Below are 113,252 nucleotides of genomic sequence, written 5' to 3'. Positions count from 1 at the left end.
CGGTGAGATCTACAAGCAGTTCGCGCTGACCATCGCCATCTCGATGGCGTTCTCGGCGTTCCTCGCGCTGGGCTTCACCCCGGCGTTGTGCGCGACGTTCCTCAAGCCGACGCACAACGACAATCCGAACATCATCTACCGCACCTTCAACAAGTACTACGACAAGATCAGCCACACCTATGTGGGCCACATCACCTCGGCGGTGCGTCACGCGCCGCGCTGGATGATCCTGTTCGTGGTGCTGACCGCACTGTGCGGCTTCCTGTTCACCCGTATGCCGGGCAGCTTCCTGCCCGAAGAAGACCAGGGCTATGCGCTGGCGATCGTGCAGCTGCCGCCGGGTTCAACCAAGGGCCAGACCAACGAAGTGTTCGCGCAGATGCGTGGCGTGCTGGAAAAGCAGGATGGCTATGAAGGCATGCTGCAGGTGGCCGGCTTCAGCTTCGTCGGTTCCGGCGAGAACGTGGGCATGGGCTTCATCCGCCTGAAGCCGTGGGAGGAACGCAAGTTCACCGCGCCGGAGTTCATCCAGAACATGAACGGCGCGTTCTACGGCATCAAGGAAGCGCAGATCTTCGTGGTCAACCTGCCCACCGTGCAGGGTCTGGGCCAGTTCGGCGGCTTCGACATGTGGCTCCAGGACCGCAGCGGTGCCGGCTACGAGCAGCTGACCCAGGCGCGCAACATCCTGCTCGGCCAGGCCGCGCAGAAGCCGGACCATCTGGTCGGCGTGCGCCCGAACGGCCTGGAAAACGCCCCGCAGCTGCAGCTGCATGTCGACCGCGTGCAGGCGCAGTCGATGGGCATGTCGGTGTCGGACGTGTACAGCACCATCCAGCTGATGCTGGCCCCGGTGTACGTCAACGACTTCTTCTACGAAGGCCGCATCAAGCGCGTGACCATGCAGGCCGATGGCCCGTACCGCACCGGCCAGGAGTCGCTGAAGAGCTTCTACAGCCCGTCCAGCCTGGTCAAGAACGCCGATGGCACCAACTCGATGATCCCGCTCAACACGGTGGTCAAGTCCGAGTGGGTCTCGGCACCGCCGTCGCTGAGCCGCTATAACGGCTACTCGGCGATCAACATCGTCGGCTCGCAGGCCCCGGGTACCAGCTCGGGTGAGGCAATGCAGACCATGGAGGCGATCGTCGCCGACGACCTGCCGGCCGGCTTCGGCTATGACTGGTCGGGCATGTCCTACCAGGAAATCCTGGCCGGCAATGCCGCGACCCTGCTGCTGGTGCTGTCCATCGTGGTGGTGTTCCTGTGCCTGGCCGCGCTGTATGAAAGCTGGTCGATTCCGGTGGCGGTGCTGCTGGTGGTTCCGCTTGGCGTGCTGGGTGCATTGGGCCTGTCGATGCTGCGTGGCCTGCCCAACGACCTGTTCTTCAAGATCGGCCTGATCACCGTGATCGGCCTGGCCGCGAAGAATGCGATCCTGATCGTCGAGTTCGCGGTGGAGCAACGTGCCGCAGGCAAGAACCTGCGCGATGCCACCATCGAGGCCGCTCGCCTGCGCTTCCGCCCGATCCTGATGACCTCGTTCGCGTTCATCATGGGCGTGATCCCGATGGCGATCTCCAGCGGTGCCGGCGCCAACTCCCGCCACGCCATCGGCACCGGCGTGATCGGCGGCATGCTGTTCGCCACCCTGCTCGGCCTGCTGATGATCCCGGTGTTCTTCGTGGTCGTGCGCCGCATGCTGGGCGACAAGCTGGATGAACCCTCCAAGGAGTTCATGGAACGCCAGCGCGATGCGGAAACCGCCCACCGTCCGGATCGTTGATCCGATGGTGAGCTGAAATGAAAAGGCCCCGGAGCGATCCGGGGCCTTTTTCTTTGCTGCTTTTGAATCCATGCCAACCAAGGTTGGCATCTACCAAAGCTGCGGCTGACCCTGTAGTCACCAACCTTGGTTGGCGCTTTGCAGTGCCACGTGTCAGCGCAGCAGTGCAACCACGGTGCTCATGGTGGCGCCGTAGGCAGGTCGCATCCGGCCCACATTGCGAACACCGGACCGCTGCACCGTATGGGATCGCGCGCCACACTCGCGCTCAAGGCGTCTCCCGGGGTCGCAGACAACCCCAACTTTGGATTTCTGGCTACGCAGAGGTCCGGTACGTCCTGATCGTTGCTATCCAGATGTTTCTACGGCAATCGATCCGATGCCGTCCCAGGAGACCGATCATGGATGGAAAAGCTCTACGATTCTTCAGCCGCTCTGCTCTGCTGCTCAGCGCGTTGTTTGCAGCCGGCAGTATCCAGGAAGCCCGCGCCAAGGGCGTCCTCGTCTGCGACAACTGTCGTGATCCACGCGCACTGGCCATCGCCTCGGGCACGGGCCCCACCATCGTCGCAGACTTCCAGCAACGGCGGATCCATGGTTTCGACGTGGAGTACGACCGTGAGCTGCGTCGCTATCGCGCGATGAGAGCACAAATTCCCGAACCGATCAGCGCCTCCTTCAACCGGATCATGGGCATGCTCGACAACAACGTGCCGACAGCACAGTTCGCAGCGCGACAAAGAGTCGGTAGAGGCGCGCAGTTCGAAGTGCATCCAGACGATCCGCAATCCGCCAATGGCATACGATTTCCGGAAGAGCACAAAAATCTCAACGCCTACGATGTGGTGCAGATGGCCACCGAGCGATCAAGGCTGGAAGGTGACATCGGAAAGGCCTTCACAGGCGCGACAACGTCGTCGGTCGCCTGGAACAGCATGGCGACATTCCTCTCCTCGATTGGACTGAGTTTCGTCAGCAAGACCATCGGTATTGACAGCGCTGTTTACCGGATCACATGGCGCGATGGCTCGAAGACCACCCTGGTCATCACGCCCTCGTCAGTTGACAGAGCCCGCTATGTGCAAGGTGAAAGTCTTGATGCCAAGGGCAACAAGATTCCGGACGGTGCAGTCACCGATCCGGAATTGGCTCGTGGGTTCGTGGGTAGCTATCGTTTCGACGATCGAGACGAACTCGAACGATGGGTGGACTCGGCCCGCCTCTATGGGGTGACCATGTTTCCAAGCACGCCACAAGGATCACTTCAGATCGTCTGCGAATGGGATGGAAGAAACATCGTCTGCCGACTACCACGTTGACCGCGCAGAAAAATCGGGGCGGCAATCGCCGCCCCGTCGGGGGGCCATCAGCGCAGCCCGGTCTCGTTACGGGCGATCACCAGGCGCTGGATCTCCGAGGTGCCTTCGTAGATCTCGGTGATCTTGGCATCACGGAAGTAGCGCTCCAGCGGCATTTCCTTGGAGTAGCCCATGCCGCCGTGGATCTGCACGGCCTGGTGGGTGATCCACATCGCCGCTTCCGAAGCGGTCAGCTTGGCAATGGCCGCTTCATTGCTGAAGCGCTTGCCTTGCCCCTTCACCCACGCCGCGCGCAGGGTCAGCAGCAGCGCTGCGTCCAGCTTGCACTTCATGTCGGCGATCTTGGCCTGGGTCATCTGGAAGGTGCCGATTGCGGCGCCGAATGCCTTGCGCTCCTTCACATACTCGATCGTCGCTTCATAGGCGGCGCGGGCGATGCCGATGGCCTGCGAAGCAATGCCGATGCGGCCAGCATCGAGCACGCCCATGGCGATCTTGAAGCCCTCGCCTTCCTGGCCCAGCACGTCTTCGGCCTGTGCCACGTAATCGTTGAACTCGATCTCGCAGGTCGCCGATGCGCGGATGCCCAGCTTCGGCTCGGTCTTGCCGCGCCCGAAGCCCGCCTTGTCAGTATCGATCATGAACGCAGTGATGCCGCGCGCGCCCTTGTCAGGCTCGCTCATCGCAAACAACACAATGTACTTGGCTACCGGGCCGGAGGTGATCCAGCTCTTCTTGCCGTTGATGACGAAGGTTCCGTCGGCCTGCTTGACCGCGCGGCAGCGCATGGCAGTGGCGTCGGACCCGGACTGCGGCTCGGTCAGCGCGAACGCGCCAATGGCTTCACCCTCGGCGATGGCACGCACGTACTTCTGCTTCTGCGCTTCATTGCCGTGGGTGAGGATGCCGTTGCAGAACAGCGAATTGTTGACCGACATGATGGTCGAATGCGCAGCATCACCGGCGGCGACCTCCACCATCGCCAGCACGTACGCAATCGGGTCCATGCCCGCGCCGCCATACTCGGCCGGCACTTCGATACCCATCAGGCCGTTCTCGCCCAGCAGGCGGATGTTGTCCAACGGGAATTCGCCGGTGCGGTCATGGTGCTCCGCGCTGGGGGCGATCTTCTCCTGCGCGATGCGCCGCGCCACGTCCTGCAGCATCAACTGCTCTTCAGTAAAGCTGAAATCCACAACACCCTCCCGGGTACATGATGATGTGGGCCGCACACGGCGCGCCCAGGTGCCCAGATTGTAACGGGGCCGAGCGCTTCCGTACGCCAGCGACTTGACCGCGACAGGCAACCTCAGCGAATATATCTCTATATCGCGATAGGTAGATATTTATGGATCTGGAAGACTGGTCGACACGCCTGAAGGTGTTCGCCGATGCCACCCGCGTGCGCCTGCTGGCGCTGCTGGAGCAGGAGGAGCTGACCGTGGCCGAACTGTCGGCGATCACCCGGCTGGCGCAGCCGCGCGTGTCCACCCACCTGGCGCGCCTGAAGGAAGCTGGCCTGGTCCGCGACCGCCGTGCCGGCGTGTCGGCCTACTACCGCTTCGATGAGGCCCAGCTGGACCCGGCGCAGCGCGCATTGTGGCATGCCTTGAGCAACGGAAGCGACGACCCGCTGCTGCGCCAGGATGCTGAACGGGTTGCCGCCGTGCTGGCCCACCGTGCTTCCGACCAGAACTGGGCCGACAGCGTGGCCGGCGACATGGAGCGCCACTACTCCCCGGGTCGTACCTGGGAAGCGCTTGCACGCACTGCGCTGCCGCTGCTGGAAACCGGTGACGTGCTCGATATCGCCTCCGGTGACGGCGTGCTGGCCGAACTCGTGGCCCCGCATGCCAAGCGCTACATCTGCATCGACACCAGTGCGCGTGTGGTTGCCGCCGCCAGCGAGCGCCTGCGCCGCCTGCCCAACGTGGAAGTGCGCGAAGGCGACATGCACGCCCTGCCGTTCAAGGACCGCAGCTTCGACCTGGTGGTGCTGATGCACGCGCTGACCTATGCCAGCAAGCCGGCGCAGGCGGTAACCGAAGCCGCGCGCGTGCTGCGCCCCGGTGGCCGCCTGCTGCTGTGCAGCCTGGCCCGGCACGAACACAAGGCCGCGGTGGAGGCCTACGGCCACGTCAACCTCGGTTTCAGCGACAAGGAGCTGCGCAAGTTCGTCGACAAGGCCGGCCTGCAGGTGTCGAGCCTGGAGACCGTCACCCGCGAGAAGCGCCCGCCGCACTTCGAAGTGATTTCGCTGATCGCCAACAAGCCCTGAGCCCGAGACCATGCCCACCCTGCCCTGGTTGCATCCCGATCGCGCCAACGCCCTGCTCGATGCCCTGCGCGAGCGGATCCTGATCATCGACGGCGCGATGGGCACGATGATCCAGCGCCATGGGCTGCAGGAGGACGACTATCGAGGCGAGCGCTTCGCCGGTGGCTTCGACCACGCCCATGGCCCCGGCTGCGACCACGCAGTGCCGGAAGGCCACGACCTGAAGGGCAACAACGATCTGCTGCTGCTGACCCGGCCGCAGATCATCGCCGACATCCACACCGCGTACCTGGACGCTGGCGCCGACCTGGTGGAGACCAATACCTTCAATGCCACCTCGGTCAGCCAGGCCGACTACCACCTCGAACACCTCGTGTACGAATTGAACAAAGCTGGGGCGGCAGTCGCACGCGCCTGCTGCGATGCCGTGGCCGCGACCACGCCGGGCAAGCCGCGCTTTGTCATCGGCGTGCTCGGCCCGACCAGCCGCACCGCCTCGATCAGCCCCGACGTGAATGATCCCGGCTTCCGCAACACCAGCTTCGACGAGTTGCGCGGCACCTACCGCGAGGCCATCGACGGCCTGATCGACGGTGGTGCAGATACCATCATGGTCGAGACCATCTTCGACACGCTCAATGCCAAGGCCGCCCTGTATGCCGTGGAGGAAGCTTTCGATGCACGTGGTGCGCGGCTGCCGGTGATGATCTCCGGCACCATCACCGATGCATCGGGACGCACCCTGTCCGGGCAGACCGCCGAGGCCTTCCATGCCTCATTGGCGCATGCGCGGCCGCTGTCGATCGGCCTGAACTGCGCGCTGGGCGCCGATGCGATGCGCCCGCATGTGGAAACCCTGTCGCAGGTGTCGGACTGCCATGTCAGTGCGCATCCCAATGCAGGCCTGCCCAACGCGTTCGGCGAGTACGACGAAACACCTGAAGAAATGGCCACGACCCTGCGCGGCTTCGCCGAGGATGGGCTGTTGAACCTGGTCGGCGGCTGCTGCGGCTCCACGCCCGATCACATCCGCGCCATCGCGCAGGCGGTGGCCGGGCTGCCGCCGCGCGTCCTGCCCGGCGCGCAGGAACAGGCCGCATGAACGTCGCCGCCATCGTCCCGCACTTTCCGTCCTATTGCTGTTGAGCCGCCGCCAACCATGACGCCTGTCCGCCCTACACGCCTGTCCGGCCTGGAACCACTGGTCATCACCCCGGACCTGCTGTTCATCAATGTCGGTGAGCGCACCAACGTCACCGGCAGTGCGCAGTTCCGCAAGCTGATCAAGGAAGGTCGCTACGAAGAGGCGGTGGACGTGGCCCGCCAGCAGGTGGCCAGCGGCGCGCAGATTCTCGACGTCAACATGGACGAGGGCCTGATCGATTCGGAAGCGGCGATGACACGCTACCTCAACCTGATCATGTCCGAACCGGACATCGCGCGTATTCCGGTGATGGTCGACTCGTCGAAGTGGAGCGTGATCGAGGCCGGCCTGAAGTGCCTGCAGGGCAAGAGCGTGGTCAATTCGATCTCGCTGAAGGAAGGCGAAACGCTGTTCCGCGAACATGCACGCAAGGTGCTGCGCTATGGCGCGGCCGCGGTGGTGATGGCCTTCGACGAGGCCGGCCAGGCCGATACCTGCGCGCGCAAGGTCGAGATCTGCACCCGCGCCTACCGCCTGCTGGTCGACGAGATCGGTTTCCCGCCGCAGGACATCATCTTCGACCCGAACATCTTCGCTGTCGCCACCGGCATCGAAGAGCACGACAACTATGCGGTGGACTTCATCGAAGCTACCCGCATCATCAAGCAGACCCTTCCGCACTGCCATGTATCCGGCGGCGTTTCCAACGTTTCGTTCTCGTTCCGTGGCAACGAGACCGTGCGCCAGGCGATCCACTCGGTGTTCCTGTACCACGCCATCGCTGCCGGCATGGACATGGGCATCGTCAACGCCGGCGCCATGCCGATCTACGACGAGCTGGAGCCGGAACTGCGCGAACGCGTCGAGGATGTGATCCTCAATCGCCGCAGCGACGCCACCGAGCGACTGCTGGAGATTGCCGAACGCTACAAGGGCAAGAAGGGCGCGGCGAAGACCGAGGACCTGGCCTGGCGCGAGAAGCCGGTCGCGCAGCGCCTGGCACATGCACTGGTGCACGGCCTGGACGCCTGGGTCGAAGAAGACACCGAGCTGGCACGGCAGGCATCGAGCCGCCCGCTGGACGTGATCGAGGGTCCGTTGATGGATGGCATGAATGTAGTCGGCGATCTGTTCGGCGCCGGCAAGATGTTCCTGCCGCAGGTGGTCAAGTCCGCGCGGGTGATGAAGAAGGCGGTGGCCTACCTGCTGCCTTACATCGAAGCTGAAAAGGCGCGCAGCGGCGATACCGCCAAGAGCAACGGCCGCATCATCATGGCCACGGTGAAGGGCGATGTGCACGACATCGGCAAGAACATCGTGGGCGTGGTCCTGGCCTGCAACAACTTCGAGGTGGTGGATCTGGGGGTGATGGTGCCGGCGCAGAAGATCCTCGACGCCGCGCGCGAGCACAATGCCGATCTGATCGGCCTGTCCGGGCTGATCACTCCGTCGCTGGAGGAGATGAGCCACGTCGCCCGCGAGATGCAGCGCCAGGGCTTCGATCTGCCGCTGCTGATCGGCGGCGCCACCACGTCGCGCGCGCATACCGCGCTGAAGATCGACCCGCACTATCACGCGCCCACGGTATGGGTGAAGGACGCCTCACGAGCGGTTGGCGTTGCCCAGTCGTTGATCTCACGCGACCTGCGCGCGGCCTTCGTCGCGGCCAACGAAGCCGACTATGCCGAGATCCGCGCACGTCACCGCAACCGTGGTGATGCCAAGCGACTGGTTTCGCTGGAACACGCTCGTGGGCAGAAGTTCCAGGGCGGCTGGGACAGCTATGTACCGCCGGCTCCGAACCAGCCCGGCCTGCATGTGTTCGACGATTACCCGCTGGCCGAACTGGTGCCCTACATCGACTGGACACCTTTCTTCCAGGCCTGGGAACTGGCCGGCAAGTATCCCGCCATCCTCACCGACGAAATCGTCGGCGCGCAGGCCAGCGATCTGTACAAGGATGCCCGAGTGATGCTCGACCGCATCGTGGGCGAGAAGTGGCTCACCGCCAAGGCCGTGTTCGGCCTGTGGCCGGCCAACAGCGTCGGCGACGACGTGCGCGTACAACACCCGCGAGGCGAGACCACCCTGCACTTCCTGCGCCAGCAGGTGGACAAGCCCGCCGAGCGCCCGGACTTCTGCCTCGCCGATTTCATCGCACCGGCCGACAGTGGCCGCCAGGACTGGATCGGTGCATTCGCTGTCACCGCCGGCATCGGCATCGATGCGCACGTGGCCCGGTTCGAGGCCGACCACGACGACTACAACGCGATCCTGCTGAAGGCCCTCGCCGATCGCTTCGCCGAAGCGCTGGCCGAGCGCCTGCACCAGCGCGTGCGTACCGATTTCTGGGGCTACGACCATACCGAGACACTGGACAACGAGGCGCTGATCGACGAGCAGTACAGCGGCATCCGCCCGGCTCCCGGCTACCCGGCCTGCCCGGAGCACAGCGAGAAGCGCCGGCTGTTCGACCTGCTGCAGGCAGAAGCCAACGCCGGCATGGAGCTGACAGAAAGCTTCGCGATGCTGCCGACCGCGGCGGTGTCGGGCTATTACTTCAGCCATCCGCAGAGCCAGTACTTCGTGGTCGGGCGCCTCGGCCGCGAGCAGGTGGGCGATTACGCTCGGCGCAAGGGCGTGGATCGCGCCCAGGCCGAACGCTGGCTGGCCTCCAACCTCGACTACGATCCGGAATGATCCGGTAGCACCGGGCCATACCCGGCGTCATCTCCTGTCCCCCGGGCATGGCCCGGCGCTACCGTGCATTATTCTGCGATGACCGTTCCCGTTGCCCGCCTCTCCAGCTTCTACCTGTTCTACTACGCGGCGCTCGGTGCGTTCACTCCGTACTGGAGCCTGTTCCTGACGGCGCGCGGCATGAGCGTCACCGCCATCAGCGTGATGATGGGCCTGTGGTATGCCACCCGCGTGGTCGCCCCCAGCATGTGGACCACCCTGGCCGCAGCCTCACCACGACCGATCCGCCTGCTGCGGCTGGGGTGCGTGCTGGCGCTGATCAGTTTCACCGCCTTCCTGCTGCCGCTGCCACAGCCATGGATGTACCCGGCGATGGTCGTGTTCTGCTTCTTCTACAACGCGGTGATGCCGCAGTTTGAGTCGATCACCCTCACTCACCTCGGCAGCGACAGCCATCGCTACGGCCTGATCCGGGTCTGGGGCTCGCTCGGCTTCATCGCCATCGTGACCCTGTTCGGCTGGTTGATCGAGGGCGATGGCAGCGGCAACCGCGCCGCGCTGCTGCCGTGGCTGATGCTGCCGTTGTTTGTGTTGATGGTGGCCTCGGCCTTCAGCAACCACTATGCACGTGACATCAGCAAGGCCGACGGCGATGCCACTGGCTTCTGGCAGATCGTGCGCCGGCCACCAGTGCTCGCGTTCTTCCTGGCCGCGTTCATGGAGCAGCTGTCGTTCGGCCCGTACTACACGTTCTTCTCGGTCTACATGGACCACCACGGCTATCGCACCTCCACCCTCGGCCTGCTGTGGACCATCGGCGTGGTGTTCGAGGTAGGCGTGTTCTTCACCATCGGCCGCTTCTTCCGCCGCTACGACGCCAGCTGGATGCTGCTGATCGCGCTGGTCAGCTCCTGCCTGCGCTGGGCGGCGACCGCGTTGTTCCCGCAGAACCTGCCGGTAATGCTGGTCGCGCAGAGCGCCCATGCGCTCGGCTTTGCTGCCTTCTTCGCGGCTGCGATGCAGATGCTGGCGACCTATTTCCCCGGCCGCCTCAATGGCCATGGCCAGGGCCTGCTGTACGGATTCTCGTCCGGTGTCGGCGGCGTGCTGGGCGCGCTCATCGCCGGCCAGCTGTGGAAGATCGACGATGGCCGCACTGCATTCCTGGCCGGCAGTGCTTTCGCCCTGATCGGTGCCCTGCTGTGCTTCTTCTCATTGAGCCTGCCGCTGATCCGCGCGAGACGGCGGCGTCGCGCGCACTGACCATGCGCCAGGTCAGCGCTGCTGCAGAGCCTGCTGCAACGAAGGCAGCAACACACGGTTGCCGTGAGCGCTGAGATGATCACCATCGAAGAACAACGGTCGACCATCGCGCTGTGCTGGACATAGCACGTCATCGCACAGCACCGGCATCGGGTCCCACAGCACGCCGCCCGGCAGGCCATCGACCACTTGCCGCAGGCTGCCCAGCATCGGCGCACGCAGCGTTTCCATCGCCTCGCGCGTGCTGTCCAAGCCATTGCGGCAGATCTCGTTGCGCGCATTGAAGCGATCCGAACAGCGATACGGCGGCGCCGGCAACACCGGCTTGGGCGCCTCCAGCACTATACGTACACCGCGCTCGGCCAGCGGCTTCCACTGGGTGATCGCCTCTGCCACTTCGGCCTCACGTCCTGCAGCGGCTTCCGGGGTCAGCTCGCCTGCCAGCTGCGCCTGCGCATCGAACAACACGAACTGATCGGACAAGCGCGGTATCCGCAGCGACACCAGTACCACGGCATCACCTGGCTGCGCTCGCTGCGTGACGTCAGCGAGCATCGCTGCGTCGAAATCAGTGCAACCGGCACCCGCGCCGCGCCACTTCTGCAGGCTCACCTGCGGGCATCCACCTCGTCCATAGAGGACGACCTCCGAGCCGGCCTCAAGCGCCAGCCGCTGCAGCAGCTCGATGTAAGCCATCGCATGCGAATCACCGGCAACAAAGACCCGCTTTGGCGCGCCGGCCGACAGCGGCCGTTCGCAGGCGCCACGGGCATAGGTCCGCATGCTGCCACCTGCGAAGCGTTGCTTGTCCGTCACCAATGCACAATGAGGATAGTCGCCTGACACGCTCTTGCCGTTGGGATACCAGTCGGCCGGATGCCGGCTGACCGTGCTCAGTGATATCCGCGATGCCTGCAGGTAGAGCAGCGTCTGGGTGCCGGCCGCGACCATCAGAATGGCCGCGCCTGCCAGCACCCAACGACCTGGGCGCACGCGTTGCGCCAATGTGCCGCGGAACGGTTGCTCCACCCAGCGCCACGACAACCATGACAGCAGCAATACCAGCGCCATCGCCGTGGTCATCTGCAAGGGGGTCTGCAGGCCTACGGTCCAGCGCATCAGCACGAATACCGGCCAGTGCCACAGGTACAGTGAGTACGAGAGCAGGCCGATGTAGCGCATCGGCTTGCTGACCAGCAGGCGTGCCACCCAGGACCGCGGATGATGATGGAGCGCCCACAGCAGGCCTGCCGCAGCGAAGGTCGGCAGCAGGCCGTCAGGCCACGGCGAACGTCCGGCCCGTGCGGTCCACAACGCCCAACACAGCAGGGCAAGCGCCACCATCGCAAGCAGCGAGAACACGGGGGCGGCGCGCTTCAGTGCAGCCGTCGTCACTGGATCCTGTGGCTGGCGAACATGCAGCACCTGGAACAACAGTACGCCAACACCCAACTGCCACAGCCGCGTACTGGTGGCGTAGAACGCCCACGATGGAGGTGTCTCGCGCAGGCCCAGCACCGCCGCATGCAGCAGCGACGCCACGCTGACCACGGCAAACAAGCCCAGGCTCATCCAACGCCCGCGCGCGCCGCGTGCCCAGGCGAGGAACAGCAGCGGGAACAGCAGGTAGAACTGCTCTTCCACGCCCAGCGACCAGGTATGGGTGTAGGGATTGAATTCGGCCTTGGGCGCGAAATAATCGTTGCCGATCAGCGCCAGTACCCAGTTGCTGAAGCCGAAGAACGCCATCAGCCCGGTCTTGTCACTGGCCTCGCTGAGCCAGGACTCGGGAATGAACAGCACGCTGGCAACGGCGGTCAGCAGCAGGCAGCTGATCAGCGCAGGTGCGATGCGGCGGATACGGCGCGAATAGAAGCGCAGCATCGATTGCCACAGCGACAACGGTGGCAGCCGGTGCACCGACGCGCTGACCACGAAACCGGAGATGACGAAGAACACATCTACGCCAGTAAACCCGCCCGGCAACCAGGCCGGGTCCAGGTGGAACACGATGACGGCCAGCACGGCAATCGCGCGCAGACCGTCAATGTGCGGCACGTAGCCACGGATTGGTTCAGCGGTCATCCCTTTCCCCACAACCGCGGAGGCAGCGCCATCCGCGGTGGTTGCGTCCTTACCAGACCAGGTCGTCCGGCACCTGGAACTGCGGGTCGGCGTATGGATCTTCCTCGGCCGGCGCGTTCGGATCGACCTTCAGCGCCACCGACGCGGCAAACACTGCCTCGGACTGCGCCAGCACTTCGGCGGTGACCAGCAGGTAGCGGCCATTGAGCTGGACCACGCCCAGTTCACCTGCATTGAGCGCAGTCAGCTGCTCGGCAGTCACGTAGATGCGCTTGATCTTGCCGCCATACGGGAAGTGGCGGGCAATGTCGGCATCCTCGGCATTCAGGCCCTTGTCCTTCAGCAGCTCTTCCAGCTTGGCCTTCGCCTCGCGGCGCACGCGCGCTTCTTCCTGCTTCAGGCGCTCTGCCTGGATCCGTTCTTCCTTTTCCTTCTGCGCACGGATGGCGTAGGCCTTGGCCAGATCCATCTCTTCGGCACTGCGCGGCTTGCGCGGGCCCTGCTGCCCCTGGCCCTGGCCACGCGCCTGGCCGCCGGGCTTGCCGGCTCCAGCGTGGTGACCATGGCCACGGCGCTCGCCGGGCTTGTGCTCGCCCTTGCCTGCACCCTGCGGCTTTCCATTGCCATTGCCGCCCTTGCCCTGCGGGCGGCCGTCACGGCGAGGGCCATCATTCTTGCGCTCGGGCTTGGGCGCCGGCTTGAAGCCCAGGCCCATCAGCTGGTCGCGGAGGGTATCGCTCATAGAGTTCGGATCAGTAGTGCGGCGGCGGCGGTTCGCTCGCCGGATCGGAAGAATTCAGTGCGTTGCGGACCTTGCCCAGGTCTTCCAGCAGCACGCGCAGCACGTCGGCGTTGCGCATGCCCTGCATGCGGGCATCAGCCAGCGCATCGCTCAGTTCGGCAAGCGCCTGTTCCTGGAAGGACACGCGCATTTCAAGCTCGACCAGGCGCGCTTCCAGCGCCTGCTCACGTTCGGTCGGCAGCTCAGACATGCAGCGAACGCCCCCGGCCGATACCGTAGTACGCCAGGCCTGCGGCTTCCACCTCGGCCGGCTCGTACAGATTGCGGCCATCGAACACCGCCGCGTCCTTCAGCTGCTCGCGCAGCTTCTGGAAATCGGGGCTGCGGAACTGCTTCCATTCGGTCACCACGACCAGTGCGTCGGCACCCTGCAGCGCTTCATCAGCGCTGTTGCAGAACACCAGGTCGTCGCGCTCGCCGAAGATGCGCTGCGATTCATGCATCGCTTCCGGGTCATATGCACGCACCGTCGCGCCACCTTCCCACAGCTGCGCAAGCAGGCGACGGCTGGAGGCTTCGCGCATGTCGTCGGTGTTCGGCTTGAAGGCCAGGCCCCACACGGCAAACGTCTTGCCGCGCACGCCTTCGTCCTCGCCCTTGTCATAGTGGCGCTGGATGAGGGCGAACAGATGGCCCTTCTGTGCATCGTTGACCGCTTCCACGGCGTTCAGCAGCTTCGGCTCGAGGCCGTACTGCTGCGCGGTGCGGGCCAGCGCCTGCACATCCTTGGGGAAGCACGAGCCGCCATAGCCGGCGCCCGGATAGATGAAATGCCAACCGATGCGCGGGTCCGAACCGATGCCCTGGCGGACCTGCTCGACATCTGCACCGACACGCTCGGCGATGTTGGCGATTTCGTTCATGAACGAAATCTTGGTCGCCAGCATCGCGTTGGCCGCGTACTTGGTCAGTTCGGCCGAACGTACGTCCATTTCCACCACACGGTCGTGGTTGCGGTTGAACGGCGCATACAGACGGCGCATGACCGCCACCGATTCTTCGCTGGTCGCACCGATGATGATGCGGTCCGGGCGCATGCAGTCGGCAACCGCATCGCCTTCCTTCAGGAACTCCGGGTTGGACACCACGTCGAAGGCGATGTCCGCATTGCGCGCAGCCAACTCTTCGGCAATGGCCGCGCGCACCTTGTCGGCGGTGCCGACCGGCACCGTCGACTTGTTGACCACCACGGTCGGCACACTCATGTGCCGGCCGATGGTGCGGGCCACGGCCAGCACGTACTGCAGATCGGCGCTGCCATCCTCGTCCGGTGGCGTGCCTACGGCGATGAAAACGACCTGGCCATGGTCGATGGCGGCCGCGGCATCGGTGGTGAATGCCAGCCGCAAGGCGGCATGGTTGGCCTTCACCATGGGCTCCAGGCCCGGCTCGTAGATCGGGATGATGCCCTGGTTGAGGCCATCCACTTTGGCCTGGTCGATATCGACGCAGACCACCTGATGACCCACATCGGCCAGGCAGGTACCGGTTACCAGTCCAACGTAGCCGGTACCAAAAATCGCAACGCGCATATCCGTATTCGCTCCTGGATGACTTACGGCAGGACGCCCAGCAGCTCGACGTCGAAGGTCAGAGTTGCGTTCGGGCCGATCGGGCCACCCGGGGTGCCGTTTTCGCCATAGGCCAGGTTGCCCGGGATCCAGAAGCGGTACTTCGAGCCGACCGGCATCAGCGCGACGCCCTCGGTCCAGCCCTTGATCACCTGGTCCAGACCGAACTCGGCCGGCTGGCGGCCGTAGGAGCTGTCGAACACGGTACCGTTGAGCAGCTTGCCTTCGTAGTTCACGCGCACCTTGCTGCTCGGCAGCGGGCGCTCGCCGCTACCCGGGCGGATCACCTGGTACTGCAGGCCCGAGGCGGTGGTCACCACGCCCGGCTGGGTCTTGTTCTTGGACATGAACGCATTGCCTTCCTCGCGGTTGGTCTGCGCGGCGGCGGCGGCCTTGGCCTGCATTTCGGCCTGCTTGGCACCCATGAACGACTGGATGGTGGCGGTCGCGTCAGCTTCCGTCATCTTCGGCTGGCCCTTGCTCAGGCCGGTGCTGATCGCGTCAAACAGCGAGGCGACGTCGATGTCGTCCTTCAGCTGCGCCAGCGACGGACCGACCGAATAGGAACCGATCATCTGCGACACCTTGACGCGGTCCACTTTCGCCGGCTGCGAGCCCGGCGCCATGCCCGGCACCTGCTGGCCGCTGCGGGCCATCACCACCTGGCGCAGTGCGGCATCGGTGGCCTTGGCCTGTTCCTGGGTGATCTGGGGCTGCAGGCCTTCGAAGGAGCGCTCCACGGCGGTGCGCAGGGCAGCTACGTCAATCTCATCGGCAATCGGAGTGAACGACTTGGCCACGTCCAGGCCAATGGCGTAGCCGAGCTTCTGCTTGGGGGAATTCAAGGTTGCGGTCTCCTTGGCGGCTGCGGGGGCAGCCGGTTGTTGCGACAGAGCGACACCCGAAGTGCCCATTGCCAGAATCAGAACCGACGCCGCGGCGCCGCGCATTCCCATCTTCATTCGCTGCATTCCTGAAAGTGTCCGGGCGCCGACGTCGGCGCGAAAAGAGTCATTGTCGCACGCATGCCGTCGATGTCGAGGCATACATGCCGGATATCAATGCGTGGCGGTAGCGGCCAGCGCCTTGTCGATGGCGGCGGTGAGCTGTGCATCATCCGGCGTCACCTTGCTGGCGAACTGGGCGATGACCTTGCCATCGCGGCCGACCAGGTATTTGTGGAAGTTCCAGGCCGGGGCTACGCCGGTGGCTGCGGCAAGGCGCTGATAAAGCGGCGTTGCCTGCTCCCCCACCACATGCACCTTCTCGAACATCGGGAACTTGACGCCGTAGGTCAGGGTGCAGAAATCCTGGATCTGCTTCTCGTCGCCCGGCTCTTGGCCCTTGAAATCATTGGACGGGAAGCCAAGCACCGCGAAGCCACGCCCCGCATAGCGCTTCTGCAGCGCTTCCAGCCCTTCGTACTGCGGGGTATAGCCGCACTTGCTGGCGGTGTTGACCACCAGCAGCACCTGCCCGTGGTAGCGCTGCTGCAGGTTGACCTGCTGCTTGCCGGCCAGCGGCCGGTAATCCAGGTCGAGCAGATCGGCAGCAAGGGCACTGCCGGAACCAGCAGCGCCGGCCACCATCAGGACCAGCAGGTACAGACCGCGCAGGCGGCGCGGGGAAACAGTCGGCAGGGGCATCAGGAGCGGTCCGCGGTAGCCATTCAACAGGGGCCCGGCCAGCACCGGCCGGGGATCGGCCGAACTATAGCACCGGGCTCCGGCGCCCCTGATGGCACAGGCCCACCCGGGCTTTGCGCGGCGTGGCGAATGCGCCGCCCGGGCGCGATCGACGGCGCAGTGATGACATAGCATGGACATCACTGAATGCAAGGCGGATGTGGACTGCCCCCTGCGACAGTTTTATTTCTCTTTTAAATCAATTGAATAAAGGGATATTTCAGCAATCTGACCACCCCTGCCATCAGTTGGGGACGGTAGGGGGTTGCACGTAGGCGTGCCGGTGTTATAGTTGCATACAACACCAGTCACCTGAGACAGGGGGAAGCCATGAACGTCCGGATACGTCGCAACCTCACCGCACCCGCGGCCGCTGCCGTTTCGACCCTGATCGTGCTGGCCTGGCTGGCCGCGCCAACCTCCCCCGCCTCAACCGATAGTGCGCAGGACGCGACCGCTTCACCGGCAGGCAATGCTGCCCCCTCCCCCTCCCCCCCGCGTCGGCTGCACAGCTCCCTGTCCATGCCGTACTTCTCGTTCGCCCAGCCGCTGACCCCACGGAGCTGAATATGAGCGACATCCAGTGGAGCGACGGTGCTCCCATCTACCGTCAGTTGAAGGAGCGCGTGATCGCCATGATGCTCGACGGAATCCTCAAGCCGGGCGATGCCCTGCCTTCGGTGCGCCAGGTGGCCGCCGACTACCAGCTCAACCCCATCACCGTTTCGCGCGCTTACCAGGAACTGGCCGACGAAGGCTTGGTCGAAAAGCGCCGCGGGCTGGGCATGTTCATGACCGAACAGGCGGCCACGCAGCTGCGCAGCAGCGAACGCGAACGCTTTCTCAATGAAGAATGGCCAGCGGTCCTGGAGCGCATCCAGCGCCTGGGCCTGAGCCTCGACGAATTGCTGCCCCAGGGGAAATTCTGATGAATGCCAGTCCCACTACTGCTGCACCCGGCGATGCCGTCATCACCGCCAAAGGCCTGCGCAAGGCCTACAAGACCACCGTCGCCCTCGACAACGCCAGCTTCAGCATTCCGAGCGGGCGCATCATCGGCCTGATCGGTCCCAACGGCGCCGGCAAGACCACCGCCCTGAAGGCCATCCTCGGCCTGACCTCGGTGGAAGGCGAGCTGAGCGTGCTCGGCCGCGATCCGCGGCTGCACCGCGATGAGCTGATGAACGACATCTGTTTCATCGCCGACGTGGCCGTGCTGCCGCGCTGGTTGAAGGTCCGTGAGGCGATCGATTTCGTTGCCGGCGTCCATCCGCGCTTTGACCGCGCCCGCTGTGAGCGCTTCCTGGCCAACACCAAGCTGCAGCCGAAGCAGCGCGTGCGCGAACTGTCCAAGGGCATGATCGTACAGCTGCACCTGGCGCTGGTGATGGCCATCGACGCCCGTATCCTGGTGCTGGACGAGCCCACCCTGGGCCTGGACATCCTGTACCGCAAGGAGTTCTACCAGCGCCTGCTGGAAGACTACTTCGACGAGCAGAAGACCATCATCGTCACCACCCACCAGGTGGAAGAGATCGAACACATCCTCAGCGACGTGATGTTCATCCGTGACGGCCGCATCGTGCTTGATGCGGAAATGGACGAAGTCGGGCGGCGCTACACCGAACTGCTGGTCAACGCCGACCAGCTGGACACCGCGCGCGCCCTGAAGCCGATCGACGAACGCAGCCTGACGTTCGGCAAGACCGTGATGCTGTTCGATGGCGTGCCGCGCTCCCAGCTTTCCACCCTTGGCGAGACCCGCAGCCCGGGCCTGGCCGACCTGTTCGTCGCCATCATGAAGGGGACCTACGCATGAATGCCGTCAACCACCCCGTCAGCCCACTGGGTACGCTGCGCTGGCTGCTCAAGCGCGAGTATTGGGAAAACCGCGGCGGATTCCTGTATGCCCCGCTGATCGCCGGCCTGATTTCGCTGGTGATGAGTACCGTCGGCATCGCCTTCGGCCTGTTCGCGCTGAACCGTGCGGCGCGTAACGGCGCGCTGCATGTCGATGGCGAAAGCGTGAACGTCAACGGCCTGGACCTGGCACTACTGACCCGCAACATCGACAGCAAGGACCTCACCGACCTCGGCAACGGCCTCGACCTGACCCTGGTGCTCAGCTCGGCATGGCCGTTCCTGGTGCTGGCCTTCGTGGTGTTCTTCTACTGCCTGGGCGCCCTGTACGACGACCGCCGCGACCGCAGCATCCTGTTCTGGAAGTCCTTGCCGCTGTCGGACACGCAGACCGTGTTGTCCAAGGTGATCAGTGCACTGGTGGTGGCACCGCTGATCGCGGTGATCGCCGGCATCATCACCATGTTCGGCTTCATGCTGATCATCAGCATCGTGGCCCTGATGCATGGTGGCAGCCCGATGACCCTGATCTGGGGTCCGGCCAGCCCGCTGACCCTGGCCGCCGGCCACCTGTCCTGGATTCCGGTCTATGCCCTGTGGGCATTGCCTACCGCCGGCTGGCTGCTGCTGTGCTCGGCCTGGGCCAAGAGCAAGCCGTTCCTGTGGGCGGTGATGCTGCCGCTGTTTGCCGGCGTCATCGTCAGCACCACCAAGATCATGCCGCTGTTCGGCCTGAGCACCGGCTGGTTCTGGCAGAACATCGTCGGCCGCCTGCTGCTGGGCGGCGTGCCGGGCATGGACCTGGTGTACCGCCTCAGCGCCGGTTCGCGCCGTGACCTGGATTCGGTGGTCAGCCTGATGTCCCCGGCTTCGCAGCTGAAGTCACTGGCGATGCCGGAACTGTGGATCGGGGCCGCCGTCGGTGCGTTCTTCATCTTCCTCGCCATCCGCCTGCGCAAGCGCGCCGGCGAGATCTGATTCCATCCACCCGGAGGCACCACCCATGCGTTCCCTGATCGCCTGTACCGCGTTGTTGCTGTTGCCGCTGTCGGCCCTTGCGACCGATGCACAGAACTGCAAGTTCACTGCTGCCCGCACGTTGAAGCTGGACGTGGCCGGTGCCAAGGCGGTGGTGTTCGAGGTCAACCAGCACGACCTGAAGGTCGTTGCCAGCGCCGGTGGTGGCCAGCTCGACGGCCGCGCCTGTGCCTCCAACCAGGAATGGCTGGACCAGCTGGTGCTGGACCAGCGCAAGGTGGGCGACAAGCTGGTGGTCAGCCTGCGTCGCGAGGGCCGCATCAGCAACATCAGCCTGGGCAACAGCTATGCCTGGCTGGATATCCGCGGCAGCGTGCCGGACAACCTGCCGCTGCAGGTCAAGGTCGGCTCGGGCGACGCCAGCGTTGAAAACGCGCAGTCGTTGAGCGTGGACGTTGGTTCCGGTGACGCCGCCGCCCGCGGCACCCGGGGCAGCATCCATGCCGCAGTGGGTTCGGGCGACCTCGACATCGACGGTGGCAGCTCGCTGAACCTGCTGTCGCTCGGCTCGGGCGACGTTACTGCGCGCAACATCGGCGGCGATGCCAGCACTGGCACGGTCGGCTCCGGTGACCTGAAGATCACCGACGTGCGTGGCAACGCGCGGCTGGACACCGTCGGCTCGGGCGACATCGAGTTCAAGCGCGTGCAGGGCAATGTCGAGGTGGGCGTGGTCGGCTCCGGCGGCGTCGACTTCACCGACATCGGCGGCAATGTGCACGTCCGCAGCCATGGCTCGGGCGACATCCAGGTCGATGGCGTGCGCGGCAGCCTGACCGTCGACCACAGCGGCAGCGGTGACGTCGGCCACCGCAATGTCAGCGGCAAGGTCACCCTGCCGCGCAACAAGTAACTTCCAGCCAACCGATCCCAGGGGAATACCATGAACCTGTTGCGCCTGCTGCCTGCCACCCTGTTGTGCCTGCCGCTGATCGCCTGTGGCGGCACCTCTTCCTCGCCTGACAAGACCGTCGGCAAGAGTGTTGCCGAGGCCACCAGCGGCGTCGGCGAGACCGTCAAGGACGCCATGAACGATGCCCGCAAGGACATCGCCCAGGGCAACATCAAGATCTCCGCCGACAAGCAGCCGCGCGCAGAAATCACCCCGGACGGCCACCTGCTGATCGCGGGCAAGGACGTCGCCGCCAATGACGCGCAGCGCCGCCAGTTGCTGGAGTACCGCGGCCACGTGGTCGCCATCGCGATGGACGGCATGGACGTCGGCCTGGCCGGTGCCAAGCTTGGTGCCAGTGCCGCCGGCGAGGCGCTGAAGGGCATCTTCAGCGGTGACAGCGAAGGCGTCGAGAAGCGCATCAACGCCGAAGCCGCCAAGATCGAGGCCCAGGCCAAGCGCATCTGCGACCGCCTGCCCGCGATGCTGGCCAGCCAGCAGGCGCTGGCGCGCGAACTGCCGGCATTCAAGCCCTACGCGACGATGGACCAGAGCGACGTGGACGACTGCGGCAAGGACACCGGCAAGGGCCACACCGTCAATCTCTGACTGCGGCAAATGAGCGCACCCGGCCGGCAGCGCGCAAGCGTTGCCGGCCGACGCTGCCTGCGCGGGCTTACAATGGCGGCCCCGGATGCACCCGATCAAACCGCCATGAAGAAACTGTTCCTGCTGCTGGCCGCCCTGCTCTGCCTGGGCCTGGTTGGCTGTGACAAGGATTACCGCAACCACCGCGCCGAGCGCGGCAAGCCCAAGATTTCCGTGAGCGAAGGCATGGTCACCGTGCGTCGCCCACCCGCGCCGAACATCATCATCCTCGCCGATGGCACGATGAAGATGGACGAAATCCAGATTCCGCTGGACGACGCGCAGAAGCAGATGCTGCAGACCATGTTCGGCAAACTGCAGGTACTGCGCCAGAACACTCTGGTGGCGGCCCCGGCCGATCCCAACATGCAGCCAGTGAAGATCCAGCCGCCCGAAGGCATGGAAGTGATTCCGTCCGATCTGATCCAGCGTATCCCCGAGTTCAAGGACTACACCGACACCTTCGGCAACATCGTCGCCGACCGTCGCTGAAAAAAACGCCGCCCGAGGGCGGCGTTTCTCATTGACCCGGTAGCACCGGTAGATCAACCGCCCGCGCCACCACCACCGGCCTGGATGCCACCGGCAGTCAGCGCGGTCGGATCCAGCAGGCGGCGCAGTTCGGCTTCGGCCAGGCCGCTGTCTTCCAGCGCCACGTCCAGCACCGGGCGCTGTTCCTTGTAGGCGCGCTTGGCGATCGCCGCAGCCTTCTCATAGCCGATGATCGGGTTCAGTGCGGTGACCAGGATCGGATTGCGTGCCAGCGCCTCGGCCACGCGGTCCTCGCGCACCTTCAGTCCGGCAATCGCGCTGTCGGCCAGCAGGGTGGACACATTGGCCAGCAGGCCGATGCCATCGAGCAGGTTCACCGCGATCAGCGGCAGGGTGACATTGAGCTGGAAGTTGCCGGTCTGGCCAGCCACGGTAATTGCAGTGTGGTGGCCGATCACCTGCGCACAGGCCATCACCGTCGCTTCCGGAATGACCGGATTGACCTTGCCCGGCATGATCGAGCTGCCCGGCTGCAGCGCCGGCAGTTCAATCTCGCCCAACCCGGCCAGCGGACCGGCGTTCATCCAGCGCAGGTCATTGGCGATCTTGATCAGTGCCACCGCCAGCGCATTGAGCTGGCCGGACAGCTCCACTGCATCGTCCTGCGCGGCCAGGCCTTCAAACTTGTTCTCGGCGCTGTCGAACTTGAAGCCCGTCTGCTGCTTCAGCGCCTTGGCCACCTGCGCGCCGAAACGCGGGTCGGCGTTGATACCGGTGCCGATGGCGGTGCCACCCAGCGGCAGCCGGCGCACGCGCTTGAGACTGTCTTCGATGCGCTCCTGGGCCGAGGCCAGCTGCGCCGACCATGCACCGAATTCCTGCTCGAAGGTGAGCGGCATCGCATCCATCAGGTGGGTACGGCCGGTCTTGACCACCTTGCGCAGGCTGCGGCCCTTCTTGTCCAGGGTCCTGCGCAGGTGTACCAGCGCCGGCAGCAGCTGCTCGTGCGTCGCAAGCACCGCCGACACGCGCAGTGCGGTCGGGATCACGTCGTTGGAGCTCTGCCCCTGGTTGACGTGGTCATTGGGGTGCACGGCGGTCTTGCCCGCCTTGCCGGCACGGTTGGCCAGGGTGGCAATGACCTCATTGGCATTCATGTTCGACGACGTGCCCGAGCCGGTCTGGTAGACGTCGATCGGGAAATGCGCGTCCCAGTTGCCGGCGGCCACTTCGGCGGCAGCGGACTGGATGGCCTTGGCCACGTTCTTCGGCAGATGGCCCAGCTCTGCGTTGACGCCCGCGGCGGCGCCCTTGACCAGGCCCAGCGCGCGGATGAAACCGCGCGGCATGCGCTGACCCGACACCGGGAAATTCTGCACGGCACGCTGGGTCTGTGCGCCCCACAGGGCGTCCGCAGGCACCTGCAGCTCGCCCATGCTGTCGTGTTCGATTCTGAAACCCTTGCTTGCAGCTTTGCTCATTGCATCAACTCCGCACTACTTCAGTTGGGGAAAGGGAAGCGGCGGCTGGCAGGGTGTCGCTTCCCGGGCTGGCGGCTGCGCCAACGATACTCCCTTGCCGGTGACACGGGATGACGGGGACGGGCCAGATCGTTTCATCCGCAGGGCCGTTGTGCGTGCGCAAGGGTAGTGCCGGCCGCTGGCCGGCAATCCATGGAAGCGTGGACCGGGCGTGGTTGCCGGCCAGCGGCCGGCATTACCTGACCGGCACGTCGTAGAATATGGCCCCCGCCGCTCGTCCCAGCCCTGCCGACATGTCCGATTCCGCCCTGCTCGCCCTGTCCCCGCTTGATGGCCGCTATGCCGGCAAGGTCGACGCCCTGCGCCCGATCTTCTCCGAGTACGGCCTGATCAAGGCCCGCATCACGGTCGAGGTGGAATGGCTGCTGGCCCTGGCCGCCGAGCCGGGCATCGTCGAACTGGCGCCGTTCTCCGACGCCGCCATCGCACGCCTGCGCGCCCTGGCCAGCAGCTTCAGCCCGGCCCAGGCCCCGCGGGTGAAGGAGATCGAGCGCACCACCAACCATGACGTCAAGGCGGTGGAGTACTTCATCAAGGAACAGCTGAAGGACGACGCCGAACTGGCCCCAGCCCTCGAATTCGTGCATTTCGCCTGCACCAGCGAAGACATCAACAACCTCAGCTACGGCCTGATGCTGGAACAGGCGCGCCGCGAGGTGCTGCTACCGACCCTGGACGGCATCGCCAGCACCCTGCGCGCCCTGGCCCACACCCAGGCCGGCCAGCCGATGCTGTCGCGCACCCACGGCCAGACCGCCTCGCCGACCACCCTGGGCAAGGAACTGGCCAACGTGGTCGCCCGCCTGGAGCGCCAGCGCCGGCAGATCGCCGCGGTTGAACTGACCGGCAAGATCAACGGCGCCGTCGGCAACTACAACGCGCACATCGCCAGCTACCCGGATGTGGACTGGCCGGCCTTTGCCGAGCGCTTCGTGACCGGCCTGGGCCTGGTGTTCAACCCGTACACCACGCAGATCGAGCCGCACGACAACATCGCCGAGATCGGCGACGCCGCACGCCGCGCCAACATCATCCTGATCGACCTGGCCCGTGACATCTGGGGCTACGTTTCGCTGGGCTACTTCAAGCAGCGCCTGAAGGAAGGCGAAGTCGGCTCGTCGACGATGCCGCACAAGGTCAACCCGATCGATTTCGAGAATGCGGAAGGCAACTTCGGCATCGCCAACGCGCTGTTCGAGCACTTCAGCGCAAAGCTGCCGATCAGCCGCTGGCAGCGTGACCTGACCGATTCCACCGTGCTGCGCGCGCTGGGCACCGCATTCGGCCACAGCCAGGTGGCACTGGATTCGCTGGCCAAGGGCCTGGGCAAGCTGGAAGTGAACCCGCAGCGCCTGGACGCCGATCTGGATGCGGCGTGGGAAGTGCTGGCCGAGGCCGTGCAGACGGTGATGCGCCGTCATGGCCTGCCGAACCCGTACGAGCAGCTGAAGGCACTGACCCGCGGCCAGGGCATCACCGCCGAGTCGATGCGTGCGTTCGTGCAGGGGCTGGAGCTGCCGGCGGATGCGAAGCAGCGCCTGCTGGAGATGACCCCGGGCAGCTACACCGGTCTGGCCGAGTCGCTGGCGAAGAAGATTTAAGGGGTTTCCTTGCGGCGGCGGCCGCGGGCGCTGCCTGCGGCAGGCTTTACTGCAACGGCAACAGCAACTGCAACGTCAAAGGCGGCTCTGGGTTATGCCGTGCTTGGCGGGGCGGGTTGGTTTCGCGGGGGACGCCGTGAACCCGTCCCTGGGGGCTTGGCCGCGGCATCCATGCCGCGGACACCCCCGCGAACCCAACCCGTCCCACCTCTGACAGATTCCCGGTGACGGATCGAAGAGCGTTGGGTTGTCGGGACGGAATTTTGAAAGAGGGACGCGGCTTCGCCGCGTCCCTCTTTCGTTTGTCCGATGGGGTCAGATCCCTTTTCCATCGGAAAAGGGTTCTGACCCCACGAGCGCAGGAGCATGAGCAGGAGCAAGCGCAGCGCGCGACCCGCTTTTGCCTTGCTTTTCTTCTTCCATTCCGTGGCGGACCCCGCAGGAAACTGTCAGGGGCCGGGCGGGTGGGCCATGCAGGGGCGTTGGCGCCATGGATGGCGCCATCGAGCTTACAGGGGTGAGGGCGCTTTGCTTGCGAAGCAATGCTTCGCGAGCGACCGAACGCCCAGCCGCCAGCGGCTGGGCCGGGCCCCGGAGGGGGACTTGCAGCTTCCCCTGCATGGCCCACCCGCCCGGCCAAGCGCGGCTTTTGCTTGTGAACCTGACCGCCACGAGGGGCTCAGCCGTTGGCCGGACACCCCGCGACAAACCCGCGCACGTGCGCAATCCCGGCGAACGTCGGACAATGGAGGCCTTGGCGGCCCGCCGCGCCGCCCCTCCCGCTTTCCGCTGCAAGGATTCCCCCATGGCCGCCCGCAAGTCCTCCGCCCCCCTGATCGAAGTCACCGCCCGCCGCGGCCAGCCGCTGGGCATGGCCCCGGCCACCTTCCTGCGTGACTTCTGGCAGAAACGCCCGCTGCTGATCCGCAACGCCTTCCCGGATTTCCAGACCCCGGTGCAGCCGGAAGACCTGGCCGGACTGGCCTGCGAAGAAGGCGTGCTGGCGCGCCTGATCGAGCATGACAAGACCCAGGACGGCTGGCGCGTGCGTACCGGCCCGTTCCAGGAAGAGATCTTCCCCGCCCTGCCCGACCGCGACTGGACCCTGCTGGTGCAGGACGTGGACAAGTGGGACAAGGACGTGCGCGCGCTGATCGAACACTTCAGCTTCCTGCCGCGCTGGCGCATGGATGATGTGATGATCAGCTTCGCCGCCACCGGTGGCTCGGTCGGCGCCCACGTCGACCAGTACGACGTGTTCCTGCTGCAGGCCCAGGGCCACCGTCGCTGGCAGATCGATGCCAGTGAATCGATCAAGGGCAAGCAGCCGCCGCTGGGCTTCCGCCCCGACGTGGAGCTGAAGCTGCTGAAGGTGTTCAAGCCGACCCACGATTGGGTGCTGGCGCCGGGCGACATGCTGTACCTGCCGCCGAACGTGCCGCACCATGGCGTCGCCGAAGACCCCTGCCTGACCTTCTCGTTCGGCATGCGCGCGCCGTCCTCGGCCGAGCTGATCAGCGACTACCTCGACACCCTGATCGCCGATGCCGACGAGAACATCCGTTACCAGGATGCCGATCTGAAGGTGCCGGCCGACCCGAACGAAATCGATACCGTGGCGATGGCACGGGTGATCACCGCGCTCAACGCCATCCGCATGAACGACCCGGACAAGCTGGGCGACTGGTTCGGCCGCTTCATCACCACCTACCGTGCCGCCGGCGAAGTGATGCCCCACCAGGCTGCTCCGGCCCCGGAGGAAGTGGTCGAGGCGCTGGCCTCCGGACTGTTGCTGCAGCGCCACCCGTGGGCCCGCCTGGCCTGGCGGCGGGCCAAGCGTGGCGCCAGCCTGTATGTCAGCGGCCAGGACTTCGCGCTGCCGGTCAAGGACGCCCAGCGCCTTGCCGGTGCCGAACAGCTGGATGCCACCGCTTACCGCGGCCTGTCCGACAAGGGCCGCGCTGCGGTCCAGCAGCTGCTGGTCGGCGGTGTGTTCCAGCTGATCGACCCGAACGAGATGTATGAGGCCGAAGACGAGGATGACGATGAGGATGCCGTGGTGCTCGGCGAAGTCGTCGAAGGCCGTGACCGCGTGGATGTGATCGACGCCGACGCGGTGTCCGACGATGTCCACTCCGTGACCGTGCACGACGACGGCATCGAGGTCATCGTCAACTTTGAGGACGACGAGGAAGACGACAGCGACGACGGCCGCGGCTGAGCCATGACCGTGATCCGGGTCCAGCAGGTCAGCCACGCCGATGCCCATGCCGCTCTCCACGACGTGCGCCAGCGCGTGTTCGTGCAGGAACAGGGCATCGCCGCCGATCTGGAGCGCGACGCGCTGGACCCGGTCAGCGCCCATGTGCTGGCGCTGGATGGCGACGGGCAGCCGGTCGGCACCGGCCGACTGGCCCCGGACGGCCGCATCGGCCGTATGGCGGTACTGGCCAGCCATCGCAGCCACGGGGTGGGCGAGGCTCTGCTGGAGGCGCTGGTCGAGGCCGGGCGGCGGCTCGGCCTGGCCGAGCTGCACCTGCACGCCCAGCTGCCCGCCCGCGATTTCTATGCGCGCCAGGGCTTCCTGCCCGAGGGCGAGGTGTTCGAGGAGGCCGGCATCGGCCACCAGCAGATGCGCCGCCGGCTGAGTGCCGCCAGCGCCATCGACAGCCGCGCCGAGGCGCTGGCCATCACCACCGCCATCGTCCATCGCGCCCGCCGGCAGCTGTGGCTGCACAGCCGCCAGCTGGATCCGGGCCTGCTGGATGCGCCGCCGGTGCAGGCGGCCCTGCGTCGCTTCGTCACCGCCCGCCACGACAAGCAGCTGCGGGTGATCGTGCACGATGCGGCCGCGATCGCCTCGGCCGGCGCGCCGCTGCTGGCGCTGGCCCAGCGCCTGCCAAGCGTGATCCAGTTCCGCGAGGTCACCGACCCGGTCGACCGTGCGCTGGCCTCGGCCTGCCTGCTCAACGATGCCGGCGACTTCTACTTTCGTCTGATCGGGCACCAGCTCGACGGCGAGGCCGGCATCGCGCTACCGGCACGTTCGCAGCCGTTCGAGCAGCAATTGCAGCGCGTCTGGGACCGTTCGCGCGATTGCAGCGAACTGCGCGCGCTCGGCATCTGAGCCGGCGCAGCTGATCCAACCTGTCTGGAAGCGGCACCGGGGGACGCGCGATGCCCTTGGTGGTGCCCCTTCGTGTCCGGTTGGGGGTACAATTTGGCTGTTTGAACGCGCCCGTGCATGGCTATTCATCTTCGTGCCGGGTCCTTCTGAAGCCATACCCCACAAAGCGAATCAGCACCCTCCATCGTGGACAATCAACTGAAGCAGTTTGCGCAATCTTCGCAACTCGCCGGCGGCAACGCCTCCTATGTCGAGGACCTGTACGAGCAGTACCTGGTCTCCCCGGATAGTGTCGATCCCAAATGGAAAACCTACTTCGACGGCTTCAAGGGCCGCGAAGCAGGTGACATTCCCCACTCGGCTGTCATCTCCCACATCGCGGACGCGGCCAAGGATGCGCTGAAAGCTGGCACCGGTACCGGTGCAGGCGACGAGCGTGAGCGCAATGTCGGTCGCCTGATCACCGCCTACCGTTCGCGCGGTCACCTGGACGCCCGCCTGGATCCGCTGGGCCTGGCTGCTCCGGTCAACACCCCGGACCTGGGCCTGCCCTTCCACAACCTGTCCGATGGTGACCTCAACAGCGAGTTCAGCACCGGCGGCGTGGGTGGCCAGCCGCGCATGAAGCTGCGTGACCTGCTGGCGCGCCTGAAGGCGACCTACACCGGTTCGATCGGTGCGGAGTTCATGCACATCTCCGAGGTCGAGCAGCGCCAGTGGATCTACAGGAAGCTGGAACTGGCCGGTGGCAACTACCAGCTGGACGCTGACACCCAGCGCCGCACGCTGGAGCGCCTGACCGCCGCCGAAGGCCTCGAGCGCTACCTGCACACCAAGTACGTCGGCCAGAAGCGCTTCTCGCTGGAAGGCGGCGACTCGCTGATCCCGATGATGGACACCATCATCCGCAGCGCCGGCAAGGATGGCGTCAAGGACGTGGTGATCGGCATGGCCCACCGCGGCCGCCTGAACGTGCTGGTCAACACCCTCGGCAAGAACCCGCGCAAGCTGTTCGACGAATTCGAAGGCAAGTTCGAGCACGACGAGCACGCTTCGGCCGGCGATGTGAAGTACCACATGGGCTTCTCCGCCGACGTGGCCACCGAGGGTGGCCCGGTGCATCTGGCCCTGGCGTTCAACCCGTCGCACCTGGAAATCGCCGACCCGGTGGTTGCCGGCTCGGTGCGTTCGCGCCAGGAACGCCGCAAGGACACCGCACGCAAGCAGGTGATGCCGATCCTGATCCACGGCGACGCGGCCTTCTCCGGCCAGGGCGTGGTCATGGAGCTGTTCCAGATGTCGCAGGCCCGCGGCTTCGCCGTCGGCGGCACCGTGCACATCGTGGTCAACAACCAGGTCGGCTTCACCACCTCCAATCCGCAGGACACGCGCTCCACGCGCTATGCCACCGACGTGGCGAAGATGATTGCCGCCCCGGTGCTGCACGTGAACGGCGATGATCCCGAAGCGGTGGTGTTCGCCGCGCAGCTGGCGTTCGAGTTCCGCCAGAAGTTCGCCAAGGACGTGGTCATCGACCTGATGTGCTACCGCCGTTGGGGCCACAACGAGGCCGACGAGCCGGCGATCACCCAGCCGCTGATGTACCAGGTGATCCGCAAGCACGCCACCACCCGCGAGATGTACGCCGAGCAGCTGGAAAAGGCAGGCGTGATCGCCGCCGGCGCCGGCAAGGCGATGGTCGATGCGTACCGCGAGAAGCTCGATGCCGGTGAAGTGACCACCGAGCTAGCCAAGGTCGAGAAGACCCCGCCGAGCAGCCCGCTGTTCGTCGATTGGCCGAAGCTGCTGGAAGGCAAGCTGTCCGATCCGATCTCTACCAAGGTCGAGAAGAACAAGCTGGTCGAACTGGCCAAGCTGATCAACACCGTGCCGGAAGAAGTGCAGCTGCACTCGCGCGTGTCCAAGGTCTACGACGACCGCCGCAAGATGGCTGCCGGCGAGATCCCGGGCGACTGGGGCTTTGCCGAGAACCTGGCCTACGCCACCCTGCTGGATGAAGGCAGTGCGCTGCGCCTGGTCGGCCAGGACGTCGGCCGCGGCACGTTCACCCACCGCCACGCGATCCTGCACGACCAGAAGACCGACAACTACTACCTGCCGCTGCGGCAGCTGGTGGATTCGCCGGAGAAGGCCACCGTCATCGATTCGCTGCTCAGCGAAGAAGCAGTGATGGCCTACGAGTACGGTTTCTCGACCACCGATCCGAACACCCTGTGCATCTGGGAAGGCCAGTTCGGCGACTTCGCCAACGGCGCCCAGGTGGTGATCGATCAGTTCATCGCCGCCGGCGAAGCAAAGTGGGGCCGCATCTCTGGCCTGACCCTGCTGCTGCCGCATGGCTATGAAGGTCAGGGCCCGGAACACAGCTCGGCGCGCCTGGAGCGCTTCCTGCAGCTGTGCGCGCTGGAGAACATGCTGGTGGTGGTGCCGTCGACCCCGGCGCAGGCCTTCCACATGCTGCGTCGCCAGCAGCACCTGACCACCCGCAAGCCGCTGGTGGTGATGTCGCCCAAGTCGCTGCTGCGCCACAAGCTGGCCGTGTCGACCCTGGACGAGCTGGCCAATGGCGAGTTCCAGCACCTGATCGGCGATGCCAATGCCGATGCCAAGAAGGTCAAGCGCGTGGTGCTGTGCTCGGGCAAGGTCTACTACGACCTGCTGGAAGACCAGACCAAGCGTGGCCAGGACGACGTGGCGATCATCCGCGTGGAGCAGCTGTATCCGTTCCCGCGTGCGCTGCTGGCTGCCGAACTGAAGAAGTACGGCAAGGCCACCGACGTGGTGTGGACGCAGGAAGAACCGCAGAACCAGGGTGCGTGGTACCAGATCCGCCACCACCTGCAGTTCTGCCTGGCCGATGGCCAGAACCTGCACTACGCCGGTCGCGCACGTTCGGCTTCGCCGGCTGCCGGTCACATGGCTGACCACGTCCGCGAACAGCAGCAGCTGGTCGCCGATGCACTGGTCAACCCGTTCAACGACTCGTTCGCTGAATAACTCTCCCCCTATTTAGAAGACAAACCAGGAAGCTCCCGCATGGCCACCGAAGTCAAAGCCCCGGTACTGCCCGAATCCGTCGCCGACGGCACCATCGCCACCTGGCACAAGAAGGTGGGCGACGCCGTCAAGCGCGACGAAAACCTGCTTGACCTGGAAACCGACAAGGTCGTCCTGGAAGTGCCGTCGCCGGTCGATGGTGTGATCAAGGAAATCAAGTTCGCCGAAGGCGCGACCGTGACCTCCAGCCAGGTCGTGGCGATCATCGAAGAAGGCGCCGTGGCCGCTGCTCCGGCGCCGGCCGCTGAAGCCGCTCCGGCTGCTGCCGCCGCTCCGGCCGCTGCTGCTCCGGCTGCCGCCGCTGCTCCGGCCCCGGCTGCCAAGTCGGCCGCCGACGCGCTGCCGCCGGGCGCCCGCTTCACTGCCATCACTGAAGGCGTGAATCCGGCCGACGTCGATGGCACCGGCCGTCGCGGCGCGGTTACCAAGGAAGACATCGTCAACTTCGCCCGCAACGGCGGCGCCGGCAAGGCCGGTGGCGCACGTCCGGAAGAACGCGTGCCGATGACCCGCATCCGCAAGCGCATCGCCGAGCGCCTGATGGAGTCGAAGAACTCCACCGCCATGCTGACCACCTTCAACGAAGTCGACCTGTCCAAGGTGTCGGCGGCGCGCAAGGAACTGCAGGACGAGTTCGTCAAGGCACACGGCATCAAGCTCGGCTTCATGAGCTTCTTCGTGAAGGCCGCCGCCAACGCGCTGCAGCGTTTCCCGCTGGTCAATGCCTCCATCGACGGCGACGACATCATCTACCACGGCTACTCGGACATCTCGATCGCCGTGTCGACCGAGAAGGGCCTGGTCACGCCGGTGCTGCGCAATGTCGAGCGCATGTCGTTCGCCGACATCGAACGCACCATCGCCGACTACGCCAAGAAGGCCCGTGACGGCAAGCTGAGCCTGGAAGAACTGCAGGGCGGCACCTTCACCGTGACCAACGGCGGCACCTTCGGTTCGCTGCTGTCGACCCCGATCATCAACCCGCCGCAGAGCGCCATCCTGGGCATGCATGCCATCAAGGAGCGTCCGATCGCCCAGAACGGCCAGGTCGTGATCGCGCCGATGATGTACCTGGCGATGTCCTACGATCACCGCATCATCGACGGCAAGGACTCGGTGCAGTTCCTGGTGGACATCAAGAACCAGCTGGAAAACCCGGGCCGCATGCTGTTCGGCCTGTAAGAAACCTCCCGCCCCTCCGCGCCTGCGCGGAGGGGTTCTGGTAATGCATCAAGGAATAATTCAATGGCTGAACAATTCGACGTCGTCGTCATCGGTGCCGGCCCGGCCGGTTACCACGCTGCCATCCGCGCCGCACAGCTGGGCCTGAAGACCGCCTGCATCGACGCAGCGCTGGGCAAGGACGGCAAGCCGGCCCTGGGCGGCACCTGCCTGCGCGTGGGCTGCATCCCGTCCAAGGCGCTGCTGGATTCCTCGCGCCAGTTCTGGAACATGGGCCACATCTTTGGCGACCACGGCATCAGCTTCAAGGATGCCAAGATGGACGTCGAAGCGATGGTTGGCCGCAAGGACAAGATCGTCAAGCAGTTCACCGGCGGCATCGCCATGCTGTTCAAGGCCAACAAGGTCGCCACCTACTACGGCTTCGGTGAACTGCAGCCGGGCAACGTGGTCAAGGTGAAGCAGCACGACGGCTCGGAAGTCGAGCTGAAGGGCACCAACGTCATCATCGCCGCCGGTTCGGATTCGATCGAACTGCCGTTCGCCAAGTTCGACGGCGATACCATCGTCGACAACGTCGGCGGCCTGGACTTCACCGAAGTGCCGAACCGCCTGGCCGTAATCGGCGCCGGCGTGATCGGCCTGGAACTGGGCAGCGTGTGGAAGCGCCTGGGCGCTGAAGTCACCATCCTCGAAGCACTGCCGGAGTTCCTGGCCGTGGCCGACGCCGAAGTGGCCAAGACCGCTGCCAAGGAATTCAAGAAGCAGGGCCTGGACATCCGCCTCGGTGCCAAGGTCTCCAAGACCGAGATCACCGGCAAGGGCAAGAAGAAGGAAGTCGTTGTCACCTACACCGACAGCGAAGGCGAAAAGACCCTGACCGTGGACAAGCTGCTGGTGGCCGTCGGCCGTCGCGCCGCCACCAAGGGCCTGCTGGCCGAAGGCACCGGCGTCAAGGTAAACGAGCGTGGCCAGATCGAAGTCGATGCGCATTGCCACACCGGCGTCAACGGCGTGTGGGCAGTGGGTGACTGCGTGCGCGGCCCGATGCTGGCGCACAAGGGCTTCGAGGAAGGCATCGCGGTGGCTGAGCTGATCGCCGGCCTGCCGGGCCACGTCAACTTCGACACCATCCCGTGGGTCATCTACACCGAGCCGGAACTGGCATGGGTCGGCAAGACCGAAGCCCAGCTGAAGGCCGAAGGCATTCCGTACAAGGCCGGCAGCTTCCCGTTCGCCGCCAACGGCCGTGCCGTGGCGATGATCGAGCCGGCAGGTTTCGTGAAGATCCTGGCCCATGCCGAAACCGATCGCATCCTCGGCATGCACCTGGTCGGCGCCAACGTCTCCGAGCTGGTGCACGAAGGCGTGCTGACCATGGAGTTCAGCGGCTCGGCCGATGACCTGGCCCGCATCTGCCACGCCCACCCGTCGCTGTCGGAAGTGATCCACGACGCAGCGATGGCGGTCAGCAAGCGCGCGATCCACAAGGCGAACTGATCTGCATCCAGTTGGGTGCCGACCGTTGTTCGGCACACTCCAGCCAAGAAAAAACCCCGCCTCGGCGGGGTTTTTTCTTGGCGCTGATGATGTAGAGCCGAGCCCACGCTCGGCTATCCCGGGAAAAGAGCCGAGCATCGGCTCGGCGCTACACCTTTCCAGCCGGCTTCTTCGGCGGATCGTCACAGATCCGGTGCTGGACCACGGTTTCACCCGCCTTCCATTCCTTCACCACCCGGCAGTGCTCCTTGGGTTTGACCGCCTTGGCCGCCGCAGCATCCGCCTCATCGGCAGCCGCGGTCTGCTGACGTTCCAGCCACACCGAGGGCGGCACTGGAGGTGCGGCCAGTACCGGGGCCGCCAACAGGGCCAGACCGACCAGCAGCACTGTCCTCATGCGGGCACCGGACCGCCACCGAGCAGGCGTGCCGGCAGCATGAACAGCGCGCGCAGGAACGCGAACAGCGCCGAGAAGGTGATGCCGACCAGGCGGAACGGCAGACTCAGCAGCCAGACGAACGGCCAAGCGATGAGGGCGAGGATCGCCAGCGGCCAGCACAGCACGAACAGCAGGCACCACACACCGAGCGCGAACAGGGTCTTCATCACGGTCTCCTTGTGGCGGCACCTTGCCGCCTGCGGACACCTTGGCGCCCTGCTCTGGCCGCGTGCAAACGGTTTGCGACGAAACCCGGGCTGGGGGCGATGAAAGCAGTGGTGGGGAAACCGGAGATTCATGAGGTTGCCGGCCAGCGGCCGGCACTACCGAACGGAATCACACTGGCACTGCACCCGGGCGGCCATGGGCCACCTGGAAACGCACAGCTGTGCGTACCGCCGCATCCGCGCGCAGCACGCTGTCGGCGAAGCGCAGTTCGGCGTCCACGGTCTGCCGGTTCAGCTGCAGCTTCCACCAGCCACGGCGGTCCCCGTCGAAATAGCGGATGTGCGGGTTCTGCGGTATCGACGGCCCGTAATACGGTCCATACGGTGTGCCGTCGCCGCCACTGCTGATCGCCGGGGCGATGAATTCGGTGGCGACGACCGGCGCACTGGCCGCGTCGAAATCCAGCTTCAGGTCGTTGACGAAGGTGGAATGCCAGTCGCCGCCAAGCACGATGGCATTGCCCTGCCCACCGGCCTGCATCGCCTGCAGCAGCCGGTTGCGTGCGGCGGGATAGCCATCCCAGGCGTCGTTCCAGAAGCGCTCGCGCGGGGTGCCAGCGTCCAGCCGCAGCTGTGCCATCAGCAGCTGCTGCACCACCACGTTCCAACGCATGCCCTGCGCGGCGGCCATCGACTGCGCGAACCACGCCTCCTGGCCCGTGCCGAGCATGCTCATGCGCGGATCCAGTGCAGCATCACAGCGCGGCGACTCGCCCACGCCACAGGGATTGGCCGGGCGGAACTGGCGGCAATCGAGCAGGGTCAGCTGTGCCAGATCGCCGTAGCGCAGCCGCCGATGTACGCGCAGGCCGCCATTGCCCGCAGGCGTGCTGCGCATCGGCAGGTGCTCGTAGAACGCGCGATAGGCGGCCGCACGACGCACGATGAAGTCTTCGGTCGATACCCCGGGCTTCTCCGGATGGATGCCGGAATAATCGTTCTGTACCTCGTGGTCATCCCAGATCACCGCGAACGCATGCGCGGCGTGCGCAGCCTGCAGATCCGGATCAAGCTTGTACAACGCGTACTGGTCGCGGTAGCGCTCCAGGCTGACCGTCTCGCCACTGAAACGCTCGGCGTCCAGCGTGCGGCCGCGCGCGTTCTGCAGCGGGCTGTACTCGTACAGGTAGTCACCGGCATGCAGCACCAGGTCGAGATCGCTCTGGGCGATATCGCGCAGCACCGGATAGTAGCCGCTGTTCCAGGCCTGGCAGGTGCACAGGGCCAGCCGCAGCTGCTGCAATGGCGTGTCCAGCGGCGGCGCGGTGCGGAAGTGGCCGACCGCGCTTTCCTCGTTGCCGTCGCAGGCAAAGCGGTAGTAGTAGTCGCGGCCCGGGCGCAGGCCGTTGACCTCCACGTGCACCGAATGGGCCAGCTCGGGCACTGCCGCGGCAACGCCCCGCTGCACCAGCCGGCGCATGCCCGGGTCTTCGGCCACGAACCAGCGCACCGGCACCGCCCGCGATGGCATGCCACCACCGTTGAGCGGGTCCGGGGCCAGCCGCGTCCACAGCACCGCGCCCTGCGGATCCGGATCGCCGGCGGCGACGCCCAGGGTGAACGGATCGCGTCCCAGCCGCGGCCGAGGGCCGGCCGTGGCCAGCCCCGGCATCGCCGCCAGCGCGATCGCCGCCCCCGTGCCCTGCCACGCCATGCGCAGCAGGCGACGGCGGCTTTCCGGATCGACAGGCCCGCGCATCAGAAATGCACGGTGGCGGTGGCCATCACCTGCCGCGGCGCGCCGACCTGCATGGTCGCCAGGCTGCGGGTCGGGTCAGCGGCGTAGGTGCCATTGGTGTTGATCGAGGACAGATAACGCTTGTCGGTCAGGTTGGTCAGGTTCAGCGCCACGGTCAGGTTCTGCGCCGGGCCCAGCTTGCCGAAGTCATAGGCCACCGAAGCGTTCACCAGCCAGTAGCTCGGCACCGACACGTCATTGGTGTAGGTCACGTAGCGCTTGCCGACGTGGTTGGCGGCCAGGCGCATGTCCCACGGGCCCGGGGTCCAGGCCAGAGTGCTGGCGAACATCCATTCCGGGGTATCGACGGTCTTCTTGCCACGGGTCGGCACCACGCCGTTGTTCACGTAGTCGTTATCGTAGGTGCTGTCATTCCAGGACAGCGCGTTGGACCAGGTGAGGTCCTGCATCGGCTTCAGCTGCAGGGTCGCCTCGGCGCCGCGGCTGGTCACCGAACCGACGTTGGAGAACAGTGCCGGGCAACCGAGGATGCCCACGCACTGCGCGATGGCCAGCAGACGGTTGTCGAACTTGACGTCGTACACCGCCACCGAGGCTTCATAGCCGCGGCCGTAGCCACGCCAACCCAGCTCGATCGTGCGCGACTGTTCCGGCTTCAGGTTCTTCGCGCTGCTGTCGAATGCCGCCTGCGGCACGTTGAACGGACTGCCGACACCCAGTGCATAGGCGGCGATGTTCTTGGCGAACGAGCCGAAGATCTCATTGCCTTCGTTGAGCTTGAAGTTGAAGCCGGCCTGCGGCAGCAGCCCCTTCTTCGAGGTCAGGCTGCTGTTGTTGGCGTAGCTGCCCAGTGGCGTGCGCACACTGGTACGGGTGTGCGGCGACTTCGCACCGATGTCGATGGTCAGGCGATCATCGAACAGGCGGAAGCGGTCCTGCACGTAGAACTGGCGGGTGATGGTGGTGTAGCGCTGGTGCCACACGCGCTGGTCCGGGTTGCGCAGGAAGAAGTCGTCGGTGATCGGGCCGTCGATGTAGTAGAAGTTGCGCTGCACGCTGTGCCCGTTGTCCTCGTACCAGAGGCCAGCCTCCAGTTCGTGGCCACCGACGTTCCAGGTGAACGCCGAGGTCACGCCGGTGCGATCGATCGCATACTCGGTGGTGCGGATCGAGATTGGAATCTCGCGGCTGGTGCCCGGGTTGGACGGATTGGACGGGCTGAACCAGTGGCCCTGGCCACGGTTGCTGTGGTTGTAGACATTGACCTTCAACCGCATCGACTCGTTCAGGCCGAAATCGCCGGCAATGCTGGACAGGTCATCGTTGCGCAGGCCGTGGCCGGAGTAGTACGCATCCCATGGGCTGTTGACGCCGCCGCTGAATTTGCCGCGTGCGGCGGCGACCGCGCGATCCCAGTCCGGCGCGTAGTTGTCCCAGTCCCAGCCGAGGCGGTCGATCATCTCCAGCGACAGATCCTGGTAGTCGGCCTCGACGCGGCGCGACGCATTGAACAGCGCGGTGATCCTGCTGTCCACGCCGAAGTTGTACGTGGCCTTGCCGTTGAACTGCTTCAGCTCCTGCGAGCCCTTGCCCTTCCACTTGTCGCCTTCGGAATAGACGCCTGACAGGTAGGCAGCAAAGCCTTGATGGTCGCCGGTATCCAGCCGCGCATAGCTGCGGCGCGCACTGTCGCTGCCGAAGCTCTGTGCCAGCACCACCCCGTACTCGGTGGACGGATCGATCGAATAGAACTGGAACACGCCGCCGAGGTTACTGGTGGACGGCGTGCCCAGCGCACCGATGCCGGTGGAGACCTCGGCACCGCCCAGGTTCTCGCTGATCACCGCGCGGCTGATATGCAGGCCGTTGCTGTTGCCGTAGGCCATGTTGCCCAGCGGGATGCCATCGAGGGTGTAGCCGAGGCGGTTCTGATTGAAGCCGCGCAGGCTGATGGTGGTCGACCATTCGTAGGCGCCGGTGGCATCGGCCGACTCGAAATGCACGCCCGGCTTGGTTGCCAGCAGCTTCAGCGGGTTGGCACCGGGCGGCAACACCTTCATGTCTTCGGCAGTGACGCGCTGAACCTGGCGTGCTTCGCCGCGGCCGATCACCGAGACCGAATCGAGGGTGGTGGCCGACTGCGCGTCGGCGGCGGGGGCGGTTTCAGCGGCGGCCAGAGACGGGAGCGAAGCACAGACCAGCAGGGCCAGCAGATTGCGGCGGAGCGGAGCGTGGGACGGCATGGAGGCGGATTCCTTGGGCACGCTGGACGCCGAAGGGCGGCGTCGAAGGGCAGCAGCGGCGGAATCGTAGAAGCGTCGCGTTACATGTCATTTACACGCCACATACGGAACGTTGATGTTCCGAATGGTGCTGGGGTCGGCCTGTATCCGTGCCCCAGCGAACGTCCGTTACTCGAACGAACCGACCGAATCGTGGGCCAGGTTGTCGAAACGGGTGTACTCGCCGAAGAACTTCAGCTTGCACGAGCCGGTCGGGCCACCACGGTGCTTGCCGATGATGATCTCGGCCAGGCCCTTGTCCGGCGAATTTTCCTTGTTGTAGTAATCGTCGCGGTAGATGAACACGATCATGTCCGCGTCCTGCTCGATAGCGCCCGATTCGCGAAGGTCGGCCATCACCGGGCGCTTGTCGGTACGCGTTTCCAGCGAGCGGTTGAGCTGGGACAACGCGATCACCGGTACGTGCAGCTCCTTGGCCAGGCCCTTCAGCGAACGCGAGATTTCCGAGATTTCGGTCGCGCGGTTCTCGCTGTTGCCCGGCACGCTCATCAGCTGCAGGTAGTCGATCACGATCAGTCCCAGATCATGTTCGCGCTTGAGGCGGCGGCACTTGGAACGCAGCACTTCCGGCGACACGCCCGGCGTGTCATCGATGAAGATCTTGGTTTCCTTCAGCATCTTGATCGCGCTGGTGACGCGGCTCCAGTCTTCGTCTTCCAGCTGGCCGGTACGCAGGCGCTGCGCGTTGATGCGGCCGTTGGAGGAAATCAGGCGCATCGCCAGCTGCGAGGCCGACATTTCCATCGAGAACACGGCCACGCCCTTCTTCGACTTGATCGCCGCATACTCGGCGATGTTCAGCGCGAAGGTGGTCTTGCCCATGGCCGGGCGCGCAGCGAGGATGATCAGGTCGGTCGGCTGCAGGCCGGCGGTCATCGCGTCGAAGTCGTTGTAACCGGTCGGCAGGCCGGTGATGTTGCCGCCGTTCTCGAAGCGGTTGCGCAGTTCCTCGAAGGCATCCTTCAGTGCGCCAGGCATGGCCACGAAGTCGGTACGGCCCCGCGCACCCTGCTCGGCGATGGCGAACACGCTCTTTTCCGCCGAGGCCAGCAGCTCACTGCTGTCGCGACCTTCGGGCTGGAAGCCATCGTTGACGATGTCGGTGCCGACCTGGATCAGCTGCCGCAGCACCGCCTTGTCACGCACGATTTCGGCGTAGGCCACGATGTTGGCCGCCGACGGCGTGGTGCTGGCCAGCTCGATCAGATAGGCACCATCGCCGACCAGTTCCAGCTTGCCCTGCGATTCGAACCACTCACCCAGGGTCACCGCATCGAACGGACGTTCACGTTCGGACAGCTCGCGGATCGCACGGTAGATCATCTGGTGGTCGCGGCGATAGAAATCGACCTCGGTCAGCTGGTCGTTGACCCGGTCATAGGCCTCCGGCGCCAGCATCAGCCCACCCAGCACCGCCTGCTCGGCTTCCACCGAATGCGGCGGCACACGCAACTGATCGATGCGCGACTCGTCGCGATCACGATCAAAGCCATCACCGCGCTCTCTGCGGTTGGAACGGAAGCCGGAACGGGCGGACATGCTGCGGTGTTTCCTACGAAAGTGGCCAGACGAGTGTAGGCATGCACCGACCCCGGCGGCCATGGACAAACTTGTGGATAAGCCGTGGAAAAACGGGGGATATCCGCCGGTGCCTGGCCAGACTGGCATGGGGGCGTCGCACTGCCTGCGATGAACGCCGTTGCGGCGCCCGAGCCGTGCATTATCGCAGATCCACGCCCCGGGGTCGGATCCCGTGCAACATGCGGGCTCCGGCCCGCCCAGCTGGACGTGGGGTCGGATCCCTCTGCAAAGCAGAGGGCTCTGACCCCCTCGGTCTCAATCGCCCTTGGTATGCACCGCGATCAGCGTCAGAAAGCGGTCCACGTAGCCCTGCAGGAATTTCTGCGTGCCCTCGTTGTGGATCGTGCCGTCGGCATCGATCAGGCCTTCCTTGAAATGGATGAACGCCTCGGGCTGGCCGAGCACGTGCATGTCCAGGAACGCCAGGCTGTTGCGCAGGTGCTGCTGGGCCACAGCGGTACCGATCTGGCCGATGGACGCGCCGATCACCGCCGCCGGCTTGCCAGCAAATGCGCTGTCACCATACGGGCGGGAGCCGATGTCGATGGCGTTCTTCAACACGCCCGGGACCGAGCGGTTGTACTCAGGGGTCACGAACAGCACTGCCGTGGCGGCGCGCACCTGGTCTTTCAGGCGCGTGCCCTGCGCCGGGTAGTGCGTATCAAAATCCTGGTCGTACAGAGGCAGATCGCCGATCTGCACGTACTGGAAGCGCGCGCGGTCGCCGGCGATCTTCTCCAGCGCATGGGCCAGCTTGCGGTTGCAGGAATCCTTGCGCAGGCTGCCAACGAACACGGCGATGGTGGGGACGGACATCGGGACAGACTCCTCACGGTGCGGGAGGCCCAGCCTAGTCGCCGGGCCCGTGCAGGCCGGTGAAGATCAGCTGCCGGTGACGTTCGCGCGCACCTGCCGCCAATGCGCCTGCCACGCCTGGAACATCAGCACGTTCCACAGGTGGGTATGCCACTTGCGCTGGCCCCCGAGGAACTGCTGCCACAGGGGCTGCACGGCCGCCGCCGACAGCACGCCCTCGCGCTCCAGCCGCGCCGGCTGCAACAGATCCTCTGCCCACGGCCGCAGGTCGCCCTTCAACCAGTCGCTGACCGGTGCGCCGAAGCCGCGCTTGGGCCGGTGCACCATCGACTGCGGCACGTAACGGCCCAGCACGCGCTTGAGCAGCACCTTGCTGGTGGTTTCACTGCGCTTGAAGCCCAGCGGCAATGACCAGGCGAACTCGGCCACGCGCCAGTCCAGCAGCGGCGCGCGCGCCTCCAGGCTGACCGCCATCGAGGTGCGGTCGACCTTGCACAGCAGATCGTCTGGAAGGTAGGTCACATAATCGGCCAGCATCATCGCGTCGGCCGGGGTGCCGGCGCCATGCAGCGGGTCGGCCAGATCGTAGAAACTGCCTGCCGCCTGCGCACCCGGTACTGCAGCGGCCGGGTCACGCCAGCGCGAAATACGGTTGCGGTACACATCGCCAATGCCACGCGCGCCGGACTCGGCCAGCAGCGCGGCCAGGCCACCGGTACGCGAGGCCTCGCCCTGCTGCTGCGCGCGTGCGCCCATCCAGCGCCGTAGCGGGCCCGGCACACGGCCCAGCATCTGCCAGTTGCGCAGCGCACGCACGTAGCGGGTGTAGCCGAAGAACAATTCGTCGCCACCATCACCGGACAACGCCACGGTCACGCCCTGCCGTGCCAACCGGGCGACCAGCGCGGTCGGCACCTGCGAAGCATCAGCGAAGGGTTCATCGAACATCGACGGCAGCTGCGGCACCACCGCCAGTGCATCGGCGCCACTGACGTAGAGTTCGGTGTGGTCGCAGCCCAGATGCGCAGCCAGCTCCTTGGCCAACGGCGCCTCGTCGTGGCCGGAGCCGGTGAAGCCGATGCTGAAGCTGTGCACCGGCTGCCCGCTCTGTGCCTGCATGAGTGCTGCCACCAGCGAGGAATCGGTGCCGCCGGACAGGAACACGCCCACTGGCACATCGGCCACCATGCGCAGCGCAACTGCATCGCGCAGCAGCGCGTCCAGCTGTTCCTCGGCCTCTTCGATGCGGCCCTGGAACGGAGCGGCAAGCGCTGCCTGCATGCGTGCACGCGCATCCCAGAATGGGCGCTGCGCCTGCTCCGGGCGATGCGCGGCCGCACCGGCGGCCACGGTGGCCGCATCCAGGCGCAGCACGCGGCCCGGCATCAGCTTGTAGCAGCGCTGATGGATGCTGTGCGGCGCCGGGATGTAGTCCAGCCGCAACAGCAGGGTCAGTGCGTCGCGGTCGATGTCGTTGTCGAAGGCCGGGTGCTGCCACAGCGCCTTCAACTCGGAACCGAACACCAGCGTGTCACCGGCCCAACCGTAGTACAGCGGCTTCTTGCCGACACGGTCGCGGGCCAGCCACAAGCACTGCTCCTGGCGGTCCCACAGGGCGATGGCAAACATGCCGTTGCAGCGCTGCAGGGTGTCTTCCATGCCCCATTGCAGGATCGCTGCCAGCAGCACCTCGGTATCGGAATGGCCGCGGAACTGGTGCCCCAGCGGTTCCAGCTCGGCGCGCAGCGCGGCGAAGTTGTAGACCTCGCCGTTGTAGGCCATCACATAGCGACCATCGGCCGAGGCCATCGGCTGATGGCCCAGCGGGGACAGGTCGAGGATGCTCAGGCGGCGGTGCGCCAGCGCGATGCCGGCCCCGGCATCGACCCAGCAGCCACCATCATCCGGCCCGCGGTGGTGCAGCGCCTCGCCCATGGCCAGGACCTGCGCCTGCAGCACCTCGGCCGACGCCACCGGCGCCGGCAACAACATTCCCGCCAATCCACACATGCATCAGGGTTCCTGCGCCAGTTCAAGGGCGGCGCCAATCACTGCATTGTCGCTTGGAAGCCCGAACATTGCTGCCCCCGCCAGCGGCGTATAGGTATCGGCACCGCAGACCCGGCGCAGCGGCAGGTGGCCGAAGCCGGCCTCGACCAGTGCGGTGACCACGCCCTCGCCCACCCCGCCGCTGTGGCGGCCCTCGTCCAGCACCAGCACGCGCCGGGCGCTGGCGGCCTGTGCGGCGATGAAGCCGGCATCCAGCTGCACCAGCCAGCGCAGGTCGACCACCCGCACCTGCCAACCCAGCTGCTGCTCGATTGCCCGTGCCGCACGCAGCGCCATCGGCACGCCGTTGCCATAGGTGTAGACCACCAGGTCGCCGGCGTCCGGCGCGTAGACCCGGCCCTCGCCCGGCACCAGCGCCTGGCCGGGCGCGGGGTAGTCGAACAGCCACTGGCCATCGCCCGGTTCGTGCAGATCCTTGCTCATGTACAGCGCGATCGGCTCCAGGAATACCGCCACCCGGCCATCCACCCGCGCCAGCGCGGCCAGCGTACGCAGCATCATCACCGCATCGTCGCCACGCGAGGGGCAGCCGACCACCAGGCCAGGGATGTCGCGCAGCGCGGTGATCGAATTGTCGTTGTGGAAGTGGCCGCCGAAGCCCTTCTGGTAGCCCAGCCCGGCCACCCGCACCAGCATGGGGTTGCGGTACTGGTCGTTGGAGAAGAACTGCAGCGAACAGGCTTCACCACGCAGCTGGTCGATGGCGTTGTGCAGGTACGCCAGGTACTGGATTTCCGGAATCGGCAGCATGCCCATGTTGGCCAGGCCCTGCGCCATGCCCAGGATCATGGTTTCGTCCAGCAGGGTGTTGAACACCCGGCGTGGGCCGAAGCGGCGCAGCAGATCCTTGGTGACGGTGTAGACACCGCCCTTCTGCGCGACGTCCTCGCCGAACAACAGGCTCTGCGGATACTTCGCCAGCAGTTCCTGCAGGCCGTGGTTGATCTGGATGGCGAGGTGCCGTGGTGCCTGCCGCTCAGGCAGGGCCTCCGCACCGCCATACAGCGCTTCGCGCGTCTCGGCGGGCACCTCGCGCCGTGCTTCGGCCTGCACCGCCGCTGGCGTGTACGGCGCCAGCGGCGCCATCACTTCCTGCAGCGACTGCAGCGTCGGGCGGCCTTCAGTCTCTGCAGCAGCGGCCATGCAGCGCGCGCGCATCGTCTCGTAGGCAACCTCGATCGCCGCCGCATCCATCCAGCCTGATTCCAGTGCGATCTGCGCCGAGCGCAGCAAGGGATCCTGCGCCTCGGCCGCACACAGCTCCGGCAACGCGCGCCATTCCACTTCGAAATCGGTACCGGCATGACCCATCAGGCGCGTGGTGCGCAGGTGCAGGAAGGTAGGCCGCCGCGTGCGCCGGCAGTGCTCCACTGCGGCCTGTACCTGGGCGTGGCCAACCGCCAGATCCAGGCCATCGGCGAAGAAATAGTCCAACCCCGGCTGACGGCTGAAACGCTCGGCGATCCACCCTTCGGGCGTCTTTACCGAGATGCCCAGGCCGTTGTCCTCGCAGACGAACAGGATTGGTGCCGGCAGTTTCTGGTAGGCCGACCACATTGCGGTATTGAACGCGGTCTGCGCGGTGGCATGGTTGGACGAGGCATCGCCGAACGAGCACAGCACGATGCTGTCGGTGGGAATCGGCAGCGCCTGCCCCAACCGCTTGCCACTCTCGATGGCCAGCGCGGTACCCAGCGCCTTCGGCAGGTGCGACGCAATCGTCGAGGTCTGCGGCAGCACCCACAACGGCTTGCTGCCCCACACCTTGTGGCGCCCCCCGCTGGCCGGATCATCGGCACTGGCAGCGAACGACAGCGCAGCGTCGCGCAGCGGGTCGATGCCCGGAACCTGGCGCGAACGCTCGGCCATGAACGCGCCGGAGCGGTAGTGCAGGAACGCTGGATCGGTATGCCGGCAGGCCCGCGCCAGCAGCGCATTGCCCTCGTGACCGGAAGAGCCGATGGTGTAGAAGACCTTGTTCTGCACGCGCAGCACGCGCGCCATCAGGTCCAGCTGGCGACTGGCCAGCTGCGAATCGAACAGGTCGTCGAAGGCAGCGGCGGTAAGCGTGCTGCCCGGCAGGATCGGCGCGTCCGGGGCCGGTCGCGAGCGTGGAGTGCCGCGCCAGCCCCGCACTGCATCGAGGAAATTGACATCGCACACTTCGGCGCGGTTGAGCACGCGCATGCGTGCGGGAATCGGATCTGGAACCACAGCGAACATCGAACACCCTCCGTGTCGTTGTTGCATTCCGCCGGGCACGGCCCGGCGCTACCCTGTGGGGGTCACCTTGGTGAGAGTCACGCGGCCTCGAAGCGCGCACGGACCTCGGCGGTCACTGCCGGCATCGGCAGGAAGCGCGGTTGCGCGCGCACGCGCTGCAGCCAGCCGCGCACCTCCGGGAAGAGATCCAGCGCAATGCCACCCTCGCCCGCCACATCGGTGTAGGCGAACAGGGCGATGTCGGCAATGCCGTATCCGCTGCCGGTGAACCACTGCGCCTGCCGCAGGTGCTGCTCCATCACCGCCAACGCGTTGGCGGCGCGCTCGTGCAGGCGCGGCAGTTCAGCGCGCCGCGGTGAATCCGGTGCGGTCCAGCCACGGATGAAGCGCGCCACTGCCACGCAGGGCTCGTGCGTGTACTGCTCGAAGAACATCCAGCTCAACGCCTGCGCACGCTCCCAGCCGTCGCTGGGCAGGTACGGCGTGCCTTCGGCCAGCCAGAACAGGATCGCATTGGATTCAGTCAGCACGCGGCCGTCGTCGCGGACGATCAGCGGCACCTTGGCATTCGGATTCAGCGCGAGGAATTCAGCGGTGTGGGTCTGGCCATGGGCGCTGTCCACTTCCACCCAGCGGTAACGGCTGCCGAGCTGCTCCAGCAGCAGGCGGACCTTGTGGCAGTTACCCGAGACCGACATGCCATGCACCGTCAGCGGGATGCGCTCTTCCAGCATTGCCTGCTCCATCGAATCCGGCCGGCGGCCGGCTGCGGGCAGTCTGGCAAGCGCACCGGTGAATGCCAAGCGCGGGTGCAGCATGGCACCCTTGTAGTGCCGGCCGCTGGCCGGCAATCGCACGAATCCTGCCAAGAGGTTGCCGGCCAGCGGCCGGCACTACCGGGCAACGCTCAGCGTGCCCGCTGCCGCCACTGCTCGCGCGACTGCCCCCAGATCTGCATCGGCTTGTCGTTGTACGGCGGCGGCAGCTCGCCCATGCGCAGCAGCGTGCTGCCCAGCTTGCGCGCGACCACGCGGGAGTTCTCGTTGTCCTCGGCAATGGTGTGGACCACCTCATCCCAACCCAGCGTGTCGAAGGCCCAGTCGATCGCGGCGGTGGCAGCTTCCGGGGCATAGCCCTTGCCCCAGCTGGCACGACGGATGCTCCAGCCGACCTCGGTGCCCGGCCAGTCCTGCGGCTGCCACGGTCCCATCCGGCCGACCCACTCGCCGCTGGACTTTTCGATCACGCTGAACATCGAGAAACCGAACAGCTGCCAGGCACCCGCCAGGCTGCAGAAGCCCCGCCACGCGACCGAGGGCGGCTGTACACCTCCGAGCGTGCGCATCACTTCTTCGTCGGCACAGAAGGCCAGGTACGGCTCATAGTCGTCACGCTGTGGTGGACGCAGGATCAGGCGCTCGGATTCCAGGCGCAGATCGAAGATGCTCATGCCGATTCCATGTCGCAGTGATGGGAAGGCCCATGATGGTAGACCCACATCCGGCGCGGATGAACATCGGCGTCCCCAACGAAACGGGCCGGCATATGCCGGCCCGTCAGGTACTGCGTGGTGCGGATGGATTACTGGCGGGTCGCGGCGGTAGCGCCGGCAGCCGCGGTCTGCGTGACCAGCTGGCCATCGACCACCGGCAGGCGATCGCTGGCCGGCTTGTTGTCCAGGCGCACGGTCTTCTCGGCACCGTCATAGCGATAGGTCACGTTGTAACCCTTGACCACATCGTTGGTGCCCATGGCGATGCGGTTGCCCGGCTTGCTGGCCATGCGCATGGTGCCGGTGGTGCCGTCCTCGTTGCGGTAGGTCACGTTGTAGCCGGTGACGCGGCTCGACTCGGACGTTGCGGTCTCGGTGTGGCACTGGCGCTCGGTGCGGTTGACCACGCGGCCACCCACGTGGCGCTTGTCGATCTGGTTGCCGATGAAGCCACCGGCCACCGCGCCGGCAGCGGTCGCGGCCTTCTTGCCGTTGCCACCACCAACCTGGTTGCCGAGCAGGCCACCGACCACGGCGCCGACCACGGTGCCACCGACGTTGCCATCACGCTCCGGCAGGCGCTCCTGCACCGTCACGTCCTGGCAGACTTCATGCGGGGTCTGTGTGGTGGAGGTCTCACGCACCGCATCGGTACCAATCACAGTGGCATAGGCCTTCTGCTTCTCGGTGATCGGGTCGACCTTCAGCACGTCGGCGTACTCCAGGCCGCGCGGCGCGGACGGGTCGAGCGTGTCAGCACGCGCGCCATCGTCAGCGGCGTTGCCATCGACCAAGCGCGATTCACTCGGGTTTCCGGCGCTGAGCTGCTCAGGCGACTTGTCGCCACTCTTCATGAAGGCGGCGGTTGCGATACCACCGACCAGCAGCGCGCCCGCTGCGACCAGGACAGTTGTAGTTGTGCTTTTCATGACCTGCTCCTTGCGGACCGTCCGCAACGTTCTCAGGCCAGATTGCAGCATGCGCTGCCTGAACGGAATCTCCACATTTCCTGCTCATTCCCGTAACCCATTCAGCATCGGGAAATGCTGGGCCCGTGGTAGCGTTTGCATATTCCCCACAAGGACCCCGCCATGGCCAACCCGATGCTGCTGCCGGTACTGCAATGGGGGCGCCGGCTGCGCTACCCCACCCTGTTCAAGCTGACCGCCGGGTTGTTCGTGCTGACCCTGTTCGTTCCGGACCCGATTCCGTTCATCGATGAGCTGGTACTGGGCTTCGGCACCCTGCTGCTGGCCAACTGGAAGAGCCGCAACGCCTCCACGGCGCCCCCGTCGCTGGAACAGCGTTGAGCCTGCTGGTCGACAGCCACTGCCACCTGGACGCCAGCGAGTTCGACCGCGACCGCGCCGCCGTGGTCGAGCGCGCACAGGCAGCTGGCGTGCACCAGCAGGTGGTGCCGGCGGTGACCGCGGCCAGCTGGCCGAAGCTGCGCGAGGTCTGCCAGCTGGCCCCGGGGCTGTATCCGGCCTACGGCCTGCATCCGATGTTCCTGGCCGAGCACCGCCCCGGGCACCTGTCCGAGCTGCGCGAGTGGATCGAGCGGGAACGCCCCTGCGCGATCGGCGAATGCGGCCTGGATTTCTTTGTCGAAGGCCTGGATGCAGAGACGCAGCAGGCGTACTTCATCGGCCAGCTGGAACTTGCCCGTGAGTTCGAGCTGCCGGTGATCGTGCATGCGCGGCGCGCGGTGGATGCGGTGATCGCCGCGATCCGTCGCATCGGCGGCCTGCGCGGCGTGGTGCACAGCTTCTCCGGCAGCCCCGAACAGGCCGCACAGCTGCACAGGCATGGATTCCTGCTGGGCCTGGGCGGACCGCTGACCTACGAGCGCGCGCAGCGACTGCAGCGACTGGTGCGGGAGATGCCGCTGGAACAACTGCTGCTGGAGACCGACGCCCCGGACCAGCCCGACGCCGGCATCCGCGGCCAGCGCAACGAACCCGCACGACTGGCAATCATCGCCCGCCATGTGGCGGCGTTGCGCGGAATCGAGCTGGATGCGCTGACGCAGGCCACGACGGAAAATGCGCGGCGGTTGTTCAACCTGCCCACGATGTGACGGTAGGTGCCAACCTTGGTCGGCACGCTGTAACGACCGCGGTGGACCCTACGCCGGGCATGGCCCGGCGCTACCGATCACGCGTCAGCGTGATCCTCGACCACTTCAGCCTTCACCTTCTTCGGCTCCAGCAGCATCTCCAACGCCTTGCCGACAGCGGCGAAGGCGAACGCGCCGGTGATATGGGTGGCTGCGCCCAGGCCGGCGCCGCAATCGAGCTTCAGTGCCGCATCGGCCCCCAGGTTCGGGCGGAGGCCACAGACACTGCCGTCGGCCTGCGGGTACTTCACGTTCTCCAGCGAGTACACCGCCGGCACGCCGAAGTAGCGCTTGGCATTCTTCGGGAAGTTGAACTCGCTGCGCAGCTTCTTGCGGATCAGCGCCAGCATGGCGTCGTGCTCGGTGCGCGAGACGTCGCGGATGCGCACCAGGGTCGGATCAGTACGGCCACCGGCGGCACCGACAGTCAACAGCGGCAGCTTGCGGCGGCGGCACCAGGCGATCGTCTCGACCTTGACCCGGAAGCTGTCGCAGGCATCGATCACCAGATCGAAACCACGGTCCAGCAGTTCGGCCATGTTGGACACGGTCAGGAACGCCTGCACCGCATCGACCTCGATCTCCGGATTGATCGCGCGGCAACGCTCGGCCATCGCCTCGGCCTTGTTGCGCCCATAGTTGCCTTCCATCGCCGGCAGCTGCCGGTTGGTGTTGGACACGCAGATATCATCGGCGTCGATCAGGGTCAGGTGGCCGACCGCTGAACGCGCCAGCGCCTCCACCACCCACGAGCCGACCCCGCCCATCCCCACCACTGCCACGCGGCTGCCCTGCAGGCGCTCGAGCGCGCCCACGCCATACAGCCGTTCGATGCCGGCAAAGCGTTGTTTGACCTGTTCGTTCATCGGGCTATTTTAACGTGCAGGCGCCGGTGCCTACAGCGCGCTGGCATCGAACCCACCGTTGCACGCCCGGAGAGCCCGCCATGAACGCCAGCCCGTCCCACCGCCGCCCGTCCACTGCCTATCGCTACCTGTTCGTGCTGTGCCTGGGCCTGCTGATCGGGCTGATTGCCACGGTGATGGTGGGACGTGCCCTGCAGGCCCGCCGTGACCTGTTCCCGGACAGCCTCATGCAGGTGATGCAACGGCAGTCGCAGATGTTGCAGCAGGCCCAGCAGCAGAACCGCTGCAGCCTTGTCGACGGCGTTCCGCGGCTGCAGGCCATCCGCCTGTTGTCCAACGATCTGGACCTGGCCTTTCCCGGGCTGAAGGACAGTGCGCAGTTCCAGCAGCATGCCAGCCAATTGCGCGGCAACCTCAACAGCGCGCTGGCTGCGCCGCCCAGCGACTGCACCACCTTGGCCAAAGTGGTGGAAACACTGCAGGCGGACTGCCGTGCCTGCCACCAGGACTACCGCTGACACGCATTCATCCTGCAGCCGGCCAGGACACGCATGGTTGGCGCGTTGTTCACGTTCGAAAGGAGAGGATTCGTCCACTCTGCTGCATGACGCAGTACCACCCAACGCACCCGCCTTCACGGCCAGGAGAAGCCCCATGAAGATCCAGCTCATCGCTGCCAGCGCCATCGCAACCCTCGCCCTGGCCGGCTGTGCCACCCCCGGCGGCTACGGTGGCGGTGGTTACAACAACGGCTACAACAATGGCGGCTACGGCAACAATGGTGGTTACAACCAGGGCCGCTGCGCCGACTGCGGCATCGTCACCCGCATCAACACCGTGCAGTCCGGCCGCACGGCGCCCAGCGCCACCGGCGCGATCCTCGGCGGCATCGTCGGCGCCGTGGCCGGCCACGAGATCTCCGACCACACCGGCGGCAGCCGCGGCAACAAGAACATCGCTGCCGCTGCAGGCGCGGTCGGTGGCGCCCTGGCCGGCAACCAGATCCAGAAGAACGTGACCAGCGATACCTACGACATCAGCGTGCGCATGGACGATGGCCGCACCATCGTGGTCAACCAGCGCGACCTCGGCGGCATCCGCGAAAACACCTACGTGCGCGTGGTCAATGGGCGGGTCATTCTGCGCTGACCTGCGGCGGGCCGACAGCAAAGAAAAAGGCCCGCTTGCGCGGGCCTTTTTCATGCCGGAGTGCGGCAGGTATTACGCCGGCTGGACCTTGTCAGCCTGCAGGCCCTTCTGGCCCTGCACGACTTCGAAGGTAACGGCCTGGCCTTCCTTGAGGCTCTTGAAGCCCTGGGTCTCGATGGCACGGAAGTGCACGAACACGTCCTCGCCATTCTGTCGGCTGATGAAGCCGAAGCCCTTCGCATCATTGAACCACTTTACGGTACCGGTCTCGCGATCAGCCATCTCACTAACTCCCTTTGACTCTCTCTTGTTGTTGGAAACGCCTGGTGGGCGGCTGACAAGCAAGGGGGAAGCGAGGTGCATCGATGCAGCGGATCGGAAAGATCTTGCTTCATCAGGCCACGATCCACGGTGACCTTGCCAAGCTCAGCGACTGCAACTTAACCCGCCCAAAACGAAAAAGCAACTGGCAAAATCTTTCACTGTCAACCCCAAAACGGCGACCATACGGGACAGCATGGGACTCTCATTCATCTTATATCTGCTAGCGGTCATTTTTGTCCTCGTCGGCATCGCCGGGATCATCCTTCCGGCCCTCCCCGGGATCCCGCTGGTCTTCATCGGACTGCTGCTGGCGGCCTGGGCCGACGGCTTCGCGCACGTCGGCTGGCCCACGCTCGTCGCACTGGGCGTACTGACCGTGCTGTCGCTGCTGGCCGACGTGCTGGCCACTGTGGTCGGCGCGCAGCGGGTGGGCGCCAGCCGCAAGGCGTTGTGGGGCACCTTCGTCGGCAGCATCGTCGGCCTGTTCTTCATGCCGATCGGCCTGTTCGCCGGGCCGTTGATCGGCGCCCTGCTGGGCGAGTACTGGCACACCCGCGAACTGGGCCGCTCAACCAAGGTCGGGCTGGCCACCTGGCTCGGCATCCTGCTCGGCCTGGCGCTGAAACTGGCCGTGGTGATCGCCATGCTGGGCCTGTTCGCCTTCGCCTGGTTCCTGTGACACCTCCGTCTTCACGCCCTGCGCACGTCGTGGCCGTGCATAAACAGCGGGGGCTGGCCGTGATCCGGTGCAGCCGCCACACTGTGCGATCCCCGTATTCACCGAAGGGCCTGCTGGAATGACCCTCCCCCCGCTGCTTCCCCGCCTTGCGCCGTTGGCGCTGGCCCTGGCCAGTGCTCCGCTGGCCGCGCAGGAATTCGTTCCCGGCACCGATACCTCGCCGGCGGCTTGCGCCGCCATTACCACCGACGCTGCGCGCCTGGCCTGTTATGACCGCCTGTTCGCGCACACCCCGCAGGCCACGGCCGCTGCCGACGCCGCTGCCGAGGCGGCCGCGCAGGCCCGTCGCGAAGAGCGCCAGACCGCACGCGTAAGCCAGGGCGAAGAGAAGCTGCGCGAGCGGGTCAGCGACCTGTTCCGCCCCTCTGCGCCGGACAGCGCGCTGGCCAATGCCGGCCGAGGTTCGCTGCTGGACAGCCGCTGGGAACTGGCCGAAGACTCCAAGCTGGGGCCGTTCCAGCTGCGTGCGTACAAGCCGGTGTACCTGCTGCCCGCGTTCTGGACAAGCGACCGCAACACCACGCCGCATTCGCCAAACCCGGCCAACACGGTCACCACGCCGCAGGTACTGGACAGTGCCGAGCTGAAGTTCCAGATCAGCTTCAAGACCAAGATCGCCGAGAACCTGTTCGGCGACAACGGCGACATCTGGGCCGGCTACACCCAGAGCTCGCGTTGGCAGGCCTACAACGGCGAGGATTCGCGCCCGTTCCGCGAAACCAATTACGAGCCGGAAGTGATGATGGTGTTCCGCAACGGTTACTCGATCGGTGGCTGGCGTGGGCGCATGACCGGCATCGCGCTGAACCACCAGTCCAACGGTCGTGCCGACCCGCTGTCGCGCAGCTGGAACCGGGTGATGCTCAACATCGGCCTGGACCGCGAGAACTGGGCGCTGGTGCTGCGGCCGTGGTACCGCATTCCCGAGACCCGCAGCGACGACAACAACCCGGACATCGAGGACTACATGGGCCGCGGCGACGCGACCCTGACCTGGAACCGCAACGGCCATGAAGTCTCGCTGATGGCGCGCCATTCGCTGCGCACCGGCAGCCGTTCGCACGGCGCCCTGCAGCTGGATTACGGCTTCCCGATCAGCAATCTGCTGCGCGGCCATGTGCAGGTCTTCGATGGCTATGGCGAGAGCCTGATCGACTACAACCACAAGGCCACCTACGTGGGCGTGGGCGTGTCCCTGCTGGAGTGGTTCTGATGGTCGTGACGATCTGGCACAACCCGGCCTGCAGCAATTCGCGCGGCGCACTGAAGCTGATCCGCGATGCCGGCTTCGAGCCGGAAGTGATCGAGTACCTGGGCGACCCACCGGACGTGGCCACGCTGCGTCAGGTGCTGGCCGAATCCGGATTGAGCGCGCGTGACCTGGTGCGCAGCAAGGAAGCACAGTTCGCCGAACTCGGTCTGCAAGATGCTGACGATGCCAGCCTGCTGGCGGCGATGGCCGAGCACCCGCGGCTGATCAACCGCCCCGTGGTGCGCACGCCCAAGGGCACCCGGCTGTGCCGCCCACCGGAAACGGTGCTGGAAGTCCTGTAACCCACCCCGCTTTGGTGGAGCCGAGCCATGCTCGGCTGCGGTTCGCGTGCTACCCATGAATGCAGCCGAGCATGGCTCGGCTCTACAGAACGGACTACAGCCAGTCGGTGATGCCTTCGCGGCGGTACACCTCGGCGAACGCCGGGCGTGCCTTCATCGCCGTGGCATGCGCCTTGAGCGGCGGCCAGGTGTCGCTGGGCTTCGGCATGTTGCGCGACCAGCGCATCAGCATCACCAGCATGTAATCGGCCACGCAGGGCGTCGCGCCCAGCAGGTACGGTCCGTGTGCCTGCAGGTGCGTGGCCACATGCTGCCAGGCCGCTTCCAGGCGCTGCCGTGCCATCTCGCGGCTGGCCTCCACGTTTGCCTCGCCCGCCACTTCGTGCGGATAGAACCAGGCACGATAGGCCGGCTGCAGCGTATTGGCACACCAGAACATCCAGCGGTAGGCATCGGCGCGCTGCGGCGTGCCCAGTGCGGGCAGCAGGTGGGCCTCCGGATGGCGGTCAGCCAGATACAGTGCGATCGCCGCCGCTTCGGTCAGTACCAGGCCATCGATCAGCAGCGTCGGCACCACACCGGCCGGATTCAGCGCCAGATACTCCGCTGATTTGTGCTCGCGCGCGTCGAAATCCAGCAGCACCAGTTCGTGTTCGATGCCCAGCTCGATCAGCAGCCAGTGCACCACCAGCGCGGCAGTACTGGTTGAACCATACAGCGTGGTGCTCATGCGCGGCTCCTGTGTGGATGGATCCGCCGATTATGCGCCCACGCGAGCGGTCGTTGCTCAGCCGCAGCGGCTCATGCAGGTATCGCGGCCTTCGCCACAGGACATGATCGGTGTGCGTACTGCGCAGTCATGCGCCTTCAGTTCACAGGAGCGGCGCAACTCGGGGTTGGTGACGTCCTTGCAGCGCTTGTCCGGCGCCGGCACCATCTGTTGTTCGCAGCTGAAGTCGTTGCTGCCGATACTGCCCCGCGCCATGCAGCTGCGATAGTCGGCCTGGCACTGCATGCGGCACTGCGAGGAGGCGGAGAAGTCCGCACCTTCGTACGAGGATGTGCTGCTGCAGCCGGCCAGGGCCAGCAGGATCGCAACGGTGATGAATCGATGCAGGCCCATGAACACGTCCTGTGTGAGGTCGCGCCGAGCCTAGCAGAGCAGATGCTGCAGGTTCGTTAACCCTCACCACACAACAACGGCGCCACACGGGCGCCGTTGCTTGAACCGGATGCGCGGCAGGATTACTCCACCACCACCGGAATCTTGCCGATGCGGGCCTGCCATTCGCGCGGGCCGGTCTTGTGCACCGATTCACCGGTTGAATCCACCGCCACGGTCACCGGCATATCCTGCACGGTGAACTCGTAGATCGCTTCCATGCCCAGGTCGGCGAAGCCAACGACCTTGGCCGCCTTGATCGCCTTGGACACCAGGTAAGCCGAACCACCGACGGCCATCAGGTAGGCCGACTTGTTGTCACGGATCGCTTCAATCGCCGCCGGACCGCGCTCGGCCTTGCCGACCATGCCCAGCAGGCCGGTCTGTTCCAGCACCTGGCGGGTGAACTTGTCCATGCGGGTGGCCGTTGTCGGGCCGGCCGGGCCCACTACTTCGTCACGCACCGGATCGACCGGGCCGACGTAGTAGATGAAGCGGCCCTTCAGATCGACCGGCAGCTGCTCGCCCTTGTTGAGCATGTCGACCATGCGCTTGTGCGCCGCGTCGCGACCGGTCAGCAGCTTGCCGTTGAGCAGCAGGGTCTGGCCCGGCTTCCAGCTGGCCACGTCCTCTGGGGTGATCGTGTCCAGGTCCACGCGGGTGCCCTTGGACGAATCGTAGGTCAGCTTCGGCCAGTCTTCCAGCGACGGCGGGTCCAGCATCACCGGGCCGCTGCCATCCAGGGTGAAGTGCGCATGGCGGGTGGCGGCGCAGTTCGGAATCATCGCCACCGGCAGGTTGGCCGCATGGGTCGGGTAATCGTTGATCTTGATGTCGAGCACGGTGGTCAGGCCGCCCAGGCCCTGCGCACCGATGCCCAGCGCGTTGACCTTCTCGTACAGCTCCAGGCGCAGCTCCTCGATGCGGTTGGACGCACCACGGGCTTGCAGCTCGGTGATGTCGATCGGCTCCATCAGCGCTTCCTTGGCCAGCAGCATCGCCTTCTCGGCAGTGCCGCCGATGCCGATGCCGAGCATGCCCGGCGGGCACCAGCCGGCGCCCATGGTCGGCACGGTCTTCAGCACCCAGTCGACGATCGAGTCGGACGGGTTGAGCATGGCGAACTTGGTCTTGGCTTCCGAACCACCGCCCTTGGCAGCGACGATCACTTCGACCGTGTTGCCCGGCACCACCTTGACGTTGACCACGCCCGGGGTGTTGTCCTTGGTGTTGATGCGCTTGCCGGCCGGGTCGGCCAGCACCGAGGCGCGCAGCTTGTTGTCCGGGTGCATGTAGGCGCGGCGCACGCCTTCATTGGCCATGTCTTCCACGCCCATGGTGGCGTCATCCCAGCGCACGTCCATGCCGATTTCCAGGAACACGGTGACGATGCCGGTGTCCTGGCAGATCGGACGGTGGCCTTCGGCGCACATGCGCGAATTGATCAGGATCTGCGCCATCGCTTCCTTCGCGGCCGGCGACTCCTCGCGCTCATAGGCGGCGGCAAGGTTCTTGATGTAGTCGACCGGGTGGTAGTACGAGATGTACTGCAGCGCGTCGGCGATGGACTGGATGAGGTCTTCCTGCTTGATCGATGTCACGGATTGCTCGCTTGCTGAAGGCTGGCGGAGGTAATCCGCTCATTTTACCCCCTCCCCCGGCCGCAGGTAGAGTCAGGGGTCAGATCCCTTTCCCAGGGAAAGGGATCTGACCCCGCCTCCCCTGTCACGCCATGCGCCACTACGGCGTCCTTGCCCACATGAACGCCGAAACCGCTTTCCAGACCCACCGCCCGCGCCTGATGGCGCTGGCCTACCGCCTGCTCGGCAGCCGCGCCGACGCCGAAGACGTGGTCCAGGATGCCTGGCTGCGCTGGTCCGGCGCCGACCCGGCGGCCGTCCGCGACCCCGAAGCCTGGCTGGTCACCACCACCACCCGGCTCGGCCTGGACCGGCTGCGCGCGGCCAAGCGCGAGCGCGTGCACTACGTCGGCCCGTGGCTGGCCGAACCGCTGGCGGTCACCCTCGAGCCTGACCCGGCGCCCGGTCCGGCCCAGCTGCATGCGCTGGCCGACGACGTCTCGGTCGCCTTCCTGACCCTGCTCGAACAGCTCGGCCCCGAGGAACGCGCCGCCTTCCTGCTGAAGGAGGCCTTCGACCACGACTACCGCGAAATCGCCGACCTGATCGGCCACAGCGAGGCCAACTGCCGTCAACTGGTGCACCGTGCCCGGCAACGCCTGCAGGCCGGACGACCGCGTTTCAACGCCGATGCAGGCCAGCACCGGCAGTTACTCACGCGCTTCATGGACGCCTCCCAGCGCGGCGACAGCGAGGCGATCCAGGCCCTGCTGCACGCCAACGCGCTGCTGGTCTCCGACGGTGGCGGCGTGGTCACCGCAGCGGTGCGCCCGCTGCTGGGCGCCGAACGCATCGGCCGCCTGTTCTGGGCCATCGCCCGCCGCGGCGCGGTGCATCCGGCGCAATTGGGCTACGTCAATGGCGAACCGGCGATCCTGCGTTTCCAGGGCGATCGCCTGCACTCGATCACCACCATCGAAGTGGTCGATGGCCGCATCGCCAACGTGTACAGCGTGTTGAATCCGGAAAAGTTGCCGGACGTTGTCACGCGCGGTGACGGTGCGGCGTCCTTGTAATGAAAGGCGGCCATCGTGGCCGCCGTGGAGCCGAAAATGTCCGACCACGCCTCTCCCCGCGTCCCTTACACCCGCCTGGCCGCCGAAGCCTTCAAGGGCCTGCTGGCCACCAGCAAGGCGGTGCATGACAGCTCGATCGATCCGACGTTGATGGAACTGGTGTTCCTGCGCGTCTCGCAGCTCAACGGCTGCGGCTACTGCATGGACATGCATGCCACCACGCTACGCAAGGGCGGCATCGAGCCGCGCAAGCTGGACACCCTGCCCGCGTGGCACGAAAGCCGCTTCTTCGATGTGCGCGAACGCGCGGCGCTGGGCTGGGCCGAGGCGCTGACCCGCTTGACCGACGGTGCGCCGTCGCAGGCGGCGTTCGATGCGCTGGCACCGCACTTTGATGAAAAAGGCATCAGTGACCTGAGCATGGGCATTGCAGTGATCAATGCCTGGAACCGGCTGGGTGCGGGCCTGCTGCCGCCACTGCCGTAAAAGGGGGCCAGCCCGGTAGGTCAGGTTCCTGCAGCTGTTGGTAGATGTCGACCTTGGTCGACACGGTAGATCCACGCCATGCGTGGATGTGGTTGGGTCGGATCCCTTCGCAACGCGAAGGGCTCTGACCCGATCTGGCTGGTGGGGTCAGAGCCCTTTGCGCAGCAAAGGGATCCGACCCCGGCGGCCACACGGCTGCCCTGACCCCACCTGCACGTATCAGGCGCGCACAATGGCGGCATGCCAGCCTCTCCCATTGCCGGCGCTGCCGCCGCGAAGAAGCCCAGCCTGCGACAACGCTTCAAGGCGATGCGCAACCTGCCGCCGTTCCTGCGCATGGTCTGGCAGACCAGCCCCGCCCTGACCCTCGCCAGCCTGGGGCTGCGCCTGATCCGTGCGCTGCTGCCGGTGGCGATGCTCTACGTCGGCAAGCTGATCATCGACAGCGCCCTGCACCTGAGCCAGCACGACGCTGGCTTCCCGCCACTGGGCGAAGCACTGTCCAGCGGCGTGCTGAATCCGTTGCTGGGCCTGCTGGCGCTGGAGCTCGGCCTGGCCATCGCCTCGGATCTGCTCGGCCGGCTGGTCAGCTATGCCGATGCGCTGCTGTCGGAACTGTTCGCCAACGTCACCAGCATCCGGCTGATGGAACACGCGGCAACGCTGGACCTGGAGGACTTCGAGGACCCGGACCTGCAGGACAAGCTGGACCGTGCAAGGCGCCAGACCATGGGCCGGATGAACCTGATGAGCCAGCTGTTCGGCCAGGTGCAGGACGCGATCACCGTGGCCAGCCTCGCCGTCGGCCTGCTGGTGTATGCGCCATGGTTGATCCTGCTGCTGGTGCTGGCGCTGGTGCCGGCCTTCATCGGCGAATCGCACTTCAACGCGGCCGGCTACAGCCTCAACTTCCAGTGGACGCCGGAGCGCCGCCAGCTCGACTACCTGCGCCAGCTGGGTGCCAGCGTGGAAACGGCCAAGGAAGTGAAGATCTACAACCTGCATCGCTTCCTGGTGGAACGCTATCGCAGGTTGTCTGCAGCACTCTTCCAGGCCAACCGTGCACTGGCACGGCGGCGTGCGTTCTGGGGCACGCTGCTGGCTGCGCTCGGCACGCTGGGCTACTACACAGCGTACGCCTACATCGCATGGCGCACGGTGCGTGGCGACTTCTCGATCGGCGACCTGACCTTCCTCGCCGGCAGCTTCCTGCGCCTGCGCCAGCTGCTGGAAGGCCTCCTGATCGGGTTCTCGCAGGTGGCCAGCCAGGCGCTGTACCTGGATGACCTGTTCTCGTTCTTCCAGATCCAGCCGGAAATCCACTCGCGCGAAGGTGCGGTACGCGTGCCGCAGCCGATACGCGAAGGCTTCGTGTTCGAGAACGTCGGCTTCCGCTACCCGGATGCCGAGCAATGGGCCGTGCGCCACCTCGATTTCCAGCTGCGGGCCGGCGAAGTGCTGGCCCTGGTCGGCGAGAACGGCGCCGGCAAGACCACGCTGGTGAAGCTGCTGGCGCGACTGTACGAACCAGACGAGGGCCGCATCCTGCTCGATGGCCGCGACCTGCGCGACTACGACCTGGACGACCTGCGCGCCAATCTCGGGGTGATCTTCCAGGACTTCGTGCGCTACAACCTCAGCGCCGGCGAGAACATCGGCGTCGGCCAGGTCGAGGCGATGGACGACCAGGCGCGCATCGCCGACGCCGCGCGCCGCGGCATGGCCGAAGAAGTGATCGACGACCTGCCCGCCGGCTACGACCAGCTGATCGGCCGCCGCTTCAAGCAGGGCGTGGACCTGTCCGGTGGTCAATGGCAGAAGATCGCCATCGCCCGTGCATGGATGCGCAACGCGCAGGTGATGATCCTGGATGAGCCAACGGCGGCGCTGGATGCGCGAAGTGAGTTCGAGGTGTTCCAGCGGTTCAGGGAACTGGCGGATAATCGCACCGCAGTGCTGATTTCCCACCGTTTTTCCTCGGTACGCATGGCTGATCGCATCCTGGTGCTGGCCGATGGCCGGATCGAGGCCAGCGGCACCCACGAGCAGCTGATGGCCGAGGGCGGTCGTTATGCCGAGCTGTTCGAGCTGCAGGCGGCGGGTTACCGCTGAGAACGCCTCTCGTTCCGCCTAATGAGAACCTGTCTCATTTGAGATAGAATCACCCCCGACGACTTCCGATAGATACGCCCATGTCCTCCGCTTTTGGCGCCGAAACGGTGCTTGAGGTCCGTCACTGGACCGATGCCTACTTCAGCTTCACCCTCACCCGCGACAGCGGTTTCCGCTTCGAGAACGGCCAGTTCGTGATGATCGGCCTGGAAACCGAGGCGCGGCCGCTGCTGCGTGCGTATTCCATCGCCAGCGCCAACTGGGAAGAGCATCTGGAGTTCTTCAGCATCAAGGTGCAGGACGGCCCGCTGACCTCGCGCCTGCAGCACATCAAGCCGGGTGACAAGGTGCTGGTCGGCAAGAAGCCCACCGGCACCCTGCTGATCAGCGATCTGCACCCCGGCAAGAACCTGTATCTGCTGGGCACCGGCACCGGCATGGCGCCGTGGCTGTCGGTCATCAAGGACCCGGAAACCTACGAACGCTTCGAGAAGGTGATCCTCTGCCACGGCGTCCGCTACGAAAAGGATCTGGCCTACCGCGATTACTTCGAGAAGGAACTGCGTGAGCACGAGTTCCTGGGCGAGATGATCGGCGACAAGCTGCTGTACTACCCGGCCGTCACCCGCGAGCCGTTCGCCAACCAGGGCCGCCTGACCCAGCTGATGGAAAGCGGCGAGATGCAGCGCACGCTCGGCCTGCCGGAATTGAGCCCGGAGAACGACCGCGCGATGATCTGCGGCAGCCCGCAGATGCTGGCCGACCTGCGCAGCGTGCTCGATGCCCGTGGCTTCCAGGTCTCGCCGCGTATTGGCCAGCCGGGCCACTACGTGTTCGAGCGCGCGTTCGTCGAGAAGTAAAGCGCGGGGCCCTGGCCCCGCATTTGTACGCGACCTGTTGCGCACCTTGCGCATTGCAGGCATCGTCCCCCCGCACGGGCCGATGGCCCTCCCGGGGAATACACGGATGATGAACACATCGATCCCGCACTGGATGCGGGCTTGGGCAATTGCCGGCCTGCTGCTGGCAGCGGTTCCGGCGTGGGCTGCGCCGCCTGCACGCGGCGAAACGCCGCCGCAGGCGCTGGGCAACGACCGCAAGGGCAATCCGGTCAATCTGGCCGATCAGCGCGGCAAGGTGGTCATCGTGACCTTCTGGGCCTCCTGGTGCGGGCCCTGCCGCAAGGAACTGCCGATCCTGGCCCATCTACAGCAGGTGATTGGCGAGGACGCCTTGAAGGTCTACGCGGTCAACTGGGGCGAACCGCGGCTGGAGGTCAGCCGGCTGATCCGCCAGCGTGACTGGCCGAAGCTGGAGTACCTGCATGATCCTGGCGGTGCGCTGGCGGAGCAGTTCGGCATCGTCGCCGTACCCCACATGTTCATCGTCGGCCGCGACGGCACCATCGTCCATGCCCATCGCGGCTACAGCGAGGCCAGCCTGCCGCGGATCATGCAACAGGTGATCGAAGCCCTGCCCGAAGAGGTCCGCAACCGCCAGGCAGGCGTACCAGCGCTGGGACACTGAGCGCTGCGCCCAAGGCGACCGGCAGCTGTTACAGCAGCGCTTCGATCGCGCTGCGCAACTGCTCCGGCCTGGTGGTGGGCGCATGGCGCGATACCACCCGCCCCTGGCGGTCGACCAGGAACTTGCTGAAATTCCACTTGATGCGGGCACTGCCCAGCAGGCCGCGCTTCTCGCGTGACAGCCATGCCCACAGCGGCTCGGCCCCCTCGCCATTGACCTCGATCTTCTCCGACAGCGGAAAACTGACCGGATAGTCCAGTGAACAGAACTGGCGGATCTGCGCGGCGTCGCCGGGCTCCTGCGCGCCGAACTGGTTGCACGGGAAGCCGATCACCACCAGACCGCGCTCGCGGTACTCCTGCCACAGCTGTTCCAGCCCGGTGTACTGCGGGGTGAAGCCACAACGACTAGCGACATTGACCAGCAGCAATGGGTGGCCCTTGTAGCGGGCCAGCGGCTGCGGCTGGCCGTCAAGGTCACGGAAGCTGAAATCGTAGGCAGTGGTCATGGCAGCGGGCCGTGGGCGGTGAAGGCATGGTACCCGCGCCCGGCCCCGACAACATGCCTTTTGACACAAGTGCCGGCGCGCCGGGCCGGGTTACCCTCGGGCCCTTGTTTGCCTTACCGGAGCTATTACCTTGACCACTCGCCTTGCCCTTGCCGTGGCCATGACCCTCGGCCTTGCCCTGCCCGCCTACGCTGCCAGCGCCGCCACCGCGGCCGCCGCCAGCAGCGCCCAGCAAGCCAACCCGTTCTTCGCCGACAGCCCGCTGCCACTGCACTTCCCTCAGTTCAACAAGATCAAGGACAGCGATTTCGCTCCGGCTTTCGACGCCGGCATGGCGCAGCAGCTGAAGGAAGTGGAGGCCATTGCCAACACCAAGGCCAAGCCGACCTTCGAAAACACCATCATCGCCCTGGAAAAGAGCGGTGACACCCTGGATCGCGCGACCACCGTGTTCTTCAGCCTGGTCGGCGCCGACACCAACGACACCCGAAAGAAGCTGCAGGCCGATTACTCGGCGAAGTTCGCCGCGCACAGCGATGCGATCGCGCTGAACGGCAAGCTGTTCGCCCGCATCCAGGCGCTGTACGACACCCGCAGCCAGCTGGGTCTGGACGCCGAAGGCGTGCGCCTGGTCGAGAAGTACTACGACAACTACGTACGCGCCGGCGCCAAGCTGTCCGAGGCCGACAAGGCCACGCTGAAGGCCATGAATGCCGAGCTGGCCAACCTGGGCACCAAGTTCAGCCAGAACGTGCAGTCGGAAGTGAACGCCTCGGCGATCACCGTCGATGACGTCAAGGAGCTGGACGGCCTGTCCAAGGAGCAGATCGCGGCTGCTGCCGAAGCCGCCAAGGCCCGTGGCCTGGACGGCAAGTACGTGATCACCCTGCTCAACACCACTGGCCAGCCGCCGCTGACCAACCTGGCCAACCGTGCCCTGCGCCAGAAGATCTACGAAGCCTCGACCACCCGCGGCAGCCGCGGCGGTGAGTTCGACAACACCGCGCTGGTCTCGCGCATCATGCAGCTGCGTGCCGACAAGGCCAAGCTGATGGGCTTCCCGAACTTCGCCGCCTACAACCTGACCAACCAGACCGCCAAGACCCCCGAAGCGGTCAACGCGATGCTGGGCAAGCTGGCTCCGGCCGCAGTGGCCAATGCCAAGCGCGAAGCCGCCGACCTGCAGGCGATGATCGACAAGGAACAGAAGGCCGCCGGCAAGAAGACCTTCGCCCTTGAGCCGTGGGACTGGGCGTTCTACAGCGAGAAGGTGCGCCAGGCCAAGTACAACTTCGACGAATCGCAGCTGAAGCCGTACTTCGAGATGAAGAACGTGCTGGAGAACGGCGTGTTCTACGCGGCGGGCCAGGAATTCGGCCTGACCTTCAAGCAGCGCACCGACCTGCCGGTCTACCACGACGACGTCACCGTCTATGACGTGTTCGATGCCGACGGCAGCCAGCTGGCGATCTTCATCTTCGACCCGTACGCCCGCGCGTCCAAGCGTGGCGGTGCGTGGATGAATTCCTACGTCTCGCAGTCCAAGCTGACCGGCTTCAAGCCGGTGGTGGCCAACCACCTCAACATCCCCAAGCCGCCGGCCGGCCAGCCGACGCTGCTGACCTGGGATGAGGTGAACACCACCTTCCACGAATTCGGCCATGCCCTGCACGGCATGTTCTCCAACGTGAAGTACCCGTACTTCTCGGGCACCTCGGTGCCGCGTGACTTCGTCGAGTTCCCCTCGCAGGTCAACGAAATGTGGTCGGACAACCCGGCCATCCTGAAGAACTACGCCAAGCACTACCAGAACGGTTCGGCGATGCCGCAGGCGCTGCTGGACAAGGTGCTGGCCGCTGCCAAGTTCAACCAGGGCTTTGCCACCACCGAGTACCTGGGTGCGGCCATGCTCGACCAGCGCTGGCACCAGATCGGTCCGGACCAGGTGCCGGCCGCCAAGGACGTGATGGCCTTCGAGCGCGCCGCGCTGGAGAAGGACGGCATCTACTATGCGCCGGTCCCGCCGCGCTACAAGACCCCGTACTTCAGCCACATCATGGGCGGCTACTCGGCTGGCTACTACGCCTACATCTGGTCGGAAGTACTCGACGCCAACACCCAGAAGTGGTTCAAGGACAACGGCGGCCTGAGCCGCAAGAACGGCGACCACTTCCGCGCCACCCTGTTGTCCAAGGGCGGCAGCGTGGATGCGATGCAGCTGTTCCGCGATTTCGCCGGCCACGAGCCGCAGATCGAACCGCTGCTGGAAAAGCGTGGCCTGACCGGCGCCGGCAACTGATCGCCAGTGCGGTAGTGTGAAATGAGAACCGCCCGGGAAACCGGGCGGTTTTTTTGTTGGGGTTGGGGTCAGAACCATGGATTCAACGCGGCGCGACGTATCCCCCCGGCACGCCTTCCGGCGACAGCACCATCTGCCACAACTGCGCGTGCCGGCAACGGAAGGTCGCCATCGAGCCGGCCAGGTAGAAACGCCACATGCGACGGAAATGCTCGTCGTAACGTTCATCCAGCCGTGGCCATGCTGCTTCCACGTTGCGCCGCCACGCCTGCAGGGTCAGGTCGTAGTCGGTGCCGAAGTTATGCCAGTCCTCCAGCACGAAGCGGCCCTCGAACGCCTTGGTGACCTGCACTGCCGACGGCAGCATCGAATTGGGGAAGATGTAGCGCGCGATCCACGGATCTGTGCGATGCCGCGAGATGTTGGTGCCGATGCTGTGCAACAACAGCAGGCCGCGCGGCGACAGGCAGCGCTTGGCCACCTCGAAGAAACTGCCGTAGTTCTTGTCACCAACGTGCTCGAACATGCCGATCGAGAAAATCGCATCGAACGGCTCGTCCAGTTCACGGTAATCCTGCAGGCGGATCTCGATCGGCAGGCCGGCGCACAGTTCGCGCGCGAACTCGGCCTGTTCCTGCGAGATGGTCACACCCACTCCGCTGACGCCGTAGCGCTCGGCGGCAAACTTCAGCGCTTCACCCCAGCCGCAACCGATATCCAGCACGCGCTGGCCCGGACGCAGGCCCAGTTTGCGGCAGACCAGGTCGAGCTTGGCTTCCTGCGCGGCGTCGAGATCATCGGCGTTGCGCCAGTAGCCGCAGCTGTAGACCAGGCGCCGCCCAAGCATGGCCTGGTAGAGATCGTTGCCGAGATCGTAGTGGCGGCGCCCGACTTCATAGCTGCCCTGCCCGACCTGGAGATTGAACAGGCGCGCCTTCAGCGCATCGGCCACTTCGCGCCAGCCGTGCACCCGCTCATCCAGGTGCGCCTGCATCAGGTGGACGAGGAATTCATCCAGGACGTTGGCATCCCACCAACCGTCCATGTAGCTCTCGCCGAGACCAAGCGAGCCGTGTGCCATGACCCGCGCGAAGAAGCGCGGGTCATGCACCTGAATGTCCTGTGGCTGGGTACCGCCGATGCGGACCCCGGCTTCCTGCAGCAGGCCGGAAACCCGCTCCTGCAACCCTGTATCCACGCCACCTCCTCGACTGCGGTCAACCGCGTGCGAACAGCTCCACGTAGTCCTTGGCCACGTGCGGCAACAGCACCGCCGCCGGTACATCGGCGGTCTGGGTGCCATCCGAGTATGGACCCACCTGGTACGGCGGGAAAACAAAGCGCAGCGCGGTGATCTGCCCCTTGTCGTCGGTGAGCGGCTGGAACTGGCTGAAGTTGTCGGCCTGCGGGCCGGTGCCGTCGGCAATCATGCGCGATGCGTTGCGCAGCGATTCCTGCAGCTGGGCCGGGTCCATGTCCTCACCACTGAGGCGGGTCGCCACGCGTTCGCGCAACTGGTCGGCGACGAAGTCACTGATCGCTTTCCAGCCCTTGGCATCGGCCACCAGCTTTTCGGCGCTGAGCATCTGCTGATGCTGCGGCAGCCACACGAAGCGCGCCACCAGCGGCTCGCCGTGGGCGCCACCGGTATAGCGGCTGCCATCGGCGCTGACCACCACCAGCTGCGGGGTTTCCAGCAGTTTCTCGAAGCTCAGCGACAGCTCGTAGGGCATGGTCGGCTTGTCATTGCCCAGCCCGTCCAGCGCCTGCTGCAGATCACTGCGTGCACTGGTGGCGTAGCCCTGCAGCGCGCGCGCCAGGCCCGGGTAACGGTCGATGCCGGCCGGATAGCTGATGCCCACCACTTCGCGCTCGTTGTTCTCGATCACATCGCGCAGGTCCAGCGGCGCTTCCGCAGCCGGCGTTTCACCTGCCGCAGCGGCCTCGGCGGCAGGCGCCGCGTCGGTCGCCGCTGACGGCTCGCTTTCACGCTGGCAACCGGCCAGCAACAGCACGCCCACCACGCCGGCCAGCACGCTGCCGTGCAGTGGCCGGTTGTTTCCAATCTTCATCGGGATCCCCTGTTCATGTTTGTACATCATCGCCTGCCATGGCTGAAGCGTGACCCGCTGGCATTCAGCCAACGAGCAGGTCGTGATACTCCTCGTGCCGCTGCAGGAAGGCCTCGGCGTACGAACACGCCGGCACCACCTTGTACTTCTGTTCGCGGGCGAAACGCAGCGCGACGCGGGTCAATTCACCGGCAATGCCACGGCCAGCGATCGGCTCGGGCACTTCGGTGTGGGTGATGACCATGCGCCTGCGCTTGATCTGGTAGTCGAGCACCGCCAGCTGTCCTCGCACGCGGGCGGTGAAGCGGTGGCTGGCCAGATCATGTTCGACCTCGTAGGCCAGACCGGGGGGCGTGACCGAAGCCATGGAGCTGTCTCCTGCGACGACTGCGTGGATGGTGCGCAGCCGGGCGCCATGATCGCGTGAAGCCTGAACAGGGGCAAGTCCGATCCATTCACGTCAGTTCCCGACCCTCAAGCTGGAGGGTGGGCGGCCGCTATCGCCTGTGGAGGGGTACGGCCAGGCTGGCACGACCCTTGCGACCGTTGACCATGCGCACCACCGCGGAGGCTCCCATGCACCCCAGCGATACCCATTCCGATACCGACCGTGCCCTGCTGGAGGGCCTGCTGCAACTGGCGGTGGAGGGGCAGACCGAAGACCAGGATTTCCAGCGCATCGGCGAGGAGGTATTCGCCCGCCTGCAGGACACCTACGGCCAACAGACCCGCGCCTGACCAGGAGCGGGGGCCAACCCCGGGGTCGGATCCAGCGGATCCGACCCCGGCCAACTTCAACCGCCGCCGAGGCGGAAGGTCGGGTTGGAGAGTTCGCGCAGGAAGTGGTTGAAGATGCTCGGCTGCATGGCCAGCATGAAGATCACGCCGAATGCCGCGCCGGCCAGGTGCGCACTGTGGTTGATGCGGTCACCGCCACGCTTGTCCATCCAGATGCTGTAGCCGACGTAGAACGCGGCATACACGATGGCCGGTGCCGGGATGAAGAACACCAGGATGATCGACCACGGCTTGATCAGGATGAAGGCGAACAGCACCGCCGACACCGCACCCGACGCACCCAGGCTCAGGTAGTTCGGGTTCTTCTGGTTCTTCAGGTAGCTGGGCAGGATCGAGACCACCAGCGCACCGATGTAGAACGCCGGGTAGGTCAGGTAGCTGCCGGTCAGCTGCACCATCACGCTCTCGATGAACCCCCCGAAGAAGAACAGGGTGATCATGTTGAAGATCAGGTGCGACCAGTCGGCATGGATGAAGCCATAGGTCACCAGGCGGTCGTACTGGCGGTGGCGGTCCACTGCCGGCGGCCACAGGATCAGGCGGTCGGCTAGCTTGCGGTTGTTGAAGGCCATCCACGACAGGATGGCGGTGACGGCGATCAACAGCAGATTGACGGGGGTCATGTCAGGCTCAGGCGCTACGGTAGTTGTCGACCATACGATAGCGTTTTGCATACCAACCGAAAGCCAACGCCGCGATGAAAGCGAAACCGGCGAAGAAGAACATCAGGAACGCCGCCTCGCTCAGCCCTGTCCCTGCAATCTGGTGGGTCACCGTGTCGTTGCGCACCGCGGCGTTGGACAGCAGTACCCACAGGTTGCCGATGGTGGTGGTCAGGTTCCAGAAGCTCATCACCACGCCCTTCATCGCCTGCGGCGCCTGGCTGTAGGCAAATTCCAGGCCGGTGGCCGAGACCAGCACTTCACCGAAGGTCAGCAGCGCATACGGCAGCATCTGCCAGAAGATCGACATCGCATTGCCGCCATCCATCACCACCTGGATGCCACCCACCACGATCCAGGCCAGGCCGCTGAAGGCGATACCGGCGGTCATGCGGCGCAGCGCGGTCGGTTCGAAACCGAAGCGACGCAGGGCCGGGTACAGCACCAGGTTGTTGAACGGAATCAGGATCATCACCAGCAGCGGGTTCAGCGCCTGCATCTGCGAGGCGGTGAACCAGCTCGGCATCTGCATCTGCTGGCCCTGCAGGACCCAGGTCGAGGCCTTCTGGTCGAACAGCGAGAAGAACGGCGTGGTCAGCGCGAAGATCACCAGCACGCGCAGTACCGAACGCACACCTTCCACGGCTTCGGCCGGATGCTGGCCGCGGGCGCGGTCCAGCTGCAGCCAGGTGCCGCCACCGATGCCAGCGAGGATGGCGACCAGCGCCAGGCACAGGCAGATCACGATGCCGAGCGAACCGACCAGGCCGAACGAGGCTGCCGCCAGTACCAGGCCGAGCACGGCGATCACCAGGCCCGGGCGGCCCTGGCCGGCGACGCGCGCGGTCAGGGCGGTGCGCACCACGTTGGCGAACGAATGCGGATCCTTCGGCGGCAGCGGCACCAGCACGTAGCGCTTGCGGCCCAGCCAGAACACGAAGGTGGCGATGAACATCAGGATGCCCGGGATACCGAACGCCCACTGCGGGCCCCAGTTCTTCAGCACCAGCGGGATCAGCAGCGAGGCAAACAGCGAGCCGAAGTTGATGATCCAGTAGAAGGCGTCGAAAACGATCTTGGCCAGGTGCTTGTTGCTCTGGTCGAACTGGTCGCCCATGAACGAGGCCACCAGCGGCTTGATGCCGCCGGCACCGAGCGCGATCAGGCCCAGGCCGAGGAAGAAGCCTTCGCGGCTGTTCTCGAACAACGCCAGGCACAGGTGACCGGCGCAGTAGACCAGGCTGAACCAGAGGATGGTGTGGTACTTGCCGAAGAACTTGTCCGCCAGCCAGCCACCGAGCAGCGGGAAGAAATACACGCCGATCATGAAGCTGTGCATGATGTCCTTGGCTTCACCGGCACGGCCTTCCGCAGTGATTTCCTGCAGCAGCAGCGAGGTGATCAGGAACTGCACCAGGATGTTGCGCATCCCGTAGAAACTGAACCGCTCGCAGGCCTCATTGCCGATGATGTACGGGATCTGGCGCGGCATCTTTCCCTGGCCGGCGATGGGGGCAACTGCGTCGTGGCTCATCCTGTAAGGCATTCCTGCAAAGCGAAAGGCGCAAGATTACCGGAACCCGGGCTTGCGAAGCACGCTGCAGGGCTGCATGACAACGGTGCCAATCCGTGGCAGACACGCCATGCCCTGCCGGAAGTCACGGAACCTGCACGACAAAAGCGTAAACTTATCGTTATGCGCCCCCCCGCCCTCGCCCGCCTCCTGCTCGCTTGCCTTGCGCTGCTGCTGGCGTGGCAGGCCCAGGCGCGACCACAGGCGCCGGCTGCCGCCACCGGCGAGAGCGGGCCACGGCAGTTGACCGTAGCCGCGCTGGAACTGCCCAGCCGCGACGATGCACAGTGGAAGCTGCGACGTGAGCAGGTCGCCCAGCTGTTGACCGAGCTGCAGCCTGACGTGATTTCGGTGCAGCAGGTCCTGCAGCAGCAGGGCCGGAACCCGGCCTGCTGGCTGGCCAGCCGGCTGCGCTACAGCTGCGACTTCGTCACCGCCGATCCGCCCAGCCAGCCGCTGCGGCATGGCAACGCGATGCTGACCCGGCTGCCGGTCAGCGAGGACGGCGTGACCCTGCTGCACCCGCCCGGCACGTTCAGCGCGGCCGGCATGATGCGGCTGAAGCTGGGCGCGTCGCTGCTCAACGTCTACGTGGCGCGCCTGCGTCCGGACCCGGACGAGGCCATCGCCCGCCAGCACCAGACCAGCGACCTGATGACCTGGATCAGCGCCACCGCCGAGGGCATGCCCAGCCTGATCGCTGGCGACTTCTCGGCCAGCACGGTGGAACTGGTACGCAGCACGCCGGGCTTCCAGCCGGCCCGGCGCAATCCCGGCGCACCGGCGGCCAGTGGCGGCGGAGCAAGTGGCCATGGCCTGGACGTGCTGTTCCAGGTCAAGCACTTCGGCGGCATCCGCCAGCAGCCGATCCTGTTGCCGGCCGACGGCGACCTGCCCGGCCTGCGCCTGGGCGTGATGGCGACCCTGCGCCTGCAGGGGGATACGGCCACGGCCGAATAGCCCCGCTCATCCCCGCGGCACGCCTCACCCCGGTAGGTGGCCTTGGTCGGCACATTCCCACCGCGCGCGCACATGTTTCCGTGCCGACCAAGGTCGGCACCTACCGGAATCAGCCCCATTCCCAGGACTGACAGACAAAAAAAGGCCGGGGTCTCCCCCGGCCTTTTCAGTTCATCCCGTTACCGCGATCAGGCGATCGCTTCCTGGTAACGGCGCTCGACTTCGTTCCAGTCGATGACGTTGAAGAACGCGCCGATGTATTCCGGACGACGGTTCTGGTACTTCAGGTAGTACGCGTGTTCCCACACGTCCAGGCCGAGGATGGGGGTGTTGCCTTCCATCAGCGGGCTGTCCTGGTTGCCGGTGCTCTCGACCACGACCTTCTTGTCCGGGGTCACGCTCAGCCATGCCCAGCCGCTGCCGAAACGGGTCAGCGCAGCCTTGGTGAAGGCGTCCTTGAACTTGTCGAAGCCGCCCAGGTCCTTGTCGATGGCCTTGGCCACGTCGCCCACCGGGTTGCCGCCAGCATTCGGAGCCATCACGGTCCAGAACAGCGAGTGGTTGGCATGGCCGCCACCGTTGTTGCGCACCGGACCCTGCAGGTTCTCCGGCAGCGACTTGAGCTTCTTCACCAGTTCTTCGACCGGCAGGTCAGCGTACTCGGTGCCTTCCAGCGCCGCGTTGACGTTGTTGATGTAGGTCTGGTGATGCTTGGTGTGATGGATTTCCATCGTCGCCGCATCGATATGCGGTTCCAGCGCGTCGTAGGCGTAGGACAGCTTGGGCAGGGTGTAGGCCATGATGCATCTCCTGATTGCGAGGGCACCCGACGGTGTCGGGCGTTGCGCGGTGAATGATGGGGACAGACCGCCAGATTACCAAGGGGGATGTAAAGGAAATTGCGTCCTGCCAGTGAGCACGACGGCAATTGTTACGCAGCAGTGACGCGACGCCGTCCTCATGCACCGTGCAGCGCACAGGCGCTACAGTGCCTGCACCACCCTCGCCCGCCCCTGCCCCATGCGCAACCCCCGGCTGCTGATCACCGCCATCGCCCTGCTCGTGCTCGGCCTGGTCGTCAACCATTTCATGCAGCGGCCTCCGGCGCCGCAGTTCGCACCGGACCTGCAGAGCGCGCCCGCTGCACGCACAACGCCTGCGCGCAGCAGCAATGACAGCGGCCTGCCGGCCTTCCTGCCCGCCGAGGCACGCCAGACCATTGCCCTGATCCAGCGCGGCGGTCCGTTCCCGCATCGCCAGGACGGCAGCACCTTCGGCAACCGCGAACAGCAACTGCCGCAGCGCCCGCGCGGCTACTACCGCGAATACACCGTTGACACCCCCGGTGCGCGTACCCGCGGCACGCGCCGCATCGTCACCGGTGGCGATCCGCCGGAGGCCTGGTACTACACCGACGACCACTACGCATCGTTCCGCAGCTTCACCGTACCGGCCCCGGGAGCGCAGCAATGAGCCACGACGATTTCGGCCTCGGCCTGCACGACATCAACAATGCCGGCGTCTATGCCATCGACAGCGACGACATCAGCGCACTGGCCGCAGCGATGCGCGATGCCGGCCTGAAGGTGATACGCATCGACCTGGATGGCGTGGCCGACAAGCGCACCCTGCTTGCCCGTCTGGCTGCGCAGCTGGATTTCCCGGCGGGGTTCGGCGGCAACTGGGATGCGCTGTCGGACAATCTGCGCGACCTGCAGTGGCTGCCGGCCAACGGCTATGCGCTGTTCCTGGCCGATGTCGACGCATTCCGTGCGGCCACGCAGAAGGATTTCGATACCCTGCTGGACGTGATGGACGAAGCCAGCCGCGACTGGGTCGGCCGCGACGTACCGTTCTGGGTATTCCTGTCGCAGAGCGCGTGAGGTAGATGCCCTGGTAGATGCCGACCTTGGTCGGCATGCGCTGATGCCTTGGTAGATGCCGACCTTGGTCGGCGTTTCTGTGCCAACCAAGGTTGGCACCTACCAAAGCGCGAGCCGGCCAGCGTGCGGGGCGCGGCCCCCTGCCTAGCGGCTGCCGTTATCTTCCTGCAGTTCCTTTTTGAACGGGATGTCCGGCGGCGGTCGCGCCACGGCCGGCTGGTCCTGCATGTTCGGGTTGGTCAGCCCACAGCCGCCGCCCGCCTGCAGGATCGAGATCACGCAGGAAATCTTCGAGTTCGTACCCGGCAATGGAATCTCCATCGCCTTGATGCCCTTGCGCACCCATTCGGCCAACAGCGATTCCTGCGGCACCCAGTACTTGTCGAACGAGGTGGGTGTGTAGTCGTACGGTGGTCGCTTCAACCAGGTGCCCGATTGCGCAATGCGTTCCTTGCTCCAGCCATCGTTGGCGCCACCGGGCGCACCGCGCTCGGCACGACCCTCGCCTTCCTGGCCCGGCACGCGCACGCTGCCATCGGCATTGAACAGGCCACTGCCCTTGCCGGTGGTGCTGGCCTGGCGGGCGCCCTTGTCGGCGCCGTCATGGTTGCGGTTCGATGCGCCCCAGTCATCACCCTTGGCGGGCGTGGCCCAGTTGCCCGGATTGGGCGCCGGGCGCGCCCCAGCCTGAGCCGGGGTCGTGCTGGATGCAGCAGGCCGCGCAGTACTGCTGTTCGCCTGCGTCGCGCTGCCATTGGCTGCCGGCGCGGGCGTTGCCGCGGGTGCATTCCCACTGGAAGACGATGGGGCTGCCGCCGGTGCCGAGGCTACTTCGCGCTCGCGCACCTGTACGTCACGACCCGCCGGCGCATGCACCGCCGGTTCACGACCGGCGACGGTTGCCATCCGCACCTGCGGATCGACCACCGCCTGCACTTCACGCTCGCGCACCTGCACGTCCCGCTGCGGCACGCGCACCTGCACGTCGGCCGTGCGCAGCGGCTGCGGCACAACCGGCGCGTCGACCGTACTGACTTCGCGCTCCTGCACCTGGATCTCGCGCAACTGCGGCGATCGCACCGCAACCTCAGGCGCCTGCACCGTAGTGGGCGTCGGCGTTGCCTGCACCGGCTGCACGCTGCGCTCGCGTACCGAGCGCGTGGTATCGCGCGGCACGATGCTGACTTCGGTGCGCGGCACGCTGACCGGAGGCACCACGAAATCGGTGCTGGCCTGGGCTACTTCGGTAGCCTGCACCGGCGACGGCGGCGGCGCGGCAACCGGTGCGGGGTCGGCTTCGGCCGGCGGCGACGGCGCGCTGGCTGTCGGTGCTGGAGCCGGTGCGGGTGCGGGCGACGACGCGGCCGCAGGACGCGGCTCAGGTGCAGTCGCTGCCCCTGCTTCCTGGCCGACGGCAACCTGGCCGGCCGGTGCCGCCGCAGCCGCCTCGGCACCCGGCTGATCGCCCCCGCCTTCCTGTGTGGCGCGTCCCACGAATTCCACCTGCACACGCTCGCCTTCGGCACCGTCCTGCTCCGGCTCGGTGGTGCGGATCACGGCGACCCACAGCAACAGTACGAAGAACAGCAGGTGCAGCAGCGCACTGGCCAGTGCCGAGATCCAACGCATCCAGCGCTGGTCGCGCGGCGCCGCATCCCAGTCCTGCCAGAACAGGCGGCGCAGCGCCTGCCAGGGGGACAACGCAGGCAACCGCCCGGGCGGGCCAGGCAGCGGGCGCGGCAGCAGTACCGCAATCACTTCGCGGGCATGCAACGGCCGCGACAGCGGGCCCAGCGAGCGCAGCCACAGCGCCCAGCCGTACGGCAGGCGCGTGGTTTTTTCGAGGACGGCGCTTGGCTGCTGGCGGGCCAGCAGCAGGTCGATGAGTTGCTCGGCCCGGGTCAGAGGCACGCGTCAGCGATCAGGCGGCGTTGCCGCGAGGAATATACGGCGCGTGGCCACTGTCGTGGTCGGTCGCGTCACGCACAGCGGTCACGCCCGGCACGCGGCCCATCAGGGTCTTCTCGATACCCTGCTTGAGGGTCACATCGGCCATGCCACAGCCCTGGCAACCACCACCGAAGCGCAGCAGCACTACGCCTTCAGCCGAGACTTCCTGCACCGCCACCTTGCCGCCATGCGACGCCAGCTGCGGGTTGATTTCATTTTCCACCACCCAGTGCACGCGCTCCACCAGCGAGGCGGCATCACCGGGCGCTTCGCCCTTGATGCGCGGTGCCTTGATGGTCAGCTGCTGGGCGCCCGCGGTACCGGCGACGATGTCGATCTCGGCACCGTCAAGCCAACCCACGCTGGCTGCATCGACGTAGAGGGTGAAGCCATCGCAGTCCACCGCCCACTCGTCACCAAGCAGGTCGCTCGGCTCGGCGAACTCCAGCCGGGCATCGGCGCGCGGGGTACCGGGATCGACCGCGCTCAGGCGCACGCCCATGCCGGGCGCGCCCTCGCGTTCGATCAGCTTGCGGAAATGGGTCTGGGCAGTGTCGGAGATCTGGATCATCAGGCTATTCTAGCCAAGTAAGCGTCAGCCGCTCATTCGGTTTATACACCGTCCGGCGCATTGTTCAGTCAACACGAGGTGGAGATTCCCATGGCCGACCTGATTCCGCTGGCCCAGGCCCGTTGCGTGCCGCGCAAAGGCAGCGACCACAAGCTCGGCGAAGCCCGCCTGGCCGAACTGTTGCCGCAGGTTCCCGGCTGGGAGCTGAGCGAGGGAGGCCAGGCGCTGCTGCGCACCTTCCGCTTCAAGAACTACTACGCCACCATGGCCTTCGTGAACGCGCTGGCCTGGATTGCCCACCACGAGGACCATCACCCGGACCTGGGCGTGCACTACGACCGCGCGGTCGTGCGCTTTTCCACCCACGACGTGGGCGGCCTGAGCGAAAACGACTTCATCTGCGCGGCCAAGACTTCGGCCCTGACGGAGCAACTGCCATGAACGTACGCCTGCTGAGCCTGTCCCTGATCGCTGCGACCGGCCTGGCCGGTTGTGGCGCGTCCGAACCGGCGGCCCCGCCCCCGCCGCCGCCGACTGAAGTGGCTGCGGTTAAGACGCCGCCGCCGCAGTACCCGCTGGAACTGGCCTGCATGGGCGTGGGGGGTACCAGCACCTTCAAGGTGACCATCGGTACCGACGGCAAGCCCAGCGAGGTCGCCCTGCTGACCGGCGCCGGCAACCCGCAACTGGACGAGCTGGCCAAGACCGCCGTGCAGGGCTGGCAGTTCAACGCCGCCACCCGCAATGGCCAGCCGGTGCCCGCCACCATCCAGGTGCCGGTCAGCTTCAACCCGCCGCAGCCGAAGCCAGACCAGTGCTTCGCGATTGAAGAACGCCTGCGCCGCGGCGGCTGATCGCCCGCACCCGACGAGGCCAGCCGACGCCCGCCTCGCCCTTGCCGCCCCGGCCCTGTCCGGGGCGGTTGTCTGTTGACCAGGATCGCGTCGGTACATGCTGCAGATTCCCCCCGAAAATGTCTGGATCGCGCTGGCGGTCACCCTCGCGGCCGGCCTCGCCACCGCCATCGGCAGCCTGCTGGTGCTGTTCTCGCGCCGGCCCAATCCGCGCCTGCTGGCGTTCGGCCTGGCCTTCGCCGGTGGTGCGATGGTCTATGTGTCGCTGTCGGAGATCCTCAACAAGTCCATTGCCTCGTTCGCGCTGGCCTATGGCGAGCGCACCGGCTTCACCTACGGCACCCTGGCCTTCCTGCTCGGCGTGATCGTGATCGTGCTGATCGATCACTTCATCCCCAACCCGCATGACAGCCTGGACAAGCAGGACCCGGCGTTCCGCGAGAACAGCCGCGAGTACCTGAAGCGGGTCGCCCTGCTGACCTCGATCGCGATCACCGCGCACAATTTCCCGGAAGGGCTGGCAACGTTCTTCGCGACGCTGGAGAGCCCGTCGGTGGGCATGCCGCTTGCCTTCGCCATTGCCATCCACAACATTCCCGAGGGCATCGCCATTGCGGTGCCGGTGTACTTCGCCACCCAGAACAAGTTCTACGCATTCAGCGCCAGCCTGCTGTCGGGCCTGGCCGAACCGGTGGGCGCGGCGCTTGGCTACTGGCTGCTGTCCGGATCACTGTCGCACGCCACCTTCGGCTGGGTGTTCGGGCTGATCGCCGGTGTGATGGTGTTCCTGGCGCTGGATGAGCTGCTGCCGGCGGCCAAGCGCTATGCCAAGGGCCACGAGACGGTGTATGGACTGGTGGCAGGCATGGGCACGCTGGCGATCAGCCTGGTGCTGTTCAAGTGGTGAGGGGTTTGCGGCCCACTCCGTAAAGTCGAGCTTGCTCGATGGGCTTTCCGCGCGACCCTACCGAAGCGCAGTCGAGCATGGCTCGATTCCACAGGGGGAGACGCCGGGCATGGCCCGGCGCTACCTTCAGCGAAGCCGGTCCAGCGCCTCGACCAACTCATCAGCCAGCGGCGCGTTCAGCACATACGGTGTCTTGCCCGCGTCCAGCGCGAACTCCAGCGACGCAGCGTGCAGGAACAGGCGTTTCAGCCCGATCTGCTCACGAAGCCGCTTGTTGACCGCAGGATCGCCGTATTTGTCGTCACCGGCCACCGGGTGCCCCAGATGCTGGGCATGCACGCGGATCTGGTGGGTGCGGCCGGTTTCGATGCGCACCTCGCAGTAGGAATGGCCGCCGCGGCGCTCAAGCACCCGGAAGTGGCTGATCGATTCCTTGCCGATCGCATTGACCTGCACATGGCGCTCGCCGCCCTGGCGCAGGCCCACGTGCAGAGGCGCGTCGACCGTCATCACACCGTCGGGCATGCGCCCGGCCAGCAGGGTCAGGTAGCGCTTGCGGATGCCGGCGCCATGGTCTTCACGCAGCAGCGCCTGCAGTTCGCTCAGCGCCGAGCGCTTCTTGGCCACGATCAGCAGGCCCGAGGTGTCGCGATCCAACCGGTGGACCAGCTCCAGGGTCTGGCCCGGGCGCAGGGCGCGCAGGGTCTCGATGGCGCCGAAGCTGATGCCGCTGCCACCGTGGCTGGCCACGCCGGTCGGCTTGTTCAGGGCCAGCAGGCGGGCATCCTCGAAGACGATGGCCTGCTCCAGGCGGCGCATGAACGCCTCCGGCGGGCCGGCCTTGTCTCCCTCTTCAGTGAGACGAACCGGCGGCACACGCACCTCATCGCCCGCTTCCAGCTTCCGCTCGGCCTTGGCACGGCCGCCATTCACGCGCACCTGGCCGCTGCGCACCAGCTTGTAGACCAGGCTGCGCGGAGCGCCTTTCAGCTGGCCCAGCAGGAAATTGTCCAGGCGCTGGCCGGCGCGGTCGGCGGGAACGGTGATCATGCGCACGGAAGGCTTGTCGCCAGCGGGCTTGGTGGGGTCTTGGGCGGTCATCAGGCTGTTTATTCTGTTACACTCGGGGGGCGATATAAGGGATTGATTTCGTTGGAAGTTACTCAGGGCCAGAAGCCCAGCTTCCGACGAATCCGGCACAGTGCGCGACCACCGCCCGCGGGGCGGCCATGTTAGCGGCTCACCGGCCTTCCCGGCCATCGCCGGATGTCTGACACACAACCGTGCTGAACATGTCCCGCGTGGCGCTCCAGCCTGGCTGACAGCTGCCTGCGGCCTTGTAACACCCCAAAACCCATAAGAGTGAAGCGCTCCCGCGGCCTGCCGTGGTGTCGTAGCGCTGGAAACCCAAGCCGCCCTCCCCGCGCTTGCGCGAATGGGCGGCGAACCGTGTCCAGAGGCGAAACCCCATGGCGTTCCGCGCGGTAGCCGCTTGCGAGGAACGCAACAATGAAGCGAATGCTGATCAACGCCACGCAGGCTGAAGAGCTGCGTGTTGCCATCGTGGATGGCCAGTCGTTGTATGACATCGACATCGAACAGCCGTCGAAGGAACAGAAGAAGTCCAACATCTACAAGGGCCGGATCTTCCGCATCGAGCCCTCGCTGGAAGCGGCCTTCGTTGAGTACGGTGGCGGCCGCCATGGCTTCCTGCCGCTGAAGGAAATCTCCCGCGACTATTTCCAGGCCGGTGTCGACCACAACAAGGCCGGCATCCGCGAGCTGCTGAGGGAAGGCCAGGAAATCGTTGTCCAGGTCGACAAGGAAGAGCGCGGCAACAAGGGCGCTGCCCTGACCACGTTCATCTCGCTGGCCGGCCGCTACATGGTGCTGATGCCGAACTCGCCCAGCGCGGGCGGTGTCTCCCGTCGCATCGAAGGCGAGGACCGGGCCGCCCTGAAGGACGCCCTGGACAAGCTGAACATCCCCGACGACATGGGCGTGATCATCCGCACCGCCGGCGTCGGCCGCGATGCCGAAGAGCTGCAGTGGGATCTGGACTACCTGCTCAACGTCTGGCGCGCGATCGCCGAAGCGGCCCTGAGCAAGCCGGCCCCCTTCCTGATCTACCAGGAATCGCGCCTGATCGTGCGCGCCCTCCGTGACTACCTGCGCGCCGACATCGGCGAGATCCTGGTGGACACCGAGGAGATGTACGAGCACGCCAAGGAGTTCATGCAGCAGGTGATGCCGCAGACCCTGCGCAAGCTCAAGCATTACAAGGACGACATCCCGCTGTTCAACCGCTTCCAGATCGAATCGCAGATCGAGGGCGCCTACGAGCGCAACGTGCGCCTGCCGTCGGGTGGTTCGATCGTGGTCGACCAGACCGAAGCGCTGACCGCCGTCGACGTCAACTCCTCGCGCGCCACCAAGGGCAGCGACATCGAGGACACCGCGTTCCAGACCAACCTGGAAGCGGCTGAGGAAGTGGCCCGCCAGCTGCGCCTGCGCGACCTGGGTGGCCTGGTGGTCATCGATTTCATCGACATGGCCTCCAACAAGCACCAGCGTGAGGTCGAAAACCGCCTCGCCAACGCGCTGAAGTACGACCGTGCACGCGTGCAGGTCGGCCGCATCTCGCGCTTCGGCCTGCTGGAAATGAGCCGCCAGCGCCTGCGCCCGAGCCTGGGCGAGTCGAGCCAGATCGTCTGCCCGCGTTGCGACGGCCACGGCCGCATGCGCAGCGTCGAGTCGCTGTCGCTGTCGATCATCCGCGTCGCTGAAGAGCATGCGATGAAGGAGAACACCGGGCAGGTGCTGGTACAGGCCCCGGTGGAGATCGCCAATTACCTGCTGAACGAGAAGCGCAGCGCCCTGCGCGAGATCGAGCAGCGCCACGAGGCGCCGATCGTGATCGTCGCCGATGAGCAGCTGCACACCCCGCACTACGCCGTCACCCGCCTGCGCGACAACGAGCTGGGCGAGGAAAGTGGCAGGCCGAGTTACCAGCGCGGCACCCCGCGCAAGCTGCCGGTTCACGCGCTGACCAAGGGCCAGCTGAACATTCCGCCGCCGATGGTGACCCAGGTCAAGCACAACTCCCCCGCCCCGGTGCGTGAGGAAGTGGAGCCGGCTGCAGCCCCGGCTCCGGCACCAGTGGCCGCAGTCGCTCCGGCCGCAGCCGCCAGTGGTGGCGTCGTCGGCTGGCTGAAGCGCATCTTTGGCGGCGAGCCGGCACCGGCGCCCGCACCGGCTCCGGCCGCACGCCAGCCGCAACAGGACGGTGGCCGCCGTGACCGCAACAAGGATCGCAACAAGGACCGCAAGGACCGTCGCGATGACAGCCGCGGCAACGGCAATGCGCAGCAGCAGAAGGACGGCGGCAACCGCAAGGACCGCGGTGAGCAGCGCAAGGACGGCCGCCAGGGTGGCAACGGCGCCAATCCTGGCACTGGTAATGCCCAGCAGCCGCAGCAGGGCAAGCAGAAGGATCAGCAGAAGGACGGCCAGCAGCAGCCGCAGCAGAACAAGCAGCGCAACGAGCCGCAGGCCCAGAACCCGCAGCAGCAGCAGCCGAAGCTGAAGCAACCCCGGCAGCCGCGTCCGCAGCAGGACGGCGACAAGCCGGCCGAAAAGCCGCAGCGCAACGCCGCCGAAGCCGCTGCTGAAGTGGCAACCGCGGCCGCCGCGGTGACCGCGACGGCGGCCGTCGCCAATACCGTGACCGCGCAGGAAGCCACTGCACCGGTTGCACCGGTTGCCACTGCCGCTCCGGTGGACGCTGCCCCGGTGGTCGACACCGCCATGGCCGCAGGCGCCGAGGCTGAAGCTGCTGTCGTGACCGGTGAAGAGGCTGCGGCCGAGGCCACGGGCGACCAGACTGGCGAGGGCGCGAGCCGTCGTCGTCGTGGCCGTCGTGGTGGCCGCCGCCGCCGCCGCGGTGGCGCCGAGAACGCCACCGGCAATGACGCCTTGGGCGACGATCAGGACGACGGTGACGAAGGCGATGACGCTGACGGCACCGAACCGAACGTCGGCAACACCGGCGAGGCCGCTCCGGTCGGCGTCAGCCAGCTGACCCGTTCGCAGCCGGAGTTCGATTTCGACGACGAGGCCGAACCGGCCGCCGTCGAAGCAGAGAAGCCGGCCCGCGCCGCCGCAGCTGTCGTGGCCGCGCCGGTCGCGGTGGTAAGCAGCGCCGTGGTCGAGGCCGCCGTTCCGGCCGTCGCCGAGACCGCAGACCCGGTTGAGACCATTGCCAAGTCCGAAACGGCATCCTCGCCGGTGCAGACCAGCATGCTCGACGCCATCGACGCAGCAACCCCGGCACAGCCGGTCGCCGTTGCCGCCCCGGTGGCAGAAGTAAAGCCGGTCGTGGAAGAGGTCGCTCCGGTGATCGAAGCGAAGCCGGTGGTGGTTGAAGCCGCTCCGGTGGTCGAGTCGAAGCCGGCGGTGGTTGAAGCCGCTCCGGTGGTCGAGTCGAAGCCGGCCATGGTTGAAGCCGCTCCGGTGGCTGAAGCGAAGCCGATCGTGGTTGAAGCTGCCGCGGCGGTTGAAGCGCCGCAGGTCGTCGAGACCGCGCCGATCGCTGAACAGCCGGTCGCTGCGGTAGTGGTGGAAGCCGCACCGGTGGAAGCCGCTGCACCGGTCGCCGAGGCGGTGGTGACGCCGTCGATCGACCCGGTCGCCGATGGCCACACCGACGCTGCCGCCCAGGCTGCTGAAGCCAAGACCGACGAAGAAGACGAAGAAGCCGCCAAGCGCACGCCGCCGGCGAACTGATCGATCTTTGATCGCGTGAAAACCAAACGGCGGGGATCGATGATCCCCGTCGTTTTTGTTTGTGCGTTGGGTAGAGGCCGACCCTGGTCGGCGCTGTTGGTTCGTGCCAACCAAGGTTGGCACCTACCGAAGCGTGTCTGCGTCAGGGTTTCGGCGCGAACTGCAGGCGGGTCCACACGCCGTAGTGGTCCGAGGCCCAGCGGCCGCTGTCGTCGGGCTGATCGAACAGAATCCTCGCCTCGCGCGCCACCATTTCATCCTGCTGAAAGAAGATGTGATCGATCCGCGATGGCGCCTGGTAATAGTGGCGGTTGAGCGTACTGACCCCGGCCAGGTCGGTGTTGACATGCACGCTGCCGTAGCTGTCGCCGTAGTGGCTGCGCAGTTCGCTCAGATCGCCGGCATCCACCAGCGCGTTGAAATCGCCTGCGATCACCACCGGTGCCGCAGCGGAAGTGGCCGTGATGAAGCGCAGCAGATCCTCCACCTGGGTGCGACGGACGCGTTGGCCGCTTTCATCGCTGCGCTCATTGAGATGGGTGGCATAGACGTTCACCGGTCTGCCATCGACGTCGATGCGCAGATGGGCGACGGTGCGGTAGTCATCCAGTGGCAGCAGCAGGTGATCGTTCCGGGCCAGCACCGGGCGCCGGGTCAGCAGCGCATTGCCATAGCGCTTCGGGGCCCCGACCGGATCGGTGGAAACGAACAGATACGTGTAGCCGAGCTGGCTGGCCAGCCACTGCGCCTGGTTGCGCAGGGTGCGGCGCTGGATCACCTCCTGCAGGGCAATCGCATCGGGCTGCAGGCGCTTGAGTTCGGCAACGATGCTGCGCCGGCGGCTCGGCCAGTCCTCGCGATCATGATGCAGATTGAAGGTGACCATGCTCATGCCCGACGCATGGGCGGTATCGGCCGGCAACGTCGTTGCCGGCGTTGCCGCCGCCATCGTGAAGCCTGGCAGTGCCAACGCGACGGCCAGCCCAAGGGCACGCACGACCGTGCGCGCCCTCGCCCCCTGTTGTTTCATCGTTACTGTCCCTTGCGTTCTGCGCGGCGCACCGCGCTTGGCACTTCAATCTCGACCCGCGCAGGCAACTGGTGCACGTGCAGTTCCTTGTTGACCCACTCGGCCGTTTCGCCGTTGATGGTCGCCTCGCCCGGATCACCCGCGTATGGCCATGGCAGCACCACGCCACCGACCGGCGGTACCAGGCCCGGCTGCACGTCCAGCACCAGCTGCTTTTCGCTGCGCTGCAGGCGATAGTTGAGCTGGCCCTGCGGTGTGCGCAGGCCCTGCACGGCAATGCCCTCGCCCTGCAGCCACGCGCTCGGCACGCCCGCGGCCAGCACCAGCGCGTCGTCCATGTCGCGGTGGTAAGCAAACATGTCCAGCGCCGAGCGCACGAAGTCCGAGGCCACCCAGGCATGCGGCAGGTCGCCGACGAAGAACGGCTTGCGCGGCGTACGCGAGACCACTTCGGCCCACTGGTTCCAGGCCTGCGGCGCGCGATCCTTGAAGAAGAACTCGGTGGCCTGCCAGGCACGGTCGCGCCAGCCCAGGCGTACGAACGCGGCCACGTTGCGCCATTCGTAAGGCGTGTAGTCCTTCCACTCGCGCTTGCCGTCACGGCGGGCGACGAACTCCTTCCAGTAGCGCTCGAAGGTCGCCTCCAGCGCCTGCTGTGGCAGCCGGTCCTGCTCGCCGCCCGGGGCCAGTGCGATGGTGGTCGAGGTCGCGTCGAAGTCGCCCAGCTCGGCCGAGCCCGGGAGATAGTCGATGTTGTGCTGCTGCATCGCCGACAGCAGCGACGCCTGCAGGTCGTCGCGGAACTGGTCGCGCGATTCGGCAATCTGCATCGCTTCAACCTTGCCCAGCTGGGTGGCCAGCTGCGCCGCATCCTTGTAGCCACGCAGCGCCCAGAAGTTGTCCCAGTACGAGTGCATCGGCTTGGCCGAGTAACCCTCATGGCTGATCGACGCCGGCATCATCCCGTAGAAGGCCGGATTGCGCGCACGGTTCTCGTCGGTGCGCTCACTGGCGCGCAGCTGCTCCATGTAGGTGTAGGCGCCCTGTACGTGCGGCCACATCAGTTCCACGAAAGTGCTGTCGCCGGTGTAGCGGCCGTACTCGGCGATGCTGTAGATCAACTCGCCGTGGCTGTCGTTTTCCGGCACCGGGTCGCTGCCGCGCGCGTCGACGCAGCACGGCACCTTGCCATTCTCGAACTGGTAGGGCGCGTACCAGTTGATGTAGTCGCGCACGGCATCGCTGCGACCCATGCGCAGCAGGCCTTCGGAAATCATCGCGCCGTCTCGGATCCAGCTGCGTGCATATGACCGCGTGCCCGGCTGCAGGCGCGGGCCAACACGAGAGATCAGCATGTGCGCGACCGCGGTGCGGAGGGTGTCGACCAGCGCTTGGCCGGCAGCCGGCACCTGCAGCGACACCACGCCCAGTTTCTGCCGCCACTTTTCAGCCACCTGGGCCTGGGCCTTGGCCACGTCCAGTGCCTGCGGCGCCCAACCACCGGTCTGCGGCAGTACCACCGCCACTTCGCGGCTCTGGCCGGGCTCCAGCCTGATCGTATACATCAGCGCGCCCGACGCCATGCCGGTGCTGTCCTTCACCGTCGTGGTGGCCGGATACTTTCCCTCCGCCAGATGCATCGCATCCAGCTTGCCGTCGAAGGTGCTGGCGAAGCGTGCGTCCGGCACCTGCAGCGGATAGATGCGCGGCTCACCATTGATCCGCACCAGCTGCTCGCCGACATCCAGCGCATCGATGCGGCTGAAGCCACCGACGGTGTTGAGGAACTGTGTCGGCGGGTTGACCTGCCAGGGGCGGATCGCCAGCGCCAGGGTGTACTCGTGCGCGACCTTGTCCGGGTTGCTGAGACGATAGCGACCGATCAGCTGCGCGCGCTCGGGAGTGCCCTGCACGAAGCTGGTTACCGCCAGGCCGGCCTTCTCATGTACCCAATCGACGTTGGCGATCGGCAGGTAGTGGTCCTGCAGCGATTGGGTGATGGCGACCTTGGACCAGTCCAGCAGCTTGCCATCGAGGCGGATGAACGGCTCGATGCTGAAGCTGCCCTTGGCCGGCTCCAGTGCGCCGTCCTCGCTGATCAGCGCCTGCTCCTGGCCGCCATCGAGGCCCAGCAGGGTCCAGTACGGCTGCTCGCCCACGTAGGCACGCGGCAGCGACCCGCGCGGCAGGTCGGCGGCCACCGAAGACAGGAATGCGTTCGGGGTCGCGGCGAAGGCCAACGGCTTGAGCGCGATGTCACGGATGCCGTAGCGCCAGTTCGGGCCATCCTGCAGGTCGAAGCGCACGTAGCGTGCATCGGTATCCGGCAGCGCCAGCCAATCACGGCCACCGGCACCACTGGTCACCTCACGCACGGTGCGCCAGTCACGGCCATCCTCGGAGGTGCGCACGGTGTAGCGGCGGGCCTCCAGGTTCGGCAACCAGTCGATCACCGCGCCACCGATCTCGCGGCTCTTGTGCAGGTCCAGGCTGATGGTCTGCTGCTTGACCCCGCCACTGATCCAGAAGGTATCGCTCCTGCCATCGATCATGCGGTCCTGCAGCGCCATCGCGGTATCTGCGATCACCGACGGCACCAGCGCCGAATCATCCTGCGGTGGCAGGCCCTGCAGGGTCAGCTTGTCGAAGCACACCGTGCCGCGCCCACCGACCTTGCTGTAGAGGGTGAACTCCACCGCCGCGCTGCGCGACATCTCCTTCTCGGGCGACGGCCCCCAGGCCTTGTCGATCTGGCGGCGGCGATACTCGACCGGTGTCCATGTCTTGGGGAAGGCGTAGCCAGGACGGTTGACCCACCAGACGTTATCGCCGCTGGCGTCGATCAGCTTGAACTGCAGGTCGTTGCCCGGCGAGTCACCGCGCAGCTGGAAGCCAAAACGATAGTTGACCGGGTATTCGATGTTCAGCGCGCGACGGATGCCGACGTAGCCGGAGACGTTGTGGAAGTCGTAATCCAGGCACAGCGCGCGGCCGCCGCCGGCACCGCTGACCGGCCGCAGCGAACCGCTGACCTGGTCGGACAGCACCAGCTTCCAGGCACTGATGTCGTCGAAGTCGTCCAGCACCTTCGGCGCCGGCAGCGCCGGAGGTGCGGCGATCGCCAGGGAGGTCCACAACAGGCCCAGTCCAACGGCGATCGCTCGCTTCATCCTTTGACGCTCCCCAGCAACAGACCTTGGATGTAGTACCGCTGCAGCACCAGGAACAGCGCCAGCACCGGAACCACGGTGACCACCGCGCCGGCCATCATCATTTCCACGTCCATGATGTGCTCGCGCGAGAGGGTGGCCAGCGCCACCGGCAAAGTGTAGTGCTCCTGGTCAGTCAGCACGATCAACGGCCACATGAAATCGTTCCATGCGCCCATGAAGGTGAAGATGGCCAGGGTCACCAGCACCGGCTTGAGCATCGGCAGCACGATCTGGAAGAAGATGCGCAACTCCCCTGCCCCATCGATGCGCGCTGCTTCCAGCAGTTCGTCAGGGATCGAACGCGCGTACTGGCGGACCAGGAAGATGCCGAACACGCTGGCCAGCGCCGGCACGATCACGCCGCCGAAGCTGTTGACCAGGCCGAGCTGCTTCATCAGCAGGAACAGCGGCAGCATCGCCACCTGTGCCGGGATCACCAGTGCGGCCATCAACACCTGGAACAGGCGTTCGCGGCCGACGAAGTTCAGCTTGGCGAACGCATAGCCGGCCATGGTGTTGAGCAGCAGCGAGCCGAGGGTGATGCCCACCGACACCAGCAGGCTGTTGGCGAAGTTGCCACCCATGCCGGTGCGCGCGAACAACTCATGGTAGTTGCGCGTGGTGATGCTGGACGGCAGCAACGGAGGCGGGAAGTGGGTCGCCTCGCCCTGCGGCATGAAGGAGACCGAGAGCATCCACAGCAGCGGTGCCAGGCTGACCAGGGCCAGCACAAGCAACGCACCATTGATCAACCACGGATACCAGCGCGACTGGCCGATTTCACGACTCATACCAACTGCCTCTTGCGGCCGAAACGCAGCATCACGGTGGTCACCGCCAGGATGATCAGGAACAGCAGGAACGCCACTGCGGAGGCGCGTCCCAGGTTCCACCACTTGAAGCCTTCCTCGAACATGAAATACAGCACGCTGACGGTGCTCTGCAGTGGGTCGCCGCGGGTCATCACGTAGGGCTCTGCGAACAGCTGGAAGTAGCCGGACACGGTGATCACGCCGACCACCAGCAGCACCGGGCCGAGCATCGGCAGGGTGATGTGCAGGAACTGCTTCCAGCGCGAGGCACCGTCGATGCGGGCGGCCTCGTACAGGTCATGCGGGATCGCCTGCAGGCCCGCCAGGAAGATCACCATGTTGTAGCCGAAGTTCTTCCACACCGCGAACAGCATGATGGTCGGCATCGCCCAGTTGGGATCGCCCAGCCAGTCGATCGGACTGATGCCCAGATGCCCCAGACCGTAGTTCACCAGACCGTAGCTGGTATGGAACAGGTAGCGCCAGATCACCGCCACCGCCACCAGCGTGGTCACCACCGGCGCGAACAGCGCGGTACGGAACAACGCCTTGAAGCGCGCGGCCGGTGCATTCAGCAGCATCGCCGCGCCCAGCGACACGCCGATCGACAACGGCACGCCGATCAGCACGAAGTAGGTCGTGTTCCACAGCGACTTCCAGAACATCGGCGTCTGCAGCAAGTCGACATAGTTGCCCAGGCCGACGAAGCGCAGGTTGCTGCTGTCAGCCAGGGCATACAGGTCGAAGTCGGTCACGCTCAGCGCCAGCGCCGAGGCGACCGGCAGGCCGAAGAACATGCCCAGCACGATCAGCGAGGGACCGGCAAAGATCCAGCCGGCAAGTGAAGTACGTTTCATTGCGCGCTCCCGGCGGCCACGGCACTGCTCGATTGCGGCGACGGCACGCGCTGCTGCAGGCGTTGTTGTTCATGCATCCAGCGGCGCTTGGCCAGCACCTTGTCCACGCGCTGGTCCAGTTCTTCCACGGCCTTGTCCTGCGGCAGGCCGCCGCGCACCACCTTCTCGGTGACGATGCGCATTTCCTGCACGATGCGCTCCCATTCAAGCACCTTCGGCGTCGGCTTGACCCGTTCCAACTGGTCACGGAACGCAGCAGCCAGCGGATCGTTGGCCAGCGAAGGCGCGTTCCAGGTGCTGCGGCGTGGCGGCAGGTCGCCGATGATCGAATGGAAGCGCGCCTGGATTTCCGGCCGCGACAGGAACTCGATCAGCTTCCACGACGCTTCCTTCTGCTGCGACTTGCGGAAGATCACCAGGCTTGTGCCACCGGCAATACCGGCGCCCGGGCCATCCGGGCCCGGCAGCGCGGCGGTGCCCCACTGCCCTTCCAGTTCCTTCGGCTGCAGCTTCTTGAACTCGCGGATGTTCCAGGGGCCGGAAATGTAGAACACGTTGAAGCCACGGAAGAACTCGTCCCAGACGTTGGAGATCTGCGTCTCGGACATCTTCGGCGCCCAGCCCTGCTCGAACATGTTGGCGTAGAAGGCCAGCGTGCGACGGAAACCGGGGCTGGCGAAGTTGCCGCGGGTGTCATCGTCGCGCAGCAGCGGATCAGGCTGCTGCAGCGCCAGCGACAGCTGCTGCTCGAACTCGTTGATCGGCATCAGCACCGCATAGCGGCTCGGGCCCTGCATTCGCTTGATTGCCGCCATCTGCTCGTCCCACTCCTGCCACGTGCGCGGCGGGTGGTCATAGCCGGCTTTGGCCAGCAGGTCCTTGCGGTAGTAGATCAGGCGCGTATCGACGTACCACGGCACGCCGACCAGTTCACCGTGGATCACGTTGGTATCCCAGATGCCCTGGAAATAGTCCTTCGGGTCGACCACGGCCGAACGCTGCACGAACGGCTGCAGCGGCGTCAGCGCGTCGAGTTCGGCGAACTCCGGCACCCAGGTGTTGCCGAGCTGGCACACGTCCGGCAGGCCGTCGGCGGCGAACGCGGTCAGCAGCTTCTCGTGCGCGGCCGTCCACGGGATGTTCTGCACATCCACCTTGATACCGGGGTTCTCGGCCTCGAATTCGTGGATCAATTCGCTGACCACCTCGGCTTCGCGCCCCATCGCCCAGAAGCGCACGGTGGTGGTGCCCGGCTCGGTGCGGGCGCAGCCGGCCACGGCCAATGCGGCCAGGGCAGGCAGCGCCCAGCGGCGCAGGCGGTCGATCCAGTTCGGCATCAGGTTACTTGCCCTGGCCTGTGGTGCGGTTGGCATTGTTCTTCTGTTCCTGCGCGGCAGCCGCGCGTGATTCGGCGATACCCACCGCGCGTGCCGCCGCGGCCTTTTCGTCTTTCTGCAGTTCCAGCGGCTGGAAGGAGCCTTCCGGCGCCAGCCAGCCACCGTTGAACCCGGCCCGCTCCAGGCCCTTGCGGATGTACGGGTTCTTCTTCATCACTTCCCAGACAAAGTCATCGCGGTAGTTGGCGATCATGGTCAGGATCGGGCCCTGGTCGATGGCGATGTAGTCGCTGGCGACCCAGCCCCGATCCGGCACCAGGCGACCGGTCTTGATCGGGATGTCGTAGTTGAAGCTGGGGTTGAACGAATCCAGGAAGCCGTAGCTGGAATAGATGTAGTCGCCAAAGCGCTTGTGCATCTCCAGCGTGGCCGGGATCACCTGCTCGGGGGCGAACACCACCGACGCGATCGCAGCGGTGGGAGCGATGGTGCCGTCATCGAAGTTCTCGCGCAGGCCAGCGCCGCGCGAGGAGTAATGGCGGAACTGGCGCTGCTCGCCGCGATAGTCCTGGGTGGTGTTCTGCGGTCCGTCGCTGGCAGTCAGGCCCCACACGTTCTCGCCGTACTCCTTCCACTGCATGGGGTTGGCGATGGCGTATTCGCGTTGGGCCAGCGCGGCCGAGCGGCTGTTGAGGAAATAAGTGCTGCCGCGCTCGCGCATGTACGCGTCCTGGATGTCGCGGAAGTCGATCCAGACGTGGCTGTACTGGTGGCCGAACAACGGGCCGAATGACAGGTATTCCTGGCCCTGGTACACGCCCCAGTCGTTGTCATAGGTACGCGTCCACACGGTCCACGCATCCGGGCTGACCGGATGCGTCGGCGAGCCCAGGGCGAGGATGTAGACCATCATCGCCTCGTTGTAGCCCATCCAGTCGTGGTCGATGAAGCCGCTCTCCGGGAACCAGCCCATCGAGATCAGCGGTGCACGCTGCTGCAGCCACGGCCAGTCGACCTTCTTGTACAGCGTGTCGGCGATCTGGCGGATCTCCTTCTCGCGCGGATCGTCGCCGTCGTAGTACGACTGCGCGAACAACACGCCCATCATCAGCAGTGCGGTATCCACCGAGGACAGTTCGACCCAGCTGTCGTAGCGGCGGCCTTCCTGCATGTCCAGGAAGTGGTAGTAGAAGCCCTTGTAGCCGGCCTTGCCGGTGCGCTGCGGGCCCATCGGCACGTCGCGGAAGAACTTCAGGGTGGTCAGCGTGCGGTCGATGGCCTGGTTGCGGCTGACCCAACCGTTCTCGATGCCGATCGGATAGGCAGTCAGCGCGAAGCCAACCGAGGCGATGCTGGCAAACGGCCTCGACGGGTAACGGTCCGGGGTCAGGCCGTTGATTTCGTTGGTGGTGTCCCAGAAGAACTGGAAGGTACGGCGTTCGATGTCATCGAAAAGCGGCGGCAGCACCGGCTTCATCGGCCGCGGTGGCGCGTCGGCCTCGATCAGGATCACCTGCGGCTGAGGCTTGGCAGGCTCCTGCTGGGCCGGCTGGCAGGCAGCAACGACCAGGCTCAACGCTGCGGCGGACAACAGATGGCGTGCCAGCATGGCGCGATTTCTCCGGTGGTCTGATCGATGGGAAAGCATACCGTCCAATGATCTGAAATCGTTTACAAGATGCGTTCTTAAAAAACCACGAAAAACGTGGTTTGACACCGCGATCATTGCCCACGCCGCTGCCCCCTGGCCGGCAGCGGCGTGGGCAATGGACCGGCACCGGGCCGGCCATTGCCGTTTTTTCATCCTGCCGATGCCGCCGGCGGACCGGCGGCATCGGGTATTGCTTCAGGCGGATCGGCTTAGAAGCGGAAGCCCACTTCCGCCTTGACCTGGCGCGGGGTACCGATGACGTCGCCGGTCTCGTTGTAGCTCACCAGCAGCTTGCCGTCCTGCTTGACGTAGTTCAGGTTCGAGAAGTTGTCGAAGTTGAGCACGTTGATGATGTCGATACGCGCGTACAGCTCGGTATCGCCAGCCAGCTTGAAGGTCTTGGTCGCCTGCAGATCCAGCGAGCGGTAGCCGAAGATCTTGCCACCGAGCAGGAAGCGGCCATTGCCACCCGGAGTACCGGCGGCCGGCGTCGGCAGGCAGTTGGCGGTGCCCGCCTGGGCGATGCAGGACCAGTCGTTGCCCGGCGTCGGCGTGGCCAGGGTCAGCTTGCCACCGAAGGTGATGCCCCAGAAGCCATCATACGAACCGGTCACCACCAGGCGGTGACGCGGCGCGCCGTTGGACTTGATGGTCGGGTATTCACCAATGGTGCCGCGATCGAACGAGTAATGCTCGTTGATGTTGCGGTTGTGACGCGCGTTGGTCCAGGTGTAGGCGATCGAAGTGCCCCAGCCGCTTTCCTTGCTGTACGGCTTCTGCGCCGACAGCAGGACCTGGGTCGATCGGGTCTTGATGCCCTGCTGGCCGATGATCAGGCTGCCGAAGCCCGGAATGTTGCAGTTCCACGGCTGGCCATAGGTCGGCTCCTTGGCACCACACAGCATCTGGTTGTCAAAGAAGTTGCCGTTGTTGAAGCGGTTGCCCAGGGTGAAGGCAAAGCCGTCATAGGTCAGCGTGCGGGAGATCGTGGCATCGGTCAGCCACTCGCCGAACTGGTTGCTCATGCCCAGGCTGAACTGGTCGGCGTACGGCACCTTCATGTTGTTGTTCAGCAGATCGACCTCCATGCCTTCATTGCTGGTGGCCCCCAGCAGTGCCTGCACGTTCTCGATGCCGTTCAGCAGGTTCGGGTTCCAGTCAAAGCACGGCGTCTGGCCATACATGCAGTTGCCGGTGGCCGGGTTGCGGAAATACACGGTCGGCTGCGGCAGCGCCAGCTTGGTGGTTTCCAGTGCCAGGTTGTCGAACAGGTCGCGGTCATAGGAACGGCCGGCGCCACCATGGAACACGTGTCGTTCGTCGGCATTGACGTCATACGAGAAGCCCAGGCGCGGCTGCCAGGCATTCTTGAAATTCTTGCGGTTGTGGCCGGTGCTGATGTAGTCGTTGACGTTCAATCCGCTGAGCGCCAGCGTCTGCGCGTAGGTCTGGGACACGCCCACCGGCGCGTTCGGATCCTGCGAGAACAGCGCTTTCACGACTTCCGGCGGGGTCACGAAATCGGTATAGACCGGATTCTTTTCGTAATCCCAGCGCAGGCCGATGTTCAGCTGCAGGTGATCGTTGACCTGCCAGTCATCCTGGATGAACAGACCAATCTGCTTGACCTTGGCGCGCACTTCAGACTGCACGCCGGTGACACCGGTGCTGGCCTTGGTGAACTGGGCCTTGTACGGCGTGCCCGACGGGAACGCCGGGTTGTCGATGGTGTAGGAGAACTGCGGATTGATCTGCGCCGCGTCGGAGGCGTACAGGTCGATCTGTTTGTACTTGGCCCCCATCTTGATGGTGTGGTCGCCGGCCCACTGCAGGCCATCGAGGGTCAGGTTGTCCTCGATCGCCCAGCCCTTCTGGCCCTTCACCTGCGAGGCGAAGGCATCGGCTGCGCCGACCTGGACAAGGGTCTTCTCCTGCGGACGGTTGGCGTCCGAGTCACCGAAATCCGGTGCGGTGTAGATGATGCCGTTGCCAAAGCTCAGCGGCAGCGGGTTGTTGAAGGCCTCTTCATGGGTGACCATCAGCTCGTTGTAGAAGCGCTCACCGCTGTGGTTCCAGCGCAGGGCGTAACGGCGGTCGGTGTTGTCAACGACCTTGCCGTGAACCTTTGCGGTCTGACCACTGAACTGCTGCTGGGTCTCGTCGCGGTCCTGGAAAGTCAGTTCGATGCGATCGTTGTCGGTCGGCTCGAAGTCGATCTTGGCGAAGATCAGGTCCTGCTGGAACGGCTGGCTGGCCGGGCCGAGGCCAGCGGCGCCGTCAGCCGGCAGCTTGGCGGCAGCGGGCGTCACTGCGCCGTCCGGTGCAATGGTCACCGGCAGGTCGAAGCGCTTGGCTTCATAGGTGACGAAGAAGTGGGCCTTGTCCTGGATGATCGGGCCACCCAAGGCGAAGCCATATTCCTTCTCGGCCGATTCTTCCTTGCTCTTGCCCGGCTGGCGTTCGGCCGGGGTCATCGCGCGCATGCTGTCGTTGGTGTAACGGTAGAAGGTTTCACCCTTGAACTCGTTGGTACCGGACTTGGTGGCGGCGGTGATCGCTGCACTGGACACCTGGCCGTACTCGGCCTTGTAGTTGCCGGTGATGACCTTGTATTCACCGATGGCCAGCTGCGGGAACGGATTGCCTGCGCTTCCGGACTGGCCGGAGATGCCGCCGCCCTTGACGTAGCTCTTCTGGCCCACGCCATCGATGTAGACGTTGGTGCCATCGGAATTGGTGGCGCCGCCGCGCAGCGAGGTGTTGCCCTTGGCATCGCGGGTGAAGATCATGCCCGGCACCGCGTCGGCGAACTCCAGGAAGTTGCGCGACACCTGCGGGGTGGTCTGGATCTGCTGCAGGCTGACAGTCTTGCCGACTTCAGAGGTGCGCACTTCCTGCAGCAGGGTCGGCGCAACAACGTTGACGGTGTCCAAGTTGGTGGCCGCGGTCGCGCCGGGGGTGCTGCTGGCGGCGTCGGCAAAGTTCAGGGTGGCGGTCGAGGCCACGGTGACGGTGACCTTCTGGGCCTGGCCGTTAGCGACCACGTTGTAGGTGCCCGGATCCAGGCCCATCAGCGAGTAGCTGCCATCGGCGCGGATGGTGCCGCGGCGGACGGTGCCGGTGGCCACGTTGGTGGCGGTGACTTCGGTGCCTGCCTGGGCGCCGGCAACCTGGCCGCGCAGGCTGGCGTTGGCCGACTGCGCCATGACGTTCGGAGCGGCGGCCAGCATCAGGCAACTGACCAGTGCGGTGCTCAGCAGCCGGCGTGCCGGCGTGCGGAAGGTGGTGTGCATCATCAACTCAATCTCCGGGTGGCGGTGACCGCTTGCGCGGTCCCTGCGATCAATCAAAAAAGAAGGAACGCCTCTGGCTTCAATGGCCCGATGGCGGAGTGGTGGAATCGCGAACTATCAAGCGGGGAACCAGGGTCTGCTTGTCCCCTGTCCCGTCCGTGGAGGTGCCGTCCATCAACTGCAGCAGGCGCGTCATGGCCCGGTCGCCGAGCTCGGCGATGCTGACCTGCATGGTGGTCAGCGACGGGTGGACGAAACGCGCCAGCGGAATGTCATCGAAACCCGCCAGCGCGACATCGGACGGGACCTGGACACCGGCCTGCGTGAACGCATACAGGCAGCCCAGGGCCATCATGTCGTTGGCCGCGAATACGGCATCGGGCAGCGCTCCGGCTGCCAGCAACTCCTGACCGGCGCGGTGGCCGGAAGCTTCGTCGAAATCACCGGGCAGCTCGATGCCTTCGGCGCCACTGCCAAAAGCCGCCAGCGCGTCACGGAAGCCACGCAGGCGCTCGCGCGCGTCGAAGTTGAGGTCCGGGCCAGAAATGAAGGCGATGCGGCGGTGACCGGCCTCGAGCAGGTGGCGGGTCATCGCCATCGCACCAGCATGGTCGTCGATGCTCAACACCGGATGGTCCTGACCGGGCAGATAGGTGTTGATCAACACCGTCGGCAACGACTGCGGCAGGTTGTCGGTCAGGAAGCCCGGACTCTCGGCATAAGGCGAGAGCACCAGCAGGCCATCGACGCGGCCGCGCATGGCGCGCAGGGCGGCGCCCTGCTGTTCCTGGTCGCCGTGGTAGCTGGACACCAGCAGGTGCTGGCGACGGCTACGGGCAACGTTGTCGATGCCGCGCATCAACTCGGAGAAGAATTCACCGTACAGGTCCGGCAGCACCACCCCCACCGTATTGGTGCGGCGGCTGCTCAGGCTGCGGGCGGCGGCGTGCGGGGTGTAACGCAGCCGTGCGGCGACCTCCAGCACAAGCTGGCGGACCGGTTCGGCGACATTTTCATGCCCGTTGAGCGCGCGGGAAACCGTGGCCACGGAGACCCGGGCTTCGCGTGCGACGTCTTTGATTGTGATAGCTGCCTTGTTCACGAAGCCGCCCTCCACGGCTTGGACCTACCAGCATTGGCGCGGAATGTAAGCGTTTCCATCTGGGCTTGTAAACAGTCCGTTAGGCGAATGTCCCGAAATGGACATGGAAATCTGTCTGCGCCGGCCCCTGCGGGGACCGGCCAGGACAGCGTGGGACAAGGCCTCAGCCCTGTTCTGACGGGGTCAGCGCACGGATGGACAGCGCGTGGATATCCGTCTCCATCATCGCTCCCAGCGCGGCGTAGACCGCGCGGTGACGGGCCAGCGGGCCCAGCCCGGCGAACCGATCACTGACCACATGCACGTTGAAATGGCCACGACCGTCGCGGGCGCCGGCATGGCCAGCATGGCGATGGCTGTCGTCCTCGATTTCGAGCACGATCGGGGCCAACGCTTGTTGCAGCGCATCACGAATCCGCTCGATCCGTTCCGCGTTCACGGCAGCACCTTGCGGAACGGCCGCACCTGCACATGGGTGTAGACACCTGCCGCCACGTAGGGGTCGGCATCGGCCCAGGCCTGCGCCTGCGGCAACGAATCGAACTGGGCAATCACCAACGAGCCACTGAAACCGGCCGGGCCCGGGTCTTCGCTGTCCACCGCCGGGCAAGGCCCGGCCAACAGGAGGCGACCTTCGTCGCGCAGCGCGTGCAGCCGCGCCAGGTGTTCCGGCCGCGCCTGCAGTCGTTGCGCCAGGACATCCTGGCCGTCATACCCTTCGATCACATACCACACCGGCATTTCCTCGCTCGCGTTGTCGGTGCGCTGATTCTAGCCAATGCGGCCCCTGCCCCGGTCGCAGCTGGACACTGGCGCGGCAAAGGCTTACTCTAGACTCCATTGCACGTGGCTGGATGCAGCAGCCCGTCGGTTTTTGCGGCCAACGCAGCCCCCGACGACCGTCCCGCTGTTTCAAAGGGGCCACGTAGACGACCTCCCCGTAGTCCCGTCGCTGCCGTTCCCTGCGGCGCGTCCTGCTGTTTGATATGTGTGGAAGCGCGCCGATCCCGGCGTGTCTGGTGCCCTGGGGCTCCGTGGCGTTGGCCCGGTGAACCCGGTGCCGCGACTGGTCCGTTGCAATCCTGATGTCCATTAGATGACTTCCGAACTCGCGCTCGACGCGAACCCGCCAACCCGGCCGCCCGCCCCCCAGCAGCAGGAAATGCCGCTGGCCGTGGTGCATGGGCAACCAGTCCTGCAGATTCCGCAGGACCTGTACATCCCGCCGGATGCGCTGGAAGTCATCCTGGATGCCTTTGAAGGCCCACTGGACCTGCTGCTGTACCTGATCCGCCGGCAAAACCTGGACGTGCTGGACATCCCCGTGGCCGAGATCACCCGGCAGTACGTGGAATACATCACGGTGATGCGCGAGCTGCGTTTCGAGCTGGCCGCCGAGTACCTGGTGATGGCCGCGATCCTCGCCGAGGTGAAGTCGCGCATGCTGCTGCCGCGCCCGGTCAGCGAGGAAGGCGATGAGGCCGACCCGCGTGCCGAGCTGGTACGCCGGCTGCAGGAGTACGAACGTTTCAAGCAGGCTGCCGAGGACATCGACGCCCTGCCCCGCCAGGACCGCGATACCAGCCTGGCCCACGCCTTCATGCCCGAACGGGCGACGGTGAAGCTGCCGCCGCCGGTCGACCTGAAGGAAATGCTGATGGCCCTGCACGACGTGCTCAAGCGCGCCGAGCTGTTCACCGGCCACGCGATCAAGCGCGAGGCGCTGAGTGTCCGGCAGCGCATGGGTGAAGTACTCGGCCGGCTTGAAGACGGCAAGTTCTACCGCTTTGAAGGGTTGTTCACCGCCGAAGAAGGCAAGCTGGGCGTGCTGGTCACGTTCCTGGCGGTGCTGGAACTGGCCAAGGAGCAGCTGCTGGACATCGTCCAGGAAGAACCGCTGGCGCCGATCTATGTGAAGTCATTGGCCGCCGGCAACACCAACGCCCCGCTGCAGTTCAGCAGCGAGTTCGACGACAACGACGCCGCCAATGCCAACGAGTGAGCGCTGACTGCCGATGGATCAACCGCTGATCGACCGCATTGTCGAAGGTGCGCTGCTGGCTTCCAGCCAGCCGCTTACCCTGGCCCAGCTGAAGGACCTGTTCCCGGAAGAGGAACCGGCACCGCCGGGCAGCATCGAACGTGCGCTGGAACGCCTGCGCGACGCCTGCGAAGGCCGCGGCGTGGAACTGGTCGAGGTCGCCTCAGGCTTCCGCTACCAGGTCACCGGCGAAGTACACGGCTGGATCAGCCGGCTGTGGACCGAACGCAAGACCCGCTACACCCGCGCTACTTTGGAAACCCTGGCGCTGATTGCCTACCGGCAGCCGATCACCCGCGGCGAGATCGAACAGGTGCGCGGCGTGGCGGTCAGCAGCAACATCATCCAGGCGCTGGAAGAACGCGAGTGGATACGCGTGGTCGGGCACCGCGACGTGCCTGGCAAGCCGGCGTTGTTCGGTACCACCAAGGGCTTCCTGGACTACTTCGGCCTGAAGCGACTGGATGAACTGCCGCCACTGTCGGAACTGAAGGACCTGGGCGAACTGGAGCCACAGCTGTCGCTGGACCGCGATGCACCGCCCCGGGCTGGCGCCGAAGGCCCCGATGTTTCGACCGGTGGTCACGATGACGCCGCCAATGATGACACCGGCCTGGCCGGCAGCGAGACCCCCGATTCCGCCGATGCAGCCCCTGCCTCGGCCTCCGATGAGCAAGCACCTTCGCCCTTCGATGATGGGCATCCCGATTCCGCGCCGGGCGAGCGCGCGGTGCCAGTGAACGAACGCGAAGACAACGCCGTCGCGATGACGACCGTGGCTGTTGACCAAGCCGATTCCGAACCAGAGGCCGACCTCGAAACCGTCGGCCGGAGCAAAACTGATGAGTGACACCCCCCGTAACAAGCTCTCGCTGAAGCGCGAAGCCACCTCCGAACAGTTCAAATTGGAAGAACGCCTGCACAAGGTCCTGGCCCAGGCCGGCCTCGGCTCGCGCCGCGCGCTGGAACAGCGCATCGCCGAAGGCCTGGTCAAGGTCAACGGTGAAGTCGCGCAGACCGGCATGTCGGTCAAGAGCGGCGACAAGATCGAGCTGGACGGCCGTGGCTTCGTCGCCACCGCCCTGGCCGAGCCGTCGCGCGTGCTGGTCTACAACAAGCCGGAAGGCGAAGTGACCACCCGCGAAGACCCCGAAGGCCGCCCGACCGTGTTCGAGTCGCTGCCGCCGCTGAAGGGCGCGCGCTGGATCGCGGTCGGCCGCCTCGACATCAATACCACCGGCCTGCTGCTGGCCACCACCGACGGTGAGCTGGCCAACGCCATGATGCACCCGTCGTTCGAGGTCGAGCGCGAGTACGTTGTGCGCGTGCGTGCCCCGGAAGGCGAAGAGAAGGTCTCCGACGCCATCATCGACCGCCTCGGCCGCGGCGTGGCACTGGAAGATGGCCCGGCCAAGTTCGACGAGATCGAACGCATTGGCGGCACCGATTCGCACGACTGGTTCCGCGTTGTGGTGAAGGAAGGCCGCAACCGCGAAGTGCGCCGCCTGTGGGAATCCCAGGGTTGCCAGGTCAGCCGCCTGAAGCGCACCCGCTACGGCAAGGTTACCCTGCCGCGCGAACTGGCCCGCGGCCATTCGGTGGAGCTGGGCAGCGCCCAGGTCGAAGCCCTGCGTGCGCAGCTGAAGCTGGAAGAAGGCGCGCCGTCGGCGCTGACCCTGCAGCCGGTGATCGGCCAGCGCCGCGCCGCCAAGACCACCGTGCGCGTACGCGAAGGTGGCCGTGGCAATGCCTACGTCAACGGCCACAACACTGCCGATGAAGGTCGCGAGCTGCGTCGTTTCGACAACGTCCGCGAAGACCGCGGCCGTGGTCGTGGCGGCAAGGCAGGCGGCGGCTTCAAGGGCGGCCTGACGGTCAGCGGTGAAGCCGCAGCCAAGCAGTCGCAGAAGCCGTTCAAGCAGCGCGCACAGAAGAACGACCGCTCGTTGCCGGAAGGCAACCCGGCGGCATTCCGTACCTGGTATGTGCCGGACGGTGTCAGCACCGGCCCGAGCGGCCACCGCAATGCCGGTCCGGGTGCTCGTGGCCCCGGCGCACGCGGTCCGGGCGCAGGCGGCCAGGGTCGTCCATACGGCAAGCCGAAGGGTCCGGGCGCAGGCGCCGGTGGCGGCCAGGGCCGTGGCGGTTTCGGTGGTGAAGGCCGTGGCGCCGGTGGCGGCCAGGGCCGTCCGGCCGGTGCCGGCAACCGCTCGCAGGGCCAGGGCAACAAGCACCCGTACGGCCATCCGGGCAACGCCCCGAGCTTCCCGTCCGACCACGCCAATCCGGGCTTCAACCCGTATGGCAGTGCGCGTCCGGCCGGCAACGGTCGTCCGGGCGGCAACGCCAATGCACGCCCGGGCGGCAACCGCGGCGCAGGTGGCCCCGGTGGCAACCGTGGCCCGGGCGGTCCCGGCGGCAATCGTGGTCCCGGCGGCCCGGGTGGCAACCGTGGCCCGGGTGGCCCCGGCGGCAACCGTGGCCCCGGCGGCCCGCGCCGCAGTGGCCCGCGCGGCGGCTGATCGCTGACGCGAGCGACATGAAAAACCCCGGCTCCGGCCGGGGTTTTTCTTTAAAAAGGGGACGGAGGGGATTAATTCGTTTTTGCCACGGTGTGTATCGAAGGGGCGAAAACGACTAATCCCCTCCGTCCCCTTTTGCGTGGCGCTGGAAAGCGGCGGGCGTAGTGCCGGTCATGCTGCGGAAGAAGGCAATGAACGGGCTCTCGGCGGAGAAGCCGGTGTCCTGGGCCACATGCGCGACGCGATGGCCGAGCAGCAGCAGCTCCATGGCCCGCATCAGGCGCCATTGCTGGCGCCAGGCCTGATAGCTCATGCCGGTATCGCGTTGCATCAACCGACCGACGGTACGCGCGCTCAGGCCTGTGCGCGCGGCCAGCTCCCCCAGTTCGGGCGGCAGCTGTTCGGCCAGCGGCAGGCAACGTGCAATCCGCGGATCACGCGGTAAAGGCAGGTCCATCGGCGCCACCGGTGCAGCGGCGATTTCCAGCACGCACAACCCCAGTTGATGGTGCGCGCGCGGCGACTGCCAGTCATGGTCGAACGGTGCCTGCGCGATCGGCTCCAGCAAGGCCTGCAGCAGCGGGCCTACGCCGATGATCGCCGGCTGCCGGGGCAGCTGGGCCGACAGGGTGGCGTCGAAGTACAACGAACGGTAGTCGACCGCTTGGCGCATCTGCGCGCGATGGCGCAGCCCACCCGGAATCCACGCTGCGCGCGCGGGCGGCAGCAGGCTGATGCGATCACCATAGGTCAGGCGCGTACAGCCCTGTCGGGTGTACAGCAGCTGCGCGCGTGCGTGCTGGTGCCAACCCGAATCGTGATCCGCCAGTGAGGCCGCGATCCCCAGCACCGGAGCGCTCCAGGCATCGGCGTCGAAGTGCGCGTCCGGCTGCAACCAGGCCATGTCTGATTTCATACATTCGATGACAGGATAGACAGGGTGCGCCATTGCGGACGCGACCACAATGCGCGGCCCCGTTCCTGGAGCGCCCGCATGTCGCGTCGCCTGTTGTTGCTCGCCATTGCACTGCTGATGTTTCCGCAGCTGGCACAGACCCTGTACAGCCCGGCCCTGGCCGATCTAGCCATACGCTTCGCCTTGCCGCCGAGTGCCGCCAGCCAGGCCATGAGCCTGTACCTGTTCGGCTTCGCTGCGGGTGTGCTGCTGTGGGGGCGCCTGGCCGATCGTATCGGTCGTCGCCCCGCCCTTCTCTGTGGCCTCGGCGTTTTCGCAGTGGCTGCATTGGGCGGCCTGATGGCTGGCAGCTTCGGCCAGGTGCTGCTGGCCCAGGCATTGGCCGCAGTCGGCGCCGCCGCCGCTTCGGTGGTCACCCAGACCGTGCTGCGCGACCTTCTGCAGGGGCCGGCGTTGGCGCAGGCATTCTCCTGGATCGGCATGGCGTTGGCCCTGAGTCCGGCCATCGGTCTTGCACTGGGCACGCTGCTGGTCGCCGCCAATGGCTATGTCGGCGTACAGTCCGGCCTGCTGCTGATTGCTGCCCTGCTGGGAGTCGCATGCCTGGCAGGCCTGCGCGAAAGCCGCCCTGTACAGATCCCGCACACGCCCATGCTTCCGCTGCTGCGGGAACTGCTGCGCGATCGCTGGATCTGGTCACACGCGTTGCTGGTGATGGCCTTCAACGTCGCGATGTACAGCTGGTATGTACTCGGCCCCTTCGTGTTTGCGCGCCTGCACTGGCCAGCCACCTGGTTCGGCGCCAGCGGCGCGGTGCTGGCACTGGGTTCGGCATTGGGCGCGTGGGGCAATGGGCGCCTGCTGCGTGCAGGCGTTGCCACAACCACGCGCATCCGCATCGCCGCAGGACTGGTTCTGACGGGAGGCCTGCTGGCCGCGTTGCTGCATGATCACCCGGCCCTGGTCGCGGCGATGGTGCCGGTGGTGACGGGCTTCGGCCTTGCCATTCCCAATGTGCTCGGCCAGGCCCTGCGCGGCTATCCACATTGTCTCGGCAGCGCAGGCGCGCTGTTCGGCCTGCTCTACTACCTGTTGATCGGTGCGGCAATGGCACTGGCCGGTGCAGTGCAGCTGCTGGCACCGACCCTTATCGTGTGTGGCCTGCTGGCCTTGTGGCTGCAACGGGACAGGGCAGTTGACGGCGGAAGGCCTGGTTGTGGATCGCAACGGTGAAGGAGCCGGTCCCGCTGCCATAAGGGCAGCAGAGGCCCCGGGGGTTACGCCCCGGGGCCTGGGTCAGCGGACAATCGATTACTGCACGTTGATCACTTCGTCCATCGGCGCAAGGAAGTTGCCAGGGCTGTTGCGCGACGCCGAGATCACATAGGTCCCGGGTGTTGCGATGGTCGCGGTGCAATGGCGAATCGGCGTGGTGTTGCCACCGTCGTAATTGTCATTGGTACGGCACAGGAACTGACCATTGGCATAGACCGAGAAATTACTCGTTCCATCCACCTGGCCGCCGCCTGTGATGTAGATTTCCGATGGCGAGCCGGCCACACGCGGCAGGGTCCCGATCTCGAACCTGGCCGTCACCGGATGCGGTAACAGGCTAGGACAGGACACAACGATGCCGCTGTCGGACAGGCAGACTTCGGCGTGGGCGATCGCGGGTGTGGCGATGAGGGCCACGAGCAGCACGGACGTTCTGAACTCCATTCCAGCGTCTCCAATGATCCCAGCAGAATCGCTGGGACGTCCCTGTTAGGCATTGCGGGGTTACTGCAAGGTCAAGGAAATGTAAATGCACTGCGTGCCCACAGCATCGGATGGGTCCAGGATCCCCTCTGGGCGGTGCGTTGCATGCCTGTACTGCTGCTGGCACCCATCCCTTCCCGATGGCTTCATGTCGATGCAGGATGCTCACCGCCGCGCGGCACTTTTCCTGCGCGTCTTGACGTTCACAGCTCATGTTAGGAATTGCTGCAAACACGGGGCATTGTGCGCCACGCACGGAATTCACATCAGGGCGCTGGCTATCGTGCGCGCTCTCCCGCACAAGGCAGATGCCCATGATCACCATCACCGCCGAACAGGCCCGCGCCAACGCCGATGCCGCCAAGCGCCCGATCGAACAGTTCTACCGCGACCTCGACAACTCGATCCAGATCGGCTCGGAAAATGGCCGCCGCTATATCGTGTTCGGCTTCAGCCAGGTGATGGCCAGCGAGCAGCTCGTCGAAGACGTGGTCGCACAGCTGCTGAAGAATGGTTTCGGTGTCGAACGGTTGTTGAGCGATTCCGAACAGCACTACATCCGGATCAGCTGGGATGGCGCAGCGCAGCGCCGCCTCAACGCCGGCTGAGGGTGAACGCGGTACCGTCCACGCCCAGGTCCCAGCCCTTGCCGGTACCGGACAGGGCCAGTGAGATATCGCCCTTGGTCATCACCTGCGCATTGCTGGATTTCATCGCACCGGCATGTGCACCGACCGATGCGTAGGTGCCCAGTAGCTGATCGATGCTGATCGCGCCGGTGAAATTGCCGCGCCCGTTGGTGATCTTCGACTTGCCCACGGTCAGGCCGCCCCCCTTCATCTGGATGCGCACCGGCATGCTGGCGCCGTTGCTGCAGGTGACCGTGCCATTGCCGGAGGCAGTCTTGTAGATCAGCGACCAGCCGGACAGGTTGTAGTGCAGCTCGCAATCGAGGTTGCCGGCAGCGTGCGCGGCCGGGGCGAGCGATGCGGCAGACAGGGCCAGCAGCAGGGCGAAGGGCTTGTTCATGGCGGGACTTCCCGTTCGGTCGGACTGGCGGCGAATCTAGCAGCGCGCGCGTGCAGGTTGAATGCAGGCGCGCGCGCTGGTGCGGCAGCGTTCAGGCCGTCGCTCAGGCCTGTTCGTCCAGATGGAAGGCATCGGCATCAAGCATGGCCGGGAAGCGCGCGCGGTGTGCGGCCAGCGCCTCAGCCGAAATGGTGGTGGTGACCACCTGTTCGCGCTCGCGGATCTCCACCTGAGGCTGCCCCAGGAAATCCAGCACCGCGCTGTCACCTGCGTAGTGCAGCTGGTTGCCATCGACGCCGACACGGTTGACCGCAGCAACGAAGCACAGGTTCTCGATCGCCCGCGCACGCAGCAGGGTCCTCCATGCATAGGCGCGTGCCGACGGCCAGTTGGCGACGAAGATCTGCAGGTCGAAATCCAGCTGCTGCGGACGCTCCACGTTGTAGCGGTTGCGGCAGAACACCGGGAAACGCAGGTCGTAGCAGACCTGCGGATTGATCCGCCAGCCCTTCCATTCCACGCTCAGGCGCTCGCGACCGGCCGAATAGCGCTCGTGCTCGCCGCCATAGCGGAACAGGTGGCGCTTGTCGTAGTACTGCAGCTCGCCGTCGGGCGTGGCGAACAGCAGACGGTTGTAGACGCCCTCGCCCTCGCGCAACTGCACGCTGCCGATCACCGCCGCGTTCAAGGCCCTGGCCTGCTCGCGCACCCAGGCCACGGTCGGGCCATCCATGCCTTCGGCCTGGGCGATGGCCTCGTTGGAGAAGCCACTGGTGAAGGTCTCCGGCAGGATCACCAGGTCGGTGCTGCCGGCCAGCGGCGCCAGCAACGCACCGTAGTAGGCACGGTTGCCAGTCGGGTCGTGCCAGCGGGTGTCACCCTGGACGAGGGAAATGCGCAGGTCCTGCATGTTCAAGCCTCGCTCAGAGCAGGCGCAGGCGTTCGATCGCCGCGTCCATGGTCGCTTCATTCTTGGCAAAGCACAGGCGCACCAGGCGCTGACCAGCCGGCGGATTCTCGTAGAACGGCGACAGCGGAATGGCGGTGACGCCCTTCTCGATGGTCAGCCACTTCACGAACTCATGGTCCGGCAGATCGCTGATGGCCGAGTAATCGACCAGCTGGAAATAACCGCCCGGCACCGGCAACGCCTTCAATCGGGTGCCGGCCAGCTGCTCGCGGAAGCGGTCGCGCTTGGCCTGGTAGAACGCGCCCAGCTCCAGGTGGTGTTCGGGTTCATCGCGGATCATCGCGGCAAAGCCGTACTGCGCCGGGCCGAAACTGGTGAAGGTGTTGTACTGGTGCACCTTGCGGAATTCGGCGGTCAGCGCCGGCGGTGCGATCGCGTAACCGATCTTCCAGCCGGTGCAGTGGTAGGTCTTGCCAAAGCTGGAGATGACGAAAGCGCGCTCACGCAGTTCCGGATAGCGCAGCGCCGATTCGTGGCGGCGGCCATCGTAGATGATGTGCTCGTACACCTCATCGGAAATCAGGTAGATCTGCGTGCCACGCAGCAGCTCGGCCAGCGCCTGCATGTCCTGCGCCGACAGCATCGCGCCGGACGGGTTGTGCGGGGTGTTGACGATCAGCATGCGGGTGCGCGGGGTGATGGCCGCGCGCACGCGGTCCCAGTCGACGGCGAAGGTCTGCGGATCCAGCGACACATGCACCGCCTTGGCGCCGGCCAGGTCGATCGCCGGCTCGTAGCAGTCATAGGCCGGGTCGAGCACGATCACTTCCTCGCCGGCCCGCACCACGGCGTGGATGGCGTTGAAGATGGCCTCGGTACCGCCACTGGTGACAGTGATCTCGCTGTCCGCATCCACCTGCGCGCCGTAGCAGTCCAGCGCCTTCTGCGCGATGGCCTGGCGCAGCGGCGCCACACCGGTCATCGGCGGGTACTGGTTCAGCCCGGCGGCCATCGCCCTGGCGGTCTCGTCGATCAGGCGCTGCGGCGCCGAAAAATCCGGAAAACCCTGGCCCAGGTTGACCGCGTCGTGTTCGGCAGCGAGCTGGGACATCACGGTGAAGATCGTGGTACCGACCTTGGGCAGCTTGGTGTTCGGTTGCATCGGCCTGGGGATATGGGGAGACAGGCCCCTGAGTTTACGCAATCCCTGCTTCGGTGGTGCCGGCCGCTGGCCGGCAACCTCGGACAATCTGCGACGCTTGGTCGCGCCTGCCGGCCAGCGGCCGGCACTACCGTATGCATTCACCGCTACAATTGCCGCCGCACTCCGGCATGAAGACCCTGCCCCTTGAACACCCCTGCATTGCTGGCCGCCAGCGGCCTGAGCTTCTCCCGCAATGACGAGCCGGTGTTCGGCCCGCTGGACTTCCATGTGGACGCCGGCGAGGCGCTGCTGGTGCAGGGCGGCAATGGTGCCGGCAAGACCACCCTGCTGCGCGTGCTGGCCGGCCTGGCCCGGCCCGGTGCCGGCCAGGTGCGGATCGACGGCAAGCCGGCCAGCAATGCCGAACGTGCACGCTATGTGGCCTACCTCAGCCACCTACCGGCGCTGAAGCCGGACCTGGATACGCTGGAGAACCTGCATTTCCTGTGCGGCCTGCACGGTCGCCGCGCGCGGCAGATGCCGGGCAACGCGCTGGCCATCGTTGGCCTGGCCGGTTACGAGGACACCCTGGTGCGGCATCTGTCGGCCGGACAGAAGCGGCGTCTGGCACTGGCACGCATCTGGCTGTCGCCGGCGCCGTTGTGGCTGCTCGACGAACCCTATGCCAACCTCGACCTGGAGGGCATCACCCTGGTCAACCGGATGATTTCCGCGCATCTGCGTGCCGGCGGCGCTGCACTGGTCACCACCCACGGCGCCTATGCCGCACCGCCGGTGCGTACCCGCCAGCTCGACCTCGGCGGTGCTGCATGATCGCGCCGGGTACCGAACCGGGCCTGTGGCAGACCGCAGGTGCGCTGCTCAGGCGCGACCTGCGCCTGCTCTGGCGCCGTCGCGGCGACGCATTGCAACCGCTGCTGTTCGCGGTACTGGTGGTGGTCCTGTTCGCGCTCGCCCAGGGCCGCGAACCGCAACTGCTGGCCGCCACCGCCGGCGCAGTGCTGTGGCTGGCGGTACTGCTGGCCGGCCAGCTGTCACTGGATTCACTGTTCCGCTCCGATGCCGAAGACGGCTCGCTGGAACAATGGCTGCTGGCGCCGGTGCCACTGGCCTGGCTGGTGCTGGTGCGCGTGCTGCTGCACTGGGCCACCACTGCGCTGCCTCTGATCGTGGTCAGCCCGCTGCTGGCCGAAATGCTGCATCTGCCGCATGACCAGCTGCCGATGTTGCTGGCATCGTTGCTGCTGGGAACACCGTTGCTGAGTCTGATCGGTGGTGTGGTCGCAGCACTGACCGTAGGCATCCGGCGCTCTGGTATTCTCGTAGCGTTGCTGTCGTTGCCGCTGTACGTGCCGGTGCTGGTGTTCGGTGCAGGCAGTCTGGCGGCGGCCGGACGCGGACAGGATCCGGTCGGTGCGCTGCTGATGCTGGGCGCCGGCCTGCTGGTCGCGCTGGTGCTGGCTCCGCTGGCCACCGCTGCTGCAATACGTATTTCTCTGAGTTGACCGAGCTGAGAGCCAATCCACCCCTGCTGGATAGCCGCCACGCATGAATCCGATTGTCCGCTGGTTCCACCAACTCGGCTCGCCCCCCACGTTCGACCGATTCGCTGCCCGCTGGTCGCGGGTGTTCTACCTGGCTGCGGTACCGGTGCTGCTGGTCGGCATGTGGCAGGCACTGCTGGTGGTGCCGCCGGAAGCCAAGCAGCTGGACAGCTTCCGCATCCTCTACATCCACGTGCCCAGTGCCTGGATGAGCCTGTTCGTATTCGCGCTGATGGCGCTGTATGCCGCCATCGCACTGATCTGGCGGATCAAGGTCTGCGAGATCCTGGCCATGGCCTGCGCGCCGATGGGCGCAGGCTTCACCCTGATCACCCTGCTCACCGGCAGCATCTGGGGCAAGGGCACCTGGGGCACCTGGTGGGACTGGGACCCGCGCATGACCAGTGAACTGGTGCTGCTGTTCCTGTACCTGGGCGTGATCGGCCTGTACCACGCCATCGAGGACCGTCGCAGCGCCGCTCGCGCGGCTGGCCTGCTGGCCATCGTCGGTGTCAGCCTGCTGCCGGTGATCCGCTATTCGGTGGACTGGTGGGGCGGCCTGCACCAGCGCCAGTCGATCAACGTGTTCGGTGAATCGGCGATCAGCAGCGCGATGATCGCGCCGCTGTGGTGGATGGTGATCGGCACCAAGTTCTGGTTCGCAGGCTCGGTGCTGGCCAAGGCCCGCGCCGACAACCTCGACCGCGAGGCCGGCAAGGCCTGGGTCGGTGGCCGGGTCGATGCCGCACGCCCGGCCGGGGAGGTCCAGCCATGACCCACCTGCCTTACGTGATCGGTGCCTACGCCGTGTTCGTACTGGTGCTCGGCGCCGATGCCATCGGTTCGTGGCTGCGCCTGCGCGTGGCACGCCGCCTCGCCCTGGCACGCCAGCAGCGACAGCAGACCCGCGCCGGCAAGCAGGAAGCCGCGTCGTCGTTGCCGACGGAGCTGGAACGATGACCCCGGTACAGCGTCGCCGCCTGGTCTGGGTGCTGTTGGCCCTGCTTGCGTCCGGCCTGGCCACCGCGCTGGTGGCGATGGCACTGGAGCGCAACATCGCCTACCTGTACACGCCCTCGGAGGTGCTGCGCGGGGATGTCGATGCGCAGTCGCGCTTCCGCCTGGGCGGCATGGTGGTGAAGGGCTCCTTCAACCGCCCGGTCGGCTCGCTGGAAGCACGCTTCGAGGTCACCGACGGCGATGCTCAGCTGGCGGTGAGCACCTCACGGATCCTGCCGGACATGTTCGCCGAGGGCACTGCCGTGGTTGCCAGCGGCCGCCTGCAGGACGGAATCTTCGTCGCCGATGAAGTCCTGGCCAAGCACGATGAGAAGTATGTGCCGAAGGAAGTGGCCGACAAGATGGGCGACGCCCATCGCAAGCATGATGTGCCGGTGACGGCACCCGAGGTGCGCTGAGTGCTGCCCGAACTGGGTCAGATCCTGCTGTTGTGCGCGCTGCTGGCCTCGCTGCTGCAGGCCGGCCTGCCGCTGGCCGGTGCGCAGCGCAACAACACGGCATGGATGGCGGTGGCGCGACCGGCCGCCTTCGCGCAGCTGCTGCTGCTTGCCGGCGCCTTCGCGGTACTCACCGCCGCGTTCGTTCAGCAGGATTTCTCGGTGCGCTACGTGGCCGAGAACTCCAATTCGCTGCTGCCGATGATCTACCGCTACTCGGCGGTCTGGGGCGCGCACGAGGGCTCGTTGCTGATGTGGGCGCTGGTGCTGGCGCTGTGGACTGGCGCGGTGGCGCTGTTCTCGCGGCACCTGCCGGCGCCGGTACAAGCGCGCGTGCTGGCGGTGATGGGCGTGGTCAGCGTCGGCTTCCTCGCCTTCCTGATCTTCACCTCCAATCCGTTCCTGCGCCTGAACCCGGCGCCACTGGAAGGCCGTGACCTCAACCCGCTGCTGCAGGACCCCGGGCTGATCATCCACCCGCCGATGCTCTACATCGGTTACGTCGGCTTCGCGGTGCCGTTCGCGTTCGCGGTAGCCGCACTACTGGAAGGACGCGTCGACGCCCGCTGGCTGCGCTGGACGCGGCCGTGGACCAACGTCGCCTGGGGCTTCCTGACGCTGGGGATCGCGCTGGGCAGCTGGTGGGCTTACTACGAGCTTGGCTGGGGCGGCTGGTGGTTCTGGGACCCGGTGGAAAACGCGAGCTTCATGCCGTGGCTGGTCGGTGCGGCGCTGATCCATTCGCAGGCCGTCACCGAGAAGCGCGGCACCTTCGGCAGCTGGACGTTGCTGCTGGCAATCGCCGCCTTCGCGCTGTCACTGCTGGGTACGTTCCTGGTGCGCTCCGGCGTGCTTACCAGCGTGCATTCGTTCGCCGCCGATCCCTCGCGCGGCCTGTTCATCCTGGTGTTCCTGTCGGTGCTGGTCGGCGGCAGCCTGCTGCTGTATGCGCTGCGGGCGCCACGTCTGTCGGTGAACGCCGACGATCCGCGCCGTGGCTTCACCGCGACATCGCGCGAAACCCTGCTGTTGGCCAACAACCTGCTGCTGGCCACTGCCTGCGCGATGGTCCTGCTCGGCACGCTGTACCCGCTGCTGGCCGATGCGCTGTCGCTGGGCAAGATCTCGGTCGGCCCGCCCTACTTCGGCAGCCTGTTCCTGCTGCTGATGGCGCCGATGATCCTGCTGCTGCCGTTCGGCCCGCTGGTGAAGTGGCAGCGCGACCAGTCTTCGCGTGCATTCGCGTTGCTGGCACCATGGCTGGGACTGGCCATGTTGCTCGGCGCGCTGGCCTGGTGGCAGGCCCCACAGAACGGTTGGAAGGCTGGCCTGGGCGTTGCTGCAGCGGCCTGGGTCGGGCTGGGCACCGCCCGCTTCGTCTGGCAGCGCCTGCGCGGCAACGGCCGTTTCACCGCCGAAATGCTGGGGATGATCGTCGCCCATGCCGGCATTGCCGTGTTCCTGGCCGGCGCGCTGCTGGTGGAAGCACTCAACGTGCAGCGCGAAGTAGCGCTGGCACCCGGACAGCAGGTGGTGGTCGGCCGCCATGAAGTGCGCTTCGAAGGCGTGGACCATCGCGAAGGTCCGAATTTCATCGCCGACCGCGGCCATCTGCGCGTGTTCCGCAATGGCCGCGAACTGGCACTGCTGCATCCGGAGAAGCGCCAGTACGCCAGTGGCGGCCAGGTGATGACCGAAGCCGGCATCGATGCACGCTTCGACGGTGATGTCTACGTGGCATTGGGCGAGCCGCTGGGCAACAATGCATGGGCGGTACGGGTGCACATCAAACCGTTCGTGCGCTGGATCTGGCTGGGCGCGCTGCTGATGGCCCTGGGCGGATTCATCACCGCCGCCGACCGCCGCTTCCGTCGTCCGTAGGAGTTCCCATGTCCGAGTCCCCCGCCCCGCGCCCCTCCCGCCCGCTGCCGCCGGTAGCCATCGTGATCGGCGTGCTGTTCTTCTTCGGCCTGCTCGGGCTGATGATCTACGGGGTGATGAAATCCGGCGACCCGCAGCGCGACGTGCTGCCGTCGGCCCTGATCGACAAGCCGGCGCCGGCGTTCGCGCTGCCGGTGCTGCACGACCCGGAAATGATCGTGCACAGCGACGAGCTGCGCGGCGCGCCCTACCTGCTGAACGTGTGGGGCAGCTGGTGCGCGGCCTGCCGCGAGGAACATCCGGTGTTGACCCGTTTCGCCGAGAGCAAGCGCGTACGCGTGATCGGCTACAACTGGAAGGACGACCCGACCGATGCCCTGCACTGGCTGGAGCAGCTGGGCAACCCGTTCATGGTCGTGCTCAGCGACGTGGAAGGCCGCACCGCGATCGACTGGGGCGTGACCGCTGCGCCGGAAACCTTCCTGGTCGATGGCAGTGGCATCGTGCGTTGGAAGTACAGCGGGGCGATGACCCAGCGCGTGGTCGACGAGAAGCTGATCCCGGCCCTGGAGAAGATCGAAAAGGCCCAGGGCAATGCCGGCAACACCCTGCACACGGCGCCCTGAGCCGATGCGCTGGCTGCTGGCGCTGCTGCTCATGATGCTGCCGTTGGCCGCGCTGGCCCAGCAGCCGCTGCACGATCCGCAGCCGCTGCAGTTCCGCGATGGCGCAGAGGAACGCCGCTTTCATGACCTGGCCGCGCAGCTACGCTGCGTGCAGTGCCAGAACCAGTCACTGGCCGATTCCAACGCGCAGATCGCCCAGGACCTGCGCCGCGAAGTGCTGCAGTTGATGCAGCAGGGCCATGACGACGCACAGATCAAGCAGTTCCTGGTCGCCCGTTACGGCGAGTTCGTGCTCTACCAGCCACCACTGCAGCCGGGTACGTGGCTGTTGTGGGGCGGTCCGCTGCTGGTGCTCGGCGCCGGTGCGCTGGTGGTGCTGGGCATCGTCCGCCGTCGTGGGCGCACGGTCGCGTCCGCACCGGCCAGCAAGACTGATGAAGGAGACGGTTGGTGAGCCATTGGCTTCCCATGGCAGCGGGTGTGAGTGCTGCGCTGATGGCTGCACTGGTGCTGTGGCCGCTGCGCCACCATGGCCGCCGCGGCTTCGTGGTCGGCGTGCTCGCGCTGGGCGTGGCCGGTGCCTGCCTGTACCTGCTGGTCGGAGACCCGCGTGCGGCACAGGTGCAGCCTGCGCCGTCGGTGGCCACCCTGCGTGACGGCGTGCAGGCCCTGCAGGATGCGTTGCAGCGCGATCCGCAGCGTGCCGATGGCTGGACGCTGCTCGGGCGTTCGCAGGCCGAGCTGGGCAACACGTCGGCTGCGGCGGACGCCTTCGCACGTGCCGCCGCCCTGGCCCCTGAAGACCCCGGCGTGCTGGTGGAAGCGGCACAGGCGCGGGCACAGGCCGATGCCGGCAAACAGTTCGACGACACCGCAATGACCTGGCTGCAGCAGGCGCGCAGCCTGGCCCCGGATGCCGAACGCGCCAGCTGGTTGCTCGGCATCGCCCTGCGCCAGCGCGGCCGGAATGCCGAAGCAGCCGATATCTGGAGCAGCCTGCTGCCGCGACTGGAACCGGGTGCCGCACAGGCACTGCAGGCACAGATCGCGATCGCCCGCGAAGCCGTCGGCCAGGCGCCCGATGCTGGCGCTGCGACGCCACCGGCGCTGCTGCAGGTACGCGTGCAGCTGCCGGCGCTGAAGAGCAGCGAGTGGCCAGCCGGCACCCAGGTGTTCGTACTGGCGCGTGCCGCGGGTGGACCGCCGATGCCGGTGGCCGCACGCAAGCTGCCGCTGGCTGGCTTCCCGGCCACGGTCGGGCTGGGTGACGGTGACAGCCCGATGCCGACCGCACCGCTGTCGGCCCATCGCGAAGTGGAAGTGCTGGCGCGCATCTCGCGCAGCGGCAGCGCCAACCGTAGCGAGGACGATCTGCAGAGCACGCCTGTGAAGGTGAACCTGCCGCATGAGGGCGTGGTTGAGTTGCGGTTCCCTTGACGCTCCGCACGGTAGTGCCGGCCGCTGGCCGGCAACCACGCGGGCACATCAAGGTTCATGAGGTTGCCGGCAGCGGCCGGTACTACCGGGTGCATCGCCGATGGAAACCAGCGTGTCGCCAGCTCCACATGCAGCCCCGCTAGAATGCCCGCATGACTGAATTCATCCCGCCCGGCACTCGCTTCCATGCCCTGCCCTCGCCGTTCCCGTTCAAGCGCGGTGGCGCCCTGCACGGTGCTCGCGTGGCCTACGAAACCTGGGGAACGCTGGATGCCGATGCCGGCAACGCGATCCTGATCGTCACCGGGCTGTCGCCGGATGCGCATGCCGCCGCCAACGACGCCAACCCGGCACCGGGCTGGTGGGACGCGATGGTCGGGCCCGGCAAGCCGATCGACAGCGACCGCTGGTTCGTGGTGTGCGTGAACTCGTTGGGCAGCTGCAAGGGCTCGACCGGACCGGCGTCGCTCAATCCGGCTACAGGCCAACCCTATCGCCTCGACTTCCCGGAGCTGTCGATCGAGGACGGCGCTCGCGCGGCCATCGAGGTGGTGCAGGCGCTGGGCATTGAACAACTGGCCTGCGTGGTCGGCAATTCAATGGGCGGCATGACCGCGTTGGCCGTGCTGATGCTGCAGCCGGGCATCGCACGCAGCCACATCAACATCTCCGGCAGTGCACAGGCGTTGCCGTTCTCGATCGCGATCCGCTCGCTGCAGCGCGAGGCAATCCGCCTCGACCCGCGCTGGAACGGCGGCCACTACGATGACGATGCGTACCCGGAATCGGGGATGCGCATGGCGCGCAAGCTGGGCGTGATCACCTACCGCTCGGCGCTGGAATGGGATGGCCGCTTCGGCCGCGTGCGGCTGGATTCGGACCAGACCGACGACGATCCGTTCGGCCTGGAATTCCAGGTGGAAAGCTACCTGGAAGGCCACGCGCGGCGCTTCGTGCGCTTCTTCGATCCGAACTGCTACCTGTACCTGAGCCGCTCGATGGACTGGTTCGACCTGGCCGAGTATGCCGACGGCGACGTGCTGGCCGGGCTGGCGAAGATCCGGGTGGAGAAGGCGTTGGCGATCGGTGCCAACACCGACATCCTGTTCCCGGTGCAGCAGCAGCAGCAAGTAGCAGATGGCCTGCGCGCAGGCGGTGCCGATGCGCAGTTCATCGGCCTGGAATCACCACAGGGCCACGACGCCTTCCTGGTCGATTTCGAGCGCTTCGGCCCGGCCGTGCGCGGCTTCCTCGACGCACTCTAAGTGGCGTGGCGGCGCAACCTCGCGCTGGCCGCGTTCGGCGCGCTGATCGCGCTGATGATCAGCGGCGTGCTGCCACTGTGGCTGGGCGGCTGGTGCCTGCTGGCCAGCGCAGTGTCGTTCGGCCTGTACGGCCACGACAAGCGCGCGGCACAGCGCAAGCAATCGCGGATTCCCGAGCGCACCCTGCAACTGCTGGCCTTTGCCGGCGGCTGGCCCGGTGCGCTGCTGGGCCAGGGGCTGTTCCGCCACAAGCATCGCAAGGCCTCGTTCCAATGGGTGTTCTGGCTGTGCGTGCTGGCCAACGTGGCCTCGATCGCAGTGATGCTGCGCGAGTTTTCGCGGTAACCGTTCGAATGGGTAGTGCCGGGCGCGGGCCGGCCAAACCCAGGTTTTAGAAACGGATGCGGGGTTGGCGGGCCCCGGCCGGCCCAACCCGGGTGGTTTAAACC

Annotated in this window: 104 protein-coding genes (1 of these 104 only partly in view); 55 read left to right on the top strand and 49 right to left on the bottom strand. The window is 66.0% G+C overall.

Translation table 11 applies throughout. From position 1 onward, the window contains the following. Positions 1–1,786: the 3' portion of a multidrug efflux RND transporter permease subunit gene (locus tag V9K93_RS12875; protein ID WP_046982642.1), read on the top strand. Its footprint begins 1,388 nt before the window's first position; 1,786 of the gene's 3,174 nt are visible here — the last part of the coding sequence; its start codon lies beyond the left edge, outside the window; its stop codon occupies positions 1,784–1,786. A 401-nt stretch (positions 1,787–2,187) separates the two neighbouring features. After that, on the top strand, positions 2,188–3,105 hold the full coding sequence (locus V9K93_RS12870) for a hypothetical protein (RefSeq protein WP_337302657.1): 918 nt from the start codon (positions 2,188–2,190) through the stop codon (positions 3,103–3,105). A 47-nt stretch (positions 3,106–3,152) separates the two neighbouring features. Here V9K93_RS12870 and V9K93_RS12865 read toward each other — a convergent pair whose 3' ends face one another. Continuing rightward, positions 3,153–4,301 carry an acyl-CoA dehydrogenase family protein gene (locus V9K93_RS12865; RefSeq protein WP_046982644.1) on the bottom strand — a complete coding sequence of 383 codons (1,149 nt, stop codon included), beginning with the start codon at positions 4,299–4,301 and terminating at the stop codon, positions 3,153–3,155. A 152-nt stretch (positions 4,302–4,453) separates the two neighbouring features. On the opposite strand from V9K93_RS12865, the gene V9K93_RS12860 reads away from it, so the two are divergent. From V9K93_RS12860 to V9K93_RS12845, 4 genes are all read left to right on the top strand, one after another. Continuing rightward, positions 4,454–5,383, top strand: a complete 930-nt coding sequence (locus V9K93_RS12860; RefSeq protein WP_006376775.1) for an ArsR/SmtB family transcription factor — start codon at positions 4,454–4,456, stop codon at positions 5,381–5,383. Positions 5,384–5,393: 10 nt separating this feature from the next. After that, positions 5,394–6,485, top strand: a complete 1,092-nt coding sequence (locus V9K93_RS12855; RefSeq protein WP_136638275.1) for a homocysteine S-methyltransferase family protein — start codon at positions 5,394–5,396, stop codon at positions 6,483–6,485. A 57-nt stretch (positions 6,486–6,542) separates the two neighbouring features. Then, entirely contained in the window at positions 6,543–9,227 is a 2,685-nt protein-coding gene (metH, locus tag V9K93_RS12850) for a methionine synthase (protein WP_046982646.1), read from the top strand. A 78-nt stretch (positions 9,228–9,305) separates the two neighbouring features. Further along, positions 9,306–10,490: an MFS transporter gene (locus V9K93_RS12845; RefSeq protein ID WP_136638277.1), complete on the top strand. Its 1,185-nt coding sequence runs from the start codon at positions 9,306–9,308 to the stop codon at positions 10,488–10,490. A 12-nt stretch (positions 10,491–10,502) separates the two neighbouring features. On the opposite strand, the gene V9K93_RS12840 is transcribed toward V9K93_RS12845, so the two are convergent. From V9K93_RS12840 to V9K93_RS12815, 6 genes are all read right to left on the bottom strand, one after another. Further along, complete coding sequence (locus tag V9K93_RS12840) at positions 10,503–12,575, bottom strand: acyltransferase family protein (protein WP_136638278.1); 2,073 nt, start codon at positions 12,573–12,575, stop codon at positions 10,503–10,505. Between the two features lie 49 nt (positions 12,576–12,624). Beyond that, the gene (locus V9K93_RS12835; RefSeq protein ID WP_046982649.1) at positions 12,625–13,317 is read right to left on the bottom strand and encodes a DUF2058 domain-containing protein; all 693 of its coding nucleotides are present in this window, start codon (positions 13,315–13,317) and stop codon (positions 12,625–12,627) included. A gap of 10 nt (positions 13,318–13,327) precedes the next feature. Beyond that, positions 13,328–13,567 (bottom strand): SlyX family protein, encoded by a 240-nt coding sequence (locus V9K93_RS12830; protein WP_046982650.1) that lies wholly within the window; start codon positions 13,565–13,567, stop codon positions 13,328–13,330. Further along, positions 13,560–14,909 carry a UDP-glucose dehydrogenase family protein gene (locus tag V9K93_RS12825; protein WP_046982651.1) on the bottom strand — a complete coding sequence of 450 codons (1,350 nt, stop codon included), beginning with the start codon at positions 14,907–14,909 and terminating at the stop codon, positions 13,560–13,562. Before V9K93_RS12825 ends, V9K93_RS12830 begins: the two co-directional genes overlap by 8 nt. A 23-nt stretch (positions 14,910–14,932) precedes the next feature. Next, positions 14,933–15,910: an FKBP-type peptidyl-prolyl cis-trans isomerase gene (locus V9K93_RS12820; RefSeq protein WP_046982652.1), complete on the bottom strand. Its 978-nt coding sequence runs from the start codon at positions 15,908–15,910 to the stop codon at positions 14,933–14,935. Between the two features lie 96 nt (positions 15,911–16,006). After that, the gene (locus V9K93_RS12815) at positions 16,007–16,594 is read right to left on the bottom strand and encodes a glutathione peroxidase (RefSeq protein ID WP_337302656.1); all 588 of its coding nucleotides are present in this window, start codon (positions 16,592–16,594) and stop codon (positions 16,007–16,009) included. A 608-nt stretch (positions 16,595–17,202) separates the two neighbouring features. On the opposite strand from V9K93_RS12815, the gene V9K93_RS12810 reads away from it, so the two are divergent. The 6 genes from V9K93_RS12810 (at position 17,203) to V9K93_RS12785 (ending at position 21,563) form a co-directional block, all read left to right on the top strand. Further along, positions 17,203–17,562 carry a GntR family transcriptional regulator gene (locus tag V9K93_RS12810; RefSeq protein ID WP_012511573.1) on the top strand — a complete coding sequence of 120 codons (360 nt, stop codon included), beginning with the start codon at positions 17,203–17,205 and terminating at the stop codon, positions 17,560–17,562. After that, complete coding sequence (locus tag V9K93_RS12805) at positions 17,562–18,452, top strand: ABC transporter ATP-binding protein (protein ID WP_136640066.1); 891 nt, start codon at positions 17,562–17,564, stop codon at positions 18,450–18,452. The genes V9K93_RS12810 and V9K93_RS12805 overlap by 1 nt, the downstream gene beginning before the upstream one ends. Next, positions 18,449–19,471, top strand: coding sequence for an ABC-2 transporter permease (locus V9K93_RS12800; protein WP_046987454.1), 1,023 nt, complete (start codon positions 18,449–18,451; stop codon positions 19,469–19,471). The genes V9K93_RS12805 and V9K93_RS12800 overlap by 4 nt, the downstream gene beginning before the upstream one ends. Positions 19,472–19,496: 25 nt before the next feature. Then, the gene (locus V9K93_RS12795; RefSeq protein WP_337302655.1) at positions 19,497–20,384 is read left to right on the top strand and encodes a DUF4097 family beta strand repeat-containing protein; all 888 of its coding nucleotides are present in this window, start codon (positions 19,497–19,499) and stop codon (positions 20,382–20,384) included. Between the two features lie 30 nt (positions 20,385–20,414). After that, positions 20,415–21,032, top strand: a complete 618-nt coding sequence (locus V9K93_RS12790; protein ID WP_046987456.1) for a YggN family protein — start codon at positions 20,415–20,417, stop codon at positions 21,030–21,032. A gap of 105 nt (positions 21,033–21,137) precedes the next feature. After that, positions 21,138–21,563 carry a hypothetical protein gene (locus V9K93_RS12785; protein ID WP_041864559.1) on the top strand — a complete coding sequence of 142 codons (426 nt, stop codon included), beginning with the start codon at positions 21,138–21,140 and terminating at the stop codon, positions 21,561–21,563. A 53-nt stretch (positions 21,564–21,616) separates the two neighbouring features. Here the strand turns inward: V9K93_RS12785 and V9K93_RS12780 are convergent, their stop codons facing one another. Further along, complete coding sequence (locus V9K93_RS12780) at positions 21,617–23,044, bottom strand: class II fumarate hydratase (protein WP_136640067.1); 1,428 nt, start codon at positions 23,042–23,044, stop codon at positions 21,617–21,619. Between the two features lie 293 nt (positions 23,045–23,337). Between V9K93_RS12780 and purB the strand changes: the two genes are divergently transcribed. The 6 genes from purB to lpdA all read left to right on the top strand — a co-directional run bounded on the left by purB (position 23,338) and on the right by lpdA (position 33,592). After that, positions 23,338–24,705: an adenylosuccinate lyase gene (gene purB, locus V9K93_RS12775; RefSeq protein ID WP_337302654.1), complete on the top strand. Its 1,368-nt coding sequence runs from the start codon at positions 23,338–23,340 to the stop codon at positions 24,703–24,705. Positions 24,706–25,510: 805 nt separating this feature from the next. Further along, complete coding sequence (locus V9K93_RS12770) at positions 25,511–26,926, top strand: ribosomal protein uL16 3-hydroxylase (protein WP_295380472.1); 1,416 nt, start codon at positions 25,511–25,513, stop codon at positions 26,924–26,926. 9 nt (positions 26,927–26,935) lie between these two features. Continuing rightward, the gene (locus V9K93_RS12765; protein ID WP_295380474.1) at positions 26,936–27,832 is read left to right on the top strand and encodes a GNAT family N-acetyltransferase; all 897 of its coding nucleotides are present in this window, start codon (positions 26,936–26,938) and stop codon (positions 27,830–27,832) included. A gap of 186 nt (positions 27,833–28,018) precedes the next feature. Beyond that, on the top strand, positions 28,019–30,850 hold the full coding sequence (locus V9K93_RS12760) for a 2-oxoglutarate dehydrogenase E1 component (RefSeq protein ID WP_337302653.1): 2,832 nt from the start codon (positions 28,019–28,021) through the stop codon (positions 30,848–30,850). A gap of 39 nt (positions 30,851–30,889) precedes the next feature. After that, positions 30,890–32,092 carry a dihydrolipoyllysine-residue succinyltransferase gene (gene sucB / locus V9K93_RS12755; RefSeq protein WP_012511581.1) on the top strand — a complete coding sequence of 401 codons (1,203 nt, stop codon included), beginning with the start codon at positions 30,890–30,892 and terminating at the stop codon, positions 32,090–32,092. A 63-nt stretch (positions 32,093–32,155) separates the two neighbouring features. Further along, complete coding sequence (lpdA, locus tag V9K93_RS12750; RefSeq protein ID WP_136639877.1) at positions 32,156–33,592, top strand: dihydrolipoyl dehydrogenase; 1,437 nt, start codon at positions 32,156–32,158, stop codon at positions 33,590–33,592. A gap of 148 nt (positions 33,593–33,740) precedes the next feature. Here lpdA and V9K93_RS12745 read toward each other — a convergent pair whose 3' ends face one another. The 11 genes from V9K93_RS12745 to V9K93_RS12695 form a co-directional block, all read right to left on the bottom strand. Next, complete coding sequence (locus V9K93_RS12745) at positions 33,741–33,989, bottom strand: hypothetical protein (RefSeq protein WP_337302652.1); 249 nt, start codon at positions 33,987–33,989, stop codon at positions 33,741–33,743. Beyond that, positions 33,986–34,198 (bottom strand): hypothetical protein, encoded by a 213-nt coding sequence (locus V9K93_RS12740; RefSeq protein ID WP_337302651.1) that lies wholly within the window; start codon positions 34,196–34,198, stop codon positions 33,986–33,988. Before V9K93_RS12740 ends, V9K93_RS12745 begins: the two co-directional genes overlap by 4 nt. 169 nt (positions 34,199–34,367) lie before the next feature. After that, positions 34,368–35,957, bottom strand: coding sequence for an alkaline phosphatase D family protein (locus tag V9K93_RS12735; protein WP_337302650.1), 1,590 nt, complete (start codon positions 35,955–35,957; stop codon positions 34,368–34,370). Next, positions 35,957–38,200, bottom strand: a complete 2,244-nt coding sequence (locus tag V9K93_RS12730; RefSeq protein ID WP_295380467.1) for a TonB-dependent receptor family protein — start codon at positions 38,198–38,200, stop codon at positions 35,957–35,959. The genes V9K93_RS12735 and V9K93_RS12730 overlap by 1 nt, the downstream gene beginning before the upstream one ends. 168 nt (positions 38,201–38,368) lie before the next feature. After that, positions 38,369–39,799 carry a replicative DNA helicase gene (locus V9K93_RS12725; protein WP_046984333.1) on the bottom strand — a complete coding sequence of 477 codons (1,431 nt, stop codon included), beginning with the start codon at positions 39,797–39,799 and terminating at the stop codon, positions 38,369–38,371. A 297-nt stretch (positions 39,800–40,096) separates the two neighbouring features. Beyond that, complete coding sequence (locus V9K93_RS12720) at positions 40,097–40,657, bottom strand: NADPH-dependent FMN reductase (RefSeq protein WP_337302649.1); 561 nt, start codon at positions 40,655–40,657, stop codon at positions 40,097–40,099. A gap of 66 nt (positions 40,658–40,723) precedes the next feature. Continuing rightward, complete coding sequence (gene asnB / locus V9K93_RS12715) at positions 40,724–42,667, bottom strand: asparagine synthase (glutamine-hydrolyzing) (protein ID WP_295380469.1); 1,944 nt, start codon at positions 42,665–42,667, stop codon at positions 40,724–40,726. A gap of 3 nt (positions 42,668–42,670) precedes the next feature. Then, the gene (locus V9K93_RS12710; RefSeq protein ID WP_337302648.1) at positions 42,671–44,950 is read right to left on the bottom strand and encodes a thiamine pyrophosphate-dependent enzyme; all 2,280 of its coding nucleotides are present in this window, start codon (positions 44,948–44,950) and stop codon (positions 42,671–42,673) included. A gap of 77 nt (positions 44,951–45,027) precedes the next feature. Next, positions 45,028–45,684 carry a glutathione S-transferase family protein gene (locus V9K93_RS12705; protein WP_046984383.1) on the bottom strand — a complete coding sequence of 219 codons (657 nt, stop codon included), beginning with the start codon at positions 45,682–45,684 and terminating at the stop codon, positions 45,028–45,030. Between the two features lie 173 nt (positions 45,685–45,857). Next, positions 45,858–46,400 carry a GNAT family N-acetyltransferase gene (locus V9K93_RS12700; RefSeq protein ID WP_046984337.1) on the bottom strand — a complete coding sequence of 181 codons (543 nt, stop codon included), beginning with the start codon at positions 46,398–46,400 and terminating at the stop codon, positions 45,858–45,860. Between the two features lie 131 nt (positions 46,401–46,531). Next, positions 46,532–47,371 (bottom strand): glycine zipper 2TM domain-containing protein, encoded by an 840-nt coding sequence (locus tag V9K93_RS12695; RefSeq protein WP_046984338.1) that lies wholly within the window; start codon positions 47,369–47,371, stop codon positions 46,532–46,534. A 162-nt stretch (positions 47,372–47,533) separates the two neighbouring features. On the opposite strand from V9K93_RS12695, the gene V9K93_RS12690 reads away from it, so the two are divergent. Both V9K93_RS12690 and V9K93_RS12685 read left to right on the top strand, forming a co-directional pair. Beyond that, entirely contained in the window at positions 47,534–47,752 is a 219-nt protein-coding gene (locus V9K93_RS12690; RefSeq protein WP_046984339.1) for a DUF6116 family protein, read from the top strand. Next, entirely contained in the window at positions 47,749–48,522 is a 774-nt protein-coding gene (locus V9K93_RS12685) for a TatD family hydrolase (RefSeq protein WP_046984340.1), read from the top strand. The genes V9K93_RS12690 and V9K93_RS12685 overlap by 4 nt, the downstream gene beginning before the upstream one ends. Positions 48,523–48,599: 77 nt before the next feature. Here the strand turns inward: V9K93_RS12685 and V9K93_RS12680 are convergent, their stop codons facing one another. Further along, positions 48,600–49,427 carry a tRNA threonylcarbamoyladenosine dehydratase gene (locus V9K93_RS12680; protein ID WP_046984341.1) on the bottom strand — a complete coding sequence of 276 codons (828 nt, stop codon included), beginning with the start codon at positions 49,425–49,427 and terminating at the stop codon, positions 48,600–48,602. Between the two features lie 80 nt (positions 49,428–49,507). Here V9K93_RS12680 and V9K93_RS12675 point away from each other — a divergent pair, with 80 nt between their 5' ends. Next, entirely contained in the window at positions 49,508–49,945 is a 438-nt protein-coding gene (locus V9K93_RS12675) for a hypothetical protein (protein ID WP_337302647.1), read from the top strand. A gap of 136 nt (positions 49,946–50,081) precedes the next feature. Then, the gene (locus V9K93_RS12670) at positions 50,082–50,576 is read left to right on the top strand and encodes a glycine zipper 2TM domain-containing protein (protein WP_046984343.1); all 495 of its coding nucleotides are present in this window, start codon (positions 50,082–50,084) and stop codon (positions 50,574–50,576) included. Positions 50,577–50,648: 72 nt separating this feature from the next. On the opposite strand, the gene V9K93_RS12665 is transcribed toward V9K93_RS12670, so the two are convergent. Beyond that, positions 50,649–50,858 carry a cold-shock protein gene (locus tag V9K93_RS12665; RefSeq protein WP_046984344.1) on the bottom strand — a complete coding sequence of 70 codons (210 nt, stop codon included), beginning with the start codon at positions 50,856–50,858 and terminating at the stop codon, positions 50,649–50,651. A 235-nt stretch (positions 50,859–51,093) separates the two neighbouring features. Here V9K93_RS12665 and V9K93_RS12660 point away from each other — a divergent pair, with 235 nt between their 5' ends. The 3 genes from V9K93_RS12660 (at position 51,094) to arsC (ending at position 53,193) form a co-directional block, all read left to right on the top strand. After that, a complete protein-coding gene (locus tag V9K93_RS12660) occupies positions 51,094–51,579 on the top strand; it encodes a DUF456 domain-containing protein (RefSeq protein WP_010486801.1) in 486 nt (161 codons plus the stop codon). Between the two features lie 118 nt (positions 51,580–51,697). Next, positions 51,698–52,852: a phospholipase A gene (locus tag V9K93_RS12655; protein ID WP_046984345.1), complete on the top strand. Its 1,155-nt coding sequence runs from the start codon at positions 51,698–51,700 to the stop codon at positions 52,850–52,852. Beyond that, positions 52,852–53,193 (top strand): arsenate reductase (glutaredoxin), encoded by a 342-nt coding sequence (arsC, locus tag V9K93_RS12650; RefSeq protein WP_046984346.1) that lies wholly within the window; start codon positions 52,852–52,854, stop codon positions 53,191–53,193. The genes V9K93_RS12655 and arsC overlap by 1 nt, the downstream gene beginning before the upstream one ends. 94 nt (positions 53,194–53,287) lie before the next feature. On the opposite strand, the gene V9K93_RS12645 is transcribed toward arsC, so the two are convergent. The 3 genes from V9K93_RS12645 to V9K93_RS12635 all read right to left on the bottom strand — a co-directional run bounded on the left by V9K93_RS12645 (position 53,288) and on the right by V9K93_RS12635 (position 55,956). Next, positions 53,288–53,923 (bottom strand): glutathione S-transferase family protein, encoded by a 636-nt coding sequence (locus tag V9K93_RS12645; RefSeq protein ID WP_136639514.1) that lies wholly within the window; start codon positions 53,921–53,923, stop codon positions 53,288–53,290. A 57-nt stretch (positions 53,924–53,980) separates the two neighbouring features. Beyond that, on the bottom strand, positions 53,981–54,316 hold the full coding sequence (locus V9K93_RS12640) for a hypothetical protein (RefSeq protein ID WP_136639513.1): 336 nt from the start codon (positions 54,314–54,316) through the stop codon (positions 53,981–53,983). Positions 54,317–54,438: 122 nt separating this feature from the next. Beyond that, positions 54,439–55,956, bottom strand: coding sequence for a fumarate hydratase (locus tag V9K93_RS12635; protein WP_046984349.1), 1,518 nt, complete (start codon positions 55,954–55,956; stop codon positions 54,439–54,441). A gap of 158 nt (positions 55,957–56,114) precedes the next feature. On the opposite strand from V9K93_RS12635, the gene V9K93_RS12630 reads away from it, so the two are divergent. The 5 genes from V9K93_RS12630 (at position 56,115) to V9K93_RS12610 (ending at position 61,136) form a co-directional block, all read left to right on the top strand. After that, entirely contained in the window at positions 56,115–57,011 is an 897-nt protein-coding gene (locus V9K93_RS12630) for an RNA polymerase sigma-70 factor (RefSeq protein ID WP_046984384.1), read from the top strand. Between the two features lie 36 nt (positions 57,012–57,047). Continuing rightward, positions 57,048–57,497, top strand: a complete 450-nt coding sequence (locus V9K93_RS12625) for a carboxymuconolactone decarboxylase family protein (protein WP_046984350.1) — start codon at positions 57,048–57,050, stop codon at positions 57,495–57,497. 240 nt (positions 57,498–57,737) lie between these two features. Then, the gene (locus V9K93_RS12620) at positions 57,738–59,609 is read left to right on the top strand and encodes an ABC transporter ATP-binding protein (protein WP_337302646.1); all 1,872 of its coding nucleotides are present in this window, start codon (positions 57,738–57,740) and stop codon (positions 59,607–59,609) included. Positions 59,610–59,689: 80 nt separating this feature from the next. Then, positions 59,690–60,469 carry a ferredoxin--NADP reductase gene (locus V9K93_RS12615; RefSeq protein ID WP_046984352.1) on the top strand — a complete coding sequence of 260 codons (780 nt, stop codon included), beginning with the start codon at positions 59,690–59,692 and terminating at the stop codon, positions 60,467–60,469. A 109-nt stretch (positions 60,470–60,578) separates the two neighbouring features. After that, entirely contained in the window at positions 60,579–61,136 is a 558-nt protein-coding gene (locus V9K93_RS12610) for a TlpA disulfide reductase family protein (RefSeq protein ID WP_248298499.1), read from the top strand. Positions 61,137–61,164: 28 nt separating this feature from the next. Here V9K93_RS12610 and V9K93_RS12605 read toward each other — a convergent pair whose 3' ends face one another. Continuing rightward, positions 61,165–61,644: a glutathione peroxidase gene (locus V9K93_RS12605; RefSeq protein ID WP_046984353.1), complete on the bottom strand. Its 480-nt coding sequence runs from the start codon at positions 61,642–61,644 to the stop codon at positions 61,165–61,167. A gap of 130 nt (positions 61,645–61,774) precedes the next feature. Between V9K93_RS12605 and V9K93_RS12600 the strand changes: the two genes are divergently transcribed. Beyond that, entirely contained in the window at positions 61,775–63,943 is a 2,169-nt protein-coding gene (locus V9K93_RS12600) for a M3 family metallopeptidase (protein ID WP_337302645.1), read from the top strand. Between the two features lie 82 nt (positions 63,944–64,025). Here the strand turns inward: V9K93_RS12600 and cfa are convergent, their stop codons facing one another. Genes cfa through V9K93_RS12585 form a run of 3 tightly spaced genes read right to left on the bottom strand, consistent with a single transcriptional unit; the run spans position 64,026 to position 66,382 of the window. After that, positions 64,026–65,141, bottom strand: coding sequence for a cyclopropane fatty acyl phospholipid synthase (gene cfa / locus V9K93_RS12595; protein ID WP_046984355.1), 1,116 nt, complete (start codon positions 65,139–65,141; stop codon positions 64,026–64,028). Positions 65,142–65,160: 19 nt separating this feature from the next. Further along, complete coding sequence (locus tag V9K93_RS12590; protein ID WP_136639510.1) at positions 65,161–66,042, bottom strand: DUF3298 and DUF4163 domain-containing protein; 882 nt, start codon at positions 66,040–66,042, stop codon at positions 65,161–65,163. 37 nt (positions 66,043–66,079) lie between these two features. Beyond that, positions 66,080–66,382, bottom strand: coding sequence for a GNAT family N-acetyltransferase (locus tag V9K93_RS12585; RefSeq protein ID WP_006377679.1), 303 nt, complete (start codon positions 66,380–66,382; stop codon positions 66,080–66,082). Positions 66,383–66,591: 209 nt separating this feature from the next. Here V9K93_RS12585 and V9K93_RS12580 point away from each other — a divergent pair, with 209 nt between their 5' ends. Beyond that, positions 66,592–66,753 carry a hypothetical protein gene (locus V9K93_RS12580; RefSeq protein WP_012511601.1) on the top strand — a complete coding sequence of 54 codons (162 nt, stop codon included), beginning with the start codon at positions 66,592–66,594 and terminating at the stop codon, positions 66,751–66,753. Positions 66,754–66,809: 56 nt separating this feature from the next. On the opposite strand, the gene V9K93_RS12575 is transcribed toward V9K93_RS12580, so the two are convergent. Together V9K93_RS12575 and V9K93_RS12570 are read right to left on the bottom strand one after the other, a co-directional pair. Continuing rightward, positions 66,810–67,436 (bottom strand): rhomboid family intramembrane serine protease, encoded by a 627-nt coding sequence (locus tag V9K93_RS12575; RefSeq protein ID WP_006377680.1) that lies wholly within the window; start codon positions 67,434–67,436, stop codon positions 66,810–66,812. 7 nt (positions 67,437–67,443) lie between these two features. After that, positions 67,444–69,009, bottom strand: a complete 1,566-nt coding sequence (locus V9K93_RS12570) for a POT-type proton-dependent oligopeptide transporter (protein ID WP_012511603.1) — start codon at positions 69,007–69,009, stop codon at positions 67,444–67,446. A 162-nt stretch (positions 69,010–69,171) separates the two neighbouring features. Between V9K93_RS12570 and V9K93_RS12565 the strand changes: the two genes are divergently transcribed. Next, on the top strand, positions 69,172–70,008 hold the full coding sequence (locus tag V9K93_RS12565; protein WP_337302644.1) for an endonuclease/exonuclease/phosphatase family protein: 837 nt from the start codon (positions 69,172–69,174) through the stop codon (positions 70,006–70,008). Between the two features lie 188 nt (positions 70,009–70,196). On the opposite strand, the gene V9K93_RS12560 is transcribed toward V9K93_RS12565, so the two are convergent. After that, positions 70,197–70,808: a superoxide dismutase gene (locus V9K93_RS12560; protein ID WP_005410310.1), complete on the bottom strand. Its 612-nt coding sequence runs from the start codon at positions 70,806–70,808 to the stop codon at positions 70,197–70,199. A 220-nt stretch (positions 70,809–71,028) separates the two neighbouring features. On the opposite strand from V9K93_RS12560, the gene V9K93_RS12555 reads away from it, so the two are divergent. Both V9K93_RS12555 and V9K93_RS12550 read left to right on the top strand, forming a co-directional pair. Then, a complete protein-coding gene (locus tag V9K93_RS12555) occupies positions 71,029–71,481 on the top strand; it encodes a guanyl-specific ribonuclease (RefSeq protein WP_295379248.1) in 453 nt (150 codons plus the stop codon). Next, positions 71,478–71,891 carry a barstar family protein gene (locus V9K93_RS12550; RefSeq protein WP_006377729.1) on the top strand — a complete coding sequence of 138 codons (414 nt, stop codon included), beginning with the start codon at positions 71,478–71,480 and terminating at the stop codon, positions 71,889–71,891. The genes V9K93_RS12555 and V9K93_RS12550 overlap by 4 nt, the downstream gene beginning before the upstream one ends. A gap of 144 nt (positions 71,892–72,035) precedes the next feature. On the opposite strand, the gene V9K93_RS12545 is transcribed toward V9K93_RS12550, so the two are convergent. Together V9K93_RS12545 and V9K93_RS12540 are read right to left on the bottom strand one after the other, a co-directional pair. Further along, the gene (locus V9K93_RS12545; RefSeq protein WP_337302643.1) at positions 72,036–73,802 is read right to left on the bottom strand and encodes a hypothetical protein; all 1,767 of its coding nucleotides are present in this window, start codon (positions 73,800–73,802) and stop codon (positions 72,036–72,038) included. A 10-nt stretch (positions 73,803–73,812) separates the two neighbouring features. Continuing rightward, a complete protein-coding gene (locus V9K93_RS12540) occupies positions 73,813–74,412 on the bottom strand; it encodes an NfuA family Fe-S biogenesis protein (RefSeq protein ID WP_006377738.1) in 600 nt (199 codons plus the stop codon). A gap of 90 nt (positions 74,413–74,502) precedes the next feature. Between V9K93_RS12540 and V9K93_RS12535 the strand changes: the two genes are divergently transcribed. The 3 genes from V9K93_RS12535 (at position 74,503) to zupT (ending at position 76,173) form a co-directional block, all read left to right on the top strand. Beyond that, the gene (locus V9K93_RS12535) at positions 74,503–74,853 is read left to right on the top strand and encodes a 4a-hydroxytetrahydrobiopterin dehydratase (protein ID WP_006377739.1); all 351 of its coding nucleotides are present in this window, start codon (positions 74,503–74,505) and stop codon (positions 74,851–74,853) included. Then, positions 74,850–75,266, top strand: coding sequence for an energy transducer TonB (locus V9K93_RS12530; protein ID WP_046984361.1), 417 nt, complete (start codon positions 74,850–74,852; stop codon positions 75,264–75,266). The genes V9K93_RS12535 and V9K93_RS12530 overlap by 4 nt, the downstream gene beginning before the upstream one ends. Positions 75,267–75,363: 97 nt before the next feature. Further along, complete coding sequence (gene zupT / locus V9K93_RS12525) at positions 75,364–76,173, top strand: zinc transporter ZupT (RefSeq protein WP_006456115.1); 810 nt, start codon at positions 75,364–75,366, stop codon at positions 76,171–76,173. Between the two features lie 126 nt (positions 76,174–76,299). Here zupT and V9K93_RS12520 read toward each other — a convergent pair whose 3' ends face one another. Beyond that, positions 76,300–77,274, bottom strand: coding sequence for an RluA family pseudouridine synthase (locus tag V9K93_RS12520; RefSeq protein WP_046984362.1), 975 nt, complete (start codon positions 77,272–77,274; stop codon positions 76,300–76,302). 408 nt (positions 77,275–77,682) lie between these two features. On the opposite strand from V9K93_RS12520, the gene V9K93_RS12515 reads away from it, so the two are divergent. Further along, positions 77,683–80,958: an Rne/Rng family ribonuclease gene (locus V9K93_RS12515; protein ID WP_295380588.1), complete on the top strand. Its 3,276-nt coding sequence runs from the start codon at positions 77,683–77,685 to the stop codon at positions 80,956–80,958. Positions 80,959–81,100: 142 nt separating this feature from the next. Here V9K93_RS12515 and V9K93_RS12510 read toward each other — a convergent pair whose 3' ends face one another. From V9K93_RS12510 to V9K93_RS12465, 10 genes are all read right to left on the bottom strand, one after another. Beyond that, entirely contained in the window at positions 81,101–81,988 is an 888-nt protein-coding gene (locus V9K93_RS12510; protein WP_308517521.1) for an endonuclease/exonuclease/phosphatase family protein, read from the bottom strand. Positions 81,989–81,990: 2 nt separating this feature from the next. Next, positions 81,991–85,158, bottom strand: a complete 3,168-nt coding sequence (locus tag V9K93_RS12505; protein WP_295380591.1) for a discoidin domain-containing protein — start codon at positions 85,156–85,158, stop codon at positions 81,991–81,993. After that, on the bottom strand, positions 85,155–85,991 hold the full coding sequence (locus V9K93_RS12500) for a carbohydrate ABC transporter permease (protein ID WP_006378064.1): 837 nt from the start codon (positions 85,989–85,991) through the stop codon (positions 85,155–85,157). Before V9K93_RS12500 ends, V9K93_RS12505 begins: the two co-directional genes overlap by 4 nt. Beyond that, a complete protein-coding gene (locus tag V9K93_RS12495; protein WP_046984366.1) occupies positions 85,988–86,869 on the bottom strand; it encodes a carbohydrate ABC transporter permease in 882 nt (293 codons plus the stop codon). Before V9K93_RS12495 ends, V9K93_RS12500 begins: the two co-directional genes overlap by 4 nt. Next, positions 86,866–88,206, bottom strand: a complete 1,341-nt coding sequence (locus V9K93_RS12490; RefSeq protein WP_006378067.1) for a sugar ABC transporter substrate-binding protein — start codon at positions 88,204–88,206, stop codon at positions 86,866–86,868. The genes V9K93_RS12495 and V9K93_RS12490 overlap by 4 nt, the downstream gene beginning before the upstream one ends. A gap of 4 nt (positions 88,207–88,210) precedes the next feature. Continuing rightward, the gene (locus V9K93_RS12485) at positions 88,211–89,815 is read right to left on the bottom strand and encodes a glucoamylase family protein (protein WP_046984367.1); all 1,605 of its coding nucleotides are present in this window, start codon (positions 89,813–89,815) and stop codon (positions 88,211–88,213) included. A 251-nt stretch (positions 89,816–90,066) separates the two neighbouring features. Continuing rightward, positions 90,067–93,153: a TonB-dependent receptor gene (locus tag V9K93_RS12480; RefSeq protein ID WP_046984368.1), complete on the bottom strand. Its 3,087-nt coding sequence runs from the start codon at positions 93,151–93,153 to the stop codon at positions 90,067–90,069. A 76-nt stretch (positions 93,154–93,229) separates the two neighbouring features. Continuing rightward, the gene (locus tag V9K93_RS12475) at positions 93,230–94,267 is read right to left on the bottom strand and encodes a LacI family DNA-binding transcriptional regulator (protein ID WP_046984369.1); all 1,038 of its coding nucleotides are present in this window, start codon (positions 94,265–94,267) and stop codon (positions 93,230–93,232) included. Positions 94,268–94,415: 148 nt separating this feature from the next. Continuing rightward, positions 94,416–94,691: a BolA family protein gene (locus V9K93_RS12470; RefSeq protein ID WP_046984370.1), complete on the bottom strand. Its 276-nt coding sequence runs from the start codon at positions 94,689–94,691 to the stop codon at positions 94,416–94,418. Continuing rightward, a complete protein-coding gene (locus V9K93_RS12465; protein WP_046984387.1) occupies positions 94,688–94,987 on the bottom strand; it encodes a YciI family protein in 300 nt (99 codons plus the stop codon). Before V9K93_RS12465 ends, V9K93_RS12470 begins: the two co-directional genes overlap by 4 nt. A gap of 361 nt (positions 94,988–95,348) precedes the next feature. On the opposite strand from V9K93_RS12465, the gene V9K93_RS12460 reads away from it, so the two are divergent. The 3 genes from V9K93_RS12460 to V9K93_RS12450 are packed head-to-tail and all read left to right on the top strand — an operon-like array spanning position 95,349 to position 98,815. Further along, the gene (locus V9K93_RS12460) at positions 95,349–96,254 is read left to right on the top strand and encodes a segregation and condensation protein A (protein WP_046984371.1); all 906 of its coding nucleotides are present in this window, start codon (positions 95,349–95,351) and stop codon (positions 96,252–96,254) included. Positions 96,255–96,267: 13 nt separating this feature from the next. Beyond that, positions 96,268–97,143, top strand: coding sequence for an SMC-Scp complex subunit ScpB (gene scpB / locus V9K93_RS12455; protein WP_046984372.1), 876 nt, complete (start codon positions 96,268–96,270; stop codon positions 97,141–97,143). Further along, positions 97,136–98,815 (top strand): pseudouridine synthase, encoded by a 1,680-nt coding sequence (locus V9K93_RS12450; protein WP_046984373.1) that lies wholly within the window; start codon positions 97,136–97,138, stop codon positions 98,813–98,815. The genes scpB and V9K93_RS12450 overlap by 8 nt, the downstream gene beginning before the upstream one ends. Positions 98,816–98,930: 115 nt before the next feature. Here V9K93_RS12450 and V9K93_RS12445 read toward each other — a convergent pair whose 3' ends face one another. Beyond that, entirely contained in the window at positions 98,931–99,719 is a 789-nt protein-coding gene (locus tag V9K93_RS12445) for an AraC family transcriptional regulator (protein WP_046984374.1), read from the bottom strand. A gap of 90 nt (positions 99,720–99,809) precedes the next feature. On the opposite strand from V9K93_RS12445, the gene V9K93_RS12440 reads away from it, so the two are divergent. Then, positions 99,810–100,964, top strand: coding sequence for an MFS transporter (locus V9K93_RS12440; protein WP_337302642.1), 1,155 nt, complete (start codon positions 99,810–99,812; stop codon positions 100,962–100,964). 78 nt (positions 100,965–101,042) lie between these two features. Here V9K93_RS12440 and V9K93_RS12435 read toward each other — a convergent pair whose 3' ends face one another. Further along, entirely contained in the window at positions 101,043–101,450 is a 408-nt protein-coding gene (locus tag V9K93_RS12435; protein WP_012511621.1) for a hypothetical protein, read from the bottom strand. 353 nt (positions 101,451–101,803) lie between these two features. On the opposite strand from V9K93_RS12435, the gene V9K93_RS12430 reads away from it, so the two are divergent. Beyond that, positions 101,804–102,097 carry a hypothetical protein gene (locus tag V9K93_RS12430; RefSeq protein ID WP_046984376.1) on the top strand — a complete coding sequence of 98 codons (294 nt, stop codon included), beginning with the start codon at positions 101,804–101,806 and terminating at the stop codon, positions 102,095–102,097. Here V9K93_RS12430 and V9K93_RS12425 read toward each other — a convergent pair. From V9K93_RS12425 to V9K93_RS12415, 3 genes are all read right to left on the bottom strand, one after another. Then, positions 102,084–102,518: a hypothetical protein gene (locus tag V9K93_RS12425; protein WP_046984377.1), complete on the bottom strand. Its 435-nt coding sequence runs from the start codon at positions 102,516–102,518 to the stop codon at positions 102,084–102,086. The genes V9K93_RS12430 and V9K93_RS12425 overlap by 14 nt on opposite strands. Positions 102,519–102,621: 103 nt before the next feature. Next, complete coding sequence (locus V9K93_RS12420) at positions 102,622–103,428, bottom strand: amidohydrolase (RefSeq protein ID WP_046984378.1); 807 nt, start codon at positions 103,426–103,428, stop codon at positions 102,622–102,624. Positions 103,429–103,441: 13 nt separating this feature from the next. Then, positions 103,442–104,590, bottom strand: a complete 1,149-nt coding sequence (locus tag V9K93_RS12415) for a pyridoxal phosphate-dependent aminotransferase (RefSeq protein WP_337302641.1) — start codon at positions 104,588–104,590, stop codon at positions 103,442–103,444. 186 nt (positions 104,591–104,776) lie between these two features. Here V9K93_RS12415 and ccmA point away from each other — a divergent pair, with 186 nt between their 5' ends. The 11 genes from ccmA (at position 104,777) to V9K93_RS12360 (ending at position 113,148) form a co-directional block, all read left to right on the top strand. Then, positions 104,777–105,406, top strand: a complete 630-nt coding sequence (gene ccmA / locus V9K93_RS12410) for a heme ABC exporter ATP-binding protein CcmA (protein WP_005413987.1) — start codon at positions 104,777–104,779, stop codon at positions 105,404–105,406. After that, a complete protein-coding gene (ccmB, locus tag V9K93_RS12405; protein ID WP_014647762.1) occupies positions 105,403–106,098 on the top strand; it encodes a heme exporter protein CcmB in 696 nt (231 codons plus the stop codon). Before ccmA ends, ccmB begins: the two co-directional genes overlap by 4 nt. Before the next feature lie 43 nt (positions 106,099–106,141). Next, positions 106,142–106,912, top strand: coding sequence for a heme ABC transporter permease CcmC (ccmC, locus tag V9K93_RS12400; RefSeq protein ID WP_337302640.1), 771 nt, complete (start codon positions 106,142–106,144; stop codon positions 106,910–106,912). Beyond that, positions 106,909–107,097: a heme exporter protein CcmD gene (locus tag V9K93_RS12395; RefSeq protein ID WP_046984380.1), complete on the top strand. Its 189-nt coding sequence runs from the start codon at positions 106,909–106,911 to the stop codon at positions 107,095–107,097. Before ccmC ends, V9K93_RS12395 begins: the two co-directional genes overlap by 4 nt. Continuing rightward, complete coding sequence (ccmE, locus tag V9K93_RS12390; RefSeq protein ID WP_136639498.1) at positions 107,094–107,555, top strand: cytochrome c maturation protein CcmE; 462 nt, start codon at positions 107,094–107,096, stop codon at positions 107,553–107,555. The genes V9K93_RS12395 and ccmE overlap by 4 nt, the downstream gene beginning before the upstream one ends. After that, positions 107,556–109,475 (top strand): heme lyase CcmF/NrfE family subunit, encoded by a 1,920-nt coding sequence (locus V9K93_RS12385; RefSeq protein ID WP_337302639.1) that lies wholly within the window; start codon positions 107,556–107,558, stop codon positions 109,473–109,475. It begins immediately after the preceding gene. Between the two features lie 8 nt (positions 109,476–109,483). Further along, complete coding sequence (locus tag V9K93_RS12380; RefSeq protein ID WP_099551847.1) at positions 109,484–110,101, top strand: DsbE family thiol:disulfide interchange protein; 618 nt, start codon at positions 109,484–109,486, stop codon at positions 110,099–110,101. Between the two features lie 4 nt (positions 110,102–110,105). Beyond that, positions 110,106–110,555 (top strand): cytochrome c-type biogenesis protein, encoded by a 450-nt coding sequence (locus tag V9K93_RS12375; RefSeq protein WP_046986131.1) that lies wholly within the window; start codon positions 110,106–110,108, stop codon positions 110,553–110,555. Beyond that, complete coding sequence (locus tag V9K93_RS12370) at positions 110,549–111,538, top strand: tetratricopeptide repeat protein (RefSeq protein ID WP_046986132.1); 990 nt, start codon at positions 110,549–110,551, stop codon at positions 111,536–111,538. The genes V9K93_RS12375 and V9K93_RS12370 overlap by 7 nt, the downstream gene beginning before the upstream one ends. Before the next feature lie 152 nt (positions 111,539–111,690). After that, on the top strand, positions 111,691–112,803 hold the full coding sequence (metX, locus tag V9K93_RS12365; RefSeq protein ID WP_046986133.1) for a homoserine O-acetyltransferase MetX: 1,113 nt from the start codon (positions 111,691–111,693) through the stop codon (positions 112,801–112,803). Next, positions 112,804–113,148, top strand: coding sequence for a DUF1294 domain-containing protein (locus V9K93_RS12360; RefSeq protein ID WP_046986134.1), 345 nt, complete (start codon positions 112,804–112,806; stop codon positions 113,146–113,148). Positions 113,149–113,252: the final 104 nt, after the last annotated feature.

It is taken from the genome of Stenotrophomonas sp. CCNWLW162 (assembly GCF_037203745.1).
Lineage (GTDB): Bacteria > Pseudomonadota > Gammaproteobacteria > Xanthomonadales > Xanthomonadaceae > Stenotrophomonas > Stenotrophomonas maltophilia_AQ.
Note: the sequence above shows the minus strand (reverse complement) of the source record. Positions and strands in the feature narration are given on the sequence as shown.

What these genes read in the sequence shown, in the direction of transcription:
- V9K93_RS12700 (WP_046984337.1), bottom strand. Translation starts at nt 46,400, where the DNA reads ATGAGCATCTTCGATCTGCGCCTGGAATCCGAGCGCCTGATCCTGCGT.
- V9K93_RS12630 (WP_046984384.1), top strand. Translation starts at nt 56,115, where the DNA reads ATGAACGCCGAAACCGCTTTCCAGACCCACCGCCCGCGCCTGATGGCG.
- V9K93_RS12645 (WP_136639514.1), bottom strand. Translation starts at nt 53,923, where the DNA reads ATGAGCACCACGCTGTATGGTTCAACCAGTACTGCCGCGCTGGTGGTG.
- V9K93_RS12480 (WP_046984368.1), bottom strand. Translation starts at nt 93,153, where the DNA reads ATGATGCACACCACCTTCCGCACGCCGGCACGCCGGCTGCTGAGCACC.
- V9K93_RS12380 (WP_099551847.1), top strand. Translation starts at nt 109,484, where the DNA reads ATGTCCGAGTCCCCCGCCCCGCGCCCCTCCCGCCCGCTGCCGCCGGTA.
- V9K93_RS12745 (WP_337302652.1), bottom strand. Translation starts at nt 33,989, where the DNA reads ATGAGGACAGTGCTGCTGGTCGGTCTGGCCCTGTTGGCGGCCCCGGTA.
- V9K93_RS12670 (WP_046984343.1), top strand. Translation starts at nt 50,082, where the DNA reads ATGAAGATCCAGCTCATCGCTGCCAGCGCCATCGCAACCCTCGCCCTG.
- V9K93_RS12395 (WP_046984380.1), top strand. Translation starts at nt 106,909, where the DNA reads ATGACCCACCTGCCTTACGTGATCGGTGCCTACGCCGTGTTCGTACTG.
- V9K93_RS12800 (WP_046987454.1), top strand. Translation starts at nt 18,449, where the DNA reads ATGAATGCCGTCAACCACCCCGTCAGCCCACTGGGTACGCTGCGCTGG.
- V9K93_RS12825 (WP_046982651.1), bottom strand. Translation starts at nt 14,909, where the DNA reads ATGCGCGTTGCGATTTTTGGTACCGGCTACGTTGGACTGGTAACCGGT.
- V9K93_RS12840 (WP_136638278.1), bottom strand. Translation starts at nt 12,575, where the DNA reads ATGACCGCTGAACCAATCCGTGGCTACGTGCCGCACATTGACGGTCTG.
- V9K93_RS12560 (WP_005410310.1), bottom strand. Translation starts at nt 70,808, where the DNA reads ATGGCCTACACCCTGCCCAAGCTGTCCTACGCCTACGACGCGCTGGAA.
- V9K93_RS12625 (WP_046984350.1), top strand. Translation starts at nt 57,048, where the DNA reads ATGTCCGACCACGCCTCTCCCCGCGTCCCTTACACCCGCCTGGCCGCC.
- V9K93_RS12680 (WP_046984341.1), bottom strand. Translation starts at nt 49,427, where the DNA reads ATGAACGAACAGGTCAAACAACGCTTTGCCGGCATCGAACGGCTGTAT.
- V9K93_RS12805 (WP_136640066.1), top strand. Translation starts at nt 17,562, where the DNA reads ATGAATGCCAGTCCCACTACTGCTGCACCCGGCGATGCCGTCATCACC.
- V9K93_RS12585 (WP_006377679.1), bottom strand. Translation starts at nt 66,382, where the DNA reads ATGGCTTCGGTCACGCCCCCCGGTCTGGCCTACGAGGTCGAACATGAT.
- V9K93_RS12430 (WP_046984376.1), top strand. Translation starts at nt 101,804, where the DNA reads ATGATCACCATCACCGCCGAACAGGCCCGCGCCAACGCCGATGCCGCC.
- V9K93_RS12640 (WP_136639513.1), bottom strand. Translation starts at nt 54,316, where the DNA reads ATGGGCCTGCATCGATTCATCACCGTTGCGATCCTGCTGGCCCTGGCC.
- V9K93_RS12445 (WP_046984374.1), bottom strand. Translation starts at nt 99,719, where the DNA reads ATGGCCTGGTTGCAGCCGGACGCGCACTTCGACGCCGATGCCTGGAGC.
- V9K93_RS12520 (WP_046984362.1), bottom strand. Translation starts at nt 77,274, where the DNA reads ATGACCGCCCAAGACCCCACCAAGCCCGCTGGCGACAAGCCTTCCGTG.
- V9K93_RS12660 (WP_010486801.1), top strand. Translation starts at nt 51,094, where the DNA reads ATGGGACTCTCATTCATCTTATATCTGCTAGCGGTCATTTTTGTCCTC.
- V9K93_RS12555 (WP_295379248.1), top strand. Translation starts at nt 71,029, where the DNA reads ATGCGCAACCCCCGGCTGCTGATCACCGCCATCGCCCTGCTCGTGCTC.
- V9K93_RS12855 (WP_136638275.1), top strand. Translation starts at nt 5,394, where the DNA reads ATGCCCACCCTGCCCTGGTTGCATCCCGATCGCGCCAACGCCCTGCTC.
- V9K93_RS12605 (WP_046984353.1), bottom strand. Translation starts at nt 61,644, where the DNA reads ATGACCACTGCCTACGATTTCAGCTTCCGTGACCTTGACGGCCAGCCG.
- V9K93_RS12530 (WP_046984361.1), top strand. Translation starts at nt 74,850, where the DNA reads ATGAACGTACGCCTGCTGAGCCTGTCCCTGATCGCTGCGACCGGCCTG.
- arsC (WP_046984346.1), top strand. Translation starts at nt 52,852, where the DNA reads ATGGTCGTGACGATCTGGCACAACCCGGCCTGCAGCAATTCGCGCGGC.
- V9K93_RS12620 (WP_337302646.1), top strand. Translation starts at nt 57,738, where the DNA reads ATGCCAGCCTCTCCCATTGCCGGCGCTGCCGCCGCGAAGAAGCCCAGC.
- V9K93_RS12415 (WP_337302641.1), bottom strand. Translation starts at nt 104,590, where the DNA reads ATGCAACCGAACACCAAGCTGCCCAAGGTCGGTACCACGATCTTCACC.
- V9K93_RS12500 (WP_006378064.1), bottom strand. Translation starts at nt 85,991, where the DNA reads ATGAGTCGTGAAATCGGCCAGTCGCGCTGGTATCCGTGGTTGATCAAT.
- V9K93_RS12540 (WP_006377738.1), bottom strand. Translation starts at nt 74,412, where the DNA reads ATGATCCAGATCTCCGACACTGCCCAGACCCATTTCCGCAAGCTGATC.
- V9K93_RS12830 (WP_046982650.1), bottom strand. Translation starts at nt 13,567, where the DNA reads ATGTCTGAGCTGCCGACCGAACGTGAGCAGGCGCTGGAAGCGCGCCTG.
- V9K93_RS12705 (WP_046984383.1), bottom strand. Translation starts at nt 45,684, where the DNA reads ATGCTGGAAGAGCGCATCCCGCTGACGGTGCATGGCATGTCGGTCTCG.
- V9K93_RS12695 (WP_046984338.1), bottom strand. Translation starts at nt 47,371, where the DNA reads ATGAAAAGCACAACTACAACTGTCCTGGTCGCAGCGGGCGCGCTGCTG.
- V9K93_RS12460 (WP_046984371.1), top strand. Translation starts at nt 95,349, where the DNA reads ATGACTTCCGAACTCGCGCTCGACGCGAACCCGCCAACCCGGCCGCCC.
- V9K93_RS12590 (WP_136639510.1), bottom strand. Translation starts at nt 66,042, where the DNA reads ATGTACAAACATGAACAGGGGATCCCGATGAAGATTGGAAACAACCGG.
- V9K93_RS12835 (WP_046982649.1), bottom strand. Translation starts at nt 13,317, where the DNA reads ATGAGCGATACCCTCCGCGACCAGCTGATGGGCCTGGGCTTCAAGCCG.
- V9K93_RS12515 (WP_295380588.1), top strand. Translation starts at nt 77,683, where the DNA reads ATGAAGCGAATGCTGATCAACGCCACGCAGGCTGAAGAGCTGCGTGTT.
- V9K93_RS12435 (WP_012511621.1), bottom strand. Translation starts at nt 101,450, where the DNA reads ATGGAGTTCAGAACGTCCGTGCTGCTCGTGGCCCTCATCGCCACACCC.
- V9K93_RS12720 (WP_337302649.1), bottom strand. Translation starts at nt 40,657, where the DNA reads ATGTCCGTCCCCACCATCGCCGTGTTCGTTGGCAGCCTGCGCAAGGAT.
- V9K93_RS12870 (WP_337302657.1), top strand. Translation starts at nt 2,188, where the DNA reads ATGGATGGAAAAGCTCTACGATTCTTCAGCCGCTCTGCTCTGCTGCTC.
- V9K93_RS12615 (WP_046984352.1), top strand. Translation starts at nt 59,690, where the DNA reads ATGTCCTCCGCTTTTGGCGCCGAAACGGTGCTTGAGGTCCGTCACTGG.
- V9K93_RS12730 (WP_295380467.1), bottom strand. Translation starts at nt 38,200, where the DNA reads ATGCCGTCCCACGCTCCGCTCCGCCGCAATCTGCTGGCCCTGCTGGTC.
- V9K93_RS12690 (WP_046984339.1), top strand. Translation starts at nt 47,534, where the DNA reads ATGGCCAACCCGATGCTGCTGCCGGTACTGCAATGGGGGCGCCGGCTG.
- lpdA (WP_136639877.1), top strand. Translation starts at nt 32,156, where the DNA reads ATGGCTGAACAATTCGACGTCGTCGTCATCGGTGCCGGCCCGGCCGGT.
- V9K93_RS12375 (WP_046986131.1), top strand. Translation starts at nt 110,106, where the DNA reads ATGCGCTGGCTGCTGGCGCTGCTGCTCATGATGCTGCCGTTGGCCGCG.
- ccmE (WP_136639498.1), top strand. Translation starts at nt 107,094, where the DNA reads ATGACCCCGGTACAGCGTCGCCGCCTGGTCTGGGTGCTGTTGGCCCTG.
- V9K93_RS12580 (WP_012511601.1), top strand. Translation starts at nt 66,592, where the DNA reads ATGCACCCCAGCGATACCCATTCCGATACCGACCGTGCCCTGCTGGAG.
- ccmC (WP_337302640.1), top strand. Translation starts at nt 106,142, where the DNA reads ATGAATCCGATTGTCCGCTGGTTCCACCAACTCGGCTCGCCCCCCACG.
- V9K93_RS12810 (WP_012511573.1), top strand. Translation starts at nt 17,203, where the DNA reads ATGAGCGACATCCAGTGGAGCGACGGTGCTCCCATCTACCGTCAGTTG.
- purB (WP_337302654.1), top strand. Translation starts at nt 23,338, where the DNA reads ATGTCCGATTCCGCCCTGCTCGCCCTGTCCCCGCTTGATGGCCGCTAT.
- V9K93_RS12735 (WP_337302650.1), bottom strand. Translation starts at nt 35,957, where the DNA reads ATGCGCGGGCCTGTCGATCCGGAAAGCCGCCGTCGCCTGCTGCGCATG.
- ccmB (WP_014647762.1), top strand. Translation starts at nt 105,403, where the DNA reads ATGATCGCGCCGGGTACCGAACCGGGCCTGTGGCAGACCGCAGGTGCG.
- V9K93_RS12565 (WP_337302644.1), top strand. Translation starts at nt 69,172, where the DNA reads ATGCGCCCCCCCGCCCTCGCCCGCCTCCTGCTCGCTTGCCTTGCGCTG.
- V9K93_RS12485 (WP_046984367.1), bottom strand. Translation starts at nt 89,815, where the DNA reads ATGCTGGCACGCCATCTGTTGTCCGCCGCAGCGTTGAGCCTGGTCGTT.
- V9K93_RS12665 (WP_046984344.1), bottom strand. Translation starts at nt 50,858, where the DNA reads ATGGCTGATCGCGAGACCGGTACCGTAAAGTGGTTCAATGATGCGAAG.
- V9K93_RS12675 (WP_337302647.1), top strand. Translation starts at nt 49,508, where the DNA reads ATGAACGCCAGCCCGTCCCACCGCCGCCCGTCCACTGCCTATCGCTAC.
- V9K93_RS12785 (WP_041864559.1), top strand. Translation starts at nt 21,138, where the DNA reads ATGAAGAAACTGTTCCTGCTGCTGGCCGCCCTGCTCTGCCTGGGCCTG.
- scpB (WP_046984372.1), top strand. Translation starts at nt 96,268, where the DNA reads ATGGATCAACCGCTGATCGACCGCATTGTCGAAGGTGCGCTGCTGGCT.
- V9K93_RS12820 (WP_046982652.1), bottom strand. Translation starts at nt 15,910, where the DNA reads ATGAAGATGGGAATGCGCGGCGCCGCGGCGTCGGTTCTGATTCTGGCA.
- V9K93_RS12815 (WP_337302656.1), bottom strand. Translation starts at nt 16,594, where the DNA reads ATGCCCCTGCCGACTGTTTCCCCGCGCCGCCTGCGCGGTCTGTACCTG.
- asnB (WP_295380469.1), bottom strand. Translation starts at nt 42,667, where the DNA reads ATGTGTGGATTGGCGGGAATGTTGTTGCCGGCGCCGGTGGCGTCGGCC.
- V9K93_RS12495 (WP_046984366.1), bottom strand. Translation starts at nt 86,869, where the DNA reads ATGAAACGTACTTCACTTGCCGGCTGGATCTTTGCCGGTCCCTCGCTG.
- sucB (WP_012511581.1), top strand. Translation starts at nt 30,890, where the DNA reads ATGGCCACCGAAGTCAAAGCCCCGGTACTGCCCGAATCCGTCGCCGAC.
- V9K93_RS12655 (WP_046984345.1), top strand. Translation starts at nt 51,698, where the DNA reads ATGACCCTCCCCCCGCTGCTTCCCCGCCTTGCGCCGTTGGCGCTGGCC.
- V9K93_RS12725 (WP_046984333.1), bottom strand. Translation starts at nt 39,799, where the DNA reads ATGTCCGCCCGTTCCGGCTTCCGTTCCAACCGCAGAGAGCGCGGTGAT.
- V9K93_RS12860 (WP_006376775.1), top strand. Translation starts at nt 4,454, where the DNA reads ATGGATCTGGAAGACTGGTCGACACGCCTGAAGGTGTTCGCCGATGCC.
- V9K93_RS12780 (WP_136640067.1), bottom strand. Translation starts at nt 23,044, where the DNA reads ATGAGCAAAGCTGCAAGCAAGGGTTTCAGAATCGAACACGACAGCATG.
- V9K93_RS12570 (WP_012511603.1), bottom strand. Translation starts at nt 69,009, where the DNA reads ATGAGCCACGACGCAGTTGCCCCCATCGCCGGCCAGGGAAAGATGCCG.
- V9K93_RS12575 (WP_006377680.1), bottom strand. Translation starts at nt 67,436, where the DNA reads ATGACCCCCGTCAATCTGCTGTTGATCGCCGTCACCGCCATCCTGTCG.
- V9K93_RS12710 (WP_337302648.1), bottom strand. Translation starts at nt 44,950, where the DNA reads ATGTTCGCTGTGGTTCCAGATCCGATTCCCGCACGCATGCGCGTGCTC.
- V9K93_RS12795 (WP_337302655.1), top strand. Translation starts at nt 19,497, where the DNA reads ATGCGTTCCCTGATCGCCTGTACCGCGTTGTTGCTGTTGCCGCTGTCG.
- V9K93_RS12440 (WP_337302642.1), top strand. Translation starts at nt 99,810, where the DNA reads ATGTCGCGTCGCCTGTTGTTGCTCGCCATTGCACTGCTGATGTTTCCG.
- V9K93_RS12420 (WP_046984378.1), bottom strand. Translation starts at nt 103,428, where the DNA reads ATGCAGGACCTGCGCATTTCCCTCGTCCAGGGTGACACCCGCTGGCAC.
- V9K93_RS12740 (WP_337302651.1), bottom strand. Translation starts at nt 34,198, where the DNA reads ATGAAGACCCTGTTCGCGCTCGGTGTGTGGTGCCTGCTGTTCGTGCTG.
- V9K93_RS12490 (WP_006378067.1), bottom strand. Translation starts at nt 88,206, where the DNA reads ATGCCGAACTGGATCGACCGCCTGCGCCGCTGGGCGCTGCCTGCCCTG.
- V9K93_RS12550 (WP_006377729.1), top strand. Translation starts at nt 71,478, where the DNA reads ATGAGCCACGACGATTTCGGCCTCGGCCTGCACGACATCAACAATGCC.
- V9K93_RS12770 (WP_295380472.1), top strand. Translation starts at nt 25,511, where the DNA reads ATGGCCGCCCGCAAGTCCTCCGCCCCCCTGATCGAAGTCACCGCCCGC.
- metX (WP_046986133.1), top strand. Translation starts at nt 111,691, where the DNA reads ATGACTGAATTCATCCCGCCCGGCACTCGCTTCCATGCCCTGCCCTCG.
- V9K93_RS12535 (WP_006377739.1), top strand. Translation starts at nt 74,503, where the DNA reads ATGGCCGACCTGATTCCGCTGGCCCAGGCCCGTTGCGTGCCGCGCAAA.
- V9K93_RS12610 (WP_248298499.1), top strand. Translation starts at nt 60,579, where the DNA reads ATGAACACATCGATCCCGCACTGGATGCGGGCTTGGGCAATTGCCGGC.
- V9K93_RS12505 (WP_295380591.1), bottom strand. Translation starts at nt 85,158, where the DNA reads ATGAAGCGAGCGATCGCCGTTGGACTGGGCCTGTTGTGGACCTCCCTG.
- zupT (WP_006456115.1), top strand. Translation starts at nt 75,364, where the DNA reads ATGCTGCAGATTCCCCCCGAAAATGTCTGGATCGCGCTGGCGGTCACC.
- V9K93_RS12450 (WP_046984373.1), top strand. Translation starts at nt 97,136, where the DNA reads ATGAGTGACACCCCCCGTAACAAGCTCTCGCTGAAGCGCGAAGCCACC.
- V9K93_RS12845 (WP_136638277.1), top strand. Translation starts at nt 9,306, where the DNA reads ATGACCGTTCCCGTTGCCCGCCTCTCCAGCTTCTACCTGTTCTACTAC.
- V9K93_RS12790 (WP_046987456.1), top strand. Translation starts at nt 20,415, where the DNA reads ATGAACCTGTTGCGCCTGCTGCCTGCCACCCTGTTGTGCCTGCCGCTG.
- metH (WP_046982646.1), top strand. Translation starts at nt 6,543, where the DNA reads ATGACGCCTGTCCGCCCTACACGCCTGTCCGGCCTGGAACCACTGGTC.
- V9K93_RS12425 (WP_046984377.1), bottom strand. Translation starts at nt 102,518, where the DNA reads ATGAACAAGCCCTTCGCCCTGCTGCTGGCCCTGTCTGCCGCATCGCTC.
- V9K93_RS12510 (WP_308517521.1), bottom strand. Translation starts at nt 81,988, where the DNA reads ATGAAACAACAGGGGGCGAGGGCGCGCACGGTCGTGCGTGCCCTTGGG.